This is a genomic window from Psychrobacter sp. Arc29 (assembly GCF_041431175.1).
Lineage (GTDB): Bacteria > Pseudomonadota > Gammaproteobacteria > Pseudomonadales > Moraxellaceae > Psychrobacter.
Genome location: NZ_JASMRR010000001.1, coordinates 240,615 through 355,957, shown reverse-complemented (window position 1 = coordinate 355,957; position 115,343 = coordinate 240,615). Strand labels below are relative to the sequence as shown.

Annotated in this window: 88 protein-coding genes, 2 tRNA genes, 1 other RNA gene and 2 pseudogenes (1 of these 93 only partly in view); 47 read left to right on the top strand and 46 right to left on the bottom strand. The window is 43.7% G+C overall.

Translation table 11 applies throughout. The annotated features are described in order from the left end of the window. Window positions 1–310: 310 nt before the first annotated feature. The 5 genes from petA (at window position 311) to QO189_RS01560 (ending at window position 4,216) form a co-directional block, all read left to right on the top strand. Window positions 311–895 carry a ubiquinol-cytochrome c reductase iron-sulfur subunit gene (gene petA / locus QO189_RS01580; RefSeq protein WP_057759305.1) on the top strand — a complete coding sequence of 195 codons (585 nt, stop codon included), beginning with the start codon at window positions 311–313 and terminating at the stop codon, window positions 893–895. Window positions 896–902: 7 nt separating this feature from the next. After that, complete coding sequence (locus QO189_RS01575; protein ID WP_371531454.1) at window positions 903–2,123, top strand: cytochrome bc complex cytochrome b subunit; 1,221 nt, start codon at window positions 903–905, stop codon at window positions 2,121–2,123. Next, window positions 2,123–2,836 (top strand): cytochrome c1, encoded by a 714-nt coding sequence (locus QO189_RS01570; RefSeq protein ID WP_057759301.1) that lies wholly within the window; start codon window positions 2,123–2,125, stop codon window positions 2,834–2,836. Before QO189_RS01575 ends, QO189_RS01570 begins: the two co-directional genes overlap by 1 nt. 195 nt (window positions 2,837–3,031) lie before the next feature. Further along, window positions 3,032–3,646 carry a glutathione S-transferase N-terminal domain-containing protein gene (locus tag QO189_RS01565; RefSeq protein ID WP_371531225.1) on the top strand — a complete coding sequence of 205 codons (615 nt, stop codon included), beginning with the start codon at window positions 3,032–3,034 and terminating at the stop codon, window positions 3,644–3,646. Between the two features lie 132 nt (window positions 3,647–3,778). Continuing rightward, complete coding sequence (locus tag QO189_RS01560) at window positions 3,779–4,216, top strand: ClpXP protease specificity-enhancing factor (protein WP_371531224.1); 438 nt, start codon at window positions 3,779–3,781, stop codon at window positions 4,214–4,216. A gap of 105 nt (window positions 4,217–4,321) precedes the next feature. On the opposite strand, the gene dcd is transcribed toward QO189_RS01560, so the two are convergent. The 6 genes from dcd to QO189_RS01530 form a co-directional block, all read right to left on the bottom strand. Continuing rightward, complete coding sequence (gene dcd / locus QO189_RS01555) at window positions 4,322–4,897, bottom strand: dCTP deaminase (RefSeq protein ID WP_058024138.1); 576 nt, start codon at window positions 4,895–4,897, stop codon at window positions 4,322–4,324. Between the two features lie 142 nt (window positions 4,898–5,039). Then, complete coding sequence (gene apbC / locus QO189_RS01550; RefSeq protein ID WP_371531223.1) at window positions 5,040–6,263, bottom strand: iron-sulfur cluster carrier protein ApbC; 1,224 nt, start codon at window positions 6,261–6,263, stop codon at window positions 5,040–5,042. A gap of 196 nt (window positions 6,264–6,459) precedes the next feature. Next, window positions 6,460–7,260 carry a 3-hydroxybutyrate dehydrogenase gene (locus QO189_RS01545; protein ID WP_114700886.1) on the bottom strand — a complete coding sequence of 267 codons (801 nt, stop codon included), beginning with the start codon at window positions 7,258–7,260 and terminating at the stop codon, window positions 6,460–6,462. Window positions 7,261–7,401: 141 nt separating this feature from the next. Beyond that, window positions 7,402–8,031, bottom strand: coding sequence for a 3-oxoacid CoA-transferase subunit B (locus tag QO189_RS01540; protein WP_201547983.1), 630 nt, complete (start codon window positions 8,029–8,031; stop codon window positions 7,402–7,404). Window positions 8,032–8,172: 141 nt separating this feature from the next. Continuing rightward, window positions 8,173–8,886 (bottom strand): CoA transferase subunit A, encoded by a 714-nt coding sequence (locus tag QO189_RS01535; protein ID WP_298807975.1) that lies wholly within the window; start codon window positions 8,884–8,886, stop codon window positions 8,173–8,175. Window positions 8,887–9,141: 255 nt separating this feature from the next. Next, window positions 9,142–10,482 (bottom strand): short-chain fatty acid transporter, encoded by a 1,341-nt coding sequence (locus tag QO189_RS01530; protein WP_371531222.1) that lies wholly within the window; start codon window positions 10,480–10,482, stop codon window positions 9,142–9,144. Between the two features lie 410 nt (window positions 10,483–10,892). Between QO189_RS01530 and QO189_RS01525 the strand changes: the two genes are divergently transcribed. Continuing rightward, window positions 10,893–12,308, top strand: coding sequence for a GntP family permease (locus QO189_RS01525; protein WP_371531221.1), 1,416 nt, complete (start codon window positions 10,893–10,895; stop codon window positions 12,306–12,308). Window positions 12,309–12,668: 360 nt separating this feature from the next. Then, window positions 12,669–14,768, top strand: a complete 2,100-nt coding sequence (gene metG, locus QO189_RS01520) for a methionine--tRNA ligase (RefSeq protein WP_371531220.1) — start codon at window positions 12,669–12,671, stop codon at window positions 14,766–14,768. Between the two features lie 96 nt (window positions 14,769–14,864). Here the strand turns inward: metG and QO189_RS01515 are convergent, their stop codons facing one another. Beyond that, on the bottom strand, window positions 14,865–15,266 hold the full coding sequence (locus tag QO189_RS01515) for a hypothetical protein (protein WP_371531219.1): 402 nt from the start codon (window positions 15,264–15,266) through the stop codon (window positions 14,865–14,867). Between the two features lie 603 nt (window positions 15,267–15,869). Between QO189_RS01515 and QO189_RS01510 the strand changes: the two genes are divergently transcribed. From QO189_RS01510 to QO189_RS01475, 8 genes are all read left to right on the top strand, one after another. Beyond that, window positions 15,870–16,919: an ABC transporter substrate-binding protein gene (locus tag QO189_RS01510; protein WP_371531218.1), complete on the top strand. Its 1,050-nt coding sequence runs from the start codon at window positions 15,870–15,872 to the stop codon at window positions 16,917–16,919. 77 nt (window positions 16,920–16,996) lie between these two features. After that, window positions 16,997–18,037, top strand: coding sequence for an ABC transporter substrate-binding protein (locus QO189_RS01505; RefSeq protein WP_371531217.1), 1,041 nt, complete (start codon window positions 16,997–16,999; stop codon window positions 18,035–18,037). A 442-nt stretch (window positions 18,038–18,479) separates the two neighbouring features. Further along, window positions 18,480–19,379 carry an ABC transporter permease gene (locus QO189_RS01500; protein ID WP_101204314.1) on the top strand — a complete coding sequence of 300 codons (900 nt, stop codon included), beginning with the start codon at window positions 18,480–18,482 and terminating at the stop codon, window positions 19,377–19,379. Between the two features lie 64 nt (window positions 19,380–19,443). Beyond that, window positions 19,444–20,238, top strand: coding sequence for an ABC transporter ATP-binding protein (locus tag QO189_RS01495; protein WP_057759272.1), 795 nt, complete (start codon window positions 19,444–19,446; stop codon window positions 20,236–20,238). Between the two features lie 215 nt (window positions 20,239–20,453). Beyond that, window positions 20,454–22,784 (top strand): FdhF/YdeP family oxidoreductase, encoded by a 2,331-nt coding sequence (locus QO189_RS01490; protein WP_371531216.1) that lies wholly within the window; start codon window positions 20,454–20,456, stop codon window positions 22,782–22,784. Between the two features lie 57 nt (window positions 22,785–22,841). Then, a complete protein-coding gene (locus QO189_RS01485; protein ID WP_371531453.1) occupies window positions 22,842–23,831 on the top strand; it encodes a formate dehydrogenase accessory sulfurtransferase FdhD in 990 nt (329 codons plus the stop codon). Window positions 23,832–24,072: 241 nt separating this feature from the next. After that, window positions 24,073–24,146 (top strand) — tRNA-Cys (locus tag QO189_RS01480). A 124-nt stretch (window positions 24,147–24,270) separates the two neighbouring features. Next, window positions 24,271–24,357, top strand: a tRNA-Leu gene (locus QO189_RS01475). A gap of 177 nt (window positions 24,358–24,534) precedes the next feature. Here the strand turns inward: QO189_RS01475 and QO189_RS01470 are convergent. The 5 genes from QO189_RS01470 to QO189_RS01450 form a co-directional block, all read right to left on the bottom strand. Further along, the gene (locus QO189_RS01470; protein ID WP_371531215.1) at window positions 24,535–26,163 is read right to left on the bottom strand and encodes a long-chain-fatty-acid--CoA ligase; all 1,629 of its coding nucleotides are present in this window, start codon (window positions 26,161–26,163) and stop codon (window positions 24,535–24,537) included. 380 nt (window positions 26,164–26,543) lie between these two features. Then, the gene (locus QO189_RS01465; RefSeq protein WP_371531214.1) at window positions 26,544–26,789 is read right to left on the bottom strand and encodes a hypothetical protein; all 246 of its coding nucleotides are present in this window, start codon (window positions 26,787–26,789) and stop codon (window positions 26,544–26,546) included. A 251-nt stretch (window positions 26,790–27,040) separates the two neighbouring features. Then, complete coding sequence (locus QO189_RS01460) at window positions 27,041–27,292, bottom strand: hypothetical protein (RefSeq protein ID WP_371531213.1); 252 nt, start codon at window positions 27,290–27,292, stop codon at window positions 27,041–27,043. A 364-nt stretch (window positions 27,293–27,656) separates the two neighbouring features. After that, window positions 27,657–28,015: a transfer-messenger RNA gene (ssrA, locus tag QO189_RS01455) on the bottom strand. Between the two features lie 85 nt (window positions 28,016–28,100). Beyond that, window positions 28,101–28,772, bottom strand: coding sequence for an alpha/beta hydrolase (locus QO189_RS01450; RefSeq protein ID WP_371531212.1), 672 nt, complete (start codon window positions 28,770–28,772; stop codon window positions 28,101–28,103). 276 nt (window positions 28,773–29,048) lie between these two features. Between QO189_RS01450 and QO189_RS01445 the strand changes: the two genes are divergently transcribed. The 4 genes from QO189_RS01445 to QO189_RS01430 all read left to right on the top strand — a co-directional run bounded on the left by QO189_RS01445 (window position 29,049) and on the right by QO189_RS01430 (window position 33,556). Beyond that, complete coding sequence (locus QO189_RS01445) at window positions 29,049–30,425, top strand: glycerophosphodiester phosphodiesterase family protein (RefSeq protein ID WP_371531211.1); 1,377 nt, start codon at window positions 29,049–29,051, stop codon at window positions 30,423–30,425. A gap of 231 nt (window positions 30,426–30,656) precedes the next feature. After that, entirely contained in the window at window positions 30,657–31,436 is a 780-nt protein-coding gene (locus QO189_RS01440; protein WP_371531210.1) for a response regulator, read from the top strand. Window positions 31,437–31,452: 16 nt separating this feature from the next. Further along, on the top strand, window positions 31,453–33,225 hold the full coding sequence (gene creC / locus QO189_RS01435) for a two-component system sensor histidine kinase CreC (protein ID WP_371531209.1): 1,773 nt from the start codon (window positions 31,453–31,455) through the stop codon (window positions 33,223–33,225). 130 nt (window positions 33,226–33,355) lie between these two features. Next, window positions 33,356–33,556 carry a hypothetical protein gene (locus QO189_RS01430; protein WP_371531208.1) on the top strand — a complete coding sequence of 67 codons (201 nt, stop codon included), beginning with the start codon at window positions 33,356–33,358 and terminating at the stop codon, window positions 33,554–33,556. 133 nt (window positions 33,557–33,689) lie between these two features. On the opposite strand, the gene aroC is transcribed toward QO189_RS01430, so the two are convergent. Both aroC and prmB read right to left on the bottom strand, forming a co-directional pair. Then, window positions 33,690–34,793: a chorismate synthase gene (aroC, locus tag QO189_RS01425; protein WP_114700845.1), complete on the bottom strand. Its 1,104-nt coding sequence runs from the start codon at window positions 34,791–34,793 to the stop codon at window positions 33,690–33,692. 144 nt (window positions 34,794–34,937) lie between these two features. Then, window positions 34,938–36,113, bottom strand: a complete 1,176-nt coding sequence (gene prmB, locus QO189_RS01420; RefSeq protein WP_371531207.1) for a 50S ribosomal protein L3 N(5)-glutamine methyltransferase — start codon at window positions 36,111–36,113, stop codon at window positions 34,938–34,940. 341 nt (window positions 36,114–36,454) lie between these two features. Here prmB and QO189_RS01415 point away from each other — a divergent pair, with 341 nt between their 5' ends. Continuing rightward, entirely contained in the window at window positions 36,455–37,858 is a 1,404-nt protein-coding gene (locus tag QO189_RS01415) for a L,D-transpeptidase family protein (RefSeq protein WP_371531206.1), read from the top strand. 133 nt (window positions 37,859–37,991) lie between these two features. On the opposite strand, the gene QO189_RS01410 is transcribed toward QO189_RS01415, so the two are convergent. Then, on the bottom strand, window positions 37,992–38,204 hold the full coding sequence (locus tag QO189_RS01410; protein ID WP_371531205.1) for a hypothetical protein: 213 nt from the start codon (window positions 38,202–38,204) through the stop codon (window positions 37,992–37,994). Between the two features lie 365 nt (window positions 38,205–38,569). Here QO189_RS01410 and QO189_RS01405 point away from each other — a divergent pair, with 365 nt between their 5' ends. The 5 genes and pseudogenes from QO189_RS01405 (at window position 38,570) to QO189_RS01385 (ending at window position 45,746) form a co-directional block, all read left to right on the top strand. Then, entirely contained in the window at window positions 38,570–40,207 is a 1,638-nt protein-coding gene (locus tag QO189_RS01405; RefSeq protein ID WP_371531204.1) for a DUF389 domain-containing protein, read from the top strand. A gap of 147 nt (window positions 40,208–40,354) precedes the next feature. Further along, a complete protein-coding gene (alaS, locus tag QO189_RS01400; protein ID WP_371531203.1) occupies window positions 40,355–43,027 on the top strand; it encodes an alanine--tRNA ligase in 2,673 nt (890 codons plus the stop codon). Window positions 43,028–43,343: 316 nt separating this feature from the next. Further along, window positions 43,344–44,630, top strand: coding sequence for an aspartate kinase (locus QO189_RS01395; protein ID WP_058024167.1), 1,287 nt, complete (start codon window positions 43,344–43,346; stop codon window positions 44,628–44,630). Window positions 44,631–45,039: 409 nt separating this feature from the next. Continuing rightward, a pseudogene (gene csrA / locus QO189_RS01390) lies at window positions 45,040–45,207 on the top strand (carbon storage regulator CsrA); the annotation flags it as partial. 164 nt (window positions 45,208–45,371) lie between these two features. Further along, window positions 45,372–45,746: a HopJ type III effector protein gene (locus QO189_RS01385; protein ID WP_201599830.1), complete on the top strand. Its 375-nt coding sequence runs from the start codon at window positions 45,372–45,374 to the stop codon at window positions 45,744–45,746. Between the two features lie 81 nt (window positions 45,747–45,827). Here QO189_RS01385 and QO189_RS01380 read toward each other — a convergent pair whose 3' ends face one another. Together QO189_RS01380 and QO189_RS01375 are read right to left on the bottom strand one after the other, a co-directional pair. Further along, window positions 45,828–46,139, bottom strand: coding sequence for a YeaC family protein (locus QO189_RS01380; RefSeq protein ID WP_201599824.1), 312 nt, complete (start codon window positions 46,137–46,139; stop codon window positions 45,828–45,830). 83 nt (window positions 46,140–46,222) lie between these two features. Further along, window positions 46,223–47,227, bottom strand: coding sequence for an NAD(+) kinase (locus QO189_RS01375; RefSeq protein ID WP_238037334.1), 1,005 nt, complete (start codon window positions 47,225–47,227; stop codon window positions 46,223–46,225). 272 nt (window positions 47,228–47,499) lie between these two features. Here QO189_RS01375 and QO189_RS01370 point away from each other — a divergent pair, with 272 nt between their 5' ends. Continuing rightward, window positions 47,500–48,222 carry a Bax inhibitor-1/YccA family protein gene (locus QO189_RS01370; RefSeq protein ID WP_058024171.1) on the top strand — a complete coding sequence of 241 codons (723 nt, stop codon included), beginning with the start codon at window positions 47,500–47,502 and terminating at the stop codon, window positions 48,220–48,222. Window positions 48,223–48,324: 102 nt separating this feature from the next. Here QO189_RS01370 and QO189_RS01365 read toward each other — a convergent pair whose 3' ends face one another. Further along, window positions 48,325–51,114 carry a heavy metal translocating P-type ATPase gene (locus QO189_RS01365; protein ID WP_371531202.1) on the bottom strand — a complete coding sequence of 930 codons (2,790 nt, stop codon included), beginning with the start codon at window positions 51,112–51,114 and terminating at the stop codon, window positions 48,325–48,327. 369 nt (window positions 51,115–51,483) lie between these two features. Between QO189_RS01365 and mrcB the strand changes: the two genes are divergently transcribed. The 7 genes and pseudogenes from mrcB to purH all read left to right on the top strand — a co-directional run bounded on the left by mrcB (window position 51,484) and on the right by purH (window position 59,480). Continuing rightward, entirely contained in the window at window positions 51,484–53,988 is a 2,505-nt protein-coding gene (gene mrcB / locus QO189_RS01360; protein WP_371531201.1) for a penicillin-binding protein 1B, read from the top strand. Between the two features lie 46 nt (window positions 53,989–54,034). Next, the gene (locus QO189_RS01355; RefSeq protein ID WP_371531200.1) at window positions 54,035–54,847 is read left to right on the top strand and encodes a tetratricopeptide repeat protein; all 813 of its coding nucleotides are present in this window, start codon (window positions 54,035–54,037) and stop codon (window positions 54,845–54,847) included. Window positions 54,848–54,917: 70 nt separating this feature from the next. Then, on the top strand, window positions 54,918–55,844 hold the full coding sequence (prmA, locus tag QO189_RS01350) for a 50S ribosomal protein L11 methyltransferase (RefSeq protein WP_371531199.1): 927 nt from the start codon (window positions 54,918–54,920) through the stop codon (window positions 55,842–55,844). A gap of 159 nt (window positions 55,845–56,003) precedes the next feature. Beyond that, window positions 56,004–56,111, top strand: a pseudogene (locus QO189_RS01345) (MJ0042-type zinc finger domain-containing protein); the annotation flags it as partial. 180 nt (window positions 56,112–56,291) lie between these two features. Beyond that, window positions 56,292–57,239: a DUF3426 domain-containing protein gene (locus tag QO189_RS01340; protein WP_371531452.1), complete on the top strand. Its 948-nt coding sequence runs from the start codon at window positions 56,292–56,294 to the stop codon at window positions 57,237–57,239. A 148-nt stretch (window positions 57,240–57,387) separates the two neighbouring features. After that, complete coding sequence (gene fis, locus QO189_RS01335; protein ID WP_371531198.1) at window positions 57,388–57,750, top strand: DNA-binding transcriptional regulator Fis; 363 nt, start codon at window positions 57,388–57,390, stop codon at window positions 57,748–57,750. Between the two features lie 149 nt (window positions 57,751–57,899). After that, on the top strand, window positions 57,900–59,480 hold the full coding sequence (gene purH / locus QO189_RS01330) for a bifunctional phosphoribosylaminoimidazolecarboxamide formyltransferase/IMP cyclohydrolase (RefSeq protein WP_371531197.1): 1,581 nt from the start codon (window positions 57,900–57,902) through the stop codon (window positions 59,478–59,480). 160 nt (window positions 59,481–59,640) lie between these two features. Here the strand turns inward: purH and QO189_RS01325 are convergent, their stop codons facing one another. Next, window positions 59,641–61,515 (bottom strand): SurA N-terminal domain-containing protein, encoded by a 1,875-nt coding sequence (locus QO189_RS01325; protein ID WP_371531196.1) that lies wholly within the window; start codon window positions 61,513–61,515, stop codon window positions 59,641–59,643. Window positions 61,516–61,852: 337 nt separating this feature from the next. After that, window positions 61,853–62,173: an HU family DNA-binding protein gene (locus QO189_RS01320; RefSeq protein WP_161808411.1), complete on the bottom strand. Its 321-nt coding sequence runs from the start codon at window positions 62,171–62,173 to the stop codon at window positions 61,853–61,855. A 458-nt stretch (window positions 62,174–62,631) separates the two neighbouring features. Here QO189_RS01320 and QO189_RS01315 point away from each other — a divergent pair, with 458 nt between their 5' ends. From QO189_RS01315 to fdx, 8 genes are all read left to right on the top strand, one after another. Further along, on the top strand, window positions 62,632–63,276 hold the full coding sequence (locus QO189_RS01315) for a hypothetical protein (RefSeq protein WP_238037313.1): 645 nt from the start codon (window positions 62,632–62,634) through the stop codon (window positions 63,274–63,276). 484 nt (window positions 63,277–63,760) lie between these two features. Then, entirely contained in the window at window positions 63,761–64,270 is a 510-nt protein-coding gene (locus QO189_RS01310; RefSeq protein ID WP_238037312.1) for an Rrf2 family transcriptional regulator, read from the top strand. Then, window positions 64,267–65,493, top strand: coding sequence for an IscS subfamily cysteine desulfurase (locus QO189_RS01305; RefSeq protein ID WP_371531195.1), 1,227 nt, complete (start codon window positions 64,267–64,269; stop codon window positions 65,491–65,493). The genes QO189_RS01310 and QO189_RS01305 overlap by 4 nt, the downstream gene beginning before the upstream one ends. Window positions 65,494–65,661: 168 nt before the next feature. Beyond that, window positions 65,662–66,072: a Fe-S cluster assembly scaffold IscU gene (iscU, locus tag QO189_RS01300; protein WP_058024183.1), complete on the top strand. Its 411-nt coding sequence runs from the start codon at window positions 65,662–65,664 to the stop codon at window positions 66,070–66,072. A 223-nt stretch (window positions 66,073–66,295) separates the two neighbouring features. Next, on the top strand, window positions 66,296–66,616 hold the full coding sequence (iscA, locus tag QO189_RS01295; RefSeq protein WP_058024184.1) for an iron-sulfur cluster assembly protein IscA: 321 nt from the start codon (window positions 66,296–66,298) through the stop codon (window positions 66,614–66,616). A 137-nt stretch (window positions 66,617–66,753) separates the two neighbouring features. After that, a complete protein-coding gene (gene hscB, locus QO189_RS01290) occupies window positions 66,754–67,335 on the top strand; it encodes a Fe-S protein assembly co-chaperone HscB (protein WP_371531194.1) in 582 nt (193 codons plus the stop codon). 207 nt (window positions 67,336–67,542) lie between these two features. Then, the gene (gene hscA / locus QO189_RS01285; protein WP_371531193.1) at window positions 67,543–69,423 is read left to right on the top strand and encodes a Fe-S protein assembly chaperone HscA; all 1,881 of its coding nucleotides are present in this window, start codon (window positions 67,543–67,545) and stop codon (window positions 69,421–69,423) included. Window positions 69,424–69,515: 92 nt separating this feature from the next. Then, entirely contained in the window at window positions 69,516–69,854 is a 339-nt protein-coding gene (gene fdx, locus QO189_RS01280; RefSeq protein WP_371531192.1) for an ISC system 2Fe-2S type ferredoxin, read from the top strand. Window positions 69,855–69,956: 102 nt separating this feature from the next. Here fdx and QO189_RS01275 read toward each other — a convergent pair whose 3' ends face one another. The 5 genes from QO189_RS01275 to QO189_RS01255 all read right to left on the bottom strand — a co-directional run bounded on the left by QO189_RS01275 (window position 69,957) and on the right by QO189_RS01255 (window position 77,646). Continuing rightward, window positions 69,957–71,381, bottom strand: coding sequence for an adenylate/guanylate cyclase domain-containing protein (locus QO189_RS01275; protein WP_371531191.1), 1,425 nt, complete (start codon window positions 71,379–71,381; stop codon window positions 69,957–69,959). Window positions 71,382–71,716: 335 nt separating this feature from the next. After that, on the bottom strand, window positions 71,717–72,148 hold the full coding sequence (locus tag QO189_RS01270) for an HIT domain-containing protein (protein WP_057759208.1): 432 nt from the start codon (window positions 72,146–72,148) through the stop codon (window positions 71,717–71,719). Window positions 72,149–72,316: 168 nt separating this feature from the next. Continuing rightward, window positions 72,317–76,027: a transcription-repair coupling factor gene (gene mfd / locus QO189_RS01265; RefSeq protein WP_371531190.1), complete on the bottom strand. Its 3,711-nt coding sequence runs from the start codon at window positions 76,025–76,027 to the stop codon at window positions 72,317–72,319. A gap of 207 nt (window positions 76,028–76,234) precedes the next feature. Beyond that, window positions 76,235–76,750, bottom strand: a complete 516-nt coding sequence (gene rraA / locus QO189_RS01260; protein ID WP_371531451.1) for a ribonuclease E activity regulator RraA — start codon at window positions 76,748–76,750, stop codon at window positions 76,235–76,237. Window positions 76,751–76,944: 194 nt separating this feature from the next. After that, window positions 76,945–77,646: an NAD-dependent epimerase/dehydratase family protein gene (locus tag QO189_RS01255; protein WP_058024190.1), complete on the bottom strand. Its 702-nt coding sequence runs from the start codon at window positions 77,644–77,646 to the stop codon at window positions 76,945–76,947. 463 nt (window positions 77,647–78,109) lie between these two features. Here QO189_RS01255 and rpsT point away from each other — a divergent pair, with 463 nt between their 5' ends. Beyond that, window positions 78,110–78,376, top strand: coding sequence for a 30S ribosomal protein S20 (gene rpsT, locus QO189_RS01250; protein WP_058024191.1), 267 nt, complete (start codon window positions 78,110–78,112; stop codon window positions 78,374–78,376). A gap of 142 nt (window positions 78,377–78,518) precedes the next feature. Here rpsT and QO189_RS01245 read toward each other — a convergent pair whose 3' ends face one another. From QO189_RS01245 to QO189_RS01155, 19 genes are all read right to left on the bottom strand, one after another. Beyond that, on the bottom strand, window positions 78,519–79,355 hold the full coding sequence (locus QO189_RS01245) for a histidine phosphatase family protein (RefSeq protein ID WP_371531450.1): 837 nt from the start codon (window positions 79,353–79,355) through the stop codon (window positions 78,519–78,521). Between the two features lie 165 nt (window positions 79,356–79,520). Then, a complete protein-coding gene (locus tag QO189_RS01240) occupies window positions 79,521–80,318 on the bottom strand; it encodes a metallophosphoesterase (protein ID WP_371531189.1) in 798 nt (265 codons plus the stop codon). A gap of 150 nt (window positions 80,319–80,468) precedes the next feature. After that, window positions 80,469–81,167 (bottom strand): orotidine-5'-phosphate decarboxylase, encoded by a 699-nt coding sequence (pyrF, locus tag QO189_RS01235; RefSeq protein ID WP_371531188.1) that lies wholly within the window; start codon window positions 81,165–81,167, stop codon window positions 80,469–80,471. A 77-nt stretch (window positions 81,168–81,244) separates the two neighbouring features. Next, window positions 81,245–81,652, bottom strand: a complete 408-nt coding sequence (locus QO189_RS01230) for a lipopolysaccharide assembly protein LapA domain-containing protein (RefSeq protein ID WP_201599785.1) — start codon at window positions 81,650–81,652, stop codon at window positions 81,245–81,247. A gap of 57 nt (window positions 81,653–81,709) precedes the next feature. Then, window positions 81,710–82,015 (bottom strand): integration host factor subunit beta, encoded by a 306-nt coding sequence (locus QO189_RS01225; protein WP_058024195.1) that lies wholly within the window; start codon window positions 82,013–82,015, stop codon window positions 81,710–81,712. A 324-nt stretch (window positions 82,016–82,339) separates the two neighbouring features. Further along, window positions 82,340–84,028 (bottom strand): 30S ribosomal protein S1, encoded by a 1,689-nt coding sequence (gene rpsA / locus QO189_RS01220; RefSeq protein WP_201599784.1) that lies wholly within the window; start codon window positions 84,026–84,028, stop codon window positions 82,340–82,342. Between the two features lie 290 nt (window positions 84,029–84,318). After that, the gene (cmk, locus tag QO189_RS01215; RefSeq protein WP_371531187.1) at window positions 84,319–85,086 is read right to left on the bottom strand and encodes a (d)CMP kinase; all 768 of its coding nucleotides are present in this window, start codon (window positions 85,084–85,086) and stop codon (window positions 84,319–84,321) included. 193 nt (window positions 85,087–85,279) lie between these two features. After that, window positions 85,280–85,840 carry a tRNA adenosine(34) deaminase TadA gene (gene tadA / locus QO189_RS01210; RefSeq protein ID WP_371531186.1) on the bottom strand — a complete coding sequence of 187 codons (561 nt, stop codon included), beginning with the start codon at window positions 85,838–85,840 and terminating at the stop codon, window positions 85,280–85,282. Window positions 85,841–85,852: 12 nt separating this feature from the next. Next, on the bottom strand, window positions 85,853–86,590 hold the full coding sequence (locus tag QO189_RS01205; protein ID WP_371531185.1) for a uracil-DNA glycosylase: 738 nt from the start codon (window positions 86,588–86,590) through the stop codon (window positions 85,853–85,855). A gap of 167 nt (window positions 86,591–86,757) precedes the next feature. Beyond that, window positions 86,758–89,301: an ATP-dependent Clp protease ATP-binding subunit ClpA gene (gene clpA, locus QO189_RS01200; RefSeq protein ID WP_371531184.1), complete on the bottom strand. Its 2,544-nt coding sequence runs from the start codon at window positions 89,299–89,301 to the stop codon at window positions 86,758–86,760. 628 nt (window positions 89,302–89,929) lie between these two features. Further along, window positions 89,930–90,325: an ATP-dependent Clp protease adaptor ClpS gene (locus QO189_RS01195; RefSeq protein WP_227675762.1), complete on the bottom strand. Its 396-nt coding sequence runs from the start codon at window positions 90,323–90,325 to the stop codon at window positions 89,930–89,932. Window positions 90,326–90,485: 160 nt separating this feature from the next. Further along, a complete protein-coding gene (locus QO189_RS01190; RefSeq protein WP_371531183.1) occupies window positions 90,486–91,352 on the bottom strand; it encodes a hypothetical protein in 867 nt (288 codons plus the stop codon). 103 nt (window positions 91,353–91,455) lie between these two features. Further along, window positions 91,456–92,523: an N-acetyl-gamma-glutamyl-phosphate reductase gene (gene argC, locus QO189_RS01185; RefSeq protein ID WP_371531182.1), complete on the bottom strand. Its 1,068-nt coding sequence runs from the start codon at window positions 92,521–92,523 to the stop codon at window positions 91,456–91,458. Window positions 92,524–92,709: 186 nt separating this feature from the next. Then, window positions 92,710–93,846 (bottom strand): uroporphyrinogen decarboxylase, encoded by a 1,137-nt coding sequence (gene hemE / locus QO189_RS01180; RefSeq protein ID WP_371531181.1) that lies wholly within the window; start codon window positions 93,844–93,846, stop codon window positions 92,710–92,712. Window positions 93,847–94,055: 209 nt separating this feature from the next. Beyond that, a complete protein-coding gene (gene proB / locus QO189_RS01175) occupies window positions 94,056–95,228 on the bottom strand; it encodes a glutamate 5-kinase (protein ID WP_075106986.1) in 1,173 nt (390 codons plus the stop codon). 78 nt (window positions 95,229–95,306) lie between these two features. After that, window positions 95,307–96,509, bottom strand: a complete 1,203-nt coding sequence (gene cgtA / locus QO189_RS01170; protein ID WP_201599774.1) for an Obg family GTPase CgtA — start codon at window positions 96,507–96,509, stop codon at window positions 95,307–95,309. A gap of 290 nt (window positions 96,510–96,799) precedes the next feature. Then, window positions 96,800–98,242: a glyceraldehyde-3-phosphate dehydrogenase gene (locus QO189_RS01165; protein WP_371531180.1), complete on the bottom strand. Its 1,443-nt coding sequence runs from the start codon at window positions 98,240–98,242 to the stop codon at window positions 96,800–96,802. A 340-nt stretch (window positions 98,243–98,582) separates the two neighbouring features. Next, the gene (locus QO189_RS01160) at window positions 98,583–99,785 is read right to left on the bottom strand and encodes a lipocalin family protein (RefSeq protein WP_371531179.1); all 1,203 of its coding nucleotides are present in this window, start codon (window positions 99,783–99,785) and stop codon (window positions 98,583–98,585) included. 432 nt (window positions 99,786–100,217) lie between these two features. After that, a complete protein-coding gene (locus QO189_RS01155) occupies window positions 100,218–101,330 on the bottom strand; it encodes an NUDIX domain-containing protein (RefSeq protein ID WP_371531178.1) in 1,113 nt (370 codons plus the stop codon). 316 nt (window positions 101,331–101,646) lie between these two features. Here QO189_RS01155 and hemP point away from each other — a divergent pair, with 316 nt between their 5' ends. After that, the gene (gene hemP / locus QO189_RS01150) at window positions 101,647–101,805 is read left to right on the top strand and encodes a hemin uptake protein HemP (RefSeq protein WP_227672156.1); all 159 of its coding nucleotides are present in this window, start codon (window positions 101,647–101,649) and stop codon (window positions 101,803–101,805) included. 129 nt (window positions 101,806–101,934) lie between these two features. On the opposite strand, the gene QO189_RS01145 is transcribed toward hemP, so the two are convergent. Continuing rightward, window positions 101,935–106,929, bottom strand: coding sequence for a translocation/assembly module TamB domain-containing protein (locus QO189_RS01145; RefSeq protein WP_371531177.1), 4,995 nt, complete (start codon window positions 106,927–106,929; stop codon window positions 101,935–101,937). Window positions 106,930–107,029: 100 nt separating this feature from the next. Continuing rightward, window positions 107,030–110,461: an autotransporter assembly complex family protein gene (locus QO189_RS01140; protein ID WP_371531176.1), complete on the bottom strand. Its 3,432-nt coding sequence runs from the start codon at window positions 110,459–110,461 to the stop codon at window positions 107,030–107,032. A 454-nt stretch (window positions 110,462–110,915) separates the two neighbouring features. Here QO189_RS01140 and QO189_RS01135 point away from each other — a divergent pair, with 454 nt between their 5' ends. From QO189_RS01135 to QO189_RS01120, 4 genes are all read left to right on the top strand, one after another. Further along, a complete protein-coding gene (locus tag QO189_RS01135; protein WP_371531175.1) occupies window positions 110,916–112,247 on the top strand; it encodes an MFS transporter in 1,332 nt (443 codons plus the stop codon). 189 nt (window positions 112,248–112,436) lie between these two features. Then, a complete protein-coding gene (gene coq7, locus QO189_RS01130; RefSeq protein ID WP_371531449.1) occupies window positions 112,437–113,075 on the top strand; it encodes a 2-polyprenyl-3-methyl-6-methoxy-1,4-benzoquinone monooxygenase in 639 nt (212 codons plus the stop codon). Window positions 113,076–113,293: 218 nt separating this feature from the next. Continuing rightward, a complete protein-coding gene (locus QO189_RS01125; protein ID WP_371531174.1) occupies window positions 113,294–114,472 on the top strand; it encodes a hypothetical protein in 1,179 nt (392 codons plus the stop codon). A 384-nt stretch (window positions 114,473–114,856) separates the two neighbouring features. Then, window positions 114,857–115,343, top strand: partial view of an esterase/lipase family protein gene (locus QO189_RS01120; RefSeq protein WP_371531173.1) — the 5' end (the start) only. Its footprint extends 1,985 nt past the window's final position; only the first 487 of its 2,472 coding nucleotides appear in the window; its start codon is at window positions 114,857–114,859; its stop codon lies beyond the right edge, outside the window.

Sequence of the window (115,343 nt, the reverse complement as noted above, 5' to 3'; positions counted from 1 at the left end):
GTATCATTCGCTATTGCTGAAAATCCTTATTATTTATAAGGTCATCACATCATAATCCTTGTTAAAGCAAAGTTAGCGTTAAACGTTGATAATCCAACTGTTTTGGTTTGATTGTCATATTCAACCTTCTAATATGTCCTATTGAGGTTGCTTTATTTTTAACGCAATAATTTATTTTATCACCGAAATAGCTTAGAATAGTAACAATTAGCAAAATTAGGCACAGCTAAAGTGGCTTGATATTGTATATTTTCTAAGCCACAAACCCAGTGTGGGATAATCCCATTTCATTCACCTGGAGGAAGTATTAATGAGCCAAGCCGAAGGCGTTAATGTACAACGCCGTAGAGTTCTTATTGCCTCAACTGCCGCGATTGGTGCAGCTGGGGTAGCTGCCGTGGCGACACCTTTTGTCCGTTCTTGGTACCCAAGCGCTAAAGCTGAGGCTGCAGGGGCTGCAGTGACCCAAGATATTGGTTCTATCGAAGATGGACAAATGATCGTCGTCAAATACCGTGGTAAACCTATTTATGTGGTTAAGCGCACCGAAGACATGGTTGCAGGACTTGAGTCAGTCAAACCTCTATTATCTGACCCTGAGTCTGATGCGTCTCTACAACCTGAATATTGCAAAAATCCTACTCGCTCTTTAGATCCAACCGTATTGGTTGTCGAAGGCGTTTGCACACATTTGGGCTGTGCACCAAACTACCGTCCTGATGTGGGCGCGGTGGATTTAGGTGGTAATGATTGGTACGGCGGATTTTTCTGTCCGTGTCACGGGTCAAAATATGACTTAGCAGGTCGCGTGTATAGCGGCGTCCCTGCACCACTTAATTTACCCGTTCCAGAATATGGTATGGATGGTACCATCTTGACGGTTGGGGAGGCTTAATATGAGTATGGGTAAAAAGTTAATGCATTGGGTGGACGCGCGTTTTCCAGCGACCGAAACCTATGAATACCATATGTCAAAGTACTACGCACCAAAGAATTTTAACTTTTGGTACTTCTTTGGCGTGCTATCAATGATTGTATTGGTCAACCAATTGGTGACTGGTATATGGCTTACCATGATGTACAACCCAAGTGCCGAAGGGGCATTTGCGTCTGTTGAATACATCATGCGTGACGTAAAAGGTGGTTGGCTCATTCGCTATATGCACTCAACCGGCGCATCTGCGTTTTTCGTCGTTGTATACCTGCATATGTTCCGCGCCTTGCTATACGGTTCATACCAAAAACCTCGTGAGCTTATCTGGCTCATCGGTATGGGTATCTACCTAGCACTTATGGCAGAAGGTTTCTTCGGTTACCTACTACCTTGGGGCAACATGTCATTCTGGGGTGCTCAGGTTATCTTGAACTTACCTGCAGCGCTACCAGTGATTGGTGATGGCCTTGCTGAATGGGTACGTGGTGACTATATTATCTCTGGTATTACCCTAAACCGTTTCTTCGCTCTACACGTTGTTGCTATTCCATTAGTACTCGTGGGCCTAGTATTTATGCATATTGTGGCGTTGCACCATGTGGGTTCGAACAACCCTGATGGCATCGACATCAAAAAGCTAAAAGATAAAAATGGTGTGCCATTAGACGGTATTGAATTCCATCCGTACTACACCGTGCATGACATGGTTGGTATCGTAGTATTCTTTATTTGTTTCTTTGCAGTGGTATTCTTCTTCCCAGAAGGCGGCGGTTTCTTCCTTGAGCCACCAAACTTTGAGACAGCGAACTCACTAAAAACACCAGCGCATATTGCACCAGTATGGTACTACACGCCTTTCTACGCTATCTTGCGTGCTGTTCCTGATAAGCTTGGTGGTGTTATCGCAATGGGTGCTGCAATTGCTGTATTGTTCTTGATTCCATGGCTTGATAGATCGCCTGTACGCTCTATGCGTTACAAAGGTATCTTGTCTAAAATCGCGCTTACTGTATTTGCTATTAGCTTTGTTGTATTGGGCTACTTAGGTGCGACGCCTGCTACCCCAACGGCAACTATCATGGCTCGTGTATTCACGATTCTATATTTCTTGTTCTTCTTACTGATGCCGTTCTACACTGCTATTGAGAAGTGTAAACAGCCACCAGAACGCGTTACCGGAGGTCACTAATGAGCACGCTAATTAAATCCCTAGCTGGTCTAGGCTTGGGCGCGGCATTGACGTTGACTGCTGGTACTGCAATGGCTGAAGGTAGTGGCTGTGGTACGTTCACTAATGCTGATGGCGTTGTTGAACATCTGGCTTGTAGTACTGCTCCTATTGATTTTACCAATAAGGGCTCGCTACAAAACGGTGCAAAAATCTTTATGAACTACTGTGCTGGGTGTCACTCAGCTAAGTATGTTCGTCACTCACGCATTGCGAAAGATTTAGAGATACCGCCTGAGTTGGTTGAAAAGTATTTGATGGTTACCACGGATCAAATCGGTGACCACATTACTGCTGAAATCGATCCTGAGATTCAAGCGTCTTGGTTTGGCGCCGCGCCGCCTGATCTATCACTTGAGACACGTCTACGTGGCGATGATTGGGTATATACTTACCTACTATCGTTCTATGAAGATCCAAGCCGTCCTTGGGGTGCAAACAACTTAGTACTGGCCAATGCAGCGATGCCTCACGTATTGCATAATATGCAAGAAGAGTTGAGCCAAGAAGAGTTTGAATCTGAGGTTGGTGACTTGGTTAACTTTATGGCGTGGATGGGCGAACCTGCTCGTCATGACCGTCAAGTAATTGGTTTCTTTGTAATTCTATTCTTATTAGTACTGCTCATCCCAGTTTACTTATTGAATAAAGAATTCTGGAAAGATGTCAAATAAGTCATAGTCAGCAGACCGTTCTGAGAATTAAAAAAAGCACTACTCCGGTAGTGCTTTTTTGTGCCTTGATATAGAGTGTAAATACTAGATCAGCCGGGAAATAAGTCGCTCAGCGCTAATGTTTACGTACACTACCTTGATAAACGTTGCGAGTTTGTTTACGATGACAACCTTCACTATTAACATTAGGCTTTCATGATTGATGCGAATGACATTCCAAGTAGTCAGCTAATTTTGTATGCTGATGACGGCTACGACAGTCATGTGGTACGCCTATTACTTGAAGAAAAAAAGCTCGCTTACTATTTGTCTCGCTTACATTCTGAGCGTCCTGAAGACTTGACTGAGCTAAATCCTTATCATACCTTACCTGTATTACAGCAGCGTGAGATTGCGCTTTATGAGATTAATGTGATTTTTGAATATCTTGAAGAGCGTTATCATACCAATAAACTGCTTCCTGAGACACCGCAAGAACGTGCACAGTTTCGCCAATTGGCTTGGCGCATTCAACGTGATTGGCTCGTACTCGGTAAGCGCCTCCTCACGCATCCAGATAGTTTTAATAAAGCACAAGCTGCTGTTGCCAAAAAACAGCTCAGTGATTCGTTGATTACTCTATCACCCCTGTTCGCTCATAAGCCTTATTTTATGGCTGATGAGTTTGGTTGGTGTGACGTACTATTAGCACCACTATTATGGCGATTGGATGAGATGGGTATTGAGCTGCCACGTGCTATTAGCCGTCCATTGTTTGAATATCAAACGAGAGTGTTTGAGCGTAATAGCTTCCAAAAAAGCGTACGTTGATTAGACAAGTATAAGAAGCTGCCTTGGAATAAGTACCAATATAATAGAAATTGACTTGCACTTATTGTGCGATAATTTGCTAAATAAAATACCTTTTCATTATTGAACATCATTAGTATAGGAAATCATTAGATGAGCGAAACCACCTCTATTACACCTACCCGTCCTTATATGGTACGTGCACTATATCAATGGATAGAAGACAACGCCTTGACGCCATACTTGATGGTCGATGCTACTGCTGATAACGTACAGATACCAACAGAGCATGTGCAAGATGGTCGTATCGTATTGAATATCGCCAGCCGTGCTACGGGTAATATGAGTATGGAAAATGACTACATACATTTCAGTGCGCGCTTCGGCGGCGTCTCACAGGAGATTTGGGTACCGCTCACGGCAGTAATGGGTATTTACGCTAAAGAAAATTCGCAAGGGATGTTCTTTGATCCAAAAGAATATGATAACTATGTACCAGAAGACGACGATGCACCGATTGCTAGCAAAAAACCTACTACCGCACCTAAACCGAAGCGTGATAACAAAGCAGGTTTAAAAGTTTTAAAGTAATTAGAGTTTCACACCCATTACTTTTCACATAATAAAAAAGCCAGTCATGTTTACTATGACTGGCTTTTTTATTGGCTGCTCAAAGACTTGACACTTTATCTTTAACTAGGTTCTTGGCAAGGTCACGCCGCGCTGGCCTTGATATTTACCGCCGCGGTCTTTGTAGCTGGTCTCACACACGTCATCCGCATCACTTTGGAAAAACAGCATTTGTGCCACGCCTTCACCCGCATAAATACGAGCTGGTAGATTGGTAGTATTACTGAACTCAAGTGTCACATGACCTTCCCACTCAGGCTCAAGCGGCGTGACATTGACGATAATACCGCAACGCGCGTAAGTCGATTTGCCTAGGCAAATAGTCAGTACATCGCGTGGAATACGGAAGTACTCCATGGTACGTGCTAAGGCGAATGAGTTTGGTGGAATGATGCACTCATCACCAACGATATCGATAAAGCTTTTATCATCGAAGTTTTTAGGATCAACAACGACTGAATGGACATTGGTAAAAACTTTAAATTCAGGCGCACAGCGTACGTCGTAACCATAGCTTGAGGTACCGTAGCTCACCAAACGCTCGCCTGCATCATTGAAGCGCACTTGACCTGGCTCGTATGGCTCAATCATGCCGTGCTCTTCGGCCATTTTACGAATCCAGCGGTCAGACTTGATAGACATTGTTATTCCTTAGCAAATATTTAATAGCGACGATTATACGGAATTGATGGCTGAATTTATAGGGTCGCAATGACTTTAAAACTGACGACCTTATAAAATAACTTTCGGCATGAACACATTTTTTAACCAAGTGTTTCAAGCATCAAAAAATACGCTTATCATCGACAGGTTTGGCAAATTTATTGATATTGGTTTCGATGTTTTTGGCAATGCTCAAATAATAGGTTGCAAAATTGTCGTCAGCCAATACGCTTGGCACGCCTTTATCGACTTGGGCGCGGATACCACTGGCAAGCGGTAGCTGCCCTAATAGCGGCACCTGATACTGCTCAGCGATAATCTCACCACCGCCAGTACCAAAAATCGCTTCGGTATGGTTGCAGTTACTACAAGTGTGTAACGCCATGTTTTCAACGACACCAAGCACAGGAATATTAGTTTTGTTAAACATCTCGATACCCTTCTGCGCATCAAGTAATGCAACGTGCTGCGGCGTCGTGACGATGACAGCGCCTGTCACTGGGATACGCTGTGCTAAGGTCAGCTGTATATCTCCTGTACCTGGCGGCATATCTATCACTAAATAATCTAGCTGCGGCCAGTTGGTTTGATTATATAGCTGCATCAATGCACCCGTTGCCTTCGGTCCACGCCATGCAACAGGGGTATTATCTCCATCAAGCAAGCTACCGATAGAGAGCATTGCCATACCATGCGCATCGACCGGTACGAATTGTTCGTTTTCTAGTTGCGGCTTCACATCAGCAACGCCTAGCATCGTTGGCATACTAGGACCATAGATATCGGCATCTAGCACACCAACGCGATTGCCAAGCTTCTGTAGTGCTAAGGCGATATTGACCGTGGTGGTTGATTTGCCAACGCCGCCCTTACCTGATGCCACAACAATAATATGACGGATACGAGGATGCGCTGCCAACGATGCTTGCGTAGGTGCAGCTTTCGTAATCGGTGGCTCAGCGTTAGTGCTACTAGCGTTGTTATTAGCGCCAGATGAAGGCTGGGATTCCATCGCATTGGTTGTCTTTGGCATCTGCTTTGGTAAGCTCGAGCCTGAACCTTTTTCTGGCGCAGGCAGACGCACATTCATATGAATCGTCGTAATACCATGCGGATGTAGCAACTGCCCGAGCTCCTGCTGGATAGCTTCAGGGTTGCTGTCTTTTGGCAAACGCAGGTCTAACGTAAGTGCTTCGCCATCACGCTCAAGCCCTGTAACCATTGTGGCGATACTGACAGCACCTATTTCATATCCAAGTAGGACTTTGTCAACGGCGCTATCACGCTCTGCCTGCTGCTGAGGCGTTTCGGTTTTTGTGGTTTTTTTCTTCATAAAGTTAAACATAGCTACTATTATGGCCTATACAAGTGGGTAGATCTGGCAAATCGCTCAAGTCGTCTCATTGCGTATCTCACAACCGATAGCGTTGATGATTATATTAGCCAAACCTTCTATCGTGACAGTGTAGCTGAATTGGACTCATAAAAAAACCACAACGCCAGTAGGTCTGACGTTGTGGTATATGCAAATTGTACATATATTAATTCATAAACCAACCATGACTGGCCACGATAGATTGTCCAGTGAATACATTGGTTGGGAAAGCCGCCAAAAATAGTGCCAATTGGGCAATGTCTTCTACTGTCGTAAACTCTTTATCTACGGTATTGACCAGCATAATATCGTTAATAACCGACTCTTCACTGATGCCCTTTTCAGCTGCTTGCTCTGGGATTTGTTTTTCTACCAATGGCGTTTTGACAAACCCTGGACAAATCACATGCGAGCGTACCTTATGCGCTGCACCTTCTTTGGCCAATACACGGCACAGTCCTAGTAGTCCATGCTTAGCAGTCACGTAAGGGGCTTTATATAATGAGGCCTCATGTGAGTGCGCAGAACCCATATAAATAACTGTGCCGCCCTTATCGCCTTTATACATGTGCTTAATCGCGGCTTTGGTAGTCAAAAAAGCGCCGTCTAAGTGGATATTAAGCATTTTTTTCCAATCGCTAAACGCCATTTTATCGATAGGATCGATGATCTGAATGCCAGCATTAGAAACCAAAATATCAATACCACCAAAAGTATCGACTAGCTGTTGTACACCATCGTTTACCGCATCTTCTGAGGTCACATCCATGGCAATTGCTAGAGCACGTCCACCAGCAGCTTCAATAGCATCAACGGTTTTTTGTGCCGCTTCGAGATTGATATCAGCAATACCCACCGCTGCGCCTGCTTTTGCATAAGTTTCAGCGATATCACGTCCGATACCACTTGCAGAGCCAGTGACTAATGCTACTTTGCCTGTCAAATCTTGTTCTAATTGGGTCGCCATACATATTCCTTATCATGGTCTAAAATATTATTAGTTTTTATAAAATTGAACTGAACAAATACGCCACTATGATTATAGTGGCGTATTTATTTGCGGGATAAAACATATTAATCTTACGGCAGTCACTTTACTGTACAAAGTTTACTGAATAATACTTACTGGTGTTTTTTCTTGTAGCTCGTCAAAGCTCACACCATCTGCTAATTCAACCAGCTTTAGGCCATTATCAGTAACATCTAATACGGCAAGCTCAGTAATGATACGATCAACCACGCCTTTACCCGTCAATGGTAGCTCACAGTTTGCCAAGATTTTTGGATCACCGTGTTTATTAACTTGCTCCATCAATACAATCACACGCTGCACGCCTGCGACCAAATCCATCGCCCCGCCCATGCCTTTGACCATCTTTTTGGGAATCATCCAGTTGGCAAGATCACCTTTTTCTGAGACTTCCATTGCACCCAATATGGCCAAGTTGACATGACCACCACGAATCATAGAAAAAGACTCTGAGCTACTAAAATAGCTAGCACCAGCTTCTGCGGTTACTGTTTGCTTGCCAGCGTTAATCAAGTCCGCATCAACGTTTTCTGCTGTAGGGAACTCACCAATACCTAGCAAACCATTCTCTGATTGTAGCCATACGTCCACGCCTTCAGGAATGTAGTTAGCGACTAGCGTTGGTAGGCCAATGCCCAAGTTGACATAATAGCCGTCTTGTAGCTCTTTTGCCGCGCGCTGCGCCATTTGCTCTCTTGTCCATGCCATGCTGATTTCCTTATTTTTTGCGATATTCTATTTTTATTCATTTAGACAGCCAGTTATCGAATCAATTAGCTGTTTAAACTATTATCAATCTAAAATTAACTATTGATTTCACTTACGATTAAGCGTCAACCACGTTTTTATTTACGCGCCTTCTACAGCTTTAGTCGTGGTCTTTTCGATACGTTTTTCAGGGCTAGCATTCAATACAATACGTTGAACAAAAATACCCGGTAGATGCACTTCATCTGGATCAAACGTACCCGTCTCAACGATTTCTTCGACTTCGACGATCGTGGTTTTACCGGCCATCGCGCAGTCTGGGTTAAAGTTACGAGCCGTTTTATTAAATATCAGATTGCCCGCTTTGTCAGCTTTTTGCGCTTTAATTAGAGCGACATCAGCGCGTAAGGAATGCTCCAACACATAAGTACGTCCATCAAAATCACGAGTCTCTTTACCTTCAGCGACTAATGTACCTACGCCCGTTGCGGTATAAAACGCAGGAATACCAGCGCCGCCTGAGCGCAGTTTTTCAGCCAATGTCCCTTGCGGCGTCAACTCAACTTCTAGCTCCCCTGCCAAGTACTGGCGCTCAAACTCTTTGTTTTCACCCACATAAGATGAAATCATTTTTTTGATTTGACGTGTTTGTAGCAATAGCCCTAGACCGAAGTCATCGACACCGGCGTTGTTACTGATACAAGTCAGCTCTTTAACTTTGCTATCACGCAGCGCTTCGATTAATGCTTCTGGAATACCGCATAGACCGAAGCCACCGATCGCGAGCGTTTGCCCGTCACTGACGACGCCTTTTAGCGCTTCTTCGGCACTGTTATATACTTTTGATTGACTCATACTTGTCTCCTATGACTGTTATTTATATTTTTAATCCGTGCATAAACTAATGCTGAATTAAGTGTCTCAATTATCCGTTTGATTGTTGATTGTTATGAAACTCAACAGCAAAAACTCATTATGCTTGTTTTTCTTTGGCGCGTTATAACCTTGTATAGTCAATTCAATTTAAAAATAGTACAAGGCAACCGAATGTAGATGTATATTAAATACTTCAAGCGAGGTTAACGCAGTAATATTTTTATAGTGGAATGACTATACCAATAGCCAAAACACGCTCATGATAATAGCACCAGAGACTGCCAGTACTATCAGGCAGTAGCCCATGATAGCGCGCGCATCCAAACCTGCGATACCTAACAATGGCAGAGCCCAAAACGGTTGAATCATGTTGGTCCACGCGTCACCCCACGCAATCGCCATCGCAGTAATGGCTGGGCTAACACCTAGCTCAATACCAGCAGGAATCATAACAGGACCCTGTACTGCAAACTGTCCACCGCCCGATGGCACAAACACATTGACCAAGCCAGCACTTAAAAATGCAAAAATCGGAAAGCTGTCTGCAGAAGCTGAATTGACAAAAAACTCGGTCACTTGCGTACTGATAGAGATACCATCTGCATTTGCGCCCGTCATAATGCCCATGATGCCGCCGTAGAACGGGAACAATAGCACAATACCCGTGATGCCACCTATCCCTGAGTGTACGGCACGATAATAACGCTCTAGCGTGCCATGCGATAGCAAACCTATGAACAAGAATAAACCAATGACGATGTTTAGCCCTAGGTTAAAACCGTTACTACCAAACTCGCTAATATAGTACATCAGTGCTAAGGCCAATAAGATGACAGCGATAATACGGCTATCATCTAGCTTTTGTGCAGGCGTGTCTCTTTGGGGTGCGACGTAGAGCTCTTCTTTGATCAGTTTAGGATCAATAACCGTAGGGTTTTTAGGATGCATAAAGCGATTGACGAGTGGCAAAATAACGATAAGCAAACCTACTAGCAGCATGTTGTAGCCTGCAAATACCGTTTGAGATAAAGGTACTGCTTCGGTCATGGTATTGCCCGACAGCGTCAGTAGCGTATCACCGCCCGAGCTAAGTGTCAGCGGTATCGAACCTGAAAAACCGCCATGCCAAATCACAAAACCTGAATAGGCAGCCGCGACCAATAGCGGATAATCGACGTTAGCCACTTTTCTTGCCAACGCCTTTGCAAAGATTGCCCCGATGATTAAACCAAAGCCCCAATTTATCCATGAGCCGACTAGCCCAACCAATGTTGATACGATAATGGCGGTCGTAGGAGAGTGAACTCTACTAGCGAGATTGTCCAATAAGCGCTGAATAAATGGTGCACTAGCAAAAGCATAGCCAGTCACTAGGACCAACGCCATTTGCATGGCAAAGCTATGTAATGACCACAGTCCATTGCCCCAGTGCCCTGCCATAGCAATCATGTTTTGGCCAGTAGTAGCCAGTCCTACAGCAAACGCGATAAGGGTCAAAACGATCGAAAATACGAATGGGGATGGTAGATAGCGATTGACTAACTGCACGCTCATATTAGTGATGGCACTAAACATATTCACATTCCTTGTAAATTTGATGTTTGGTTTTAAGAGTTGTTATTAGCGCCTTGTTGAACGCTTATCAGATCTAAGTGCGGTTATTGCCACCACATCTGATATAGGGCAAGCATTATATTTTATATTGGTATTCATAACAATACATTCTATCTCGCTATATCATGCGTGAAACACTTGTGCTAACTTAACATATTATTTTCGTAGCGACTAGAAAATAACCATCAGCTCATGTGAGTCAACGCTGTGCAGGAGTTAAATTGTCGAGATATTAATGGTTAGCAGTCTACAAGTCTAGATTTATGTTTGATAAAACAGACGAAATAGGCTTATTTTGATTAATTTTATTGACCTATATCGACAAGCACGGCATACTCGCTGCCTTATTTTTTTTGCCAAGGAGGGCCGTCATGTTTAGTACACTTGCTATTGTCATTACCCTATTATTACTCATGTTCTTTGCTTATCGCGGTTATTCTGTGCTGATCCTAGCACCGATTATGGCGACACTAGCAGTCTTACTGTCAGGTGACTTCTTAAGTACCATCCCCGCCTATACCGACATCTTTATGGGCGCACTCAGTGGATTCTTACTCAAATTCTTCCCTATATTTCTGCTGGGCGCACTGTTTGGGCGTTTGATGGCAGACTCTGGTGCAGCAACCGCCATTGCCAATACGGTGGTCGAAAAACTCGGTGCCAGCAAAGCTATCCTTGCGGTGATTTTGGTCTGTGCTATTTTGACCTATGGCGGCGTATCGTTGTTCGTTGTGGCTTTTGCTATCTATCCAATCGCCAAAGACTTGTTTAGAGCCGCAGATATTCCAAAACGTTTGATTCCAGCAGCGATTGCTTTAGGATCATTTACGTTTACGATGACTGCACTGCCAGGTACGCCAGCTATTCAGAACGCTATTCCAATTCCTTATTACAACACCAACGTATTTGCCGCGCCTATTTTGGGCATCATCGGTGGTACGATCATGTTTGTTTGTGGTTGGATGTGGCTTCAGTCACGCGCCAGAAAAGCCAATGCGGCAGGGGAAGGCTATGGTCAGCATGACGAAGAAGATGTAGGCGGCGTTGGCGCAACGGCAAAAGAAGCTGAGGTGTTAAACACTCACCATACTTCTTTTACCATTGCGATGATTCCACTCGTACTAGTCATTGGTTTAAACGCTCTATTGACCTATGTGGTTTTCCCATCAATAGATTTCAGCAGTCTACAAACTCAATTCCCAGATTTAAATGTCGCAGGCTCGCTTGGGTTGTGGTCAATTATTATCTCGTTGGTCGTGGCTTGTGTGGTGTTAATTCTGCTGCGTATCGGACATTGGAATAATCTACAAAAAACCATTAACCGTGGTACTTATGATTCTATGTTGCCGATTTTTAATACCGCATCAGAAGTGGGTTACGGTGCGGTTATTGCTTCCCTCGCAGGCTTCCTTATCATTCGTGATAGCATTCTAAACCTAAACCCTGATAACCCTCTGATCTCAGAAGCGGTCGCTATGACTACGCTTGCTGGTATCACAGGTTCATCGTCTGGCGGTTTGAGTATTGCGCTGTCTACATTGGGTGAAGATTATCTAAGAATGGCGGTCAATGCCGGTATTGACCCTGAGCTTATGCACCGAGTAGCCGTCATGGCGGCAGGTGGACTTGATACACTTCCGCACAGTGGCGCTGTCATCACCCTACTAGCAATTTGTGGTTTGACCCACAAACAGTCTTACTTAAACTTAGCAATGGTTACGATGGTCATTCCGTTGGTCGCTGTAGTCGCTGTGATTATCTTAGGTACGATGTTCGGTTCATTCTAAGCTAGCTTAGTAACTTAGCTATTTATTGTGACTAACTATTGGTATCTAGGTGAATAATGGATAAATAAAAAACCCACTCGGCATACTGCTTGGTGGGTTTTTTCATGGCTGATTGATAACTATTCTATAACTATCAAATACGATGCAAGGCTATTGTTTATGGTCAATAAATGCCTGCCAAATGAGAAGTAATTACCAAGGAATATCACAAATTTATTTGATTTACGGTATCATAGGCACACTTTTTGAATTTTTATTATTTTTAGAAGTTTTTAGCATTAACGATGTCGCATCAATGAGCGATGAACCGCTTGAGATGTTCGATAACTAACCCGTTTATATAAAAATATAGGTGATTTTGTGCGTGAGATTCTAGTAACCAGTGCGCTGCCCTACGCCAATGGCTATATCCATTTGGGGCATCTTGTAGAATATATTCAGACTGACATTTGGGTACGTGCGATGAAAGCGCAAGGCCATCAGGTCACCTATGTCTGCGCGGATGATGCACACGGTACGGCAATCATGCTCAAAGCAGAGGCCAACGGCGTAACGCCAGAGGAACAAATTGCCTCAGTGAAAGCCTCACATGAAGCGGATTTCTCAAAATTCCTTATCAACTTTGATAATTACCACAGCACTCATTCAGAAGAAAACAAACAGTTTTCTGAGCTGATTTATCGTCGTCTCAATGATGCTGGTCATATCAGCACAAAAGATGTCGAGCAACTATTTGATCCTGAAAAGCAATTATTTCTAGCGGATCGCTTTGTCAAAGGGACTTGCCCAGAGTGTGATTCACCAGACCAGTACGGCGATAACTGTGAAGTATGTGGCACCACTTACGATGCAACGGATCTAAAAGACCCGCACTCGACACTGTCTAATGCAACGCCTGTGCTCAAAACCTCTAAGCATTATTTCTTTAATTTGCCAGAGTTTGAACAGTTCTTAAAAGACTGGACGCGCAGTGACAACCGTTTGCAAACGTCAGTGGCTAATAAATTGCAAGAATGGTTTGAGGCAGGACTTGCCAGCTGGGATATCTCGCGTGATGCACCCTACTTCGGCTTCCAAATTCCAGATACTCCAAGCGATGAGCCAGACAAATACTTTTATGTATGGCTAGATGCGCCAGTTGGCTACATGGCAAGCTTTAAAAACCTATGTGATAAGCGTGCAGGGACAGACCAAGCACTTGATTTCGACCGCTACTGGGCACAAGAAAACGAGCATAAAACCGAGGTCTATCACTTTATCGGTAAAGACATTGTTTACTTCCATGCCTTGTTTTGGCCAGCCATGCTAGCTGGTAGCGAATACCGTACACCGACTGGCGTCTTTGCCCATGGCTTCTTGATGGTCAATGGCGAGAAAATGAGTAAGTCACGCGGTACTTTTATCAAGGCCGAGACGTATGCTGAGCACTTACATCCTGAATACCTGCGTTATTATTTCGCCAGTAAACTGTCTGACAAAGTTGAAGACATCAACTTAGATTTAGAAGACTTTATGCAGAAGGTAAACTCTGACTTGGTTGGTAAAGTCGTCAATATCGCCAGTCGTAGTGCAGGGTTCTTGGTTAAGAAGTACGACGGTATGCTGTCAGAAGTTTGCGTCGAGTCAGAGCTATTAGAAGACATCACCAAAACGGGTGATGAGATTGCTGCTGCTTATGAGAATCGTGAATTCTCACGTGCTATGCGTTTAATTATGCAATGTGCGGACAAGGCCAACGAATATATCGATGCCAAAAAACCATGGTCATTAGCGAAGCTAGAGGGTACTGAGCAAGAGGTTCAAGACGTCTGCTCGGTCGCTATCAATATTTTCCGTCAATTGATGGTTTATCTTGCGCCAGTATTGCCTGAGCTGACCACTAATGCGAAAGAGTTTTTGAACCTTGATGACTTAAGTTTTGCCAGTCGTAACGAGTGGTTGCTAGGTCATAAAATCAATAAGTTCAAACCACTGATGCAACGTATCGAAGAAAAAGATATTGAAGCAATGGTAGAGGATTCTAAAGCATCCTTAACTCAAGCAGACGCTCCTGCCGCGACTGAAAGTAGCAAGTCTGCCGCAAAAGACAAAGCATCTGCAACAGATGCTAGTACTGATGCTGAACAAACTGACTACATTGGTATCGAAGACTTTGCCAAAGTTGAGATGAAAGTGGCACACGTTTTAGAGTGTAACCATGTCGAAGGTGCTGATAAGTTACTACAGTTCACGCTAGACGTTGGTGAAGACAAGCCACGTAATGTGTTTAGCGGTATTCGTAAGTTCTATGAGCCTGAGCAATTGATTAATAAGAAAGTCATTTGCGTGACTAACCTTGCTCCGCGTAAGATGAAATTTGGCGTATCAGAAGGCATGGTATTGTCAACTGGCGAGCCAAAGACAGGCTTAACTGTCGTTACCTTACCGGATGCTTGTGTTGTTGGTGATGTATTGGCTTAGCTGTTATTTTTAGGAATAAAAAATAAAAAAAGATGCCCTGAGTGGCATCTTTTTTTATGACTGATTTAGCAAGTGGCTAAAAACCAAACCTGATACTTATCTACTCAAAATATCGATAATCTGCAACGTATCATTAATCACCGTCACAATGTTATTCTCTGGCGTACGAATACGAACGTAACGGTCATCATAACGGTCTAAAACGATAGAACGGTCATAATCCCTTCTATCTATCTTGCCGACTACTCTATAACCGTATCTATCAAGATCACGCTTGAACGAAGCATTTGGGCTAGCATTGCGATAGGCGTTAATACTTGGGTGAGCATTGCCATTATGCTTATAGTTTTTACTGACATGGGCAGAGTTACCTTTGCTATTACCATGTCCATTACCGTGCCCGTTTCCATGACCATCTTTTGCCATAGCAGGCAATCCAATCAAAGAAGTAGCAGTGATACCAGCGATGGTTAATAATTTAAGATTAGCAGTGTTCATAATATTATCCTTAAAATAGTCATTCGAAAAAGTTAGATAAATAATATCGTCTATTTCATATCCACTATGGCAGCACAATGTCACCAAAATGACTGGATTATCCTTAGACCCATCACATTTCTCGTATGAAAATTAGCTTACGTTAATTATGAAGTGAGTACGTAATAGATGCGTTGCTAGGATGTAAGCCTTTTGCATATGGTTTGAGCAAACAAAAGTACCCTAGCGGCATCCGTTATATTTAGATCTACATAAAAGCTTCAATGCATCACGCGTCTTAATAAGATAAAAAGAAGTGATGATTTTTTTATTATCCATCACCATGACCGCTACACATTAATTTCTTATTGCGATAACTTACATTACTGTCATAATATGAACATAATAATCGATGGAACGATTACTTTATTTAATTGTTAGCCTGCTATCTCAGCATCAACATAGCATTGACTTGGCTAATCTGCATTCTTCAATATCATGGTAAAAAACCAAAGTACACCAAACAGATGAGCAAAATGACTACTATATAAATTAGTAGGCTCAGTCAGTCTGGCGGTATCTACTTGGTTTTTCGATTGATATAACCTATGAGTTAACCTAATAATGACTATCGCTTCTACTCTACGCTTAAGCCTATATGGCGTTGCTCTTAGTGCCATTAGCACACTTGGACTAATCGGCTGCTCAAACTCCTCTACCGAGACCGCAGCGACTGCTGAAAATAGCACGGCTACAGACAAACCTGCCAAATCAATTGCCATTACTCAAATCGTTGAGCATCCATCATTAGATGATATGCGCCGCGGTATTATTGATGAATTGGCAGATAATGGTTATGTCGAAGGTCAAAACCTAACTGTTAACTTTCAAAGTGCGCAAGGAAATACAGCGACTGCAGGACAGATTGCCAAGCAATTTGCAGGAGACAACCCTGATGCGATCGTAGCAATCTCAACGCCTTCTGCGCAGTCAGTAGTAGCCGCGACCACCACTATCCCTATTATCTACACTGCTGTGTCAGATCCGCTAGGTGCCAAGCTCATTATGGCAGATGGCAAGCCTTTTCAGAGCAATTTGACTGGACTCTCAAGCCAGTTGCCACTAGAGCCGCAGTTGGATTTGTTACAGCAAATAAAGCCTGACTTAAAGACCATCGGTTATGTCTATAGCCCAGGTGAAGCAAACTCAGTGTCATTGCGTGAGAACCTAAAACAAGCTTTGCCAGCACGAGGTCTGTCACTATTAGACATTCCTGCCAATCGTCCAACGGATATCGGTATGGCGACGCGCAGCTTGCAAGGACGTGCAGATATCATTTATACCTCATTTGACAACAATGTTGCTTCTGCCTTTGAGGCCATGACCCAAGCAGCAAATGAGCTAAAGTTACCAATTATCGCGTCTGATGAATTCAGCGTAAAACGCGGCGCGACGGCTGCGCTTGGCGTTAATGACTATGACTTTGGTCGTACCACTGGCAAGATGGTATATCGCGTATTAAACGGCGAAGCGGTCAACACCATCAAACCTGAAGTCATGAATGACCTGACCTTATATGTCAGTCCTAAGCACGCCAAAACACAAGGTGTCAGCTTACCAGCAGAGTTGCTAAAAAACGCCATCAATGTTGATATTGATGCCGAAACCAAATAAAAAGTAGTAAGCTATCTATTAGCTCGTCAATTATTTATATAGTGTACGGACACACTATTATTTTAGGAGTAAGACCCATGTTGTCTCAAAATCGTTTTGGTCGTTTTAATTTCGGTAAGGCTTTATTATTAGGCGGTGTATGTACTGCTATCTTGACTGGTTGTAACCAATCAGCACAAGATGATGGCTCCATGGATGCTGCCGCTAATGGTGATACAGCGACGGCTATGAAGACCGTTGCTATTACTGCTATCGTCGAACATCCAGCGCTTGATGATGTACGTAAAGGTGTCATCGACGAGCTAAACGAAGCAGGCTTCAAGGACGGTGAAAACTTAACCGTTAACTTCCAAAGCGCACAAGGAAACACTGCTACTGCTGGTCAGATTGCCAAGCAATTTGTCGCTGATGCGCCAGATGTTATCGTCGCTATTGCAACACCGTCTGCGCAGTCTGTTGCCGCTTCTACTAGCAGCATTCCATTGGTATTCTCAGCAGTTACTGACCCAGTAGCAGCCAAACTGGTACCTAAGCTAGATGGATCTGGCACCAACGTTACAGGCGCATCAGATGCCCTACCGTATGAGCCACAGATTGATTTGATGCGTCAAATCATTCCATCATTAAAGAACGTCGGTTATGTCTATAGCCCAGGTGAAGTCAACTCAACGATTATCTTAAAAAATCTAAAAGAGAAGCTAACACCACTAGGTATCAATGTACTAGAAGCGCCTGCACAGCGTAGTAACGACATCGCGATGGCAGCGCGTAGTCTCGAAGGTAAGGTCGATATGATCTACACTTCAACTGACAACAACGTGGTATCAGCGTACGAGTCACTTTATCAAATCGCCAAACAAAGTAAGATTCCTCTAATTGCCTCAGACACTAGCTCAGTTGAGCGCGGTGCTGTTGCTGCTCTAGGTGTGAACTACTATGAGCTTGGCCGTGAAACTGGTAAAATTGTCGTACGTATCTTGAATGGTGAAAAAGCAGGTGCTATCCCTGTTTACACTCCACAAGCGCTTGATCTATACGTCAGTCCAAAACACGCTAAAGAAGAAGGCATCACGTTGCCACAAGCGGTTATCGATAAAGCAAAAGAAGTGGTAGAATAACGCACCTTTGTATTTGGCTCACAATAGCAGGTATAAATAGGAAAGCGACACGAATCAATACTGTGTTGTCTACCTTAAAATATACGGCTAATGATTAAATAAGAAACCCAGCTATGAGTCATTAGGCTGGGCTTCTTGTCTAAACAGAGTCTTTTTTGGAAGCATGTTTAATAGTGCTGTATTTGTCTGACAATTTATCTGATACTTGTTAAGTAGAGGATAGGTCTATTGATTGCATTGCAGTGCCTTAAACCATCGCTTCAAACCAAGGTAGCTTATGATCGCTGTTAATCGTGATATGTTTTGGTTTACCCTAACCGCAGATTGCTTAATCTGTTAAATTCACCGCTTAGCTGTTTAGCAGGTAGATGATTTTGGCAATTGCCATTTACTTATCTTGGTACCATACGCTAGACACTTGGTTATGACTTACTGATCCCTTATGTCTTTAATTGCTTTTTTTGGTGCGCTTGAAAGTGGTCTGATTTATGGCCTAGTAGCACTCGGTGTGCTTATCTCATTTCGTACGCTCGACTTCCCTGATTTGACCGCTGACGGTAGTTTCCCATTAGGTGGCGCAGTCGCTGGTATTTCTATCATCGCTGGTATCAACCCATGGTTGGCCTGTGCTTTTGGGATGTTAGCAGGTTCAGTCGCTGGTATCGTCACGGCATGGCTACATGTCAAACTTGGCATCTTGCAGCTGCTTGCCAGTATTTTGGTCATGGTTGCCTTATATTCTGTCAACCTACGCATCATGGGCGCGCCAAACCTGCCCCTACTTGGTGAAACCACAGTGTTTAGCACCTTGGTGACCGATGGTAATGGTTATTGGATGCGCTGCCTGATTATTGGTGTCGTTGTCGCAGCTGCCATGTTATTTTTGAACTGGTTCTATAGCACTGAGACAGGTCTATCGATGCGCGCTACTGGCTCAAATCTAAGAATGGCACAGGCGCAAGGTATCAATACCTCGTGGATGACCATCATCGGTATGGCGATTTCTAACGGTTTGATTGCCTTAGCGGGAGCACTATTTGTCCAGACTCAGGGTGGCGCGGACATCTCAATTGGTATCGGTACAATCGTCATTGGTCTAGCAGCGGTCATCATCGGTGAGACCATCATTCCTGCCAAGCGTATTTGGCTGATCACCTTTGCCGTTGTTGTCGGTGCAGTATTGTACAAACTGTTTATTCAGGTTGCGCTATCAAGCGATACGCTACGTAGTATCGGCTTTGGTCCACAGGATTTGAACTTGATTACCGCACTGCTCGTGGTACTAGCCTTGGTATTGCCAAAAGCGAAAACCAAGTTTTTATCACGTAAAGTTCGCGCCTAATGACAGTCGAAGCAAGTATTGATAATACTTGTGACGCTTGAAGAGATAATAAGGAATAACGATTATGATGCAAGCCACCGATTTACGGTTGACCTTTAACCCAGGCACGCCTATCGAAAACCCTGCCCTACGTGGTATCAGCTTAAACATTGCTGATGGTGAATTTGTCACTGTCATCGGTACCAATGGTGCAGGTAAATCTACTTTTTTGAACGCAGTAAGCGGTACGACACGCGTCGATAGTGGCTCAATCTTGCTCAATGGTATTGATGTGACTAAGAAATCCGCCCATCAACGCGCGCATTGGGTTGCTCGTGTCTTTCAGGATCCGATGGCTGGTACTTGTGAAGCGCTAACGATCGAAGAAAATATGGCTTTGGCCTACAAACGCGGCGGTAATCGCGGTCTAAAATTTGCATTGAACCAGAACAACCGTGATTTGTTTCGAGAAAAACTATCCGTTTTAAAATTAGGTTTAGAAAATCGTCTAACCGATCGTATGGGTTTGCTCTCTGGTGGTCAACGCCAAGCGGTAAGTCTGCTAATGGCATCATTGCAGCCCTCTAAGATCTTGTTACTTGATGAGCATACTGCTGCTCTTGACCCTAAGACTGCGGCGTTTGTCTTAGAATTGACCGATAAGATTGTCACGGACAATAAGCTGACTACAATGATGGTTACCCACTCTATGCAACAAGCATTGGCACATGGTACACGCACCGTTATGCTGCATCAGGGTCAAGTCGTATTAGATGTGGCTGGTGACATTCGCAAAGGCATGACCGTACATGATCTACTCGATATGTTTGAGCAAACACGTGGCGAAAAAGTTGAAGATGATAGCCTGATTTTAAGCTAAGTTTTGAGCTAATACTGCTAATGACTTACGACTTATAAATTTGTACCTGTCGAATATAACCATTTCCGACAACATCAAAAACCTTCAAGAGAATTGATTTTTCTTGGAGGTTTTTTGTTATCTATAGTTAATGATCATATGAACTTCCCACTAGCCATTATATAGTTGTCGTCTATCAAAGCTTCGCCGTTGTCACTTACTATATGAGGTCTGTCATGCGCAAAATTCCTATTTATTCCCACCCTGCTGCTGGTTGGCCTGCGCTGATCTCATCTACCCAAAAGCTAATGGACTATAAGACATTTTTGCGCGGCGGTATAAGTGTATTTAAAAGCAATCAGCCCCAAGGCGGATTTGACTGCCCAGGTTGTGCTTGGCCTGACCATAAGTCGCACAAAGCTATCGATGTCTGTGAAAACGGCATTAAAGTCATTGCCAGTGAGACCATGACCCACAAAGCAGATGCCGAGTTTTTTGCAAGACATACCGTTACTGAACTACAGGGCTGGACTGGTTACGAGCTTGAGCACAGTGGTCGTTTATCAGAGCCGATGTATTACGATGCGGCGCAAGATCGCTATGTTCCTATCCCTTGGGAAGCTGCTTATAGCCTAATCGCTGAGCAGTTAGGACAGCTAGATTCACCGGATGAGGCATTATTTTATACATCAGGTCGTGTGACTAACGAGCCCGCCTTCTTATTTCAGTTATTTGTACGCTGCTTTGGTACCAATAATTTGCCTGATTGCTCAAATATGTGTCACGAGCCAACCTCAGTAATGCTAAGCAGACAACTAGGTATTGGTAAAGCGACCGTGATGCTAGAAGATTTTGAGCAAGCCAAGCTGATATTGATGTTTGGACAAAACCCAGCCACCAATCATCCACGAATGCTAGAAATGCTCGCCCATGCGCATGAGCAAGGGTGTCGAATCATCTCAATCAACCCGATGCGTGAACAAGGTTTAAGCAAGTTCAGAAATCCGCAAAAACCAACACATATGGCAGCTGGTCAAAGCGATGATATGGTTGATGATGTCATTCAAATTCAAATCGGCGGGGATGCCGCGCTATTGACGGGCATTGCCAAATGGCTGATTGAAAACGATAAAATCAACCACGATTTTATCACCACTCATACCTCAGGTTTTGAACCGTTAAAACAATGGCTAATAGCGCAAACTTGGGAAAATGTCACGCTTGGATGCGGTATCTCTCAAACAGATATTGTCAATCTCGCTAAGCTAGTTGCTGACAGCCCAGCGACGATTTGTACTTGGGGCATGGGCATCACCCAACACGTGCAAGGCGATGACAATGTCGCGATGATTACCAATCTGCTGCTGCTGATGGGTATGATCGGCATTGAGGGTGCAGGTGCCTCTCCTGTTCGCGGTCACTCCAATGTTCAGGGCGATCGCACTATGGGTATTCATGAGCGTCCTAGCAAGAGCTTGCTGGACAGTCTTGAGCGTGTCTTTGAGCGCCCTATGCCGCAAGAGCATGGCTATGACGTCGTTACAGGTGCCAAAGCACTTATCGCGGGTCAATTAAAGGTCTTTATGGGTATGGGCGGTAATTATGCTGTAGCAGCCCCTGATACGAGCGCTATAGAACAAGCATTAACCACCACTAAGCTCAATATATTTGTCGGTACTAAGCTTAATGAGACGATGTTATATCCAGGTGCAAACAACATCATTTTGCCTTGTCTAGGTCGTACTGAACGTATTATAACGACAAAAGGTGAGCAGTTTGCCACGATCGAAGATTCAATGTGCCAAATCGTTCCGACTCAAGGTAAGCTCAAGCCCGTGAGTGATACTTTAAAATCTGAAGCACAAATTGTGGCAGATATGGCTATTCATGTGCTCGGTACCGATTCATCCATTCCTTGGCTTGCAATGAGCGAAGATTTTAACCTTATTCGCGACTATATCGCCCAAGCTATTAACGGTTTTGAAGACTTCAATCAGCGCATTCGCAATTCGGAGCGCGGTTTTCATTTGTATCATGCGGCGCGTCACCGTGTGTGGAATACCGAGAGTGGCAAAGCGCAGTTTGAAGTACCACAATACCCCATTACGTACGTTGCATCCCAAATGGAAGATGCTCAAGGCATTGATGACGAGAATACAACGCAAAACGTAACGCAAAAGGTTTGGCAATTGACCAGCGTCCGTAGCCACGATCAATTCAATACCATGATTTTCGGGTTTAAAGACCGCTATCGCCAAACCAATCGCCGCGATGTGCTATTTATGCATCCAGATGAGATAAGCTGCCTAGGCTGGCAAAAAGGTGACCGTATTATGGTGACTCGCCAACGTGCTAAAGACAGTTCAGCTGAACCACGCATACTAGGTCCACTAATATTAACAGAGATGGACATTGCCTCTAACGCCGTTGCTGCTTACTATCCTGAGTGCAATAACCTATTCGATTTGGACACACATGCGCCAGACTCTCATATTCCAGCGTACAAGTCGACGACCGTTACTTTGGAGCGCGTCAATGCAGATACTCGAATAGCTGAGCCTGCATAAATGACTATGATAACTGAAGATAGCGTTGAGCAAAATGAGTTACCTAGCACCACCGATATGATAAATAAAACTAACGTGGTTACGACAGATTTATCTGAAGATACTGCAGCGTCTGAGATGCTGCTTGCTCGCAACCACTTAGCGCATAAGCATTATTACTCATCAGATGATGACGGACTCAATAGTGAGGACCATACTGCTCAAGCTCATATCGAATCTCAGACCACCAGTTTAGCCATAGAAGCAGCGGTGTCAATCATCATCAATGGGATTCATTATGCGGTATTGATGGCCAGCCCTTACCAACTAGAGTACTTAGCTGTTGGCTTCTTATTTAGTGAAGGATTAATTCAGCACAGTCATGAGTTACTCGACTGGGAAGTGACTCATCTTACGGATATTGATAGCTACCAAAAGTTTGCTCAGGCTTCAAGAGACGATAGTTTCGAACCATCATCATTTGAGCAAAGCTTACAACGACTTCAAGATTATGATATCTATATCGTAGAGCTGGTCTTAAGCCAGCGTTGCCATCAGCGCATTCAAGCTCAGAAACGTCAACTAGCAGGGCGTACAGGCTGCGGTATGTGCGGTATCACTGGTCTGACTCAAGCCCTGCCCGACTTGAGCCACTACTCACAAGCAAATATCCATGGCTCTAAGGCGACTGTACCAAGCCTTGACTATCTATTGGCATTACGTCAGCAAGTCGATGCCGCACAGCACACACACCAGCTAACAGGCGCTGTGCATGCAGCAGCAACGATGTACAATGATCAGCTATACTTATTTGAGGACGTGGGGCGCCACAATGCGCTTGATAAATTAATCGGTTGGCAACTGCGACAAAAAGCAGAGGTTGATTGCGTACTAATGACCTCACGACTATCGATTGAATTGGCACAAAAATCTATTCGTAGTCGCATTCCTTGGCTCGTTGGCATGTCAGCACCGACCAGCACCGCAGTACGTGTGGCTGAACGCTATGGACTTGGGTTAGCGGGATTTTTGCGTAATAACCGAGTCACTTACTACTCGCAGGTCTGATCATCCACAGATACAAACAATACCAAAAAGACCAAAGGCAACGATAAAGAGAGCGCTCATCAGGTTAACATTAGATGTTTAACACTACTTTGTCCTTTTATTCTCTAATTATAACTAAATTAGTAGCAACCCAACCAATTGAAAATAAAGAGTAAATACATATTAATCAAAAATAACCTTCGTTTGCATGAAAAATGACTTGTAATTTGGCATATTTTTGCTAATATAGTCCACCTTGATTGGCTGGATGGCAGAGTGGTCATGCAGCGGACTGCAACTCCGTTAACGCCGGTTCGATTCCGACTCCAGCCTCCAATTATTTATTAACTTTACGTTAATTTTGGCTTGCATTATTATCACAACCGATTATAATAGCGACCACTTATCTAGTAACTAGATGGTCTATCAGCTAGTTTACATGTTAGATAACACAAGTTTTGCCCGGGTGGTGAAATTGGTAGACACAAGGGATTTAAAATCCCTCGCTAGCAATAGCGTGCCGGTTCAAGTCCGGCTCCGGGTACCATTACATAGTCCTATTCTATCTTATAGAATAGCTAAAGCCCCTGATATCAGGGGCTTTATTGTATCTGGCGTTCTATACTGTCCTGCTCTATTTATTATCGCTCGTAATTCTGATATATGTCGATTTTCAACGCATATCAGGGGCGTTTAGAATGCACACTACTTTACGAAAATACCATCACATGTCCAACAATACATCACCATAGTCATCACGCAAATCTTTCTTCACCATTTTTCCGGCACCATTCAGTACGATGTTCTCTACAAAAATAACTTTGTCAGGTATCTGCCAGCTAGCAATTTTATCTTCATAAAAACTCAGCACTTGTGACTCATCGAGTTCTGCATCCTCTTCTTTTACCACAATCAATAGTGGACGTTCTCCCCATTTTTTATGTTTTGCGGCGATAGCAGCTGCCATTTTTATCTGTGGATGGGCGGCAGCGATATTTTCAAGCTCTACTGAGGAGATCCATTCTCCGCCAGATTTAATTAAATCTTTTGATCGGTCACGAATATTCATATAGCCATCAGCATCAATGGTTGCAATATCACCCGTGTCAAACCAGCCATCTTCCGTAATGGCATCAGGATTCTCTGTATAATAATCGTTGATAATCCAGTGACCTTTGATCTGCAAGCGACCCTGAGACACTCCATCCTCTTTGACTGGCTTAAGTGGCTCATCAGTATCTATGAGACGTAACTGAACACCATACGGTGGACGTCCTTGAGAGTTACGTAGCTCGTTAATCTCATCTTTACTCAGTGATTTATGCTTAGCCTTTATTTGATTCATCGTTCCAAGTGGACTGGTTTCTGTCATACCCCAGCCGTGTACCGCATCGCAATTAAAATCTTCTCTAAACGTTTTAATCACTGATGGTGGACAAGCGGCGCCACCGACAATGGTCCGTGTCATACTATCAAGCTTACTGCCTCTGGCTTTAGCGGCAGTCAATAGGCTTTGCCAAATCGTTGGAACACCTAAAGCGACCGTCACCTTATAATCATCGATGAGAGACACTAGGCTATCACCATCCAAATTGGGACCTGGGAGCATCAGAGAGCAGCCAGTTAATGCAGCCGCATAAGGGGTGCCCCATGCGTTGACATGGAACATCGGTACCACAGGGAGTAGTACGTCTTGCGCAGATAAACCCGACACATCCGGCATGCACAGTGCCATCGCATGAAGCACAGAAGAGCGGTGCGTATATAAAATCCCTTTAGGATTGCCTGTCGTTCCTGATGTATAGCAAAGTGAGCTGGCAGTGGCTTCATCAAACTGAGGCCAATCAAAGTCAGCATTATGCTCTGCTAATAACTCATCAAAAAATAATACATCAGGCAGTTTTGCGACGACACTGTCCTCTCGAGCGCTCAAGCAAATAAAGTGCTCAATCCCTTTAATGTCTTCTTTAATCGCCATAATAAGCGGTAGGAATGTGACATCAAAGAATAGCACGCGGTCATCAGCATCATTGATAATGTAGCTAAGCTGCTCAGGAAATAGACGTGGATTAATGGTATGGCAAACCATGCCACTGCCTGAAATCGCATACCAAGCCTCTAGGTGACGGCGATTGTTCCAAGCCAATGTGGCTAAGCGCTCTGATGATTTCAATCCGAGGGTAGCCAACGCATTGGCCAACCGTTTTGAGTTATTCGAAATCGTAAGCCAATTAGTATGAGTCATTTGTCCATCGACTTCTTTGGACAAAACTGCCGTATCACCGTGATATCGGGCAGCGTGTTCGATTAGACCACTGATCAGCAATGGCTGATACATCATTTTTCCTAACATAGTACATTCCCTGTCGTTGTTTGAAAGTCCGCTTATTTTTATTCATGTATCCTCTAATACTAAAAATAAACCACAATTAAGAATAATCAGAATTGTGTGTCAAGACAAGCTAATATTATGATCGCCATCGATTAAAATAGATGACTGTTCATTATTTATATATTGCTGCTAATACTCTATTTTTCCTTTCCTATGGTTTTACCAAACCGTTAGCTACATTAATCATCAATAAAAAATCGTTGAATGACTCTACATTTATCAAATTTCTTAGATGTTTTAAGCAATACTATATAACGCAAAAAAACCGATCAAATTAAATGATCGGTTTTTTATGTTTGGTGGAGTAGCAAGAACTAAATACTTTATACTTTGATAATTTTTTAGAAACCAACTTCACTTTGCGTTAGTGCACGTACCTCAATTGGTACTGCATAAAACCAACCATTATCTGCGGCGCAATAAAACTGCCCGTCTCTAAAATCTACGATACACGCTGTAAAGTCGTTCCCTACTTGATCTTCCATAGCGTCTTCATCGCTCACATCACTCACGGCACACCATATTTCTTGATACCCATTTTCAAGCATTGAGCGCGTTAATTCACTCCCCACCACTCCACTATCCATACCACTGACTCCTACAATGAAGATGATTATTTAGGCAAACAATCAGGACTATAAGAGCAATCGCTTGACCACCGCTAAGACTTTGATTTTCAATCATGAATTATAGTGCTGTAATACGGGTGCTGATATTTGCATATCATGTTGGCGTTATTATTTTTGTCGTGCAGTTACTCAATAAACGCTACTATTCAGCGTCAACAATTAAACTAATCTATATTGACTGAGCACCAACCGTTTTTAACTATTATTAATCATAAACCCACTTCATTCTGAGTAAGCTCGACCTTTTTAACGGGTACAGCGTATTGCCATAGATTGCCTTTATCACAAACAAAGCCATCATCACCCAAGGACACGATAGACACTAATAATTCGTAATAACCATTATCGATGGCTGTCATAGCATGATCGTCACTGACATTGCTCACAGCACACCATACCTGATTGTCATCCCGCTCTAATATTGTCTGAGTCAATCTACTACCCTGTAGTTCGATAAGCATGTCTAATCCCTCATTTTTAGTCTGTTATTTTTATACTTTACAGATAAATTCACTTTCTGCAATATATTTTTTAGACTTGAAGGTTACAAATAGACATACTGGAGAGCAATTCTAGCTTGTCTTAAGTAGCTTTTTAGCTGATAAGCATGAAATATTTCATGGTGAAATCTATGCTATGTAACGTGATATAGGTCAAGGATATCAGAGTATTTTTTGTTGGTATTGAACAGCTGGAAAAGCTTCAATACCAACAAAAACCCCAACATTCTATATGCTAGCCATCCCTTTAAAAGGTAAGAAAAAGTCAAAAAACACGCAAAATAAAGGGCTGACAATCTATGACTGTCAGCCCTTTATCAATATTTGGTGGAGATGGCGGGAGTTGAACCCGCGTCCGCCAGCATTACGCTCATGAATCTACATGTTTAGTTTCTGTCTTTAAATTTAATCCGCACCGATCCGACAGTCAGGATGGATTGGACGATTCTCTACTTTTGAACCCAAGCGATTGAGACAATCCCTTGTGGCGAGCCTACATGCGGACGCTTCAACTTAGTTAACCAACTGTAGGTGATCAGCAACTAAGTAAGCAGGGTTTAAGCTGCTAGAGCGTAAGTTTCGTCGTTTGCGACTATAACAATATATGTTTGATTAACGAGAGGACATACACTCTCGACATGCATCATTGAGTTTCATCACCAGCGTCGAAGCCAGAACATCCCCAATAAGGTCGCTTATTATATAGGAAAATCAGGCAAGTTTTCAACCTATAGTAGACTTACATTACATTACGTTACAGCTTAATAATTTACGCCAAAACAGTGTTTAACCATTTGCCGATATTTTGAATCTGCGGCATACAAACCTGATGCGCCATCGGATAAGTGTTGTAAGACACATTATAGTCTTTTGCTGATAATAGCTGATGTGCTTGCTCACCTAGGATGACAGGCACGACTGGATCATGCGTACCATGCTCGATCAAAATCGGCATGTCTTTATTGGCAGCACTATACTCAATATTATCATTGGTCGCTAAGTAAGTAGAGAGCGTCATCAAGCCAGCCAAACGTTCTGGATAGCCAAGTGCCACATGATATGCCACTGCCCCGCCCTGCGAAAACCCTGCGATGACGATGTGCCCTGGTGATACGCCGCGCTCAATCTCACGGCTAATCAAATCTTGTATCTGCTGAGCAGACTCTTCAATCTGAGCCACGTCTACTTTACGCTCTAAGCTCATCTCTATGATGTCGTACCATGCTGGCATCACCATGCCGCCATTTACCGTGACTGGGCGTTTAGGGGCATGTGGAAAGATAAAACGTACTGCCATGTCATCAGCCAAGCCAAGCTGCGGTACTACTGGCTCAAAATCATGACCGCTAGCACCTAAGCCGTGCAGCCAAATCACCGCGCGATCTATATTTTTTTGAGAGGGGTTATGCTCAACGACGACGGCATCTAAATAGTTACTCATAGTTATCCTTAATAATGTAGTGAGATATGCCCTAAGCATTTCTATATTTTTTGCCAAAATAATGTATGTATCATTATATGGTCAATATCATCTGTTAGTTTGAGAATATGGTCAATAGTGGGGTACTAAATGGACAATAGCAAAAATGAGAACAATCAAACATGTCATGACCTCTAGCTACTTTTAGCAAACAACAACCAATAATCAAACGTTAATTTTTTAATTCCTATCCCTACGTCCGATGGGGTTTTTTATAATTTTGCAGGAACATTTTACATGACAATTTCTAATAAATCAGCGCTTGAGCTGAGTAAGCACACGCTGGCTAAAGTTAATAAGATGAATCTCGCCTTACCTCTAACGCTTATCAGCTCATTATTGATAGTAGGCTGCACTACTGATAGCCACTCAACACTCACATCAAAAGCTTCTTCATCAATAGCGCAGCCTCAGCCTCAGCCTCAGCCACAATCGTCCTCACCTGTCGCATATACCTATGGAGTGCGCCCGTTTTATCTGATAAATGATATGGATGAGGGACCACTAAAAGAAGAGCTACAGGCATGCAGAGGGCAACTGCCAAGTAAGACGGACTTCTCTATTGCGCATCGAGGTGCGCCATTACAGCTACCTGAACATACCTACGACAGCTACGTGGCGTCAGCACAAATGGGCGCTGGCATCTTAGAATGTGATGTCGCTTTTACCAACGACGGTGAGCTTGTCTGTCGTCATGCCCAGAACGATTTGCACACCACTACTAATATATTAGCCACGCCGCTCGCCAACCAATGCACTGTACCGCCCATCTTCGATGCTAAAGGCAAACTTACCAATGCCGATAGTATCGAATGCCGTACCTCAGATATCAGTGCCGCTCAGTTTAAAACCTTGACGGGTAAAATGGATGCTGCCAATAAAGAAGCAACCAGTATTAGCGAATATATGAATGCGACTGCACCTTGGCGAACGGACTTGTACTCGCAAAACGGCAAAGTATTAACATTAAAAGAGCATATCGCATTGGCACGCCAGCTAGGTATGAAGCACACACCTGAGCTAAAAGCGCCTGCAGTGAGCATGCCATTTAATGGCTATCGTTTGGACGATTACCGCCAACAGCTGATAGATACTTATAAAGCAGCGGACGTGCCTGCAAGCGATGTATTTGCCCAGTCATTCAATATAGAAGATTTGGATTACTGGATCAAAAACGAGCCAGCTTATGGGGCTAATGCTGTCTATCTTATTGATGACAGCAATGAGACCGCTAAGAATAAAACATTTGATAAAGATGACGCAAGCACATGGAAGCGCTCATTGGCTGATATCAAAGCACGCGGCATTAACACCATTGCACCAGCACTTTGGTTGTTAGTCACTACTGATGGTAAAGGACATATGCAACCATCAGAATACGCAAAACAAGCCAAAGCCAATGGTCTAAAAATCATTACGTGGTCGATAGAACGTTCAGGACCATTAACCAATGGTGGCGATTGGTACTATAGCGGTCTTGGCGATGCTATCAACAATGATGGCGATATGATGAATTATATTGACGTACTAGCGCAAGACGTCGGTGTCCAAGGTATTTTCTCAGATTGGCCCGCTACAGTGAGCTACTATGCCAACTGCAAAGGTCTTAAATAGATTTTCCCTTTATCTATTAATAGATAATCACGCTTAGTTTGTATTACCAAGGCCAGCCTATTCATTGAGCTGGCCTTTTTTTGAATGCGTTAAAATGATTACATCGCAAACCACCTATTTATCGCCCTACTTTTCCATTAACTTTTCACACCATTCGATTCCTAGTAGCAGGAGCACCCTACTGTTTTGTGCTACGATAATTTACTAAGATTATAAGACGATATAAAGACTATGACCCATATTTTACTGGTAGAAGATGATCCTGCGATTGCCATGTCACTCAAAGTGACTTGTAAACGTGAGGGCTGGCGGATGACTTGGTTAGATAATGCCAGCAGTGTGTTGCCGATGCTACATAGTCATGAAGCACAAGATCTATCGGCGATCATTATGGATGTCGGTCTGCCAGATGGTGACGGCTTGAGCCTGTGCCAACAAATACGTCATACATCTGATATCGATGCCTTAAAAGATTTGCCCATTGTATTTTTGACCGCACGTAGCGATGAGGTCGATCGTATTTTGGGGTTGGAGATGGGCGGTGACGATTATTGCGCCAAACCCTTTAGTCCACGTGAATTGGTCGCGCGCTTAAAAGCCATTTGGCGACGTGAACAGCTGATTCAACAGTCAGGCTCTCATACCCCAAATTCAAATGACAGTACTGATAATACTTCCTCGAATAATCTATCAGGACAAGCGTTAACGTTTGAAAATCAATCTGGTGTTTGGCATTATCAGCCGCTTAATTATTCATTAATGTGGCAAGAACAGAAGCTGGAACTTAGTAATACTGAGCGCAAAATTTTACTGACCTTACTACAAGCACCGTATCAAGTCTTTAGCCGTGAGCAGCTGCTTAACGCAGTTAGTGATTATCCTGATCATCGCCTAGCACGCACGATAGACAGCCATATCAAGTCAATTCGTAAGCAACTTGCAACCGTTGATACGAGTATTGAAGTCATTCATACGCATCGAGGACTGGGTTACGCCTTATGTCCAGCTTAACAATGGCTGCTAACTTATGAATCATAATGCAAATAACGCTGAGAGCGCTATTCATAACGACCAAAGCAATTGGTATGCAAAACTGCACCCCATTGGCACGGTGCAGCAAGCTCCTAAACGTAAACGACTGCTCAATTTAAGTATCTTTTTTAGGATTTGGCTTGCAGTCGCTTTAGTGCTCGTCATATGCGGCGTGGTTGTATTTACTCAGTTGTTTGGCTACGTCAAGCCAACCGCGCAGCAAGTCATCGAAGACACGCTCCTAGACACCAGTAAGTTACTTGCGGCCAGTCTCCAGATGCCATTATCTACAGGACAACTATACGATGAGGCTTATCAAGCGCAACTTGATGCAGCCTTTGCTGGCATACCAGCGATTAACGATAATTTAGGTCCCGTCTATCAAACCAAAAGCTATAGTAGCTTTCGGGTATATGTAACAGACAGCAGCGGCAGGGTCATTTATGACTCGCTACCCAAACCTGACAATAATGAAGGGCAAAACTATGGGCGCTGGAATGATGTCTATCTCACATTAAGAGGTCAATACGGCGCAAGAAGTACGCTGCGGGATGGCCAACAGCGTGATGGCTCGGTCATGTATGTCGCACAGCCAATAAAAAATATGTCTGGCGAGATTATCGGCGTGGTCAGCGTCGGCAAACCTGTCGCCAGCGTGCTTCCTTATTTGGACGACACACGTAACCGCATGCTGATCACAGTGCTATTTATCAGCATTGCTGCCCTCATTTTAGCGGGTCTCATCGCATGGTGGCTCAAGCAAAGTATTACCTTGGTGACTCAATATACCAGTGCGCTGGCAGAAGACACCAAAAAACCCTATTTTTATCTGGGTCATGAGCTAAATAGTCTGACAGATACCATCGAGACTATGAAACATCGACTAGAGAATCGTGCTTATGTCACTGATTATGTCCATACGCTCACTCACGAGTTAAAAAGCCCTTTAACCGCCATTCGCGCCAGTAGTGAGCTGTTAGAAGATGATGGATTAGATGGCCATATGCTTGATAAAGATGATCGGCAGATGCTCATTGAGACGGTTGGTGAGCAAAGCGTAAAAATGCAGCAGCTCATCGACCGACTACTGTTACTTGCGAAAGTTGAACAGCCTACTTTTAAGCTCAATCATCAGCTAACGCCGCTACTGCCATTATTACAGAGTCTAATAAAAGATAATACTGCCAAGCAGCAACAGCAGAATTTACAACCTATCGATATATACATCGATGATCAGCACATGACAAACACTACAAACTTGCCAGCAGAGTTGTTGGCCTCTACCAGTGTGTTTGCTGACCAATTTTGGTTGATACAAGTCCTACAAAACGTGCTGGATAATGCCATTCATTTTGCTGATAGCACTGTTAACATCTCTTTGCATAGCACAGCGCGAACGGTAATTATCGATATATTTAATGATGGAAAGCTATTGCCTGACTATGCTATTGAAAAAGCTTTTGAGCGTTATTTTAGCCTATCTCATCAAAGCCAGTCTGTTCACCAAGTGAAAAATCAGAATACAACCTATGCGCTAGATGCAGGTTCAGTACATCAGAAAACTGAATCAAAACAGCCCGATAGTATCCTCAAAAAAGGTACTGGTCTTGGACTCACTTTAGTGAAGCAAGTCATTGAGCACCATGGCGGTCAGGTAACTATTGATAATATCCATGCTAATGATAATAAAATTGGCGCTGATAAAAATCATACTGGTAAAACTCAGCGTTCTGGTGTGATGGTTAGTATTACCCTGCCACTAGCTTAAGAATGAGCATTGATAACAGTTCATCAATTTTCCATCATGACTGCATAGGATTTCTACTTCTTTATTTTACGATAGTACTAGGATCTATTGAACCATCAAATTCGTAAAGCAAATTAGGAGGAGAAAACCTATGTCACATCAATTAACTGATAACCCTATCATTAAGAACCTAATCGGCCTTAGCCGTCATCACTGTGCACAAATTTTATTGAGTCAAGGTGTCGGTAGTATTGAGTTTGGACATTGGTTAGCGGTGCCTAGTCAGCGATTATTACTGGTCTTTCGGCATCAGCAATGTGTGGCTATTGATGAATATCAACTGGCAGCCTAATACCTTGCTAGCTCAACACTTTGATTATATTTAAATATAATTTACATTATAACAAGCTATAAAAAAGCCCTTTATCATTTCTAGTATCAAATACTCAAAATGATAAAGGGCTGATTATTCTAAGGCAAAAATACTAAGTGATCGATTGTACTGGTGGCTTTACATCCGCGTTCTGACCACGGTGACGCAGATAGTGATCGAGCACTACAATCGCTAGCATCGCTTCGGCGATGGGCGTAGCACGCACACCCACGCAAGGATCATGACGGCCTTTGGTTAACATATCGACTGCTTCACCTTGAGTATTAATACTCTTGCCAGCGGTGGTAATACTAGATGTTGGCTTAAGCGCAATACTCACACGGATATCTTGCCCTGATGAGATACCGCCCAAGACACCACCCGCATGATTAGCCGCAAACCCATCTGGCGTCAGCTCATCACGAGCGCTATGCCCGAACTGACCTGCTACCGCCATCCCATCGCCAATCTCGACCCCTTTGACCGCATTAATACTCATCATCGCATGAGCGATATCGGCATCTAAACGATCAAATACTGGCTCACCAAGACCTACAGGCACACCGCTCGCAATAATATCAAGGCGTGCACCGCAACTGGTGCCTTCGCGGCGCAAGTTGTCAATCAATGTCTCAAACCGGCCAATCGCTTCTTTGTCGGCACAAAAGAACGGATTGCTATTGACAAATTCCCAATCGATCTGGTTCGGGTCTAGTACATTGCTATGCTCGTTACCGATTTGGGTCACATGACCACGAATTTGTACGCCCAGCCGTTCTTGCAAGTATTTCTTTGCAATGGCACCCGCTGCCACTCGCATAGCCGTCTCACGTGCTGACGAGCGACCGCCACCGCGATAATCACGAAAGCCGTATTTCATGCTATAAGTATAATCGGCATGTCCTGGGCGAAAGGTGTCTTTAATATCGCTATAGTCTTTTGATTTTTGATTGGTATTGCGAATCAATAAACCGATAGACGTACCTGTGGTTTTTCCTTCAAATACGCCAGAGATAATCTCAACTTCATCAGACTCACGGCGCTGGGTTGAATACTTAGACGTACCTGGTTTGCGACGATCCAAATCTACTTGTAGGTCGTCTGCAGATAATGCTAAACCTGGTGGTACGCCATCAACGATTGCCATAAGACCTGCGCCATGTGACTCACCGCAAGTGGTGACCGTAAAAACCTGCCCAATACTATTGCCTGCCATAACTGTCCTTAAACAAGTAAACGCTACTGATGACTATTTGACCAATCACTCATAACTATTGTTTGTATTGCTTGTCATGAGTGATCGTATTGTTGCTTATAGTTTCGGCTAGTGTAGCCGAGGCCCATTCAAGCTAATATTTAGCTATTTAAGACTATCTAATAGCTGAACATAAGAGGCAAACAAGTGACGGTTTGAGACTAGCTCATCATAGGTAATCGCAAAGACACCATGCCCGCCATGTGCAAACTTCAACCAATCAAACTGGATTTCAGGATAGGCTTGTTTTAATGCCCATTCGCTGTCGCCCACTTCACAGACCAGCAAACCATCTGGGCTCAGGTAATCTGGTGCTTCAAATAAAATACGATGTACCAAATCCAAGCCATCTTGACCCGCGGCTAATGCATGCTCAGGCTCATATAAGAACTCAGGCGGCAAATCTGCCATGATAGCCGCATCGACATAAGGCGGATTGGTAACGATAAGCTCATACTGGTTCTCAGCAGGTATCTTGGCAAACAAATCAGACTCAATTACGTTTACTTGATGGCCAAGGTCATGATGATCGACATTGACCATTGCCACGTCCAGCGCGCCTTTATCGATATCAACAGCATCGACCAACGCATCAACGAAACGGGTGGCAAGCGCGATTGCGATACAACCAGAGCCAGTACATAAGTCTAAGATACGCTCAGGCTGCGATAATTGCTTCACATCTAACCCATGGTCATAAAATACTGCTGACTTTTCATTCGGGCTGACACCCAGTGGCTTGGCAAGCTCAGTCACATCAAAATACGGATGGAACTGCTGACGAATCAACTCTGCGATTGGCGAGCGCGGGATAAGCACGCGCTCATCCACATAAAAAGGCAGATCACAGAAATATGATAAGTTAATCAAATAACTCAGTGGCTTACGTTCAGCGATACGCTCTTCTAATAATCCGAGTACTGCCTGCTTCTCTGACGTGGTCAAACGGCAGTCTAAAATTTGCTCATTGGCTGACCAATCTAAAGACAACGAATGCAATACGATGGCTGAGGCTTCTGCAAACTCATCGGTCGTGCCTTGTGCGACAACTACATCATAGTTACGCAATTGTGTGACGGAAAAACGAATAAAGTCGCGAATACTCACCAGCTGCTCGCGTGCTTCATTAAGCTCTGCTTGCAGGTTAGCAAATTCATCGTGCTCACCAAGAAGTCCAGTCTCTAAATCATACTCCATCTCACCTTCTAAGCCCTTAGACTCATCATCGTTGAAGTATTGGTTTTGAAACTCTTCTGCGCTCATTGTTTGGTCTTCTGACATATCGCACCTTATGGATTCACTATTAGCGGGTTAAATGGCTTTTTGCTAAAAATCGATCTATTAATGAAAAAATTAATCATACATTATAGACGTAAACACCAAATAGCGCCAATCACTGTCGTTTTTACTGAAACAAAAAATAGTGAAAATAATGAGGAGTTTGCGTAAGAATTTAGCATGGCGCCATACACACCTTAGCTAAATTATTACCCAACTGTAGCGAATACGTCAGCAGTTGACGTTTAGCCAGCTCTAAATGCAAAAAGATATACCAAAAGTTTGCGAAGCAACCGAATTATGCGCATAATAGCCGCATTAGTAGCAACCACAAGTGATTCAATATGATGAAAATAAAGCCTATTATTACTGCTATATCTATCGCTGCCATGAGTGCCAGCGTTGGCGCGCTTGCCGCCACTGCTGATAATGCTCGCACATTGCCAGTGCGCACATCGAACGCTATGCCAGGCCTTGCCCAAAAGGTTAGCCTCAACGTGCAAGAAAACCGTAGCCGCTCAGATGGTGCTGCTACTGTACAGTTAAATACAAAGAATGCAAAACCCGCTGATAGCATGAACCAGCTTATTAATACCAAGCAAGAAGCCAACCAAAAGACGCCGGCGCCAGCTGCTGACAATATGAGCGCAGCAGAACTGACGCGTAAAGATGAGCAGTCAGATAGCACTGATGATATTAGCGAAGGTCAAGCCGTTGCCGCTCCTAGCGATGTCTCATCTATTGACTCATCTGATCCGCTCGCCTTTGAGTTACCGGAAAGTGAAAAGCGTCAAGACTTCAGTGATGATCCGACCATCAAAAATATCGAAGATAAAGATGGTAAGAGATATACCACATTAAACTTGTCAAATTACGCGCAACAAGTAAATAACGCTGTCTGGTCGCCTAATATGAAAGTCAACTCAGCAATGACGATCAAAATGCAAGCGTTGCTCGATTGGAACCATGCCTCTCCTGGTCCTATCGACGGTGGCTGGGGTATGAACAGCAAAAAAGCCCTCATTAATTTCCAAGCGATGAAAGGCTTGCCAACCACAGGTAAAATGGATCAAAAAACATGGGATGCCTTGGTTAAGAACATTCCTGCAACCAAGCCTGTACTGGTCACTTATACGTTGACTGATGATGATATCAATACTAACTTTGCCACTACGCCTGCTGGTGCAGAAGCCAAGTCAAAAATGAAAGGACTGTATTATCAAGACATCAAAGAGATGCTTGGTGAACGCTTTCATATGGACGTACGTTATTTAGATAAGCTAAATAAGAACAAAGAGTACAAAGCGGGTGAAACCATTACCGTGCTCAATACCCGTGGAGCGCTCAATCAGCGTATTAACCGTGTGGTTGCCAATAAAGCAGACAAAACACTGTATGCCTATAATGGTGATAAGCTAGTTGCCACCTATCCAACAACTATTGGTAGTGATGACACACCTTCACCGCACGGTACTTTTAAAATTATCAATAAAGTAAAAATGCCTTGGTATAAAGCAACAGTCGGTGAAGGCGCTCAGAAAAAAGTGCATATGTTACCACCAGGGCCAAACAATCCAGTCGGCGTGGTATGGATGGGCTTATCTAAGCCTTCGTATGGTCTACACGGCTCACCAAAACCTGAAGGCATCAGTCGCCAAGCGTCACACGGTTGTATCCGTCTGACCAACTGGGATGTGCTTGAGGTTTATGCCAATATCGAAAATGGCGCAACGGTTGAACTTAAATAGTTATTTGTCATAGTTAGCGGTTTATCATTATTTATCAAAAAAGACCTCAATATTGAGGTCTTTTTTATATCTAGTCGTTTTTTACTTATAGGCCAACAGCCAGCTGACCACAAAACATGACCCTTATCTTAAACTATGCCTCATACCCTTCTTCATTACCCGTGATACTGCCAACTTTTTTGGCGAAGTACATCGTTATAGGTATAGACGCGAGGGCACCTACTGCGACCGCTACTTGCATATGAGCTATCTCATCAAAACCCATAATGAGCGTACCAATGATGACCATCCCTGTAGTGACGGTTCCCGCTATGATGTAAATGACAGCAAATAATGGCCAGTTCATGATTTAATCCTTACTTATCTTGTGGGTATAACTACTTTATACGTTATATCCCTACTAAAAGTAAGTATTTAATATAGACGCCGGATGCATACATATTAACTGACTTTCAAAGAAACCCATGTTAATATAAGGGGATTTGATATCACTTTAGTATTGCCGTTAATTACCGTGCTCTCCAGATATTCAACCTGTTTTTATCATAAGCTCCTACCTTTGCTCTAAATCTCGCACCTTCTGCTACGTATCTCTCTATTTTTTCATCTAATACCTAGATCATTGCTTTTGCACAAAAAAAAGACAGCTTATCGCTGATTTTTCATTACAATAATGGTTTTATTTCATCTGACTAATAAAGCCCAATCGCTATGACCGCTTCTGATAATACGTCACAACAAAAAAAACCAGACACCGCTTCTTCAAGTTCATCTGATATGACAAAAGAGACATCTGAGAGAAAGATTGATGACGCTTCTGAACCAGAACAGACCACTGAGCAGGAGTATGCAACCGAAAACAGTGAAGAGGATTCACTCTCTGAACCAAAGATCGTCATGACGTCACCAGAGCCTGATGTCGTCATTGCCACGCTAGACGCACCTGATGATGACTCAAATCAATCTGAATTATCCAGCGCAGATGCAGACACAGCCTCCAGCGCATCAGAGACAGCGTCTGAGGCTTTTCATCAAACACAAGAAGATCCAGACACTTCCGAAGCGCCGAACAATCATGTTAGCCAACCTGTCGAACCCATTTCGATCGATCATAGTATCCATGAAAACGACCCTGCCATTGCTGACGTCGATAATCATCTAACCGCAGAGTCTACAACGACAAACAACAGTGGTGAGGATGTGGAGAGTGATGACGACGAGCAACAGTCAGAAGAAGAAAAGATCAAAGATGAAAAAGAGGCCAAGCTGGAATCTTATAAACAGTTTGTGGCTGAGCAGTTTAGTGATCAAAAGATAGATTATCCCGAAGTCCGTGTGACCATTGAGGCCAACGCCCTACCTAGCAAAATGTACTTTGTGATGAACATCCTCTCAGCCATCATTGCCAGTTATGGCTTGGTGACCAATTCGGCAGCAGTGGTTATCGGCGCGATGTTGGTCGCTATGATGCTCGGTCCGATTACGGGTGTCGCCCTAGCAATCATTGACTACCGTATGCCCCTATTGCGTAAATCTTTACTTACTGTGTTAGCAGGCGTGTCTTTGGTTATTTTGGTCGGATTTGTGGTAGGTCTCTTGCATCAAGGACAGCAGCTGACCAATGAGATTTTGTCTCGCACCCAGCCCACGTCTATGGATTTGATGATTGCACTGGCTGGCGGTACGGCTGGTGCGTATGCGATGGTGTCTCCGCACCTGTCCGTCGCCGTTGTTGGGGTTGCCGTAGCTACCGCCTTGGTGCCACCGCTCGCGGCTAGTGGGATTTTATTTGCCAATGGTGAAATACAGATGGGGCTTGGTGCTGCCTTATTGGCACTGACCAATATCATTGCCATTCAGTTTACCAATGCCATGGTACTGTGGTTTTTAGGATTCAGACGTTTGGTCGATGATGATTATAAGTCTGGTACTTATTTAATATTTTTTCGCCGAAATGCGGTCACACTACTGTTACTGGTCGGCTTAGGTATTTACCTTACCCTAAACCTCAATAGCAATGCCAAGCAGCAAACCTTTGAAAACAATGTCAAAGAAGCCATCAATAATCATTTTATTGATCAAGGAAACGTACTGACCAACACTCAGTTTGATAAAAATAATGGGTTTCAGATCATTCGTGCTGTGGTACGCGGTGAGACCAGTCCAAATTCAGAAGACGTACAGCAGATAGAGGATGTAATTACCAAAGACATGGCAGAAAATTTCCCAAAATACTTGCCTATCAAATTGCAATTGCGCTACTTGCCAGTGCAGGTCATTGAGTCCGATCCATTGATAAAAGACAAGCTTGATGAGACCGATGCGGCGATTTTGACCAACTCGCCTTAATTTTTCTCTATGAATCTGCAAACTACGGAGGCACAATCACCTAGCAGTTATAACTCTTGTACCAAGAGCTTGGGCGTTTGTGCTAAAATCGCTTGCAAAATTATTTTATGTCATTTACTCAATTCTATCCGTCAGTAAGGAGCCGCTGTGAGCCAGCCATTTCGCTCAGCCGATATTCGCCAAGCCTTTATCGATTTTTTCATAAGCAAGCAGCACACCCAAGTTTCATCGTCTAGCTTGATTCCACATAATGATCCGACATTGTTATTTACCAATGCCGGTATGAATCAGTTTAAAGAGACTTTTTTGGGCATGGAGCCACGTGACTATACACGTGCTGTGACCTCGCAGAAGTGTGTCCGCGCTGGTGGTAAGCACAATGATTTGGACAATGTCGGCTATACTGCCCGCCATCATACGTTCTTTGAAATGCTGGGTAACTTCTCATTTGGTGATTACTTCAAGCAAGCAGGTATCGAATATATCTGGGAGTTTTTGACGTCAAAAGAGTGGCTCGCGATTGATAAAGATCGTCTCTATGTCACCATTTATGAAACCGATGATGAAGCGTTTGATATTTGGAACAAGACCATCGGTATTCCAAGTGAACGTATTATTCGTATTGGTGACAATAAAGGTGCGCCTTACGCGTCTGATAATTTTTGGACGATGGGTGACACGGGTCCTTGTGGTCCTTGTACCGAAGTCTTTTATGATCATGGTGCTGAGATCGAAGGCGGCTTGCCAGGTACACCTGAAGAAGACGGCGATCGTTATATTGAGATTTGGAACTGCGTATTTATGCAGTTCAATCGTCAAAAAGACGGTACGCTATTGCCACTACCTGCGCCAAGTGTTGATACTGGCATGGGGCTTGAGCGTATTAGTGCCATTATGCAAGGCGTCCATGGTAACTATGAGATCGATTTATTCACTCATTTAATGGATGCGGCAGCTGAAATTTTAGAGATTGACAATGAACAGCAGTCATCACTAAAAGTCATCGCCGATCACATCCGTGCCGTGTCGTTTTTGATTGCTGATGGCGTGACGCCAAGCAATGAAGGTCGTGGTTATGTCCTACGCCGTGTCATTCGCCGTGCCGTACGCCATGGCAACAAGCTTGGCGCGGATAGTGAGTTTTTCTACAAAATGGTTGCCCCGCTCGTGGCTGAAATGGGCAGTGCCTATCCAGAGCTAGTAGAAAAACAAAACGTCATCGAAAACGCGATTCAAAAAGAAGAAGCGCAGTTTGCCAAGACATTGGCGCAAGGTCTGCGTTTGCTTGCCAGCGAACTTGAAGGTTTAAAAGATGGCGATACGCTATCTGGCGAAGCGGCCTTTAAACTCTACGACACCTATGGCTTCCCGATTGATTTGACAGCAGATATCACGCGTGAGCGCGGCATTGCCATTGATGAAGCCGAATTTGATGAGCACATGCAAGCACAACGCGAACGTGCTCGTGATGCGGGTAAGTTTGATGTCGATTACAGCAGCGTCATTCAAGTCGAGACGCCAACGACCTTTATCGGTTATGAGCAGCTCGAAGAAGATGGCGTAACGATTGATGCCCTTTATCAAGACGGCAATCCAGCAGATAGCTTAACGGAAGGTATGGAAGGTGTGGTGGTACTTGATCGTACGCCATTTTACGCGGAAGGCGGTGGTCAAGTGGGTGAGCTTGGTGAAATCCGCACCAAATCAGGTGTCTTTGAAGTACAAGATACCAAAAAATCTGGTCAAGCCATCATTCATTATGGTGTGGTGACCATGGGTGATATCAAACCCAAGCAAACGGCGGATGCCCACGTACTCTCAAGCATTCGTGCAGCCAGTGCCAAAAACCACTCTGCCACTCACCTATTACATGCAGCGCTAAGAGAAGTGCTGGGCGATACCGTCACGCAAAAAGGCTCATTGGTCTCAAGCGACGTACTACGTTTTGACTTTGCTTATGATAAGCCTGTCAGTGCTGCCGAAATTTCGCGCGTCGAACGCTTGGTCAATGAGCAAATCCAAGCCAACACCCCTGCTCGTATCGAGCACATGTCGATTGATGAGGCCATGAATCAAGGCGCAATGGCGTTATTTGGTGAAAAGTACGGCAGTGATGTTCGTGTACTCACCATGGGTACAGACAGTGTCGTTGATGGTCAGCGTAAGCCTTTTTCTATCGAGCTATGTGGTGGCTTACATGTCGAGCGCACTGGCGATATCGGTATGCTAAAAATCACCAGTGAGTCAGGTATCGCTGCTGGTATTCGCCGTATTGAAGCCGTCACGGGTATGAATGCGGTCAAAAACATTCAGCAAAGCGAGCAACAACTGAGTGAGTTGGCAAGCCAGCTAAAGGTCAAACGTCCTGAAGTTGCCCAACGTGTACGCACCATGGCAGATAAGCAACGTGAGCTTGAAAAACAGCTAGAGCGCTTAGAGCAAAAAATCGCCAGTGCCCAAGCTGCCAACCTGCTTGATGACGTGCAGACTATTGCAGGTACGCCCGTCCTTATCAGCACCTTGAGCGGTATCGATGGTAAATCCATCCGTACGCTAATGGATGACATCAAATCAAAACTGCCTGATAGTGTGATCATATTGATTGGTGATAAAGATGACCAATTAGCTCTCGCAGCGAGCGTCGCTAAATCTGTTACTGCTAAAATCAAAGCGGGTGATATCATTCGTCATTTAGCAGGCGAGCTTGGTGGTAAAGGTGGCGGTAAACCTGACTACGCACAGGGCGGCGCACCAAAGTCTGGCAACAGTCCTGCCGTAATCAATGCCCTACCTTCTTGGATTGAAACCCAGCTTAGCTAGTCATAAAAGGCCTAGTAACTCAGAGCCTTACTCTGGTTTACTTGGCATGGGATATGCGATTGGTTATAGCAACTATAACCAATCGCCATATATCTAAGCGGTACTGATACTTAAAGTTATGCTGTAGATATGGTATAAAGGTCAACGTTTGACAATATTGCTCATGTATTACCGTTGATGCAGTACCACTAAACGAATGACACATATAGTGCATAACTCTTATAATCTGGCTTTATCTATACACGCATTGACGAGTATCACATTGACACTTATCAGTGATAATAAAAGGTCATTAATGAATAACAGGTAGATTTTTATGGCGTTAATAGTACAGAAATACGGCGGCACCTCGATGGGCAGTATCGACCGCATCAAAAACGTCGCCAAACGAGTCAAACGTTGGCATGATAATGGTCATCAAGTCGTGGTTGTGGTCTCAGCCATGAGTGGTGAAACCAACCGTTTGATTGATCTAGCACGCCAAATCAGTAACAACCCTGACCCACGTGAGTACGACCAGATGGTCTCAACCGGTGAGCAGGTCTCTATCTCACTACTCGCGATGGCGATTAAAGAGCTTGGTATTGGTGCGCGTTCAATGACTGGTCGTCAAGTCGCGATTAAAACCGATAACGCCCATAATAAGGCCCGTATCGAAAGCATCGATGATAAAAACATACGCGAGCAGCTAGATGCTGGCAATATCGTCATTGTGGCAGGCTTTCAAGGTATTGATGAAGAAGGCAATGCAACCACATTGGGACGCGGCGGCTCTGATACGACAGGCGTTGCGATTGCGGCGGCTTTGGGTGCTGATGAATGTCAAATTTATACTGACGTTGATGGCGTTTATACCACTGACCCTCGTGTCACCTCAAAAGCCAAAAAGCTTGAAAAAATTACCTTTGAAGAAATGCTTGAGATGGCAAGTCTTGGTTCCAAAATCCTACAGATTCGCTCAGTAGAATTCGCTGGCAAATACGGCGTGCCACTGCGCGTCTTATCTAGCTTTGATGAAAACACTGACGGTAGCTTTGACCAAGAGTTTCAAAACAACGTGGGCACCCTAATTACGATAGACGAAGGAGACAATATGGAACAGGCAATCATCTCAGGTATCGCATTCAACCGAGACGAAGCAAAAATCTTAGTACGCGGTGTACCTGACCATCCTGGTATCGCCTCTGCTATCTTAAGCCCAATTGGCCGCGCCAATATCGAAATCGATATGATTGTCCAAAACCTCTCGGACAACGGGACCACTGACTTTACGTTCACAGTTAACCGCACTGACTTGGACAAGACTCTAAAAGTGCTTAATGAAGAAGTCAAAGACGAGATTGGAGCCAAAGAGATTTCAGGCAACAGCGAAGTGGTCAAAGTCTCACTAGTTGGTGTTGGTATGCGCTCACACGCAGGGGTTGCGAGCCTCATGTTCCAAACACTGGCTGAGAACAATATCAATATCCAAATGATATCGACCAGCGAAATCAAAGTGTCTGTTTTGATTCAAGATCAGCACTTAGAAAAAGCCGTCAAATCATTGCATACTGCCTTTGGTCTTGACCGTGAAGACGGTGAGAGCAAAATCGCTGGGCTATAAGGCCAAAAAACTGCTAAAATACAGCTTTAGCATTGATGGTTATCTACTAGCCGCTATGAATGACTCTACATCGTATGTAAATAAATAGCGTTTAAATAAATAGCCTCCAAATAAAAACATTACTTAAATAAAATAGGATCTTTTTAGGTCCTATTTTTATTTTTTAGCATAGTTGAAATGAGCATTTACCTAATAGTTTTGTGAAAAAACCGTGACAGTATCTGTTATGCCACCTATAATGGGGCTTTCATTTGGGCTAAATGAATCTACCTATCATTGCCGCTATTGGCACAACGTCAAGCATCGTAATAATTGATACATGACATGTTTAGTGCTGCGGTGATGTTCTGCAATTGAGAAGTAATCTGATGAGTAATAATTTGTTGATGCGACATAAGGAGTGTGACGCATGTTAATTTTGACACGCCGCGTGGGCGAAACGCTAATGATTGGCGATGAAGTCAGTGTGACGGTTTTGGGCGTCAAAGGCAATCAAGTACGTATCGGTGTGAATGCACCTAAAGATATTGCCGTACACCGCGAAGAGATTTATCAACGTATTCAGCATGAGCGCTCTGTACAGTCGCAAATGCAACATCTTGAGCAAGGCAACTTTTCGCCTTCGTTCGATGACGAAGACTACTTCAATCGCTAATCTATAATACTTAATGCTCAACGACTAATGAGCATACATAAGCATTATATTTTTTATTTTTTAAACTGCTCTGAGGTCATTTATTTATGAGTATCCGCCAATCAGATGTATCGGCATTACTTAATGGTTTGAATAAAAAAGCCATTGGATTCAATGATGTCATCAGCTTTATCGATGATTTTTATCGCTATTCGCCTGCCCCATTTGTGAATGGAATGGTACATAATGCCGCTGGAGAAAACGAAGGCAGTGCAAAGATTTTTGGATTTGCTAAGCATCACGGTCTAAACCAATTGGATACGCTAAAACTATTCGGCGAACATTATGCCAAAGTTCAAGCAACGCCTAACGGTACCGACCATGCTAATATTCGCAACTTTTTGCATTGGGGATGGAAAGGATTTTTGATGCAAAAAAATCCGCTAACGGTTCGTCCTAGTGTCGACACGACTGCAATTTAAATATGTGTAGTGATTGAATGATTAATAAAGTAAAAAAAGCCACGCTCATTAGCGTGGCTTTTTTATTGACTGTTTATAGATTTATTTATTACGAAATTTCACAGGTTGTACCGCCCCTTTCGGGTTCGGCATATTAGGATAATGATGCTCGTGCTCGACGTCACATTCAGCACCAACCACTGAACCGTCGTCTTTCACTGGTTTGTGGATGTAGCCCGTACGCTCGGCAGGTGGTAGATGCTCGTGCTCCCATACCATCACTGCTTGCATGCAGGTTTCTCGCTGCTCAGCGGTAATTTTACGACCATCAGGCCATTTACCTAGCTCAATTGCCATGCGGAATTTATCAACCACTTCCGGTGTTAGACTGGCTAGTATTGTTTGTTTATCCATCTTGCCTACTCCCCACTACTATTTTTGCATCATATTTTTTGATGACTATTGGACGATTTGAAGACATGCCCTAATAGATACGCTCATTCATCATCTATAATATCATCATCGACATCCAGACTGAATTCTTCGGCATGTACGTTCCAGTGCAGCTTGGTACGACAGGCTTCATAAAAGTCAAACCCAGGCGGATGCAGTAAAGTGAGCTTATCAGGATGCTTACGAATATATAGGCGCTGTTCTTGCTCAAGCGGTACGCTTGGTTTGCCATCTGCGCTGACCATCGGCTGCGTGCGATTGTCTTCGTGAATACGAATACAAACCTCACTATTACCACTGACCACAATCGGACGACTAGAGAGCGTATGCGGATGCATGGGCACCAGACAGATGGCATCCATACTTGGATGAATGATGGGGCCACCACCGGACAAGGCATAAGCGGTTGAACCTGTGGGTGTCGCTGCTATCAAGCCATCACTATGTTGTCTATAAACATCATGTCCGTCAATCTTCATCTGAAAATCGATCATATGTACAGATTTACCAGCGTGCAGTACGATGTCGTTGAGCGCCATGTCTTCATGAATGATTTTACGCCCTTCTCGTATCTCCATCGTCAATAAAAATCGATGATCCAGCTGATAATCGCCCATCAATACTTGACGTAGCTTAAATGCTGCTTCGTCAGGTTTGACATCTGCCAAAAACCCGAGGCGACCACGGTTAACCCCTAATACCGGGACACGGTAGCGTGCCAATGCTTCAGCAGCATGCAATATCGACCCATCACCACCAACAACGATGACCAAATCGCAAATCTCACCAATCAAGCCACGTTTAACGATTTTGACTCTTTCTACTTCTGTGAGGTTAAGCGTTGGTAAGTTGGCAGTCTGTACATCCATGATCAACGTCAAATTCATATCGTTGATGGTTTGGGCAATCTGCACTAGGCTTTGCGTGACGCTGCGTTTACCAGCACGGCCCATCAAGCCAATACGCCTAAAAGCAGGATTTTTGATAGCGTGGAACAGCTCTGACTCGTGTAAGTGTGGCAATCTTGCTGACTGCGCTGAGTTTTCCATAAAACGACTCGGCATAACGGTGAAGTACAGGGCAATAATAGCGATAAATGCGCGCTTAGACTAGCATGTTTATGAATTATCGTTGTTAACTGTCGTAACTGGCCCCATATAAAACATATCAGATGCTTTGCTCATACTTGCTTGTCTGCTTAGGTTTTGATACTACTAGGTTGAGCTGTAACGGCTGTCACGCAAACACAGTTGACAATAACGGCGGTTTTGCTAAAGTAGCAGCATCTCTATTTTTATATTTTATTATTAAGGACTTATGTATGGCCAATCCTATTGTCAGTCGCGCAGAACTTGCGATCGGCGGTAATCCAATGACGGTCAAAGGCGTTATTCAAAAGACCAGCCTGTTACTTGGTTTATCAGCTATTACTGGTGTGGGCTTTTTCTTTTATGCGCTTATGGCAGGTTTATCGCAAGGTTTTATTACCATGGCAGCCTTCGGTAGCATGATTGCTGCGTTTGTTCTCGCTCTTTTTATCACCTTTAAGCCACAAAAAGCAAAGACGTTGGCGGTGCCTTACGCATTGCTAGAAGGTATCTTTTTGGGTGGTATCTCATTATTCTTTATGAGAATGTATCCAACCGTACCGGTCACTGCAATGTGTGCGACCTTCGTCACAGCAGCAGTCATGCTAGGACTGTATCGCTCAGGTTTGGTTAAGGTCACTGAAAAGTTCCGCTCTATCGTGACCTCAGCCGTGATTGCGATCATGCTTGTTTATGTAGCACAGTGGGTATTGTCTCTAGCATTTGGCTCAACCTTGCCATTCTTGTTCGAAGGTGGTGCTATCGCTATTGGCTTTAGCTTATTTGTGATTGTTATCGCTTCTTTTACGCTGTTGTTGGATTTTGACAATATTGATCGCGGCGTGGCGATGGGTATCTCTGAAGACTACGAATGGTTGTTCAGCATTGGTATTCTTGCCACTCTAGTCTGGATGTACATTGAGTTCATGCGTCTATTGAGCTACCTTCAAGACTAATTGAACAAACTGTCTAATAGAAATTTAGTACAGAAAAAACCGCCTTAGCTATTCATAGTTGCAGGCGGTTTTTTTATGGGCAGGTTTTACAGTCTTTCTTAACTAAGCGCGTTTTAGGCGTAGCGCATTTAACACGACAAACAATGAGCTAAGTGACATCCCAATTGCAGCAAGCCATGGTGGTACATAACCTAAAGCCGCTGGTATCAGAACAATACTATTGTAAGCAAGCGCCCAGCGGAAGTTTTGCTTGATAATACGTTCGGTTTTATCAGAGATACGTTTGGCAGCAGTGATAGCCTCTATTTGTCCATTTAAGATAATACTGTCGCTAGATACTTGTGCCAAATCTGCAGCACCGGCAATCGAGGTGGATACATCAGCCGCTGCTAGCACTGGTGCATCATTGATGCCATCACCCACCATCAGTACGACAGCGCCTTTAGCTTGCAACTGCTGAATATGATTGACTTTATCAGTCGGTGATAGACCATTATAAGCTGACTGTATCCCTAAATTCTCAGCCATCACGAGCGCTTGCGGGCTTGGGTCACCCGTCAACATCACAGACTCGATACCTAGCCCTTTGAGCGTATCGAGCATCGATTGGGTACTATCACGTACCTTGTCATTAAAATAAAAGCACGCCAGCGCCTGCCAGTCATTTGTATCAGATTTCTGGCTCGATAAGACAACCGCTGAGCTGGCACGCTGCGCTACTAAGTCAATGGTCAAATCATTGTTTTTATCGATACTATTTATATCATTGTCTAATGCGAAATTCTTATGACCGATACGATATATAACACCGTCAATCATGGCTTCTACCCCGCCTGCAGGATAGTGCTGCATGGCACTCGTCGGTGGTAGATGTAACTGATAGGCAGCGGTAAGCAGCGCGTGTGCAATGGGATGACGACTCCCTACTTCTAAGGCAGCTGCGATTGCCAATAGCGTGTCTTTTTGTGCTGTTGATGGTGAGGTAGCAGAATCAGTCTGGTTTACTGGCTCGATTATCTCAATATTTAATAAATTTGGTTTGCCATAGGTCAGCGTACCTGTCTTATCAAAAGCGACATGCGTGATTTCAGCCAATGTTTGCAGCGTATGCCCGCGCGTCGTCAAAAAACCATAGCTGGCTAAACGGTTCGTCGAGACGGTCAAGGCAATTGGCGTCGCCAATGACAAGGCGCAAGGACAAGTAGCGACCAATACTGCCACCGTTGCCCAAATAGCTTGACTTGGGTCAACGATATACCAACCTAAAAATACTAAAACTGACAGCACTAAGATACGGGCGACAAACCAACGTGCCAGCTTATCTGCTTGCTGCGCCAGTTTGGGTTTTTCGCTCATGGCGCGGTTCATCAGCCTATCAATCAGCCCTATTTGACTGTCTTTTGGTAGCGCTGTCACCAACATCTCAAACGGCTGGCTGTCGTTTTGCGCACCGCCAACAATATAATCGCCTTGGGACTTGATGATTAAATCACCTTCGCCCGTCAGTAGACTTTGCGAGACGGTTGCAGTGGGACTTAACAAAATACCGTCACTGATAATCTCAGAACCCGCTTCAACCAAAATAATGTCACCCACTTGCAAGCTATGAGCCGTCACCATCTGCTTTGATACCACATCACCTTCTAATTGTGCTGTCACATTCTGTTGGTTACGTGACTGCTGCCAATCTTGAGCGATACGCGATGTGAGCTGATGGACATTGACATCAATACCCTTCATAAACTTAGGCATCATTTCTGCCGTCGCATCTGATACCTTTTGAGTCTCAACTTCGATGGCTTCACTTTTTTGAGACTCATTGTCTCTGATCTGCTGCAAAATACGCGCTGCCGCTGCTTCGTCTTGGGCAACTTTTTGTACCAATACTGGCTCTACTACGACCAGATCATTAGCCATGGTCGCGGCTTTTAGACGGGCATTGTGCTCGATATAGCGTCCTGCCAGCAAAAAGAAAATAAACATGCTGACGGAGTCATAGTATGTCTCCCCTTGTCCAGTGATGGTGGCGTATAGACTGGCAAAGAAGGTAATAATCAAGGCAAGGCTAACAGGCACATCCATATTGACCTGGCGCGCACGAATCGCTGACCATGCGGATGTGAAAAAAGGAATACCAGCATAGAAGAAAACAGGCGTACTAACGAATAAAGACACCCAACGCAAAAAATCACGCTGGAATATCAACATGTCGCTATATTCACCAAAATAAAGCGCAACGGCATACATCATTGCCTGCATCGAACCGAGTGCCGCGATACCGAGACGCAGTAACATTTGATTGTTATGACGCGCCAGCATGGCTTCGTGGGTATCTTGCCGATAAGGCTTGGCTTCGTAGCCAATCTCATTGATGACCGCTAAAATACGACTGATCGGTAATTTGTCTTCATTCCAAATCACTCGCATACGCTGGTTGGTCAAATTCACCTGACATTTACTAATGCCCTCTAGCTCATCAAGACGCGACTCAATCAGCCATGTACAGGCCGCACAGCGTAAATTATTAACAGACAGCTCCGCCACCGACAGACCGTCTTGCGCATACACGAACTGCGACTTTATCTCGTCATGATCATAGACTTCGAGACGCGTCAGCTGGGTCGGTAAGCTTGCTGTACGATTAATCTCCGAACGGTCAAGATAATACTGCTCGAGCCCAGCTTCTACAATGCTCTGAGCTGCTAACTGACAGCCCATACAACACATCTCACGTGACTTGCCTAGTATCTCAGTATAAAACGGCGGCTGAGGCACTGGATCACCGCAATGAAAGCAGTGGTCAGCAAGGGGTAGCACCAAGCCGTCAGTAATAGAGTTGTCTTCATAAGAATGATTGGTAGCAGATGATACTGATGATGGAATACTAGACATAATCGGACGTACTTCCTTTGGATAGGCTTGTTTAAAGGGTTCTCACTCTAAGCAAGGTTTCTATCATTGACTGTACTTAAGGTTTTTCAAAATAGTTAGCAGCAACGACGGATTCATACAAAATACATCGTGACAGTGATCATAGATTGTTATCTTATATGGCGTTTATTAACCCAATTGAAAGATGTTGATACTTGATTATAAGTATCAGTATTTTGATAGAGATTATACTACAAGCAATCACCCTAGGCAGTACCATTGCTTATGGTCTAATACCAATGAATGCGCTCGTTAACGATGATAGATTGAAAAATTTGTCAATTTGCGTCATTATGAGGCAGTTTTTTATCCAAAAATGGTGCGACATCCGTGCAAAAATCCAATTTTAAGTTACCAAGTACCAAGCTATCACCATCATCTAAGCCTGCTATGAATGCCTTACCTTCACAGCAGCGCGGCTTGGTATTTAGTAGTCTTCTCTTAATTATCATCATCGCTGGCATGGTGCTATTTGCACTGTATTTGGTCAAGCTTGATCGCACCATTACCCATAAGTTCGAAGGCAAGCGCTGGGATATTCCAGCTAAAGTGTACTCACAGCCGCTTGAGCTATATCAGGGTGCCAATATCGATAGAGATACGATGAAAACATGGCTAGAGTTACTTAATTATCAAAGCAACAAGTCTTATGATCGTACTGGCACTTATCATAGATCGGGTAATACTTATTTTATCCATACACGCGGCTTTACCTATAGCTCGAGCGATATAGATGCTGAGCAAGTCATCAAAATGACCATTGCTGGTAATAAAGTTGACTCTATTCAAAGCACTTTACCTGCCAAAAGCGGCATCATTCGTCTAGAGCCAGTGAGTATCGGTGGTATCTATCCAGACAGTAACGAAGATCGAATGGTTGTGTCTTTAGATGACGTGCCTCAGCCACTGATTGATGCCTTGATTGCCACCGAGGATCGCGCGTTTTATGAGCATAAAGGCGTCTCGATACGCGGTATCGCTCGTGCCGTTTTCAATAACTTCTCTGGCGGCGCTAGACAAGGTGGCTCGACCATCACCCAGCAGCTGATCAAAAACTTTTACCTCAACTCAGATCGCACCCTCAAACGCAAAGCCAATGAGGCGTTGATGGCGGTACTGCTTGAGCTGCATTATAGTAAAGATGAAATTTTACAGACCTATCTGAACGAAATTTATTTGGGTCAAAACGGCAATCGCTCTATCAATGGTTTTGGTTTGGCCTCACAGTTCTATTTTGATAAACCACTTAACGAGCTGCGTATAGATCAGCAAGCCATGCTAGTTGGTATGGCAAAAGGCCCAAGTATTTACAACCCACGTCGTAATCCAAATGATTCAAAAGCTCGTCGTGACGTGGTGCTTGGTAACATGCTCGCAATGGGCACGCTAAGTCAAGAAGACTATGACAAAGCCCTAAAACAGCCGCTCGGTATCGTGGACAAGCCTGCTGAGGGCAAGAGCCAGTTCCCTGACTTTTTGGACATCGTCAAACGTGAGCTCAATGATGTCTATTACTCTGATGATCTCAAAAATGAAGGTCTAATCATCATTAGTACCCTAGACCCTATTGCTCAGTTGGCAGCAGACAAGGCGGTTGATAGAAAACTTGGCGAACTACGCCGCAGCGGCAGCAAAACCAAAGATTTACAAGGCGCGCTCGTCAGTGCCAACCCTGAAACTGGCGAGTTGGTGTCTGTCGTCGGTAGTGGCAGTGAGTTCACAGGCTTTAACCGCGCTGTCGATGCCAAGCGTCAAGTTGGCTCTCTATTGAAGCCAATCATTTATATGACCGCGCTTGAAAGTGGTCGTTATAACTTAGCAAGTTCGGTGGATGACTCACCTATCACAGTCAATCTGAATGATGGTACCGATTGGAGTCCTAAAAACTATGATAACCGTGATCATGGCTATGTACCACTGACCACAGGACTGTCGCAATCCTATAACCAAGCGGCGGTACGCTTAGGTATGGAATTTGGGGTTGATACTTTTGCCAAACAGCTAAAACGCATGGGCGTTAAAGAAGAAATACCACCATACCCATCGGCATTATTAGGGTCTGTCAATCTGAGCCCTATGGACATGTTAGGTATTTACCAAGTCTTTGCGACTGGCGGTTTCCGCACGCCTATTCATAGTATTCGCACGGTTATTGATGATCGCGGCCGTATTTTGCAGCGTACTGGACTCAATACTCAGCGTAGTATTCCACCTGAGACCAACTTTTTGACCAACTACGCGCTACAACAAGTGGTGTCAAACGGTACCGCTAGACGTGCTCAATCACTTGGAAGCAATCTGAATCTCGCCGGCAAAACTGGTACTACCAATGATTACCGTGATGCTTGGTTTGCAGGCTACAGTGGTAACTACGTTAGTGTTGTTTGGGTTGGTCGTGATGACAACAAGCCCATTGGCTTGAGTGGTGGTACTGGTGCTCTACCGGTTTGGGTCGATTATATGAAACGCCTCAAACTCACTCCGGTGGCGCTACCAGAGCCAGAAGGTATAGAATGGTTGTGGCTCGAGAACAACTCAGGCAAGCTGTCTAACGAACGTTGTGCCAATGCTCGCTACTTACCTGTCATGTCAGCACATTTACCAGAGGAAGCCAGTAGCTGCGCGCTTAACTTATATCAACAAGACCGTGCTCGCGAGCAATCGCAATTCCAAAATCAGCAGAGTGCAATCAATGAGCAACGTCGTCGCGAAGGTTTAGATATCCCAAATGGTGAAGCGGTTGATGCTGGTGATTCAGAAGACAGTAATGGACAAAATAATGAAGGTCAAAACCGCGCTGATACGTGGTATGACCGTGCTATTGAATGGTTTTAACATTGTTTTTAATATGTAGCGTCTGATATTTAAAAAAGGTCTCAACATGGTCTCATTTCTACAGCAATCTGCCTCTGTGACACAAACATTGTCTTGGTGGCAGAAAAAATTTGCGTCAGTGAATACTCTAGTTGTAGGTGGCATCGTTTGCAGCATGCTAAGCCTCAGCGCATGCCAGACTGCGCCAGATAGCTCAGCTGCAATGAAAACAACACCTATTCAAACAATCCCATCATCACAGCCGCCAGTGACATCGACCACCACTGTGACTCAGGCACCCATTGTTGAAGCAGATGATGAGAACGAATACCCAATTAAACCTTATACTCCACCCGAACAGCTCGAGTCACCGAACCCACTGACCCAAGAAACGCCTGTATTTGAGCAACCTACTCCAGTGGCAACAGAGCCTGATCTGGGCATCGCCATACCATCGCGCAATGACTATATCATCTCTGAGCCGTCAGTACCGTCACACAATGACTTACTGGAACAGGCAAGGAAAAACTCGCAGCAACGCTCTCAACAATCGGCAAGTAATAACAGTAACTTGCCTGCATTTCGTAACTTGATGCAGGTGGGCGTTAATCAACTGAAATCAGGACAATTAACGAATGCTGAAAACAGCTTTACCCGTGCACAGCGCTTGGCACCCAAATCGTCTGCCGTATATTTTTATCTGGCGCAAGTGGCATTGAAAAAAAACCAACCTCGTAAGGCAGAAGCGATGGCACGTCGTGGCCTTAGCGTTTCTCAAGATGCCAGTCGCAGACGAGCGCTGTGGCAAATCATTTTACAATCAGGGCAAGCTCAAGGTAACTCACGCGTCGTTAGTGAAGCAAGACGAGCTTTACGCTAATAATCGCTCACTACAGTTATCACTTATTCAAAACATACATTTATTTTTATTTTAGCTTAGGGTTATCGTTATGGCATGGCAACAACTGCATTTACAATGTGAAAAATCAAACGTCGATTTAGCTGAAGCGCTTTTATTAGAAGCTGGCGCACTATCTATTGCCTTAGATGATGCAGGTGATCAGCCTTTGTTTGAACCACTTCCCGGTGAGTCACCGCTATGGGATGAAGTCATACTGACAGGGCTATTTGATGCCACCACTGATGCTGGTAGCCGTCAGGCTGTTGAGCAGCTCAGTCACGAAATCGCCGCACAAGTACAGGCTACTCGTATTTGGCTAACGGCTGTTGATGACAAGGATTGGGAGCGTGAATGGATGAGTAATTACCATCCTATCGAATGCGCTAATGACTTATGGATTGTGCCAGACTGGCTCACACCGCCCAATCCAGAGGCGACCAATATCATTATGGATCCAGGCTTAGCTTTCGGTACTGGCTATCATGCCACGACTCGTCTTTGTCTTGACTGGTTAACAGAGCAAGACCTGACAGATAAAGTAGTCATCGACTATGGCTGCGGCTCAGGTATTTTGGGTATCGCTGCCCTATTATTGGGTGCACGCCAAGTGTATGCAGTCGATATCGATCCACAAGCTGTACTTGCAACCAATCAAAATGCGGTACGCAATCATGTTGGTGATCATCTACAAGCGTTCTTACCCGAAGAGTTCACAGACTACTGCTCACAAAACGATGTTTTACCTGTAGAAGTGATTGTCGCCAATATTTTAGCCAAACCCTTAATTGGCTTAGCACCTTACTTTTCGACATTGATTGCATCGAAAGGTCGCATCGTATTGGCAGGTCTAATCGAGTCTCAGACTGAACAAGTCATGGAAGCTTATCAACCCTATTTTGCACTCGATCCAAAGCATGCCTTTACCGCGCAAGAGGACCAGCATTGGCAGCGTTTATCTGGTACATTTACTAGCTAGCAACATTTAATTACATCTGTTACGATAGAGGGCAGTCAAACGTGACATGTTTGACGCCACTCTGTCGTTGCTCATGATTTATAGAATTTCAAAAAGCATGGTAGCTGTTGGTGAGTGGCTAAGCGGTATAGATAACCATACTTTTTTGGATTCGACCCTATGACCACCCCAATAAAAACCCAGTGCCCTCATTGCCAAGCTTGCTTTAAAGTGCAACAGAATCAACTAAATAAAGCCAATGCTACCATTAACTGTACTCAGTGCCAAAAAAGTTTTTCGGTCAATCAACACCTTATTGTAACCCCTGACACCTCCAACAGCTCCTCCACTAAACATACTGCTACAACACATCAAAATGCGCAATCCAAGCTGAGTAATCAACCTCAGAGCTATACCAATATATCAAATACTGCGAAGTCCTCACTCAATAAGAAACGTTCATCTGATATGTTGATTCATGACGACTTGATCTATGATGATATGGATATCGATGAGCCAGAAGACAGCATTGTAGAATACGACTCACTAGACAGCATGGATGCTTGGTTGATGCAAGTGAGTGATACCAATTCTGCTACGATAACTGACAACTCGACAAACACATTTTCTAAAACCAATAATAAAAGCCAAGAACAATTTGTAGCACCCCCTACCGATCGTATTGCAACAGAACACTCATCAATGACTCAAGAAGTACTGAGCTCAAATGCTGCCAATGATATTCATGCGAGTATCAACGACAAAGCTGATAACTCATGGCTAGAAGCACTTCTTGAGGAACAAAATAAACGCGAAGCCAAATCAGTAGATAGTACAGATTTATCACAACTACTAATAGATATGGGTGTTCCTCTTAGGGACGAAGAAAATTCTGTTATAGAACGCGCAAACAAGGCACAAGCACAGTTTGCGCCAACATCCACAACACATTCAATTGCATCTATTCTCTGGATACTTGGATGCTTAGTATTAGCACTATTACTTGCCGCGCAGTATGTTATGTTTAACCTAGAGACGTTAGTCAAAAACCCTGCCAATGCGCAGCGCCTCCAAACGGTATGCTCTATTGCAGCGTGTAGCTTGCCAAGCGCTGACCTAACAGCTTTGACTATCACCAATCCAAGTCATCGATCAAGTCAAATTAAAACAACAGGTGCGTTTAGCGATATCAGTGCGACCTTGAACAATCAAAGCACAAAAGCACAGCTCTATCCAAATATAAGAGTCAGTGTTTATGGGACAGATAACCTCATTGGAGAGTTTATAGCAGGGCCTAACGACTATTTATTGGGTAAGCCAAGCCAGCTAGCTGCTAGTAATAACAGGCAACTACTATTTACCATACCCGTTGACAATGCACAAATTCGCGAAATTACGATGACACCACTTTATTGAATGCTATTTTTAGCAATAGAATAAGCCTGACATATCGCTGCCGTTAAGATAGCCGTCAATCTGTCAGCGCTAGACGATATTAATTTGATATACTATTATTCTGACATCTTATGGTTTGACTCTTTTTTCATTTCAAGGATATTATCTTATGGCACCTCATGCACAGCATCATGCCCATCATTTTGCTAAGAGCTCTGAGCATCCTGCCGACTATAATACAGAAGATCATCGCTATTTCGCACACGATGTTGAGTTCCCGTTAGAGAGTGCTGCGAGTAGCGCACAGCAGCCTTTGCGTGTACATGTTGAACGCGTCGTTCGCCAGTATTTTGCTATGCTAGGTGATGAGATGCCTACCGACTTGTACGAGCTTATCTTAAAGCAAGTCGAAGAGCCTCTATTGTCAGTGGTTCTAGAGAAAACTCGCGGCAATCAGACCAAGTGTGCACAAATCTTAGGCCTCAATCGTGGTACTTTACGCAAAAAACTCAAAACTTACGACTTAATGTAGCACTGCTATATGAGCTCACCCATTATTACTAATCATCATGCATGGCAATTGAATGTGCATGGCTTTATCTATCGCGATATAGTCTACCGTTGTTGCCATCATCACCTTGCCAGACGTTTACGTCAGGCTTTTTTTATGGAAGATTTTTTATGAGTACAACCCCACTTGCCCTACTCTCGGTCTCTGATAAATCCAATATCGTTGAGTTTGCTCAAGGCCTTATCAAAGCAGGTTTTGGCTTACTCTCTACTGGCGGTACTTATCGATTACTTACAGAAAACAATGTCGCTGTGACGGAAGTGTCTGACTATACGGGCTTTCCTGAGATGATGGATGGCCGTGTTAAAACCCTGCACCCTAAAATTCACGGTGGTATCTTGGGACGTCGTGGTACAGACGATGCTGTCATGAATGAGCACGCAATCGAGCGTATTGACTTGGTTGTGGTAAATTTATATCCGTTTGCTGAGACGATTGCGCGTGCTGACGTGACAATGAACGATGCTATCGAAAATATCGATATTGGTGGTCCTACCATGGTACGCTCAGCCGCAAAGAACCACGCTCATGTCGGCATCGTGACCGATCCTGCTGATTATGACCGCGTACTGACTGCTTTAGATGGTGGCACTGAACTGACAACGACTCTACGCTATGATTTAGCGGTTAAAGCCTTTGAGCATACTGCGCAGTACGATGGTATGATTGCCAATTTCTTAGGCAGCCGTGTCAATGAGACGCAGGAACCAGAGAACTTCCCACGTACATTCAATGTACAGCTAGAAAAAGCGCAAGATCTTCGCTATGGCGAAAACCCACATCAAAACGCCGCTTTCTACACTGAAAACCAGCCTTTAAAAAGCCAGCAAGCTTCTATTGCAACGGCTAAGCAACTGCAAGGTAAGGCGCTATCATACAATAATATCGCTGATACTGACGCAGCCCTTGAGTGTGTTAAAGCCTTTAGTGCACCAGCTTGCGTTATCGTTAAGCATGCCAATCCTTGCGGTGTCGCGGTTGATAATGACCAAGTAGCTGCTTATCGCACTGCTTTTAGCACTGATCCTGAGTCGTCTTTTGGCGGTATCATTGCATTCAACCGTCCACTGACGCTTGCTGCGGCAAAAGCCATTATCGATAATCAATTTGTAGAAGTCATCATTGCGCCTAGCATTGAAGACGGTGTGCTTGAAGCGACTGCTACTAAGAAAAACGTACGCGTATTGGTATGTGGTGAACTACCAGCACCAGATCAGCGTGATAGTCAGCTTGACTACAAACGCGTCAATGGCGGCCTACTCGTACAAGAGCAAGACCTTGGTCTGATTACGGCAAACGATCTAAAAATTGTCACTGACGTACAACCAACTGAAGCGCAAGTGGCAGATCTATTGTTCAGCTGGAACGTGGCAAAATATGTCAAATCGAATGCCATTGTCTATGCAAAAGGCCAACGTACTATCGGTGTTGGCGCGGGTCAAATGAGCCGTGTTAACTCAGCGCGTATCGCTGCTATCAAAGCAGAGCATGCTGGACTAGCCACTGAAGGTGCCGTTATGGCCTCAGATGCCTTCTTCCCGTTCCGTGATGGCATCGATAATGCTGCTGAAGTGGGTATCTCTGCTATCATTCAGCCAGGTGGCTCTATGCGTGATGATGAGACCATTGCAGCCGCTAATGAGCATGGTATTGCGATGGTATTCACTGGCATGCGTCATTTCCGCCACTAAATACTCCTATAGCACTTTGTAAACTGGCATGAATAGCATTACTTATATTTAACACTGCTATTCATGTTTAGTTTATCTGATGAACAACATAAAAAAGCCACTGTATCGCTACAGTGGCTTTTTTGCGTTTAACAATTAAGAGTAACCATACAGCGAACGCTTAGCGCCCTTGTGCATTTGCCATGTTGGCTTCGTTAATCTCAACTTGATAGACCATACGTAGATAGTCTAAGTAGTCTTGCAGCTGGTCTTGACCTAAATTGTCACGAATGATGCTGGCCGTTTGCGCTCTTTGCATATCAGATAGTGGTGACTGCTGCTCAGTCTTGATGCGATCACCAACCAATAGCGTTGCACCTGCTTCAGTCTCACTAGCGAGCGCGACTACGCCATCATTGGCAGCTTGCTTGCTAAAGGCCAATCCACGCTCTTTATCAGTCAGCAACGTTGTTTGACGATTGATCTCACCCAAAGATTGCAAGCTTACCGACTGCTTAGCAATATCAGCTGGTGTTTTGATACCAGCAGCGACAGCTTTCGCTTCTTTTAGCGCCAAGGCTGTGGCTTTTTGCTGACGCAATATCTGAGTGATTCTTGGCGTTGCACTAGATAAGCTCAGTGTGGTCGTAGGACGATAGTTGCTTGGTTGTACCCATACCGTACCGTTACCAACTTCTATACCTGCCGTCACGGCCTGATCTTGAATCGTAAATTCGTCAAAGGCCTGTTTGATCACTGCTGGTTGCGATAATACTGATTTGTTGTTTTCTTTACGGTAATCTTTGATACGTTTTAGCGTCACATTCTCTTGCTGCGCAATATCTTCGATACTAAAGCCATCTGCTGCCAAATCATTAATCGAGGTTACTTTATCCGCGTAGACTTCTTGACGCTTGTACTCTTTTGCCTTAGCAGTCAGCTCAGCACGCATACTCTCGAGACTTGGAATCTTTTTGCCATTGTCTTCGGTGACTGTGAATATCTGATAGCCAAAGCTGGTCTTGATAGGGGCTGTCACATCTCCAACGCTCAAGCCTTCTAGTGCTTTTTCAACAGCATCGGCGTCACCACCAAATACTGACGGATTAAAGCGACCAATGTCACCGCCTGTTTCTCCTGAAGGATCATCCGATTCTGCTTTGGCCACAGCAGCAAAAGACTCGCCTTTAGCCAAGCGAGCTTTAACTTTATCTGCTCTTGCCTTAGCATCATCACCTGTTAACAGAATTTGACTCACTTTGCGCTCATCATCAGCAGCCAGACCTTGCTTATACGCTTCATACTGCTGCTGCAACTCTTCTGTTGTCACATCATCGACTTTGATGGTCTGCGGGCTAAGCTGAAGATAAGCCAAGTTGACCATTGCCGCGCTTTTTAAGGTATCTTTATTGGCATCATAATATGCTTGAATATCATTTTTGCTCAGTTTGACCTGATCAGCATAGTCCTGCCAATCAAAACGATGTACCCAGACGTTGCGTGATTCTAGTTGCAAGTCGATCAATTGGCTAACTGCCTGCATTGGATAGACGGCTGTACCAACGATACTAGCATTGAGCTGATCCAAGCTTAACTGATTACGAAACTCTGCAAACAGCTGGTTCTTGGTCATACCACGCTGACGCAAAAAGTTTGCAAACTGATCGTTAGAAAAGTTGCCATCAGCATCTTTGAATATTTCTTCTTCACGCAGCAAACGATTGATCGTGTCATCAGAGACTGTCATGCCAAGCTTACCTGCTTGCTGCTCTAGTAATGTACGATCAATCAGACCTTTTAGTACCTGCTCGTGCAGTACGTCTTCATTCAATAAACTGGCATCATCAACTTGCTCTAGTATTTCGCTACGACGGTTATTGACGGCAGTCTGATACTCGGACAACCCTACGCTTGCCTCACCCACCTGAGCGATTTGGTTGGGATCAACCCCACCGCCAAAATAGCTTTCGACACCCAATAGAGCCAGTGGCGATAGGCATAAAATCAATAAAATGCGACCTGGCCAGCTTTTTAAGAAATCGCGCAATTTATCCATAGTTATCTCTGCTTTATTAACCTATATTGATGAAAAACCATTGTAATACTGTTAGGAGCTGTTAAGTGCGACCTGCTAATATCAATGCTATTTAAGCCGGCAATGGTAAGAGGAAGAACGTGTACATTTTATTAGGGGAAACAAGGTTCAGTGACAATACCTTATTTAAACAACGCATCTATCGCGCGCCCTATGATACGTGATTTTTCGTATATACTCAAAATATTCACGTTGTATGAGATAAACTATAGCGACAAAAAAAGCACCTAATATTTAGGTGCTTTTTAGGTGCTTAGCTTATGACATCAGCCAAAGCGACCATCTACCATGGAGCGGCTTAGTTCAAACGCTCTTTTAGGTTTTTACCAGCTTTGAAGCTTGGTACTTTGCTTGCAGGGATGCTTAGCTCTTCACCAGTCTTAGGGTTACGGCCAGTACGTGCTTTGCGGTCTTTTACGCTAAAAGTACCAAAGCCAACTAGAGAGATGCTATCGCCAGCTTCTAAAGCTTCGCCAACACTTTCCATAACAGCATTCAAAGCATCACCAGCTTGAGTCTTATTTAGACCACTTTTGTCTGCGATGCTATCAATTAATTCTGACTTATTCATAAAATTTCCTTCAAGTTTAAGGGGGTAATAAACGCTCACGCCAAGCATTGTAACGCTCTCGTGGTACTTACGCAATAAAAACTACCTGACTGGCGTATTAACAGGTTTCGCTTTGTTATCGTCTTTATATCAAGGCAGCATAAGGAGTGCAAGCGATTTTACATCTTTTTGTGCCATCAACTACGTATTTGACACCCAATGTTACGCAAAACATCTGCAACCTCTATACAGGCGAACTGCCCTCATTCAAACAATGAATCAACTTATTTTGCTTATTCTTTAAAACAGTTGTCAGTTGGTGTCTGTGCATTACCAGTCATAAATTTTGGTGTCTTTATCAACTGCTAGATTGTACTGTAATAATTTTACCACTGACAGAAACTAGCGTTACTTTTTATTATAAAGGCGTTACTATAAGCAAAATATCACTGCAAGTTTTGCGTAAAAATAAACTTAAGTTTATTACATAACTTTGACTTGCTAAATAAAAAAAATGGATTATTTACATGAAGCGTTCTACGTTGTCTCACTCTCTTCTTAATATTATTCTGGTGTTCATCGAGTCGGCGCTGACACTATTGTTACGTTTGGATCCTGAACTACGTAAAGCCGCTTATCCACTTGCCAAACAAGGTACGGTCGTAGCATTGCGCTTATATTTGCCTCATGTTGAGGTTTTTGCCACCTTTAGTACCAAAGGCGTACTCTTAGATGCCCAGCTGCCTGTTGGTCGTAGCGAACCTGATGTCGTTATCAATGCTTATAGCATTCAAGTGATTAATGCCATCACCACTCACGATAGAGAGACGACCGAAAAACTACAAATGCGCGGTGAATCCGTTCAAGTGCAGCTGGTCAAACAATTCATTATGCAGCTTGGTCTCGGCAGCTTAATCCAAGGTTTAATCAGAAAGATAAAAGGTGGCAAAGCTAAAACCAAACCGACCGATGCTGAAATGGCGGAAAAGAAAGACCATTATAAAGAGCGTATCAAAGAACAACAGACCCAAATCAATACATTAACCATCAAGAACCGCGAACTTGAAACCACAGTCAAAGAGCTACAGAGTAAGCAAAAGACCTTTATGATTGTCACTGTGGTGGCGCTGGTCGTTATGATTGGCTCAGTCATCGCACTGTTGATGAGCTGATTTTAATCGAACTTAGCTTTTATTAATTGATTTTTACCAAACTATGATTTCAGATATAAATGAGCGTACAGTGCCTATTGCAGGTAATGGACGCTTGTTTTTTCCCTAGATTGTTCCATTCTGGCTTGTTCGATATTGCTACAACTTATGTTTAACTCATACATTAGCCAATATCGAAGTGTTAAAAATAAGATCTCTCTCCCCGCTCATACATACATCTTCAACACCATTGTTTTTATCAATCATAGCGATAAGCTCGATTAACCATTTAACCACACTTTAATCTTGACTAAATTACTCAGGATTAAGTATAATTAACCTAATCGTTGCACACATCGGGTTAACCATCTGTTGTTTAATAACGATAAGACACAACTTGAACGGATATGATTGACAGTTTTTATATTGATATATTATTGCCTATATCTATCCTTTTCCAAGATCGTTGTTAAATAAAAATGACATAAAAGTTTGGAGATAACACATGCGTTTAACTACTCGAGGCAGATATGCCGTTACCGCTTTACTAGACTTGGCATTACAGACCAGTCAACAAGAGAGCGCAGTATCTCTATCTGATATCGCTAAACGGCAGTCAATTTCTATCTCCTACCTCGAACAGTTATTCTCCAAGCTACGCAAACGTGGCCTTGTGACCAGTATTCGCGGTGCAGCTGGTGGTTATCACCTAGCCAAGCCATTGAACGAGATAGATGTGATGAGCATCATATCTGCTGTCGATGAATCCGTTAATGCGATGCAGTGTGAAGGACGCGGTGACTGTCAAGGTGGTACAATGTGCCTGACCCATGACCTATGGTGTGCACTATCAAATCATATTGAACAGTACTTGAAAAATATAACATTAGCGCAATTATTAGATATGGAAAACGTGCAGTCAGTATCAGAACGTCAGCACAACTCTACAAAAGATATTTCCATAAAAGACATCAATACCATTACTCTATCGAACAGCGAGGCAAACCCAGCATGAGCCAACATAACAACCTTATATACTTAGATTATGCCGCCACCACACCAGTTGCTAAACCAGTAGCTGCTAAGATGAGCGAATATCTGACAGTAGATGGCATCTTTGGTAACCCAGCCTCGCGCTCGCATGGCTACGGCTGGCAAGCAGAAGAAGCCGTAGAAACTGCTCGCGGACAAGTGGCTGAAGTCATAAACGCTGATCCACGCGAAATCGTCTTTACTTCTGGTGCAACTGAATCTGACAACCTAGCCATTAAAGGTGCGGCTCACTTTTATCAGTCTCGTGGTAAGCACATCATCACTAGTAAGATTGAACACAAAGCCGTATTAGATACTTGCCGTGAACTTGAGCAAGAAGGCTTTGAGATTACGTATCTTGAGCCACAGCCAAGCACAGGTCTTATCTTGCCAGAGCAAGTAAAAGAAGCTCTACGTGATGATACGATTTTGGTATCGCTTATGATGGTAAATAATGAGCTTGGTACGATTACTGATGTTACAGCGATTGGTGAAATCACTCGTGAAGCCGGTGTAGTCTTCCATGTTGATGGCGCACAGTCTGTTGGTAAAGTAAAAATCAATCTTGAAGAAATGAAGATCGATTTGATGAGCTTCTCAGGTCATAAAGCTTATGGCCCTAAAGGTATCGGCGCATTGTTTGTTCGTCGTAAGCCACGTATTCGCTTGAAAGCAGAGCAACATGGCGGTGGTCATGAGCGTGGTATGCGTTCAGGTACATTGCCAACGCATCAGATCGTTGGTCTTGGTGCAGCGTTTGCTCTAGCCAATGAAAGCTTTGAAGCAGATCACGCACACGCAGCCAAACTACGTCAAAAGCTTTGGGATGGTCTACAAGATATCGAAGAGATCTACCTAAACGGCGATCTTGAGAACAGCGTACCAAACATTGTGAACATCAGCTTCAATTTTGTTGAAGGTGAGTCGCTAATGATGTCACTAAAAGACTTAGCGGTATCATCAGGTTCTGCCTGTACATCAGCAACGCTTGAGCCATCATATGTATTACGTGCTATCGGTCGCCCAGACGAATTGGCGCATAGCTCAATCCGCTTTAGCTTTGGTCGTTATACGACTGAAGAAGACATCGACACTGTTATCAAGCAAATGCATGAAGCTGTTGATAAATTACGTGCTCTATCACCACTTTGGGATATGTACCAAGAAGGTGTTGATTTGAATTCAGTCGAATGGGCTGAGCACTAAAATCAAGCATAGACAGTAATACAGCTTCAAATATATTTATTAAACGATTGATCAGACAATTACAAATCCAGTTTTTATTAACTAAATGTTTGACCCCAATTATCGATGAGTAGTTAGACATTTAAAGTTAGTACGCGATTACTCATCATCTAACTAGGAGAAAACCCCATGGCCTATAGTGACCAAGTTATTGATCATTACGAAAACCCACGCAACGTTGGCAATCTTGACAAAAATGCCAAGAATGTTGGTACCGGTATGGTCGGTGCCCCAGCCTGTGGCGATGTAATGCGTCTACAAATCCAAGTCGACGATAACGGTATTATCGAAGATGCACGCTTTAAAACTTATGGCTGCGGTTCAGCAATTGCTTCAAGCTCGCTCGTTACTGAATGGCTAAAAGGCAAAAGCTTGGATCAAGCTGGCGAAATCAAAAACAACGATATCGCTAAGGAATTAGCGTTACCACCAGTAAAAGTGCATTGCTCTGTACTTGCAGAAGATGCCATTAAAGCCGCTATTAGCGACTACAAAGGTAAGCATGGCGTAGCAGCAGCGGCAGAAGAAGCCACTATCTAAGCCAAACCTACTAGCGTCTGCGCTGTGTTTTGTTAGCAATGCTAAAGTAGTAATACATCAAATAGCTACTAACGCTAAAGAGGTGACAATGACACTTATGTAATTGTCACCTTTTATTTTCTAAAAACTATTAGCATATTATTTTGGCAAACTCGTAATTTCGCTTGCCAGTTTACATAGTTTATTTATTGATATTTAAGATTAATAGTCAATGGGAGTTGGCATGATTGAAATGACAGAACGCGCCGCTCAGCATGTTCGAGACTTTTTGGACAATCGCGGCAAAGGTGAAGGTATTCGAGTTGGTATCCGTACAGCGGGTTGCTCGGGCCTCGCTTATGTTTTAGAGTTTGTAGATATACCTGATGAAAATGACACGCGCTATGAAAGCCGCGGCGTTAGCATTTTTATTGATCCTAAAAGCTTGGTCTATTTAGATGGCCTGTTGATGGATTATGAAAAAGAAGGTCTAAACGAAGGTTTCAAGTTCACTAACCCTAACCAAAAAGGTGAATGTGGCTGCGGTGAGTCTTTTACTGTTTAATGGTTCAATCAACTAATTTTTTAGGTTGATGCACCCGTTGTGATGAATCAATACAAAAGATATAAGTGCACTAATATCTTTAGTGGAAGCACCAGATTAAGACTTTAAAAACAAATAAAAAAAGCAAGGCGTAAGATATGACAGATACGATTCCAGAAGCACAATTTGATAACTTCTTTGCCCTATTTGAGCAACCTGTACAATTTGAAGTCAATCAAGACAGTCTCGATCAGCATCTACGTCTGCTACAAAAACGCTATCATCCTGATAATGTTGCAAAGAATTTAGCAGATACCAAGCAAGCAAAGCAGCAATCGGAGCAGTATTCTGCCGTCATCAATCAAGCCTACCAAACATTGAGTGCACCTGATAGCCGTGCTGGTTACCTACTAGGTATGGCCGATCAAGCACAAAATCTAGAGCACTCCATCGCAGATTTGGATTTTTTAGAAGATGCGATGGAAATGCGTATGGATTTAGATGACGCTATTGCAGGCAAAGACCTTTTAGCCTTGCGGCAGCTACATCCTCAGATTACAGAGCGCTTGGCAAACCAGTCTCAACGTTTTAAAACTGCTTACCAAGAGCAAGATTGGCCAACGGCGATTGATGCGACACAGAAATTGAAGTTTTTGGTCAAATTGAATGCTGATGTTACAACGGGGCTGGATGAAGTCGCCACTGCTGCACATTCAGATGACGACGATCTATACGTCTAGATAGCTGTGCATGATGTATCTTATTTGAAAGCTATATTCTAAATATTTGGTTAAATTAGTATAAACTATACCGTATAATCTCTGACCTTAAGCTAGCTTAGTCGCTGACCTTCTCTAGTTCTAGACAAGATATGGTGTTAAGCGCTGATACTGAACAGTTTATATTTACCTCATTTTACTTATTAATTTTATCTCTGAGTTATCCTTATGTCTTTAATGCAAATTGCCGAACCCAATCAAAGCGCTCAACCACATCAACATCGTTTTGGTCTTGGTATTGACCTTGGTACGACACGTTCACTGGTCGCTGTGGTACGTTCTGGCAAGGCGCAAGTCTTAGAGGCAAGCTCAGTAGCAGATACGCTACTGCCGTCTGTCGTCTACTATCCGGCGACAGGTAACCCGCTGATCGGTCATGATGCACTAGCGCATTTGGCGGATGATCCAAAAAATACGATCGTCTCGGCTAAACGCTTTATGGGTCGTAGCCAAGCGGATATCAAATTCTCTCATCCTTATGAGCTGTCTGGTAGTAAAGATGACATGCCAGCATTTGTCACGGCTCAAGGTGAAGTGTCACCTGTCGAAGTATCAGCGCGTATATTAGCCGCGCTTGAGCAACGTGCAGCGAGCGCATTACCTGCAGACAGCATTGAGGGTGCCGTGATTACCGTGCCAGCTTATTTTGATGAAGCACAGCGCCAAGCCACCAAAGATGCTGCGCAAGCCGCTGGTATCAATGTACTTCGTTTATTAAATGAGCCTACTGCTGCCGCGGTTGCTTACGGCCTTGATCAACATAGCCAAGATAATAATCAAGAAAGCTACTATTTAATCTATGATTTGGGTGGCGGTACCTTTGACGTCTCTATCCTAAAGCTGACTGATGGCGTCTTTGAAGTATTGGCAACGGGTGGTAACAGTGCACTGGGCGGCGATGATATTGATCGTCTTATTACCAACTGGATCATCAAGCAATTGAGTATTGATCCAAAAGACGTAAGCCTCCATGATAAATCCATACTCGCACAAGAGGCTAAAGCTTATAAGCAAGCATTAACTGACGCAGAACAGGTTGATATTGACGTTACTGTTAATGGGCAATCTTACAAAGGCACATTAAGCCGTGAAGACATACTCGCTATCGTAGAGCCTGTTAGTCGTCGCACGTTGAGCGTATGTGAACAAGTACTGCGCGACGCTAAGCTGACTGCCACCGATCTAGATGAAGTTATCTTAGTCGGTGGCTCAACACGTATGCCTGCCATACAACAAGTCGTGACTGAATTTTTTGCCAAGCAGCCACTTTGCCGTCTGAATCCAGATGAAGTCGTTGCTTTAGGTGCTGCTCAAACGGCCCATCAATTGGTGAATGGTGATAGCGACAACAATTTATTACTATTAGATGTGACACCATTATCTTTGGGTCTTGAGACCATGGGTGGTCTGGTAGAAGTACTCATTCCACGTAATACGCCCATCCCTGTCAAAAAGCGCCAAGTGTTTACTACCTATCAAGATGGTCAAACTGGCATGGTTATCCATGTGGTACAAGGCGAGCGCGAAACTGTAGAAAACTGCCGCTCATTGGGTCGTTTCGAGCTTTATGGTATTCCACCAATGAAAGCTGGGTTTGCCCGTATCGAAGTCACTTTTAGTATCGATGCCAATGGTCAGCTCACCGTTAGTGCACAAGAAACCACGACCAAAACAGAAAGTAAAATCGAGATCGTGCCTTCTTATGGGCTATCAGATGAGCAAAAAGAACAGTTGCTGGTTGCCGGATTCAAGCACGCAGAAGAAGATAAAAATGCGCGCTCTTTGATTGAAACCAAAGTCGAAGCGGAACGTGAAGTGTTGGCCTTAGAATCGGCCCTGAACGAGTTTGCAGCACTGCTCTCTTCTGAGGAGCAGCACTCCTTAGCAGAACAAATACAGGCACTAAAGACGGTACTCAACACTAACGACTTAGCAATTATTGAAGCACAGCAAGCAAAGCTCAAGCCGCATAGCGACGCTTTTGCTGCTCGCATTATGAATCAAAGCGTCAAAACCAGCATGGCAGGCACTAGCGCCCAAGACTGGTAACAGGAACGCTTACAAGGACAGCTTAATATAATGACTAAGCTGACTTCTCATCTTTCTTATTTTTATATTGATTAGCATTGGACACATAATTTATGCCAAAAATTACCGTACTACCCCATCACGAGATTTGCCCAGAGGGTGCAGAAGTCGAGCTAAAATCTGGCGAAAACTTATGCAAAGCGTTATTAGAAAAAGGCATCAAAATTGAGCATGCTTGTGAGATGTCAAAGGCTTGTACTACTTGTCACGTGGTCGTGCGCAAAGGATTCAATAGTCTAGATGAGATGGATGATGTCGAAGCAGATTTACTTGATCGTGCGTGGGGATTAGAGCCTGACTCACGTCTGTCTTGCCAAGTCATGCTTGATGATGAAGATCTAACCATTGAGGTTCCCAAATATACGCTCAATCATGCAAAAGAAAATCATTAATATGATTAGTACAAACTACTTATAAGTTATAAAAAAGCCAGCTATTAAAATATAATAGCTGGCTTTTTTTATACTCAATATTTCACGATATTATTTCCCAAATCATGATTTTTTATTAGCACTATGACGTTTGCTTTCTTCAGCGATGCTCTGTGCCAACTTTTCTTCTTCTTGTTCGATACGCTCAAGCGCAAAGTTTAACCGACTCCTAATATCTTGATAGTCATTGTCTTTCATATCTTTAAAATTTAGATGCAAGTTAAACCCTGGCAAGGTGTGATCTACCCATTTAGACAAATGACCTTTATTAGCGTCAGGGTCAAGTACTTGCCATGCATTTACCTTGTCATCAAAGCCTTTTAGCTGAAGCGCTCCAACATGTTGGCACTCATAGTTATGGCAAACATAATCATATGTGCTTTCACTGACCAATATCTCATCTTTGCCAGCATTCGATTCGAGTCTTGAGGCCAGATTAGCCTCTTTACCAATCAGTGTATAACTAAGACGATTATTGCTACCAAAATTACCCACGTGGCAATAACCAGTTGTGATACCAATACGTATGTACAACCCCTCAAACCCCATCAGCCGCCATTTTTGGCGCAATGTACGCATCTCGCGGCGCATATCTATCGCCATTGCCACACAGTCAAGAGCATCTTGACGTGGGCCGTTACTGGCGGGCTCGCCAAAAAAGCACACCATGCCATCGCCAATAAATTTATCAAGTACAGCACCATGTCTATCAGCAATCAACGTCATGCAATGCATATAAGTGTTCAAAATATCAGCCAAGTTGTCAGCGCTCAGACTATCAGACAGATCAGTAAAACCCACAATATCTGAAAACATAATGGTCAGCTTGGCACGTTTATTCGACACACTAACAGGGCTATTAGATCTAACAATTGGTTCCCAAATTTGCGGTGGTACAAAGCGAGTCAACTTATTGATGACCGACACCATGGTACTCAAACGCCCTCCTGCTTTAGAGGCACTTTCTTTATAACCGATATACTTTTGATACGTACTGCGAAACTGATACAAAATAACTATTATGCTTGCTAACAATACGGCGGGTGGAACCCAGCCTTCATCACAGTTCAACCCTTCGTTGTCCAGTATTGTACTGACATAATAAAAGACAATAGAGGTCACCAATGCCACAGTAAATAATCTTAGAGCGTTATCGACACCACTGACGATCATACGTACGCCGATTAAGGCTACCAGACTGAGCGATATCACCGTACAAAACTGTATTGACCCAATGACGACCGCAAATAAAATAACGACTATATTAGACGTCCAAAGACTGGTTTCGCGTCGGTAGTTATAAATCAGAATCATCAAACTAGGTAGGGTAATGACAACCAATAATGCCATTGAAGTAGGACGAAAATTGTAATGCAGTGCGAGTAATATGACAGTGAGTATTAAAACAAAAACTTCTGGATAGTCGAATTGACAGATTCCACTACCTTTTGACGACAGTTTTGGCTTTAATGTCTCTTTAAAAGGCATATTGAATTTCACTTAAGTAAGATAGGCTATCAGAGAGATAAAGATATATAAGAATAGCATACACACATCATTTATCTGAATGATAAGTTATTACAAAAATATATTATACTTTTTAAATTAGGTGAGACCTAGGTCAGTGGTAGCTAAAAAAACACCATCTATCATTTATGTAGGTAAAAAATTTTCTGGATAAATAACTGACAATGTTTGATTATTACAGAAAAAAGCCAGATATGACGAGTATCTGGCTTTTTTAGTGTCGCAATAGTTTATGAAAGATGCTTCATAAATAATGTTTTATAGATGAGGTAAAGCAATTCAAAGTTAAAAACGTATTACATCTGCCAATCAAAAGGCATTTGATGATGACCACGTAGCGCCATCATTAACGTCTGCTGCATTTGTGCCAAGACTTCTTTGGTATAAGGAACAGCTGGCACACCCCATACTGGATTTGGCCATTGCATATCGTTTTGATAACGAACAATATGATGAAAATGAAGCTGCGGGACTTGATTGCCAAGCGCGGCTACGTTCATTTTATCTGCTTGAAAAGTTTTGGCTAACTGGCTTGATAACCAGCTCGACTCACGCAAGAACTGCGTTTGGTCCGCTTCAGACAACTCGTACAGCTCTTTGATACCCGATACGCGCGGCACTAATATCAGCCAAGGAAACTGGCAGTCATTGATCAAACGACAAGTAGATAATGGAAAATCACCCACTAAGAAACTATCAGCAGCAAGTTTATGATGAAGTTGGAACATAATGACGGTTCTCTTGTTGTTTAATGCAAATAAAAGTACGTAAAAAATATCGAAGAAAAAGCAATCTGGTTATTTTATCAGTTATCCCTTCGATAAAATAGCACCATACACTATTGCATTTGTGTTGGTTATCTTGGAAACCCCGATAATATCCTTCACTAATCAAATTTAGGCAGCTTCTGTCACCATATGCTCACTAAAATAACGTAAAAGATCTTGGACAACAGTGACTCGCTGTTGAGGCGTTGCGAGCTTATCGCTATGTTGATAACGAATACCAGATGCCCCATTCATACGATAATGCTGTCCATCTGACTGAATCAGCTTAATAATCGCCAAGGCATCGACGGGGGTATCAGGAGCAAACTCCAGCGTCATACTACTACTATTCGCATCGATTTTGTTAATCTTCAAGGGTTCTGCTTGCAAGCGCAGTGCATGAATAGCAAATAGCTGCTTGGTCTGGTCTGGCAATGCACCGAAACGGTCTATCATCTCCGTCCGGATATCCGTCAACGCTTCTTTATCATCTGTATTGCTAATACGTTTATAAAACAGTAGGCGCTGATGTACGTCATGTAAATACTCCTCTGGAATAAGCGCAGAACTGTGTAGATTTATCTCACTGGTCAGTGATAGTGGCGTATTCAAGTCAGGCTCTTTACCGGCCTTGATCGCCTTAGTTGCACGCTCCAGCATATCCATGTACAAGCTAAAGCCAATCGCCTGCATATTACCACTTTGCTGCTTACCCAATATCTCACCTGCCCCGCGAATCTCTAGATCTTCACTCGCCAGCATAAAGCCTGCACCCAATGTATTGGCGCGTTCAATCGCATGGAGGCGACGCTTGGCATCGCCTTTGAGACCTTTGATAGAAGGCACCAACAGATAGCAATACGCCTGATGATAACTACGTCCTACCCGGCCTCGTAGCTGATGTAGTTGCGCCAAACCAAACTTATCAGCGCGCTCAATGATAATGGTATTGGCATTCGGTACGTCGATACCTGTCTCAATAATAGTAGAGCACACCAGTACATTGAACTTCTTGTGATAAAACTGCTGCATGATCTGCTCAAGCTGACGCTCTTGCATCTGTCCATGAGCAACCCCTACTCGCGCCTCAGGTACAAGATCACGAATGGTCTCTGCCATACGCTCGATACTCGCCACATCATTATGTAGTAGATAGACCTGCCCACCGCGTAATAACTCACGCAAGATAGCCTCTTTCATCAGCGCTTCTGTCTTTTGCATGACAAAGGTCTTGATGGCAAGACGACGTGCAGGCGGGGTTGCGATAATAGACATGTCACGCATACCTGAGAGCGCCATATTAAGCGTTCTAGGGATAGGAGTCGCGGTCATAGACATACTGTCTACATCTGTCTGAATAGCCTTAATACGCTCTTTATGACGTACTCCAAAGCGGTGCTCCTCATCAACGATCATTAGTCCAAGGTTTGCAAACTTCACGTCAGGCTGCAATAGTTTATGGGTACCAATTACGATGTCTACTTTACCGTCAGCCAAGTCAGCTAAAACCATTTCTTGATGTTTTTTGCCGCCAAAGCGCGACAAGCTCTCAATACGAACTGGCCAATCGGCAAAACGATCGCGGAAGTTGTCTTCGTGTTGTCCAGCGAGCAGTGTCGTAGGCACTAATACAGCCACTTGATAGCCAGCACTGACAGCAATAAAGGCTGCGCGCATCGCCACCTCTGTTTTACCAAAGCCAACATCACCGCAAATAAGGCGATCCATCGGTTGGTTTTGTCTCATGTCTTCCATGACCGCATGGATGGCATTGGCTTGGTCAGCGGTTTCTTCAAACGCAAACTGACTGGCAAACAGCTCGTATTGCGACGGATCTATTTTAAAGTGAATACCAACTTTCGCCTCACGACGCGCCTGCATGTTAAGTAGCTCTGCCGCAACATCGTGAATTTGCTCTAACGCTTTTTGTTTGGCCCTATCCCATTTGCCACTACCAATCTTATGTAACGGGGCCAAAGCTGGATCACCGCCACTATAGCGACTGATCATTTGCAAGTTAGCGACTGGCACATAGATGCTGGCATCATCGTCATATTTCAAATGAATAAACTCTTGCTCACCATCACCCACATCTAGCGTAATTAGACCGTTATAGCGACCAATACCATGCTCGATATGAACGACTGGGCTCCCATCTGTTATCTCAGTGACGCTTTTGACCAAAAACTCTTCTGATACACCGCTTTGGCGACGGCGACGCGTTTGTAAGACTTGACGACCAAACAGCTGCGTCTCACTAATTAATACTAAGCGTTCAGGCACATAAACACCGCGCTCAATCGGTGCCACAGTCAGACCTACATGCGGTAAACGAGCATTATTCATAGCACTCGTTTTATCTGCTGCTAAGAATGCTTCAAAGCTATCGTATGCTTTGATATCAATCTTGCCTTTAAACAGCTCAATGAGAATCTCACGACGGCCAGCGGTTTCTGCGACGATTAGTACTGGCGTTGCTGTTTGTTTTTGAACATGTAAAAAGTCGAGCAATTCAGTTAATGGCTCAGATTTCTGATGGTTTACTGCCAGTTGTGGTGGTTCTTGAGCGCTTAATGTCACCAAGCCTTGCTGCTTAGTAGGAGTTAATGGCAGTTGCGGCTGAGATGAGTCGTTACCTTCTGGCGCTGCTACATCATTCATTGTAGCCAGCTCATCACGTGCACTTAATATCACTCGCGGATAGTGATTTAGCTGCTCATTAAGCGCATTAGACAATAGATATAACAGCGTAGGGTCAACGATAGGCTTGTCAATATCATGTCGACGTTCTTCATAGCGGCGCTGGATTTGCGACCAATAGTCCGCCTGTTTTTCGTTAATGAGTTCATCCGTGATAAACAACGCATCGCTTGGCAAATAAGAAAACAGTGTACTTTCTTCTTGCCAATCTTTTAGGTCGAAAAATAGTGGCTGATAATACTCCAACCCGCTACTCGCAATACCTGCCATCACATCTTTATGCAGCTCAGACTTGCGGCTACTGGCATTAGGGAACATCGCCGCAAAATTCGTGCGAAATGTCTCTCGCCCTTCATCCAGCGGAAACTCTTTTGCTGGTAATATTTGGAACTGCTCGATCGGTTTAGAGATATCTGGCAATTTGTGCAGCAGCGACAGTGACTCTTTGCCCATACTGGTATCGTTGCCTGTCAACATCGCCTTGAGATCATCAGCGGTCAATGTGCGCTGAGTTTGCGGATGGAAAAAACGAATTGTCTCAATTTCATCGTCAAATAAATCTAGACGCAGCGGAAAAGGCTGACCCATAGCAAAGATATCGATAATGCTGCCACGTACCGCAAACTCACCGGGTTCAAAGACATTTTCAACAGCACGGTAGCCTGCCTTTGCCAACAGATCACGTTGTGTATTAATATCGAATTGATCGCCGACACTAAGGTCAAAATGCTGCCCAATCAGCCAACTTGGCGGCGCAACGCGATGCATCAGCGCCTGTACTGAGATGAGCAGCACACCCGTTTTTGGCATATCTGTCAGCAGATTGATACGTTCACTAACGATGTCTTGGTGCGGAGATAGCTCATCATACGTTAGTGTCTCCCAGTCAGGGAATACGTAAGCATCGACGCCGCAAAATGCCAGCTCGGTCTCTATCTGATTGAGTTGGTTTTGGTCACGTGCCACCACGACCTTTAGGCGCTTGGCAACATTCCACATAGGCGTTTGAACCAAGCTTGCCAGCCACAAGCTACTGACTGCACCATGGACAGGCGCTAGCCAACGCCGCTCGGCATTTTGGATAGGGAACAACTGCTGGTTAATGGGATCAAACGCGTCAGTCAAAGCAGTGATAGGCATAAAGAATAGGATCAAAGTTAAGGAGTCAGAAAGCTATTATACGAATATTTGAGCAATTACCAAAACTTATGCCGTAACGGTTTGTCACGTAAAAGTTCACTCATTCATGATCGAGGATTGATAACGATTATTAAGCTTTAACTATCATTACATAAAAAAACCCCAACTTATCAGATGAGGTTCTCATTCACACTGGTTAAACCAAGTTTAAATTAACGGTTTATTACTAGCGATAATGCCATTGTTGTCAGCATAGACAAACATTCCCGAGTTCAACGTTAAATCACCAAAGCTGATTTCAATATCCGTTTGACCTTCATCACGGCGAGTAGACTTGCGCGGAATACAACCAAGTGCCATCACACCAAGATCCATCGCTGCCATGTCATCAACATCACGCACACAGCCATATACGATAACTCCAGCCCAGCCATTATCAATAGCTGACTGTGCAATCATATCGCCTAATAGCGCGCAGCGCATAGAACCGCCACCATCGACGACCAATACTTTACCGTTGCCGGCTTTGTCTTTACCATCGCTATTCAATAACGATTTGACGCGGCTATTGTCTTCAAAACACTTCACCGTCACGATTTCACCGCAGAATTTATCTTTTGCACCAAAACGACGAAATGACTTACCTTCAATATTTGGTAAGCATACTTGCGACTCAGGATGGGCATCCAATAGATCACAAGTCACAAAATTTTCCTTACTCATTTCCATTGCTTCTGACACTGCTTCTACTCCTTGTTATTGGTGAATCAACTGACTGATATTTAAACACGCATCAATGTCTCGATAACAGTTATTATCTTTTTCATACTTGTAATTTTGTGCTCATCACATTGATACGTAACGCTAATAACATTTTGACTTTAGGACACCTTCTAAGATCAGAAAAAATAACTTTCCTATTTCTTAACACGAGTCATCGCAAGCATCTTCTTATTTTCAATGATCTCTGTATGTTCAATCTGGGGTTCTGTACGGTATTTACGACGATGATAAATGTCATGCGCACTCATCGCCATTGCACTAGCGACGCGCTTAGCCGAGATAGGATGTAATGAGAGTGACTCGGAGACTAAAGGCGAGATAAGCTTAAAAGCTTTTTGACCAATGCTCTCAAGTGGGCGCCCTTTATGCTTGCCTAATAACAATGACGGTCGGAATATCACCAGTTGACCAAAGCCTAGTGCCGTAATAGATTGCTCAGTCTCTGCCTTGACTCGATTGTACAAAAAGCGGCTGTCAATATCGGCATTCATGGATGAAAGTAGAAAAAAGTTTTCTACCCCTTTATCACGGCATAGCTTAGCAAAGTTAAAATTGTAATCATGATCTATCTTTCGAAAAGCCTCATCACTGCCAGCTTGTTTTTTGGTGGTGCCAAGACAACTAAAGGCATCTGTCGTTCGATCCGCACCAACGCTCGCAAACACTTCTGAGAGATTATCAAAGTCATTAACCTGATAAAAACGCATGCTGGCATTAATATAGCGTGGCGGGCGCCGAGCGATCACAATCAATGTATCATAGAGCTCACTCAGCTGTTTTACCAAATGCTGCCCTACCAATCCTGTTGCGCCAATCACAATTGCTTTTCGCTGCATACCCTATCCACTTATATAACGTTAGAGGTTCTATATTGATGAAAAGTAACCTATATCAAGGTCTATCATTAGGATATCATACCTAAATTCATGAATAACTGACGCTATTATGTAGGATATATTGTAAGAGATTTTATCAATCAGTTGCGCCTATTGATGTCTGCTATTGATTTAGATACCTAAATAGGCCAAAATTCATGAGTTTACAGCACTTCTTTGCGCATTAATCATCAAATATATTGTCCTTAGCGCAATAATTTGCTAAGATAACCGGCTTTACACGTCAACGCTGTTTAATTATTCCAAACAGTTCTGGCGCTTGCGATGATCTATTCATATTAGATACTTTAATATTAGACATCGACATCATGTTTGGCGAGAGGCTGCTCGTCACCGATGATTGTTAAACCCATTATTGCAATCAACATTCATATTTTTATCTGTCTTTATCAAGGAGATACGCGTGGCTAATACTGCACAAGCTCGTAAACGCGCCCGTCAAAACACCAAACGTCGTCAGAACTCTGCGTCACAACGCTCTATGGTTCGTACTTACTTAAAACGTGTTGATGCGGCTATCGAAGCTAAAGATTATGACGCGGCTACCGAAGCTTACAAAAAAGCGGTACCAGTTATTGATCGTATGGCTGACAAAGGTATTATTCATAAGAATAAAGCTGCTCGTCGTAAGAGTCGCCTAAACAAAACAATCAAAGGCCTACAAGCTTAAGATTTGTATTGTCTAGACCGCATTACGCTTTTATAGCGTCATGACTAAAACCTTGCTACTGGTTCTAATACTGGAGCAAGGTTTTTTTATGCCTGCTCGATATATATCTAGTGAATCGTCATTGCCATTTTTTGATGAAATCTTATGTCCATTGCACCTCTGGTGGTAATAGAAGTTTATTTGGGTGATACCCTGCTGCACGATACCCATTCAACAATGAACTAATCGGACGTGTATATACTTGGCCACGCCAAATAAAATGCGCATTTGCCTGATCAAAAGGTTTATCATCAAACCACAAAAACACCCCTTCCATCATTTTTGGCCAATCATTCCAATCAATCTCTTCCACATCGAACATCACGGCTAAGAATGCAGACAACAAAGTATCGTGACTGACTGCCAGCATAAGATGTCCATGCTGCGGCTGATTTTGATAAAAGAGCGAGAGAATATCAAGGCCACCTTGATAAGCATTTTTGGTGCCTTCAAGATTGCCTTGCAAAAAGCGATTGATAAAATTCAGTACACCAATCTCTTTAAATATTGGGTTGGCTATTTCAGGTTTAGTAACGAGGCTACCAGGCTCAACCAGTAGTGACTGATGCGTAATATCACGCTTGAGACCTGCTCCTTCCTGCATGAGCTGCGCCGTATCAATACAGCGTTTAATCGGGCTCGAGATGCTATCAACATCGAGCGAGTATGGGAGGTGACCTGCTAACCAACGACCCCAAGACTTTGCTAATACGCGGCCTTTAGGCGTCAATGGCAACTGATAGCTGGCAAAACCATTGCCGTCAGAACGCTCACGCAAAGAGTGTCTGGTAAATAAAATAAGCCGCTCATTCTCAGGTAATAGTCTGACCGAAGAAATCATACTATCTGGCAAATGTGAAGGCGCAGGCGCACTTGGTGTATGACTCGCAAGCTTGTCAGCAGAGACTTTTGATAAGGTGCTATTAAGATATTTACTCATGGTAGCAAGCGTAGCAGATTTTTTGACAGGAATGAACAACATACAAGTCCAGTTGCAATATATCTTGTAAATATCCTGTTATATATGAAATGGGGTATCTAACTTTTGAGAATGGCAAGCTGTAACAGACAGCCATCACTATTACTTACATGCGCAAAATCTCGGCTAACCAATATCAACGACTTTATCCCACGCAAATTCCAATGCAGTACTACTAATCTCGTTAGGGTAAGCCCTTGGATTAACGATTACCCGCGTATTACCTATCCGGTAATCGAATGCTTCGTGCGTGTGTCCATGCACCCATAGCGTTGGTGCCCAGTCCTCATGCATCCATCCAGACAAGTCACTGACAAAGGCAGCATTACTTGGTAAATCGGCATATTTTTCAGACACAGATAATGCACTGACACTATGATGGCTCATGACGACCGTTTTTTTGCCCAATGCTTTGGCAGTAATTAGTGCTTGCTGCAACCACTGACGATGCTCTGAGTGGATTTGCATGGAAACTTCAGGTGAGAACATCTTTCTGCCTGCATATATCTGCTTATAATCACGCATAAAATGCCTAGCAGCAGCCATGGTATCTTCATTGGCATGATACTGATAGTCCGTCCACAGTGTGCAACCTAAGATTCGTGTATCACCAATATCAATATGCTGGCACTGTAAGACACAAACCCCTTTGTTAGAGGCAGCATCATAATTATCCCAAGTCGCTAACTTTTGGTCAAAACTTAGCACATTTTCGTCAAAATATTCGTGATTACCTGAGATTGTGATCAAAGGAACTTGTAACCGTGCTGCCTGCTCTTGTAACCACGGCATACCTCTATCACTATTGGCAGTATCCCCTGCTACCAACACGATATCTGCATCAGTTTTAGGAATATGCCCAATAGGGTGTGACTGGCGTGCATAACTATCAATATGTAAGTCACTTAATATTTGTAATTTCATATTATCCAATATCATCCAGTAGTATCATTATCAATAATTTGAGCCGTAAGCGTGAGCAAGCGCTAAAGTAGTGTATCAGCTTTTTCTTTACCAGCAAAAAGTAAAAAGACAGCGGTTTAGGCTGTCTTTTTACTTTATTAATATCAAAACTTAAATACTTTGCAGTATTGTCTGCAATTTAGCCGCAGGGTCGGTAGCCTGAGTAATTGAGCGTCCAATGACCAAATAATCAGAACCATCTGCCAATGCCTGACTCGGCGTACAGATACGCTTTTGATCATCAGCATTGTCTTCTGCTAGTCGAATGCCTGGCGTGACCAATTTAAAATCTTGACCGCATAACGCTTTAAGCGTTTTCGCTTCTTGAGCAGAGCATACTACCCCATCTAGCCCAGCTTGCTTGGTCAATTGCGCCAATCGGCTCACCTGTGCGTCTAAACTATCAGTGATACCCGTTTGCATCAATGCGTCACTGTCCATAGAGGTCAATACAGTCACCGCGATGAGCAATGTATCAAGGTCTTTATCTATTAAACGCTGTTTTGCCAAAGACATAGCCTCTAGACCTGCACTAGCATGAACATTCACCATCCATACACCAAGCTCGGCAGCAGCTACTACCGCTTGAGCAGTAGTGTTAGGAATGTCATGAAACTTTAAGTCTAAGAAGACCTCAAAGTTACGCTGATGTAGCGCCTTAACGATGTCAGGGCCACAGCGCGTAAACAGCTCTTTACCTACTTTTAGTCGACATGACGTCGGATCTAATTGATCAGCTAATGCCAACGATGCTTGCAGAGTCATGTTGTCTAAAGCAACAATGACGGGAGAATTAATCACATTATTCATGGTTTTGCCATCTATCATAATTATCAGAGCATTATTTTTGAGGTCAACAATGTAGCCAATAGCCATCGCCTAGCAGATTAATCTCGCTTACGCTTAGACAGCGTACCACCTTTACTTAAGTGAGATTCTGTGGTGTCTTGCACATTAGTAGCAGTCGCACCATAAACAGCTTCTTCTACCGTCGGCGCGGTTGCTTGACGGTCAATGACAACATTAGCTTGAGTCAGCTGCTCTTGCAAGTTGGTATTTGCCTTTTGCAAACGTGAGATTTCCCACTTATTCTGTAGTACACGGAATATAAGCAATGACAATAGAATACCAATAATGATGCCGAGTATTAGACATAAAATGAGCAGTAGCCCCAAATTCATTGTAGGTGCTTGCGAAAACAGTAAATTGACCCCGACCTCGGTATTATTTGCCAATACCAGACCAAGCGAGTAAGCAAAGCTCAAAAACAGCAATACGAATAATAAAAAACGCATGAGACAATTACCTCAGGTTGGAATGATAGTTTTTGGTCAGTCAATCATTGATGAGTATTAGCTGTGTGCTACTTTATCATTGACTGCTTCACGTAATGCTTTACCTGGCTTAAAGTGTGGAATCGCTTTGGCAGGAACTGGTACGCTCTCACCCGTTTTAGGATTGCGTCCGACACGAGCGCGGCGATGATGTAGACAAAAACTGCCAAACCCACGAACCTCGACTCGGCCATCATTGGCTAAGGTATGGGTCATCAAATTTAATATTTCGCGAACGGCGTCATCAACGATGGTATCTGCCATGTTGTCACAATTCGCACTCAAATTACTGATAAATTCGGATTTGTTAATCGCTTGCTGCATTATTACGCTTGCCTTGTTGATTGATGGATAAACTGATAGTAAGTTAAAACAGTGTTATCAATAAAAACTCTGATAGCTAAATGAATAATAGCTCATATCAGAGTAGTCTATTTACAAGAGTCATATCGCAACTCTAAATACACTGTCGCTCACATCTCGTTACTCAATGTTGCAAATGATAGCGGATATTGAGGAAAATAGGAATAAGAGTTTCCTTATTTAGCCAAAAACCTTACCTATTAATGCAAATATCAAAACTTAATCATAAAAAAAAGCGACCAAAGTCGCTTTTTTTATATTACTTTTATATCAATAACTTACAACTTACTGCATTTGCTCTTTGATCAAATCACCAATCGTCTTTGGTTGTGCATCAGAACCTGCAGCGGCAGTTGTGTTCGTGCTGCCAAGATCTTTGATCGCTTGACGCTCTTCAGCTTCGTCTTTCGCTTTGATAGACAAGTTGATGTTACGTGTTTTACGATCAACGCTGATGATTTTTGCTTCAACGTCATCACCAACAGATAGATGCTTGGTTGCATCTTCAACGCGGTCACGTTGAATCTCAGAAGCGCGTAGATAAGCTTCAACTTCGTCAGCAAGCTCAATAGTAGCGCCTTTAGCGTCTACTTCTTTCACTTTACCATTAACGATAGCACCGCGGTCATTACCGACTAGGTATTCGTTGAATGGATCAGAGCTTAACTGCTTCACGCCTAGGCTGATACGGTTAGCTTCTGCATCTACAGACAATACCATTGCTTCAACGGTGTCGCCTTTGTTGTAGTTACGGATAGCATCTTCGCCAGTTTCGTTCCAAGAGATATCAGACAGATGAACCAGACCATCAATACCACCGTCTAGACCGATAAAGATACCGAAGTCAGTGATTGATTTGATCGTACCAGTGATTTTATCACCGCGCTCATGTTTCTTATCAAACTCATCCCATGGGTTGGCTAGAGTTTGTTTGATACCTAGGCTGATACGACGACGTTCTTCGTCGATATCAAGAATCATTACTTCAACTTCGTCGCCCACTTGAACTACTTTAGATGGGTGGATGTTTTTGTTGGTATGATCCATTTCTGATACGTGTACTAGACCTTCGATACCTTCAGAAATCTCAGCGAAACAACCATAATCAGTCAAGTTGGTTACGCGAGCTTTAACAACACTACCCACTGGGTAAGTACCGCCAACGTTGTCCCAAGGATCCGTACCAAGTTGTTTTAGACCTAGGCTTACGCGATTGCGCTCACGGTCAAACTTCAATACTTTAACTTTTAGGTCTTGACCAACTTCAACAACTTCAGATGGATGCTTGATACGGCGCCATGCCATGTCAGTGATGTGCAATAGACCATCGATACCACCTAGATCAACGAACGCGCCGTAATCAGTAAGGTTCTTAACGATACCTTCGATCTCGATGCCTTCTTCAAGCTTGTTCAATAGCTCTTCGCGCTCAGCTGAATTTTCAGCTTCCATAACTGCACGGCGGCTAACAACAACGTTGTTGCGTTTTTGATCAAGTTTGATGACTTTGAATTCTAGCTCTTTGCCTTCAAGATGCGTTGTATCACGGATAGGACGTACATCTACCAATGAACCTGGTAAGAACGCGCGTACTGAACCGATATCTACAGTGAAACCGCCTTTAACTTTGCTTGAAATGATACCTTTTACGATCTCATCATTGTCAGCGATTTTTTCAAGGAAGTTCCAAGTTTCAACACGCTTAGCTTTTTCGCGTGACAGCAAGGTTTGACCCATGCCGTTATCAACCGCTTCAACTACGACATCAACACTATCGCCAACTTCAACTTCAAGTTCGCCTTCTTCGCTTAAAAACTCTTCACGAGCGACGATACCTTCAGATTTCAGACCAGTATCAACTGTGATCCAATCGCTATCGATGGCCACAACAGTACCGTTGATAACCGAGCCACGCTCGATATCTAGGCCTGTTTCTTCGATGCTCGCTTCAAATAGTTCAGCAAATGATTCCATTATGTCTACCTTTGTATAGCCGTATCCTGTCCAGCACAGTACGGATCAAATTTATGATTGCATAAAACGAGAATACTGGTTTTATATCTTATGCAATCATATATAAAAACGTTTGTTGTTAATAAGCGCATATTTAAACTTGCTAACAACAACTGTCTTAATTTAATTCATTTTATCAACTGAGCCTAATAAATGATTAATCGTCAAAAAATACTAACTTCCAACTGTATAATTCTACATTAAAAACAGGGACTATAGGGAATTTTTTAGTACTTAATATGTTGTTTTTATTAACTATTAAAAAACAGACCTTGATCTCGGCAATGTTTTTTTACTTGCTCGTAAACCGCATCAGCATCGAGCGTTGAGCTATCAAGTAATAAAGCATCTGCTGCAGGTTTTGATGGTGCGGTGCTACGATTCTCATCACGATCATCACGTTCTTTAATCGTCGCCAAAATCGCGTCAAAATCTGCTGCTTGCCCAGCATTAATTAGTTGGGTTACACGGCGCTCAGCACGTGCTTCAGCACTAGCGGTCAGATATACCTTAACATCCGCATCCGGGAACACAACCGTCCCCATGTCGCGACCATCAGCGACGAGTCCTGAACGTGTCGCCATATCCTGTTGTAACGTAAGCAAAGCCTCACGGACTTTTGGAAATACTGCGATTTGTGACGCATAGCCGCCTACTGTCTCGTTGCGTACCTGATCACCTACCGCTTGTCCATTCACAATGATGTCTACGCGCCCTGAGTCATTATTTGGTACAAAGGCTATTTCCAAGCTTTTCGTCAATGCTAACACTGCCGACTCATCGATTGGTTGGCTAGCATCCGCTGTGATCAATCCAGCTTCGAATGCTTTGAGTCCTACAATTCTATATAGCGCCCCAGAGTCTAATAGCTGATAGCCCAATACTTGAGCTAAACGCCATGTGACCGTACCCTTTCCTGCCCCACTGGGACCATCGATACATATAACAGGATAGCGTGTTGAATGGGCTTCGCTATCGTCTTTATTGAGTAGATCATTATCAGTTACGGAGACAGTCATAATACTTACTCAATAGTCGTTGTTACTTATATATATGGCTTATTATGCAATAGTAATAAAGCAAGATTCACTGGTATATCGAATGCTTAATCACCTATTGAAGCGTTCGCTATCAAATAGGGCAATATTATAGCAAAAAATCATCGCTACCACTAGAGCCAAGACCGATATCTTGTTTATTAGTTGTTTCTTTTCAAAAGCTACTTTTATGCTTTTTTGCTAATCGTCTACGCTCTTTAAAGAATGTCTTTAGCAATTGACTACTATGCTCGCTGCATAATCCTTTATATACTTGGATCTGGTGGTTATAAAAAGGCTGAATTGATAAGTCCATTTGACTGCCTACCATACCAGCACGCGGTTCGCTCGCCGCATACACGATCCTGTCTACACGGGCATGAATCAACGCACCGATACACATTGTACAAGGTTCTAAAGTCACATATAAAGTTGTCTGTAATGGCAGTCGGTAATTTTCTAAACGCTGACACGCGTCTCTCAATGCGACTATTTCGGCATGTGCTGTCGCATCGTGGCGGCCAATCGGTTGATTAAATCCCTGACCAATAATCTGCTGCTCATATACTAATATAGCACCCACTGGCACCTCGCCAAGCTCAGCGCCCTGATTCGCCAGTTTTATCGCCTCTTGCATCCATTTATCATCTTGCAGGGACCAAAATATAAGCGATACAAACGATATACGCTCTAATTTGCCATCTGCTAAAACATGTGGTGTTAAAGTTGTATTCATAGTGTTTAGCTTTTACTGCGGCAATTGCCAATCAATCGGTGTCTGGCCATATTGCACCAAATAATCATTAGTTTTAGAAAATGGTTTGGAACCAAAAAACCCACCCCGGTTGGCAGCAAGCGGAGAAGGATGCACAGCAGTCAAAATCAGATGTTTGTCAGTATCAATGTACTTACCTTTCTTTTGGGCTTTGCTGCCCCACAAAATAAATACGGTATGCTCAGTCTGTTCGTTAACCGCGTCAATCACTGCATCAGTGAACTGCTCCCAGCCCTTATTTTGGTGACTGTTCGGCTCACCCTCTTTTACTGTCAGCGAGCTGTTCAATAACAGAACACCTTGCTCTGCCCAGTAGGTCAGGTCACCATGTTTTGAAGGTGCGATACCAATATCGCTCGCCATCTCTTTTAACAAGTTATTAAGTGACGGCGGTTTAGGAATGGCTTTGGGAACAGAAAATGACAACCCCATTGCCTGTCCTGGTCCATGATAAGGATCCTGACCTAAAATCACTACCTTGACTTGCGATAAAGGAGTGAGATTAAGCGCATTGAACATAAGCGGCGCAGGTGGATAGATACTATCGTCTGACTGATAGGCTTCTTTTAAAAATGCGCGTAAATTATCCATATTTTCAGACGTTAACTCATTTGCTAATGCTGCTTTCCAGTCTTCTGGTAAACGGACATTGTCTAAAATGGCTTGTTTTTGCTCTGGCGTTTTGGTGGTCTGTTCGTCAAACAGTTCCATAGTACATCCTTTTTAATATTTGTTATGCGATAAGTGCTGAGTGATTCGATTATTTAAAAAGTCATAGTAACAAAAAACCTTATAGGATTTGTTGATGAATTATAGCAATAAAAAAACGGCCACCGCGGTAATACGGTAGCCGTTATTCTTACATTCGAACCAAATGTTTAGCTAGCTACTGACTCAGAGTCTGAGCGCGGCTCATGCGTTTCGACCACTGTCAAAACAATTCGGCTATCGGATGAACCTTTACTCGAAGCCTTATCCAGTTTGACAGTACCACCCTCTTCCTTGTCATCTATCTCAGACTCTAAGGTTAAATGGACAACCCCACCATTCACTAAATCACCAAATAAAATCATACTTGCCAATGGCTTTTTGATCTCATCTTGAATGAGGCGCTGCATCGGACGCGCACCCATCAGACGGTCATAACCTTTGTCAGCCAGATAATCACGTACGTCATCATCAATCTCTAACGTCACTTGCTTATCATCAAGCTGCACTTGTAGCTCAACTAAGAACTTGTCGACAACTGATACAACCACTGACGTATCTAGCGGATTGAACTGAATAATCGCATCCAGACGGTTACGGAATTCAGGGGTGAACACACGTTTCAATGATTCAGTGTTGTCACGACTGTGATCTTGCTGCGTGAAGCCCATTGATGAGCGACTGATACTATCAGCACCAACGTTCGTCGTCATAATAATGATGACTTGCTTAAAGATAGCCACACGACCATTATTATCAGTCAACGTCCCATGATCCATGACTTGTAGTAATAAGTTAAAGACATCAGGATGCGCCTTTTCGATCTCATCAAGAAGCAGTACGCAATGCGGATGTTGATTGATCTTTTCGGTCAACAAACCGCCTTGATCATAGCCAACATAACCCGGAGGCGCACCAATCAGACGTGATGCTGTATGCGCTTCCATGTACTCTGACATATCAAAACGTACCAGCTCCACACCCAATAAGTTTGCCAATTGACGCGATACTTCTGTTTTACCAACGCCTGTTGGACCTGCAAACATAAACGAGCCAATTGGCTTATCTGGCGCTTTTAGTCCTGCACGAGACAGTTTGATGGCATCAGCAAGCGTTGCAATGGCTTCATCTTGACCAAACACTAAATGCTTAAGGTCACGATCCAAATGCTCAAGAATACTCTTATCATCACTCGATACCGACTTGGGTGGAATACGTGCTAGCTTCGCAACGATAGCTTCAATATCGGCCACATCGATCTTCATCGGTGGTTTTTGCGCTTTGGATACGTTGACACCATCAGCAGACTTAGCACGATCATTGGCTATCGCTGTTTCTGCTGCGTCCTGCATCTCATTGTCGCTATCGTCCTCAATGCTCTCAATATCCTCAGCGTCAATCTGTGTATCGAAATCCTGCTCCAAATCCGCAATGAAGCTTTCTTCAGCATTGATATCATCCATATCTGGAACAACACCCAAACGCTTATATGCTCCCGCCTCGTCGATCACGTCAATGGCTTTGTCAGGTAAAAAACGCTCGTGAATATGCTTGGCTGATAACTGTACTGCCGTGACCAGTGCTTCATCAGTGTATTCAACATTATGGAACTCTTCATAACGAGGCTTGAGACCACGTAAAATATCGATGGTATCGTCTACACTTGGCTCTTTTACGTCGATTTTTTGGAAACGACGTGATAGCGCATGATCTTTTTCGAATACTTGGCGATACTCAGTAAAGGTCGTTGACCCAATACAACGTAGCTCACCGTTAGCAAGCGCAGGCTTAATGAGGTTTGAGACATCCATATTACTGCTCATGGACGAACCTGCACCAATAATCATGTGAATCTCATCAATAAACAAGATAGCGTTGGTTTTTTTCTTCAACGCATCAAGGAGCGATTTCATGCGCTTTTCGAAGTCACCGCGGTATTTGGTGCCCGCAATAAGCGAACCAATATCTAGACTATAAATAACGCAGCCGCTGAGTGGTTTGGGCGCTTTGTCGTTGATAATCAACCATGCCAACCCTTCAGCGATAGAGGTTTTACCGACGCCAGGTTCACCGACCAACAATGGATTGTTTTTGCGGCGACGGCATAATACTTGGGCAGCACGTTCAATTTCAGAAGCGCGTCCAATCAACGGATCGGTTTTGCCTTCTGCAGCGCGCTGGTTTAAATTGGTCGCAAACTCAACCAACGGATCTTTACTGGTCTTTTCAGAGGCACTGCGACGCTCACCCGTTGCAGAGGCACGCGGCTCAGAAGGCTCATCTTTATCCTGACCATGCGATAAATACTGAGTCAGCTCAAGACGACTGATACCCTGCTTTTTGAGCAGATAAACGGCATAAGTATCATGCTCTGAGAACATAGAAACTAAAATATCAGACCCTTCTACTAAGCGACCACCACCGATAGACTGTACATGAAAAATAGCGCGTTGCAAGATACGATCAAAACTTTGAGTTGGCTGCGGTGACTGCTCCGTGTCTACATCGACGGTTGGCGTATGCTTATTGATATACGCTTCAAGCTCAGACCGCAGTGCCGACACATTGGCATTACAGGCAGTCAGGGTATTGGCAGCGTGGGTATTTTCTAATAGCGCCAATAGTAAATGTTCAACAGTAAGATACTCATGCGATTTTTGGCGCGCAAGCGTCATTGCTAAACGTAGAGAAACTTCGAGATGACGACTTAACATAACAACTTCCTACGGTTATATCTATCTTTATAATTGATAGTTTTATGAATGAGTTAGTAAGTAAATCAGGGCGATAGATTGATTGTTCAAGGGTAAGATTCGTATAATTAAAAATCATGGATATATCATTTGGACCATAGACTGTTTGACGAATGCTGTAATCTATCTATCAGTTAGCAGTGATTGTGATAATTCATAGTCGCTTTTCTTTATATCAACACGATACTTCGACAGAGTCAATCTATTAACGCAGACTAAAGTGTATCAAAGCATACTATGAACACATAAAGAAGAATGTGAGAGCAACGATCAAAGCTTAAAGAGCTAATGTGGATAAAAGGTAAGTAGATGAACGAGGGTATTAATAACGAGTGTTCGAAAGGTTTCAAAAATTATTGAGAAGACTAGTTAGTATATAAGGATATATTATAATAAAATAAAGACTATAAGAGCGATATACTTGCTGACATGCTTAATCAAATATGGGTATATAAAGCAAGGCTGTAAAAATAGATGGCTTAGCTCACTTTGAGAGTGAGCTGCTATAACGATTAGATGAGAACAAAAAATTATTGGGTATGGCAGTGAGAGCTGATGTGAGAACAAGATATGGTGTCTTACTCTCTTTTTACTCGCCTTGATGTGGCTCGATTTGGGTCAATAGTGGATAGCCCTCACGATGTGCCAGACTATTTACTTTTTTGGCCTTGGTCTCAGCGATATCCTTGGGATAAATACCAGCAATACCTTTGCTACTATTGTGAATCGTTAGCATAATTTCTACCGCAGAGTCCATACTATGGCGGAACTCTGACTGCAAAATATAGACGACAAATTCCATTGGCGTGTAATTGTCATTATACATAACCACCGCATACATAGGAGGTTTAGCAACTTCTGGCTCAGCAACTAACACATCTGCTTGCGGCGACGTTTCACCCTCTGTATCACCGTCCTGTGCGCGATGGGCAGGCATATTTGGAAAATGCCAATCAGCAACCGTTGGCGTAGCTTGTAATATCATTTTTTTCATCATAATCAAAGTATAATTATAAGGTAAGTTTGGAATAAGAGAGGTTAGCTAGGCAGGCGATGAAACATTAAGCACTATGACTATATATAGCCATGGTGCTTTGTTTTCAACTACATCATCGCTGTTTGGTATTTATTAAGACTTGTATTTGCTAGGGAACAATTGGGCTTTCATCAACTTCTGGCAAGTCTAAAAGTGATGGTAGCATGTTATCAACATTATCACCGAGCTTCCAATCGTACAACTGCTCTACTGTTTGACCACCTGCTTGCAAGCTCAGCTTTGCTTGTAAAGGTTTAAAACCTGAGGGCATCATAAAACGACCGCGTATACGAACAATACCTTCGATCACATAGCTTGCAGGATCTAAAGGCACTTCTACAAGGTCATCATTATTGAGTAACGTCAAGGTTGGCTGGAGTCGTTTGGCTTGACCGTCGCTACTGAGCATACCAATATCAAAACCATACTCAAAAGCATTTTCGGGCAGCGGCTCAATCTTAGCGCCCAATACTTGTAGTGGCATGCCACCTTTTTCAGTAATCACATCAGCATATATCTCATTAAGCTGTGAGACCTGCCTGTTTTCTACTGTCAATGATTGCTGGTTTTCACGCAGCTCTTTTAGATTTGCGAGACTTATGGCCAGCTCTTGCTTGGCTGTCGCGGCTTGATTGGTCGCGATTTTATTACTAAGGCGCAGGTCTTCTAGCGCTTTTGTCGCTTCTGTACCATCGATAATCGCTTGCTGGGCTTGTGTTTCCATCGAATGAAAACCACGCTGATAGCCCAGCTTATGTCCGAATAGCAATCCAGCCACGGCAGTCACTAATATCACTACTACAAATAGGGCCAATACTAATGTAGACGCGCCTCGTTGAGTGCTACCGATATCACTTATAAAACCATCACTATTTTTGTCGGAATGCGTTTTGCACGCCAAACCACATAGAACAGAATCTTGACACGATAGACGTGATGACTTTAAAAAAAAGCGTCGTTCAAGCTTAACACGCATTTAGATGGTATCTCTTAAGAGTAAAGGCAAGTTATTATAGCGGAATTTATAATCAATACCTAGTACCATAAATATGAATGACTTAGCGACAAAAAAGCCAGTATTAAGGTACGATAGGTGCAAAACTGAGTCCCATCGATTCATCAAATCCAAACATCACATTCATGTTTTGGACAGCCTGCCCTGCAGCACCTTTTACCAAATTATCTTGCACCACAATAACCGTCAGCTCAGCGCGCTCATTATCCTGATGTACCGCGATACGTAAGCGATTACTAGCACGCACACTGCGCGTGTCTGGATAGATACCTTTTGGCATGACATCAACAAAACCTTCTGATGCATAGCTGTCTTCGAACGCTTGCTGCCAATCGATAGCCGCACCTGCATCAGTCAGCTCCATATGAATCGAGCTCAGCATGCCGCGTATCATAGGCACCAAGTGTGGTAAAAAACGAATACGGTGTGTAAACTGACTGTCTAGTAACTGCGCTACACCTTGCTCAATCTCAGGCAAGTGGCGATGACCTTCTACACTATAGGCTTTAAAATTATCCGTTGTTTCCGCATAATTAAGTGCCAGTGACGCTTGACGACCAGCACCTGATACACCAGATTTGGCATCGATGACAATACGAGACTCGACTAGTCTTTCTGCTTGCTCATTTTGTGCTTCGATAACAGGTTTTAAACCTAAAATCGCAGTAGTCGGATAGCAGCCAGGATTACCGACCAATAAAGCGCTGGCAAGCTTATCACGATTGATTTCAGGCAAACCGTAAACTGCTGTCTTTAATAGCTCAGGGCAAGCATGAGATTGTTTGTACCAGTGCTCAAACTCCGTCAATGACTGTAAGCGAAAATCAGCCGCTAAATCGATGACTTTTACGCCAGCTTGTGTCAACGCCTCTGCTTGCTTCATCGCAACACCATGCGGCGTCGCAAAAAATACAACATCACATTTTTGCAATGCCGCAAGCGTATTGTCACCTAAGTCACTAAAGACAATATCTGAAATACCGCGTAAGCTTGGGAATATTTCATCAGCGCGAGTACCAGCTTCGCTACGCGAGGTTAGCAAATCAATAGACACTTCAGGATGAGCAGATAGTAAGCGAATAAGCTCAATACCTGTGTAACCTGTACCACCGACAATCGCTGCTGAAATCATAAATTATCCTTTATTCTTAGTAAGCACTCATTATATCTAATAAATTCTATATTTTTATCTAGCTCGCAAAGCCATATAAACATAAGGCCAGTCTGTCAATCCTACTGTCTACGAATACTATGGCTTTGAATACCATAGCTTTGAATACCATAGCTTTGAATACCATAGCTTTGAATACCGTGGCTTTTAGATCTTGTAATCATGTACCGCATCGACAAATACTTTGGCATTGTCAGGATTCACCCACTGGGTAATACCATGACCTAAGTTCGCAATGTAGCCAGTTTTTTCGCCATTAGCATAGGCGCGATCAAGCATCGCATTCACTTCAGAGCGGATGGTGGCAGGTGATCCGTATAACGTTGCTGGATCTAAATTGCCTTGAATGGCTTTACTGCTTTGTAGCTTCTTATGTTTTTTGGTCAACTCACGCTGGCTCTCAGTCAGTACTTGACGCGCGCGGTCAAGCGGCATCGTCCAATCTAGACCTAAAGCGTCAGCTTCGCTATCAGCCTGAATATCAAGCCATAACCCACCACCTTTGGTAAATAATACCACTGGTACTTGTGGATGGCGTTGCTTTAATTCAGCCACGATACGCTTGTTGTAATTGTGCGAAAACTCGATAAATTGACGATGACCAAGCGCCCCGCCCCAACTGTCAAATATTTGTACGATCTGAGCACCAGCTACGATTTGTGCATCAAGATAGTCAATGACCGAAGTCGCAAGCTTGTCTAATAGCTGATGTAAAAAATCAGGATTGCTATACAAAAAACCTTTAGTATAACGATAATCCTTTGAACTACCACCTTCTATCATATACGTAGCAAGCGTCCATGGACTACCAGAGAACCCAAATAAAGGCACTTGACCATTTAGCGCTTTGCGAATGCTGGTCACAGCGCGCATTACATAGTCAAGAGAATCATTAGGCTCAAGTACTGGCAATCTGTCAAGATCGGCCTGTTCGCGAATCGGATGCTTAAACTTAGGGCCTTCGCCAGTCTCAAAATACAGACCCAAGCCCATGGCATCAGGAATGGTCAAGATATCACTAAACAAGATAGCCGCATCTAAGTCATAACGACGTAACGGTTGGAGAGTCACTTCAGTAGCACGATCTGTATCTTTGCACAGGCTCATAAAGTCGCCGGCTTCAGCGCGAGTAGCTTTGTACTCTGGTAAGTAACGACCAGCTTGGCGCATCATCCAAACTGGCGTGGTATCGATGGGCTCAAAGCGTAATGCACGTAGCAGCCTGTCATTTTTTAACGGTGCAAATTGCTGCTGAATCGAGTCACTCTTGTCTGAAGCACTCATGTACAAATCTCCAAAACAACACAGTATCCATATTTATGGATGGATACTGTGCTGGATAAAATAGGTTGAATAAAATAATAATAAATATTTATAAGATATAAACAGTCTTGCTTAAGCTTGAAGCAAATCTCAATAGCTTTTTATAGCTTACCTAAAATCATAGATAAGATAAGCTATAAAAGCCACAGCTGTGCTATATCATGAATGCGTTATACGGTTATCGCAAGATTGTCACGATGCACCATCACCACACGGTCTTCGTTACTACCGAATATTTTGTCAAACTTCTCTGTACGCTCACGAGCAACACGATGCGCCTCATGCGATGAGAAGTTTACCTGACCAACGGCTATACGCTCACCAGTATCTTGATGAACAATTTCTACCACATCACCTTCATCAAAGCCGCCACGAACTTCTACAACGCCTACTGGTAGCAAGCTTCTGTTATGTTCAGTCAATGCTTTTGCGGCACCTGCATCAACGACCAAGCTACCTGACATACGCAAATGCGCGGCAAGCCATTGTTTCCGAGCAATGATTTTATCTTCTTCGTTAGTCGTCAGTAGTGTACCGACTGCCTCACCTGAGACAACACGAGTGATCACATCATCGATAGCACCGCTCACAATAACGGTTGGGCAACCACCCATTGCTGCAAGACGACCAGCACGGATCTTAGTTAACATACCGCCGCGTCCAAGCTTGCCACCGTCTCCTGCGATATCAAATAAATAGTCAGCCATGGCACGTTCTTGACGAATCATCTTAGCATCAGGATTGTCACGTGGGTTATCAGTGAACACACCTTCTTGATCGGTTAAGATGATGTACAAATCCGCGTTAACCATCGCGGCTGCCATCGCACCCAACGTGTCATTATCGCCAAATTTAATCTCATCAATGGTAATGGTGTCATTTTCGTTAATAACCGGTAGCACACGCCATTCTAATAGTTGCGTTAGCGCGCCTGTGGTATTGAGATAACGGCTACGATTGGATAAGTCATCATGAGTCAATAGAAGCTGTGAGCTTTGAATACCATGCTGAATCAATGCTGACCACCATGTTTCAATCAGTCCCATTTGACCAATAGAAGCGCAGGCTTGTAATGCTGCCAGTTTTTTAGGGCGTTCCTCAAGGTCCATACGTACCACACCTTCAGCAACGGCACCTGATGATACCAGCAGCACTTCAACACCTTTTTTGTGCAGCTTAGCAATCTGCTTTGCCCACTCATATATGGCAGTACGATCCAACCCTCGACCATTATTAGTCAATAACGACGAGCCAATCTTGACAATAACGCGCTGAATATCAAAGTTACGAGATTGTTTAACAAATCTTGCTTCTTCGGTCGTGTTTGCTATGCCATCTGCCATATAAACTCCTTTTTTTCATATCAATTGATTGTAGGGATTAAATTCACAATTCAAGTATAACCGCTTAAGCATACTAGCTTAAGGAACGTACATTACCTCAACACCATCATCGTCATCATCCAAATCGGACAAATCTAAGCCTTCACGCGCCGCTTTACGAGCGGCACGATATGCTTCACGCTGTGCTTCAGTGTTTAGACGCACTTCGGCTTCTAAACGCTCAAATCGCTCTTTCTGTGCTTCAGCGAATATAGGATCTTCTATTTCACGCTCGCGCTCAAGCTCAATATCATTCATCAAATGATATTTTACTGCATCAACGCCTTCACCAGTCAGCGTTGCTGTACGGAAGACCATACCTGTCCAACCAAGCTCTGCTACGATATGTGTACAAAGCGCGTTCAAGTCTTCATCATTGACCTGATCAATTTTGTTTAATACCAAAATCTGCGGCAAGTTGGCCAATTCAGGTGAAAAACGCTCAAGCTCATTTAGGATAACGCGGGCGTTTTCAACCGGGTCGCTACCATCAACAGGCTTGACATCAACTAAGTGTAGCAGACGACGCGTACGCGCAACATGCTTTAAGAAGCGAATACCAAGTCCTGCACCTTCTGATGCACCTTCGATTAAACCAGGAATATCTGCCATCACGAACGAACGATGACGACCAATATCGACCACACCCAAATTTGGTACTAGCGTGGTAAATGGATAATCAGCCACTTTTGGTCTAGCAGCAGAGACTTGACGGATAAAGGTCGATTTACCAGCATTAGGCAAACCAATCAGGCCAACATCAGCCACGACCTTTAGCTCAAACTTAAGAACTTTTAACTCACCCTCAAAACCAGACGTGGCTTTACGCGGTGCTTGGTTGGTTGAGCTTTTGAAATGGGTATTACCCAGACCACCATCGCCACCTTTAGCAATCAGTAGTGTCTGGCCGATCTCAATCAAATCACCCAATACTTCATCGGTTTCGGTATCAACGACCGTAGTACCAACTGGTACTGGTAAATAAAGATCATCAGAGCCCTTGCCTGAGCAGTTTCTGCTGTGACCATTCTCGGCTCGCATAGCGTCATGACGACGAGTATAGCGATAGTCAACTAGAGTATTGGTGTTGTCCTCTGCAATGACATAGACGTCACCGCCCTTACCGCCATCGCCACCATCAGGTCCACCACGTGGGACATATTTTTCTCGGCGAAAACTGGCGATTCCGTTACCACCGTCACCTGCTTTTACCGTTACGACGGCTTCATCAATAAATCGCATCTTACGTTCCTTAATTCACAATCCAGTCTATAAACTGGTTACAACCAACGGTTGTATTTTAGGGTTGTGCTATGTTGTTGCGCCAAAATGAACACTGTATAAATAGTAATTTTACTTAGTGCCCATGATGACAATAACACCCGATAATCAATCGGACTATCGGGTGTTTAAGTATGACAGTTAAAGTGATACCAAGCTACGCAAAGTAGAGTCTATTGCAGCATAATCTTTAGAGTGATCATGCTTTGAGAGGCTTAGTATAACGTTATTGCTCTACTGTATTTAGAGTTTTATGCTGGAACCTGAGTATAACTGATTCCTGCCATCTGCGTCGCCAAACGCAGCACCTGAGTACTATAACCGACTTCATTATCATACCAAACATAGACGATAGCTTGGTTATCAGTCAAAATAGTCGCTTGGGCATCAACGATACCGACATGAGTCGTACCAACAAAGTCAGTAGATACGGCTTCTGTAGAATCGGTATAAGCAATTTGCGACTGCCACGTGCTGCTGTTAGCAATCTTACGCAAGAACTCATTCAACGCGTCAGCGCTTGCTGGTGCTGTTTTTAGATTCAAGTTCAAGATGGCTAGGCTGACATTTGGTGTCGGTACACGGATAGCATTACCCGTTAGCTTACCGTTCAATTCTGGTAATGCTTTACCAACGGCTTTTGCTGCGCCAGTACTGGTGATAACCATGTTCATCACCGCACTACGACCACGGCGGTCTGCTTTGTGATAGTTATCAACCAAGTTCTGATCATTGGTAAATGAGTGAATAGTCTCTACATGACCATTTACAATACCGTACTCATCGTTTAGTACATTTAATGTCGGTGTAATCGCATTGGTCGTACAGCTCGCAGCACTAACAATAGTATCGTCACCAACGGTGTCGTTATTCACACCATAAACGACGTTTTTGATATCGCCGCCAGCAGGTGCTGTTAGTAGTACTTTTTTCACGCCAGTAGACTGTAGATGCTTGCCAAGGCCCGCTTCGTCTTTCCAAATACCGGTGTTATCGATAACTAGCGCATTGTCGATACCATAAGCAGTATAATCGATTTCGCTTGGGTCTTTGGCATAGATAACTTGTACAAAACGACCATTAACGATCATGCCGTTATTATCTTCATCGATACTGATGCCGCCTAAGAATCTACCATGGATTGAGTCGCGCTCAAGCAATGAGATACGCTTAGCCAAGTCGCCAGCTGCCGCTGGACGTACAACGATCGCTTTTAGCTGCAAGCCTTTTGCGCTTGACGCTTGTGACAATAGCAGACGAGTCAAAATACGACCGATACGACCAAAGCCGTACAGTACAACGTCCGTTGCGCCATTCACGGCACCAGCGTTGTTGATAGACTGTAGAGCGGCTTGTACATCAGTATCATTAGCAATCAATTGACCGACATCGATACGGGTGGCTTGGATATCCGTGTTTTCTGAGATAACTTTTACCATCGCTAAAGTATCAGCGATATCGATAGCTTTGGCATCGTTGTCGCGTAATGCTGCTTTTTGATGTAGTGCAAGTATTTGACCAACTGAAGTAGCGTCTAGCGTTTCGCCAAACAAAGTCACTTGTACGTCTTGCTCGTTATAGAGCTTGCTCAATAGCCCCATAAGCTCAATGGCTTGTTGCTCTTGATTGTTGTAGTTTTTTAAGTGGTCTTGATGTAATTGGCGTAAGGTATCAGCGTTGCTCACGAGAAACATCCTTATGGTCAGTAATGTATGATCGATAAAATATGAAGAGATATAAATAAGATAAGTCGTGTATGCTCTAAGTGGTGACTTTAATAGGATAATCAACCACTATCAATATCAGTTCTTGACGTCAGAGTATTCAAATCGCCTAGATTTTAGCCTAAAATGCCTCATTTTGCCAGTAGTAACCGATTAGCTATTGCGCATAATAGGTTTTGTCGTTATATACAGACTCATATATAGACAAAGATAAAAATAAAGGCAGCCATATGTGCTGCCTTATTAGGACGTCGTTTAAATGATAATTGCCATAACGCTTAATTAATTGAAGCAATAATTTTCATTATATCTATTGTGGTGCTAAATTCACCGTTTGGTTGCTCTGCGACGTCAACGTAAACTCTTTTAAGTCATAACCTTGCTGCTGAGCAATCTGACGATATTTAGTATACGTTTCCTGACTGATATTTGGCGACCGTGCTAGGAGCCATAAGTATTTTTTATCAGGTGTCCCTACTAGCGCAGTTTTATAATCTGCATCACGTGCTAATACCCAATAATCAGCACGGCCGACTGGGATCCAGCGAATCCACTTCGGTAAAAACGTCACTTTTAGTTTACTGCCGCTTTCATCGACTGGCTTAGCCAAACCTTCTGCAACAATACCTGAACCATCCTCGCTCACACACTTATTAGTAACCGTGATTCCTGAACCGTCATCTTTCTGAGCATAGTTGGCAGTAACATCACCTGCGCATTTACGTTGAAAATACATCGGTAGACGTCCAATCTCATACCATGTCCCAGCGTATTCATTGAGATCGACACTATCCACTGTCGTTGGTGTGCTTGCAGACTTATAGATAATATCGCTTGGCTTAACTGATAGCATATCGGTCGTAATCTTCTCGCTCATCGCATTATCTTGCATATTACTGGCAGTAGCCATATTAGTGGGCGGCGTTGCAGCATAGGCTGAAAATGCCGCTAGCGGTATGATAATCGCTAACGCAATGCCTGTATGCTTGATAAGTCCATTCATAAATATACGCTCCGGTATGTCTTTGTATGACGAGTTGATAGTAGTTGATGATGTATCGAGGATCTGCTTAGCGCTGTCTTGCAAATTACTTGCTTGGTCGTCTACAAGTTCGGAGATTAGCGGCTCGTCTTTATTCAACGTTGCTGATCGCTTGTAGCCATTAACAATGTTGAATTGTTCTTTATCACTATCGCTATTTTTCAGATCTTGATTGCTTTTGCTGTTACTCATAGCGGACTCTTTTGCCTTAGTGAGGCTTTTGTCGGCGCTTTTGTATCCAAAATAGCTGTCTTGCGAAGACATATCTTCTGCCAGATGGTGCGAATATTCGCCGTTCAAGTTTTCATTGCTCAGTTTTTTATGGCTATAGTTTGCATCATTACTCGCATTTTTTGTCTGTGGCGCATGACGACCGTTATTATAGCTGTTTGACTGTATAGGCTGCTGAGATTGAGAACCAGCTGCCCGTGAGTCAGTCCATGCTGAATCAGGTAACTTATTGGTTTTCATAGGGATACCATTATTAATAGTGACTGTTAAAATACGTTATCTGCATCATTCATCCGAATTGATTCTATAATGAGCCTGAGTTTTAGAACTAATTATCGATCCGAACTCTGCTGCTACAAACGCTCTTTTTATTATAAGTTTTGATAAATGCGTTAGTAGACAATTCATTGATAAAGATCAGAATCAATGTGCTTTAGATATGCAATATATATTAAGGGCAGCTGGACTATTAAAACAGTAGTGCAATGTAGGGAAACGCAACGGTTTGTAAATAACTATGTGTTTATGCATTGGTATGCACACATCATAATCACATAGTTACTGATTGGACAAATAACTTAAAAATCAGTTATTTATACTTACTTATTTTAATAAGCGAACATAGTTAAGTGAATGATATTACTGCTTAATAGGCAATCACCTTCTGGTTTTTTATTCGTGGAACTGACGAATGCCTGCGACACTGACACCGCCGTGCGCTAATGTCTGGTCAATCATGACAGGGGCCAAACCGCCCAGACCAATGACTGGCATGTCAGCTAACTGTGCCAAAGCTGACCACGCTTCCCAGCCAAGTGGCACCGTATTAGGATGCGTCTGAGTTGTAAGTACAGGAGATAAAAAAGCGCCAATCACTGGCGGCAACTGCTGCTGTATGAGCATACTCGCAAGTTTATTAGCGGCTAGAATGCTGGCAATATCATGACAGCTGACTATCAGTGGATACTCACTCGAGATGTAGACTAATTGCTCAGACTCTGCAATATCTTGAGTACCATTGAACCATTCCATTAATCCCGAATGCGTCAGATGTCTAGCGACAATCGAACGACTCGTTTTTGCCTCTACCATTGCCTCTGTACTTGTCGTTTTGGAGTGCTGATAGTCATTGTCGTACGGCAAAATCGCTAGAATATCTGGACGCACATCCATTAGCTGCTCGGATATATATTCTGACTCAGACGCTTTTAGTCGGATATAAACCCAAGACTCTGGTGCCAACTGTTCTCGATGATAGTGTACCCATGCTGCTGCGGGATTTGGCTGGGCAGAAAAATGGGCAAGTGGATACGTAATCGCTATTTTTGCAGGAAGTTTCAGCCACTCCAAAATAGTTTTATTGGCAGCGGGCAGATGATACTCTCCTGCTAGTAACTTAGACTTATCAACCCAAGTCATTGCCTGCCCTTCTAGGCCATATTCACAGTCTTTGTGCTGCTCATATTGCTGTGCGGTTAGCTCAATTTTATACACCTGCAAGCTCACCTGCTTGTCACCATAGTCGTGATGCAAACGCCCAAGCTTAACAATAATATTTTGAGAAATACTGATACCTGTTTCTTCAATGACCTCCCGAATCAATGCCTGCTCTCCTGACTCATCAGCCTCTATCTTACCGCCTACAAACTCATAGCGATTGCCTTGATGCTGGGCCGCATCTCGGAACCCAAGCAAATACCTGTCTTCATAATGAATAACGGCAACCGCAACATTGACGATGGTTATGTCTTTAGTTTTTGCCTGATTGTTGGTTTCACTTGGCATAGCATTGTCCTCTACTGTTAAGTCTGTTTTGGCCGCGTTCTAATTGTTTGCTTATATATTCTGATGAGCCTGCATAGATTTCATATCATTCAAGCAAACCTCTCAATATTTTTTTACATAGGTAAAAACTCAAGCATTGGCGTTTTGTGGCAGTTTGTGACGCCAGCCTTATATAAGTTTACACAATGACTGCATTTTATTTTATCAATTACCTTGCAAATTTATTCAATCTAAATGATAATTATTATCGTTAAAGTTCATTACGATATAGCTAATTTATTAAGCCACTTCTTATCAAAAGGAATTCACCATGAGTATGGTTATCTCTCGTTATCTAAACTGCCGTGAAAATCGTTTGCCAACGCTACAGTCGCAGCATCTATTTGCCCTGACCAAAGAAGTACGTATTGAGCATGAAGGTGAAGAGTATCGACTACGTTTGACTCGTAACAACCGCTTAATTTTGACCAAATAATTTCACACTAAGCTCACTGCACTTATAAAAAAACGCCTTCGTTACAAGGCGTTTTTTGTTGAGTAGCAATAATAAAAATCGCTTTCTAATAATGTCAGTTATAAATTAACCGTCTACTAAATGCGTCATTTAAAACTGCCAACTATAGACCACGTCTACCGCATTCTCGGCGGCTGAACTGGCTTCTACGTAGATACGGCGAGTCAACTGATAGCGAACAGACAGACTGTTTTGAGCATTGAAAACACCTACGCCATAGCGAATATACAAGTCAGGGGTCACGTAACCGGTGACATTGACGTTGGTATCTTCACTACTGCCTGAGGCATCAACGGTCAAACTCTGTAAGCCAAAAACTTGTCCAATTTGATTGGTAAGGCTACGCGTTCCACTAAGACCAAAACTCAGGCCAGCTGCTGCCAAGTTATTGGTCACTTGTGATTTGAACCCTTGCTCACTGATTTGAGTCGCACTCTTGTTATCGATTCGCCCTGTCACCAGTGCATTCATCGCTTGCTGCTGGGTCAATCCTGCATTATTAAAGACGATGATATTTGGGCTTTCAGTCGTACCTTTCACACGAAAACCCACTGTTTTACCATTAATGGTTTTTGCAGCTTCAATACTCAAGCTAGGCTTCATGACATCGCCATTGAAGCGCACTTGACCATAATTGAGTTCTAGGCTCTGACCAAAAGCATTAATGTTGGTACGACGTGAGACCTGAACCACTCCTTTTGCACGCATGATGCCCGTGCCATTTTGGTTGATATTAATCGCACCAGCCAATGGAATAACGGCACCAAAACCACGGAAATTGATATCATCGCCTAAATCGACACCGATATCAGCGTTAATAGACCAAGGTTTTGACATTGCCAATACATCATCGATGTTACCAATCAAACGACGATCCAGCACAACTACATCTTCAGACTGAGTCACAATGTCTTCGCTGGCTTCTGGTGGACGAATGGTCGCTGACGGCACGCTGACTGCCCCTTTGATGTCCACATAGCGGTCGCCTGGACGTACGATAATGTCAATGTCAGGATTGATTTCAGCCACTAGCAGAGGCGGCTGCGTAATGACGAGCCCTTCACCAACAACACTCAATTTGGCTTGTAGCTTTTGCTGCCAATTGACCGTACCTGTCAGTGTGCCTGTTCCTGTACCGCTTTTGAACGTACCATCAATAGTCGCCTGCGTACCGCGAATTTTGGCCTGTGTGTTGACATTGGTCAGATTCACTGGCAAGTCTAGCATGGCGATGCGACCATTAGAGAGTTTCACATCACCATAAAACTGCGGCTTATCTAGCGTACCGCCAAGTCCTCCTGCCATCGTAACGTTACCTTTTAGTACTCGCATACCTGGGAAGAAAGGCTTAAAGATGGCCAAATCAAGCTCATTTAACACGAGTGCACCAGAGATTGGTTTTGGCGTTTTATAAGGATCAACAACGACCTCAGCATAGCCGCGAGCACCGCGACCCGTATTGATGTCGGTACGCAGCTTGATACCTTCTGGCACCGACAAGGCGATTAGTGAAACACGCTTATAAGGCAGTGTCACAGGCGTACTATCCCCGTCTTGAATCAAGCCGATTTTGCCATTATCTGAATATAGTGTCGTGTTAATGGTTGGCGGACGACCACGTTGCCAACCGATAATGGCTTTACCATTAATCTTGCCGTGCCAATCAATATCCTTTGGTAAGAATACTGAAAATAATGACGTATCTAAATTCTGCAATGCCACATCGACCTCACCACTGGCTGGAGAAGCAACTAAGTTCTTACGTAAACATAGCTTGCCCGTTTGGTCCGTGGCTTGCCAACAATGTGCAGCCAACTGTACTTTGAGATCTGTGTTATTGCCATTTTGATTATTAGGCAAATTCACAATCAGCTGTGCTGGCTGTAATTGATTTAAGGTAGCGTATCTGGATTTAACGCGGCCTTTACCGATGACCCCTGACCAGCGTAGCGTGTTTCGATCGAACCCACCTTTTAGTCTGGCATCAATGTCCAGTTGCTTATTGGCCACATTGAGATCAACCACATGAGATTTTTCAGTACCGTTAAATGATGCTTTAACACTATCGAAGCTTTGTCCCGCAGCATCCAGACCTTCAGCGCTGACGATAAGCTGGCTTGGACTATTGGCTAGATTAACCAACTTGCCACGTATACGACCTTGACGCAAAATAAAGCCCGGTAGTGCAATTCGCTCACCGACCAAATCGATATAAATCGTTGGTAGTGCCTGACCTGCTGGTTGAGACAAAGTCGCTCCACCAGTCACTTTGCCAGCAAGCTTGTCCGATAATTGATCTAAGCTTGTGATATTAATTTTGGTTTGTAGCTGTTTGGCATTGCCATTAGCAGTGACATAGTTGTCACCCCACCGCAGTATCAAGTTGTCAGCATTTAAACTATCGATCAATGCATTCACTTGCTTATACTGTGCTTGGGCATCTTGTGTTTGTAGACGTTTGAAATAACTGGCTAAGTCTTTTGGCAAGCGCAGTTTTGCGGCCAAGCTACCTTTAGCACTAAGTGGCTGGCCTTTCAGCATACCGCTCAGATTGACTTGTTTGATATTGATCGTTTGCTGTGTATCGCCCCAGCGCCCATCCGTATCGATGGTACCCGTGATAAGGCTTGGTGTATCCTTTAAGAAATATCCGATATTGAAGCGATCCATCACCGCATTGATGTCCCATGCAATGCCTTGACGCACATCGACCGTTCCTGTGGCATCGATACTACCTGCTGCACCCACGTGGCGGAAGCGCTTGATACGAATCATTTGGCTATCACCGCTAGCCTCAATGTTGAGCTTACCTGCTGGTAATTGCTCGGCATCCAAGACCCCATCAAAATTCACGGCAAAACGCTGTAATGTGCCTGCGGCATTTGGGCTGTTTTTAGGCGCAGCCTGCCATTCCCCACTGGTTTTTAGATCACCTGTGATGATTGCTGGATTATTGGGTAAAAAGTAACCCAAATTGAAGTTGTCAAAGCGACCATCGACGGTCCAGCCGATGTTATTGCGCAAATCAATGACGCCTTTGGCATTCACTCCTCCAGCTTCACCATTATAATTTAGTTTGCGGATACTAATCAGATCCGGTGTACCCGCTGCGTCGATTGATAGACGACCTTTTGGTACGTCTGCTGTATCGATCTGACCATCAAAACGTGCGTCAAATACAGATAACTCACCACCCACGATATCGACACTGGCATCACCGCTACCTGTTATACCGATCGCGCGACTGTTTTGCGTGGCATCAAGCTGTGCCTGTAAGTCGGTATTGTTGACAGTAATCACATGACGCTGACCGCTCACACCATTTTTGGTGATATTTAGCAATCGACCACGAGCACTCACACGCCCTGTTAGACGCTCAAGTGGTAAGTCACTACGGTATTCTTTAGGCAATAAACCCTTGGTCGCTGCATCGATTTGCCACGTCAGTGGGCGGTTTTTATTTGCTAGTTGAATTTGTCCGGTGCCTGACAGATCGCCTACGATGCCATCATAATTGAGTCGATTGATGTCAATAACGTCACCTGCTTTACGCAAGCGCACATCATAGTTGCCTTTAGGTGCAGCATTAAGTTCATTGATAACGGCATTGGCATCGACGGATAGGTTTGAACCACGAACGATGACATCTGCCTGACCGCGAGGACTATCAATATTGCCGATGTTAGGGACATCACGGCGGATCAAATTTTGCCATGTGGCATCAATGTACCAAGGCGCCACTTGCTTAGACTTAGCAGAGGTTTTACCGCGGATCATATTAGCATTGATATGTTCACCATCGCGCTGACGCAAATCTGCATCAATCTGTGTATTACCTTTGCTGTTCTGCTGCTGATAGCGTAGCGATAACCTGCCATTAAGGGTTTGCGGAGCATAAGCTTTAAAATCAGCATAGTCGTCAGGAATAGCACGGCGAATATCAAAGTTACTACCAGCCGCACGCAGCGTCGCATTAAAGCTATCTTTCCAACCTAATATACCCTGTATTACCAAACGCCCAGATGGAACGTCAGCTTCTAAGCGATCAATACGCAACTGACTGTCTGCAATGACCGCACGCCCTTGATAATGACCGGACGGAATGTCTTTGGCAGTCAATTCCGTATTGATGCGAAGTCGTATCTCAGAGGTGACCCCTGATGCAGTCGCCATACCACTTTGCAGACGAATGTCTTGATCGTCTGCATAAGGAACCAAAATATCATCCCATTGTAGTTTTGCTTGAAATGGTGACCCTGTATCCAGTGCCTGAACGACAAAATCGCCACTAACATCGCTGTCGTTATAGCGGCTACGCACCTGCCCAACCGTACGTTTTAGCGTACCAGTTGCCGTAATATTCAGTGGATCAATGTATGCCTTTTCAAGCGCACTGACTTCTGCAATCGCGCTCAAATCCAACGGATAGTCGCCTTGCAAGTCAATCTTGCCTTGTAGGGCACTGACTTTGACGATCTCAGCATACTGTAAGTCGCCGCGACCTACCGTGACGGTACTACCAACCCATGTCAGATCACGAGCCGTAATGTCATTGATGACAATAGGATCTTTGGTTACTTGTTTATAAATAATTTTATCGATTTTTGCTTTATCGAAACGTAGATTGACTGGTAACTTTAGGGTTTTATAATCAAACGGTTCACCAGTCGGTGGTTTCTTATTGAGAATTTCAATGGTCTGTATATCGGCATCACTCAGATGCACTTCTTTTGCAAATACTGCACGCCAGCCTATTTTTACATAAGCTTTGTCTACTAATACCTCAAGGTCTTCAGTTGCATCGATATCGATATCGGTCAACCAAATACCATCACGCAAATTACCGCGCCCATATTTGAAATCGATACCCGTCTCAGCACTGATTTTTTCTAAAATAAACTTGGTGCCAGAATCAGTGCCTGCGGCATAAAAAAATATCGCAAACATAATCGCTAGTACGATAAGAATCAGTACCAGTAGCTTGAGTAAAAATGATAGCGGATACCAGCGCCTAACGGCACGAGCATCGCGCTGTGCTGGATCTTCATCTGGTGCATTGTTAGGCGGGGTATTTTCTGTCAGCATGACACTCAACTACGTTAAAAAGTGATGACCAGCAATCGGTACGATAAGTAATGAATAAAACGGTTCAAGCGATCTGTATTCATATGTAGGAAGTAAGCTTTTACAATGGCGAGCCAATAAAGAAGTGTAGTCGCACAGGAATATTATCTTCTGTCACCCCTGCGGCGACATCGACACGCACCATTCCGACAGGAGAGGCCCAGCGCACACCGACGCCGACGCCAACTTTGGTTTCAGCATCAAAGTCTTTGTCGTACGCGTTACCAACATCGGTAAAGAATGCACCGCGAAAGCCCGGTTTGAACTCATAGTTATACTCTGCACTACCAACCGCTAGTACTTGTCCGCCTGTCAGATAGCCTTTATCGTTTAGTGGCGATAAGCTCTCGTAGTCATAGCCACGGATACTTTGGTCGCCACCTGCGAAAAAGCGCAATTTATAAGGCACATCATAGAAATCATCTGCCCAAATATAACCACCATTCAAACTACCAAGCACTTGATGTTTTTTGTCATCGCCAAAGCTATAGATACCGCTAACACCAGCACGCACGATGGCCAAATCAGTATCACTGAGCGCTTTGTCAGCACCTGCTTCAATCGAATAATACTGACGCATACCGCGCGTTGGATTGGTCGCACTATCCGTGTCGGTTTTATTCATACCATAGCCAAACAGCAATGCTTGCTGCTTGGGGTTTGACGAGGTAAAGCGGATAGGTAAATCATCACGCGCAGCGCCGTCAACGCCAGTCTCTAGCTCATCTAAACGATAACGCATAGAGTAGCTACGATTCCAACCACTATCACGGCGAATATTACGTGCCAAAGCCGCTTTTAATGTGGTGGTAGATAAATCAAAGTTACCTTTGCCTTGGTCAATAACCTCTTCTTCATAAGTAAGACGCCCATCCAATTTGTCATTGAGTGGGTGATTCCAAGGGCGGCTTGCATAGACAGCGACGTTTTTGCTGATTCTGGATACTTCCGTTTCTGCGCCTACTTGATAGCCCTGACGGTTAAGCAGATTATAATCGATCTTGGCGGTTGCTCGAACGCCTGTGTCAGTACCATAACCTAAACCAACTTGAGCATCACGTGGCTTATCAGCGTATACAAAAACGTATAACGGTACTTTTTTGCTGGTCACAACGTCTTGCGGTGTTTTACGTCCTGCCAGCGTTGGCGGTACGAAATCCTCATCGACGGTGAAGTCTGCATCATCAGGGAATATTTTTTGGGCAACATTGCTAATTGAATCACTAATTTTGCCTAATAAGTTATCAGCCTCTTGGTCTTTTTCATCTAGTACGCGATTATCAGGTAAGTTACTTAGGCGCTCTGCTTTTTGCTTAACGGCTTGTAGCTTATCAAGCGTTTCTTCATCAGCCTCAAACTCGATAGCAGCAATATCAGCTTCATTGACAGTCTCTCCACTACCGTCACCCAAGGCACTTTCACTAGATACACCAGTACTACTACCCGTATCTTCTGTACTAGCCAAACGATTATTGGATGCTGCTAGAGTAGCATTATCTCCAGTCATATCTGAGATGCCATCATTATCAACATCCTCATCCAATATAGCATTGCTATTGGCAGGTGCATTATCAAATGCCAATGTACTGGCCTCACTCCGATCATCTGGCGGTAATATCGATTCGACATTGACCATATTAAAATAGCGGGTCGCTGATAAGTCATTACTAAACTTTGTCACTGATGGACGATAGAAAGGATCGCCTGGTGCAAACTCATACAACTGCTGCAATAATGACAATTCTACCGGTAACTTGTCAGGGTCTTGTGTCAGCGTGTTGGTTTCTTTGTCATAGGTAAAGAAAACAACATCATCAAACTCGTAGCGGTCGCCTGTGTTGTAAACCAAAGACATATCCGCTTTGTTGTCTGGTAAGATAATATCGACAGATTTGTTCAACCAATATTGATCGAAATATCCATAAGTATTACTCAAAGACTCAAGCGCGGCTTTGCTACTCTTGTAGACACGGTGGTTAAAAATATCACCTTCCTGCGGTGGTAATTCTTTTTCAAGCGCGACAAACTCTGCTTGCTCACCGCCCTCACCGCGGATATCAACGATACGGCTGTCTACAATAACAGGCTCGCCAAGCTCTTCGATCACCACATTGATCGTATCACGCGTAGGCTGACGTAGACTAAGCGTCACGTCATAGTAACCCACTGCTTTGGCAGCATCCAATGCTGTTTGGCGCAGACGTGGTAGCGCTGCTGTAAAATCAATGACTGATCGCACTGAGGTGTCATCAAGGGCCGCTTTAATGTTTTTCATTGGCTGAATATCGTTGTCAGCCTTGACGAGTTTTGGTTGACCATTAGCCGTGTCTTCGCCAGCGGCTTGTTGTATATAAACCGTGGTCTCCACACTAGGCAATGCCATTGCGCCACCATTGAACAACCGGTTATAAAGGCGTTTAACAATATTGCTTTTATTACGTGCGAGTGGCTTTGACTGGTCAGCTTGCTCGATGCTTTGATTAACGGCCTGAGTATCATTCTGGTAATCCGGTAGGTAGTCTTCAGGATCAATCACATCTGAGGGCATGTTGCCGCCATCGGTTATATCGCCATTACCCGCTATTATCTCGTCATTAATGCCATTTGCCGCATTGACATTGCCACTACTGACAGAGTCACTCACGTTAATGGGACGTGACATAATTTCAGCTGTGGCTGCCTGCTCTGCTGCCGTTTCACTTTTGCCTAATGTGTCAAGATTGCTAGGTGCAGATAAGTCGGTCGCATCTAGCTCAACATCTAAGCCGATGGGCGGCGCTGTGTCGTTTAGTGTAGCAATTGGCGCATCAAAAGCACTGTCGTTGTTAATGCTGTCGATATCTTGGGCGTTTTGCAAATCCATCACAGCCAACTCACGATCAATCTGCTCAGGCGTCATCATCTGATAGCCTTGCTGCTGTATCGCCGTTGCTTGCTGCAACAAATCATCGTTAGATAGGTCTGCTTGCATGCCTTCTGCGTACATATCGTCGTCGAAACGACTTGAATCTTGCAGGCCATTATTCTGATTATTATTTCGGGCATTGTCATTCTGAGAAGATGACAAGTTAGCGCCTGATTTTTTGATACCTAGTGTTTGTTCGCTATAGTCATCCAAGACCGACTGATCAATAATGCCTTGCTCCACTGCCTTTTTTAGACGTAGTGCATCTAGGGCAGCATCGAGCTGGGTATCATCGTCTGATAGTGCGATTGATGTATTATTGGCCTTTTGATTGTTAGCTGATTGAGTCTTAGCGACTTGATTACTGGTCGATGGATTGGTGATACTTGTGTTGGTTGTCTCAGCCAATGCCGCAGGTGCAACACTGACTAAGCTAGTAGCTAGCGCGGTACAGAGCGCTGAGCGCTTGAAATGAATACGGGGAGTGCCGACATGAGTACTTTGGATGCTGATATCATTCTGAATACTCACGCTGTCACGCTGCCTCATTAATATGTTGCGTGCTCGAGTTGAAGGCGGCTGGGTCATGTTTACGTCCTATCCCTTCACGCGGCATACTATTATTAACGATGACTATCGCCAAGTCTGACCGGTGAATAAACTTATAGCAGTGGGCTGAAATTAATGGTTTACTACGTTGCTTGTCATGATGGAAGTCTCTAGCGCATATTAAATCTCAGCACTCGATGGGTGACACCATACAAACAGTCTTGATTGATAGCAGGCCTTCACCTTTACCGTCGCTCGCACCTTTTAATGCAACCATATAAAATTTACAAATCATAACTTAGTTAATTATGAAATCATAGCGCAGGTTTCATGTATTTTTACCTAAGCCTTGCTATTATACGGCTTAATATTGATAAAACCTATGCTGTATTTCGATAAGTTTTTGATAATATTGATGATTGCTATCGCATTATAAGCTGCGTTCAGCGCCTCTTCTTACTTTATCAGCCGCGTCTCATCTGTAGGAACGTTCATGTCCAATCAGTTTCAGCTATTTAAGCGCCGCCGTTTTAGCGCCATGTTTTTCACCCAGTTTTTGGGTGCGTTTAATGACAATATCTTTAAACAAGCACTCATACTGGTTCTGACTTATACCGCTGCCAGTCAATTGGGCGTCGAAGTCAGTATTTTAAACAATTTGGCCGCGATGTTATTCATACTGCCCTACTTTTTGTTTTCGGCATTGGCAGGACAAATCGCTGATAAGTATGAAAAATCCAAGCTCACGCAGTTTATCAAAGTGCTTGAGCTGGTCATCATGGCAATCGCTGCGGTTGGTTTTGTTTTTGAATGGTACACCCTTTTATTTGTCGCGTTGTTTTTGATGGGCACGCATTCGACCTTTTTTGGACCGATTAAGTACGCTTATCTACCACAGGCGATGAAAGAAGATGAACTGGTCGGTGCCAACGGTCTGTTTCAAATGGGCACTTCTCTGGCTATTCTCGTTGGTATGATTGTCGCTGGTATCTTAACTCAGCTATCACACTCGTTGTATTGGATTAGCGCCACCGTATTGGTCGTCGCTGTGCTGGGTTATCTGGCAGCACGTTATATCCCTAACATGCCAGCTATGCAGCCAGATCTTAAGATTAACTGGAATATTATCACCACCAGCTTGTCTACGGTGCGCTATCTCTACTCTCTGCCATTTTTATTTTTTGTCATTCTTGGCAACAGCTGGTTTTGGTTCTATGGGGCGACGTTTTTGACCCAAGTGCCAGAGTTCAGCAAAGTCATTTTGCATGGTGATGAGTCGGTCGTGATTTTTCTATTGACGCTATTTTCAGTAGGCGTGTCGATAGGCTCACTATTATGCAAATCATTGACCAAAAACCAAGTAAGCCTGCGCCTATTGCCTTTTGGTATTGCTGGATTGAGTATCTTTGCTATTGATTTGTACTTTTCACTTTCAAGCCTAAACATAAATGTGAATAATGACACATTGCTTGGCATCAGTGATTTATTTGGTGTCAGTGGGAGCTGGCGCGTTTTTGCTGATTTGTTTTTATTGGGATTCAGTGGCGGTTTATATATTGTGCCTTTATATGCCTCAATGCAGGCCTATGCGCCGAAGAGCCATCGCGCGCGTATCGTGGGTGCCAACAACATATTCAATGCGATATTTATGGTCACGTCAGCGATTTTTGCGATTGTCATCTTAAATGCATTAGGGCTAAGTCTACCGCAGCTATTTTTGGTAACAGGTGTGCTCAATATTGCTTTTGGTATCTTCTTATACCTTAAGCTAAATAGGCATATCAAACAGGCGGTTATCCAAACCAATGATGAAGTGGTTATATAAATAAGCCATATTGAGCTTAAATAACGATAGCAATCGATGCGTTATCAAGGTAATAATATTGATGCCGATAATTTGGATTGTTTGCTATAGTAATGTGCATAAGAGCTGTACACAGGATTATTGCCCTAGAGCAGTCGCTAGTCTTATTTTATTGATAGAATTTAACGCCATCAGGAGTGAACCATGGCCCTGCGTCCCTTATCCAGAATCGATCAGCTATTGCTTGGGGTCGACAAAGCATTACGAGCTGTCGTGCCAAACTCAAACCCCAGTACGCGCCCATTGCCAGTGAGTAGTGACGAGATTCCTGAACTGACCATCACAGAGGCGCGTCATGTCGCAGGACTGATGCGTATCAATCATACCGGTGAAGTGTGTGCGCAAGGTCTCTACCATGGACAAGCATTTGCTGCCAAAGATAGTGGCGTCAAGCAAGCCATGCAAAACTCTGCTGAAGAAGAAGTCGATCATCTGGTCTGGTGCGAGACGCGCTTAAATGAGCTGGGTAGCCATGCGAGTGTGTTTACCCCGCTTTGGTATGGGATGTCTTTTGGCCTAGGTGCAGTCGCAGGTGCCATCTCAAATGAGTTTAGTTTGGGGTTTGTCGCGGAGACAGAAGCACAAGTCAGCGAGCACCTGCAAGATCATATCGATCAACTACCCGAACATGATCAACGCTCAAGAGAAATACTGGCACAAATGGATATCGAAGAGCGACATCATCGCGAGCTCGCACTGGCAAGTGGCGGCGCTGCATTGTCACCACCTGTACGTCAGACGATGCGCTGGATGGCCAACCGTATGAAGGCGACTGCTTATCATTTGTAGAGGTATATATAATAAGTTCATCGATGGCATGGCTGGTCTAACTAACACTGCTAGATTTGCTCAACGCTAGCGAGTAACAATCCTACCACAGATAGCGCAAAGCTTAATTTGCTAGGGTATTAAAAATTTGTACGATTTTGCAGCAAAAATATATCCTACCTATCAACCGATTAATGAATAAATAACGACTAAATAAATTAAATAAGGTAATGATTTTTATGAAAGCAACTCTCTCTAATAGCGCGTCTCCCAAGTCACCGAAGCTTGCAACCTTGACTGCGCTCGCGGCCGCCTGTGCAATTATGCTTTCTGCGCCTGTGAATGCCGCAGAAGCTGACACTGCTGTATCATCAGCACCTGCTGTACCGAGCGCTATAGATTCCAGCAAACGTGTGATTCGTCTGGCAAGGCCAGGTGCGACGGCCAGCACAGCTCAAAGCACAACAGATGCTACGCCTGCTAATAGCGCTCAATCAGTTAATACTCAGCCAATGATGCCGTCAAGCAACACTCAGCCTAACCGTACGCCTTTGAGCACGGCACAGGCAGCGCAGATGATGCAATCAAGCAATACTCAACCAAATCGTGTACCTGTCAGCGCCGCTCAGCCACCAGCATCGCAAATGATGAATCCAGCTAATGCCCCTGTGATCAGCGGTACCACTCGTGTCTATGAGCCAGGTCCGATGACTGCGACTGGTATTGATCTGCGCAGCGGTCAGCTCTCGAATATCCCAACGCCACAAGTACAGCTCTCAGATGTGAGCTTTATCAAAACCGTCTTGATCCCACAACAAAAAGGACTGGGTACTGACAAGCTCGACGTCAGCTTGCTTGATGATTTCATCGCAGACGTCTCACCGAATGCTCGTCACTATCCACCAAACTTCCCTAACCGCACTCAGCGCCATTACACTCGCGAAAAAATCAAAGTATTGGCCGATTGGATTGAGCCTTACGCCAAATCACCAAATGCGTCTTACGATGTATTGATTCGCGCAGCCAAGCTAAATGGTATGGGTCGTAATCTAGACTTGGGCTCAGACTACACGGTACGCGGCGGACAGTATGTTGACCGTGCCATCAAAATTCAACCAGATAGCGGTGAAGCCAACTTCTTATATGGCATGATGCTATCAGAAGGTGGCGGGTTTAAAGAAGGCCAAAAATATCTAGACCGTGCCGTATCGCTAGGTTATACCGAAGCAGAGCAAAGCTTGGCACAGTCAGACCTACTCAGTGATCGCCGTGCTAACGCCCTAGAGCGCCTACGTCGTCTTGAAGTAAAATACCCTAACAACACCGTGATTCCTCAACAAATCAAACTGGTGGAAGATGGCAAATTCTACATTTGGGACATCCCTGCACCAGATATCAATGTCAAACCAGGTGCCTAAATTGGTACTGTTTGTCTATACTAAAGATAAACAAATAGTTTGATAGTCTTAGAATACCTAGCGCCTCTGTTTTTATGAATATAAAGCAAAGGCGCTTTTTTGTGTCTAGCTTTTTTGTGTCTAATAGAAACCTGCTTGCACAGAACATTGTCTTTTTCTACTTTATCATTTTCTACTTTGTCTAAATGAATGCCCTTTTAACCCAAAATTTAAGTGTATCTCAAAACAATAACCATCATTTGAAAAAGTCGTTCGATATATAGCACTTGGTTATAACCCTTCAAATAAAATAGTCTAATATCAAAAGTTACGCTAAACTCTATTATAACCAAGAGCACTTCCATTGCTGGTTTTCTCATAACTACTTTTTTACCGGACTGACCTATGACTTCTGCTAGCCCTAGCAAAAACACGGTAACGCAAGCCAATAAAAAAATGCGGCCTATCGCCTCAGTCGCATTATTGACAGCGGCAATGCTGCTACCAGCCTGTAGTGTCGTCTCGGTAGAAAAACAAGCATCGGCCAAGACCATCTCAGCACAGCGCGGTAATATCGTCACTGACAATCAACTAAGCAGCGATACGGCATCTGCCTTGCTATCGGCAGGTCTTAACGAACAAGCTTGTATGCAGCAGTTCGACTTGTGCTTGACTCAGCTCACGGATAGTATTTTAAATAAACACTATCGACCTGCACTGGCGATTTTTGCAGAACTGCACTACGCAAAAGCGCGCCAGCTTGCCGACTCACAAAACTGCCGCAATGCACTCGCCCGTCCACCACTTGACCCATACTACGCCAATGCGCCTTTGAGCGACGACGATGCCAAAATGCAGCAAGAAGAGACCAATCGTTGCTTAAACAATTATC

Bases quoted from the DNA above. Each gene is read 5' to 3' on its own strand.
- QO189_RS01245 (WP_371531450.1), bottom strand. From the start codon at position 79,355: ATGAGTAAATATCTTAATAGCACCTTATCAAAAGTCTCTGCTGACAAG.
- QO189_RS01370 (WP_058024171.1), top strand. From the start codon at position 47,500: ATGGCCAATCCTATTGTCAGTCGCGCAGAACTTGCGATCGGCGGTAAT.
- iscA (WP_058024184.1), top strand. From the start codon at position 66,296: ATGATTGAAATGACAGAACGCGCCGCTCAGCATGTTCGAGACTTTTTG.
- cmk (WP_371531187.1), bottom strand. From the start codon at position 85,086: ATGACTGTCTCCGTAACTGATAATGATCTACTCAATAAAGACGATAGC.
- fdx (WP_371531192.1), top strand. From the start codon at position 69,516: ATGCCAAAAATTACCGTACTACCCCATCACGAGATTTGCCCAGAGGGT.
- QO189_RS01310 (WP_238037312.1), top strand. From the start codon at position 63,761: ATGCGTTTAACTACTCGAGGCAGATATGCCGTTACCGCTTTACTAGAC.
- rraA (WP_371531451.1), bottom strand. From the start codon at position 76,750: ATGAGTAAGGAAAATTTTGTGACTTGTGATCTATTGGATGCCCATCCT.
- QO189_RS01395 (WP_058024167.1), top strand. From the start codon at position 43,344: ATGGCGTTAATAGTACAGAAATACGGCGGCACCTCGATGGGCAGTATC.
- QO189_RS01160 (WP_371531179.1), bottom strand. From the start codon at position 99,785: ATGAAAACCAATAAGTTACCTGATTCAGCATGGACTGACTCACGGGCA.
- proB (WP_075106986.1), bottom strand. From the start codon at position 95,228: ATGGCAGATGGCATAGCAAACACGACCGAAGAAGCAAGATTTGTTAAA.
- QO189_RS01195 (WP_227675762.1), bottom strand. From the start codon at position 90,325: ATGATATTACAAGCTACGCCAACGGTTGCTGATTGGCATTTTCCAAAT.
- hscB (WP_371531194.1), top strand. From the start codon at position 66,754: ATGACAGATACGATTCCAGAAGCACAATTTGATAACTTCTTTGCCCTA.
- QO189_RS01315 (WP_238037313.1), top strand. From the start codon at position 62,632: ATGAAGCGTTCTACGTTGTCTCACTCTCTTCTTAATATTATTCTGGTG.
- QO189_RS01460 (WP_371531213.1), bottom strand. From the start codon at position 27,292: ATGCTTATCGAACTACAGGGTAGTAGATTGACTCAGACAATATTAGAG.
- tadA (WP_371531186.1), bottom strand. From the start codon at position 85,840: ATGAATACAACTTTAACACCACATGTTTTAGCAGATGGCAAATTAGAG.
- QO189_RS01135 (WP_371531175.1), top strand. From the start codon at position 110,916: ATGTCCAATCAGTTTCAGCTATTTAAGCGCCGCCGTTTTAGCGCCATG.
- QO189_RS01515 (WP_371531219.1), bottom strand. From the start codon at position 15,266: ATGAACACTGCTAATCTTAAATTATTAACCATCGCTGGTATCACTGCT.
- QO189_RS01405 (WP_371531204.1), top strand. From the start codon at position 38,570: ATGACCGCTTCTGATAATACGTCACAACAAAAAAAACCAGACACCGCT.
- purH (WP_371531197.1), top strand. From the start codon at position 57,900: ATGAGTACAACCCCACTTGCCCTACTCTCGGTCTCTGATAAATCCAAT.
- QO189_RS01445 (WP_371531211.1), top strand. From the start codon at position 29,049: ATGACAATTTCTAATAAATCAGCGCTTGAGCTGAGTAAGCACACGCTG.
- QO189_RS01155 (WP_371531178.1), bottom strand. From the start codon at position 101,330: ATGCCAAGTGAAACCAACAATCAGGCAAAAACTAAAGACATAACCATC.
- QO189_RS01255 (WP_058024190.1), bottom strand. From the start codon at position 77,646: ATGCAGCGAAAAGCAATTGTGATTGGCGCAACAGGATTGGTAGGGCAG.
- iscU (WP_058024183.1), top strand. From the start codon at position 65,662: ATGGCCTATAGTGACCAAGTTATTGATCATTACGAAAACCCACGCAAC.
- QO189_RS01500 (WP_101204314.1), top strand. From the start codon at position 18,480: ATGTCTTTAATTGCTTTTTTTGGTGCGCTTGAAAGTGGTCTGATTTAT.
- QO189_RS01525 (WP_371531221.1), top strand. From the start codon at position 10,893: ATGTTTAGTACACTTGCTATTGTCATTACCCTATTATTACTCATGTTC.
- QO189_RS01415 (WP_371531206.1), top strand. From the start codon at position 36,455: ATGATGAAAATAAAGCCTATTATTACTGCTATATCTATCGCTGCCATG.
- QO189_RS01575 (WP_371531454.1), top strand. From the start codon at position 903: ATGGGTAAAAAGTTAATGCATTGGGTGGACGCGCGTTTTCCAGCGACC.
- QO189_RS01375 (WP_238037334.1), bottom strand. From the start codon at position 47,227: ATGGAAAACTCAGCGCAGTCAGCAAGATTGCCACACTTACACGAGTCA.
- QO189_RS01565 (WP_371531225.1), top strand. From the start codon at position 3,032: ATGATTGATGCGAATGACATTCCAAGTAGTCAGCTAATTTTGTATGCT.
- QO189_RS01145 (WP_371531177.1), bottom strand. From the start codon at position 106,929: ATGCTGACAGAAAATACCCCGCCTAACAATGCACCAGATGAAGATCCA.
- QO189_RS01275 (WP_371531191.1), bottom strand. From the start codon at position 71,381: ATGCCTTTTAAAGAGACATTAAAGCCAAAACTGTCGTCAAAAGGTAGT.
- QO189_RS01510 (WP_371531218.1), top strand. From the start codon at position 15,870: ATGACTATCGCTTCTACTCTACGCTTAAGCCTATATGGCGTTGCTCTT.
- pyrF (WP_371531188.1), bottom strand. From the start codon at position 81,167: ATGAATAATGTGATTAATTCTCCCGTCATTGTTGCTTTAGACAACATG.
- QO189_RS01240 (WP_371531189.1), bottom strand. From the start codon at position 80,318: ATGAAATTACAAATATTAAGTGACTTACATATTGATAGTTATGCACGC.
- fis (WP_371531198.1), top strand. From the start codon at position 57,388: ATGGCACCTCATGCACAGCATCATGCCCATCATTTTGCTAAGAGCTCT.
- QO189_RS01530 (WP_371531222.1), bottom strand. From the start codon at position 10,482: ATGTTTAGTGCCATCACTAATATGAGCGTGCAGTTAGTCAATCGCTAT.
- QO189_RS01165 (WP_371531180.1), bottom strand. From the start codon at position 98,242: ATGTTTCTCGTGAGCAACGCTGATACCTTACGCCAATTACATCAAGAC.
- QO189_RS01365 (WP_371531202.1), bottom strand. From the start codon at position 51,114: ATGTCTAGTATTCCATCATCAGTATCATCTGCTACCAATCATTCTTAT.
- hemP (WP_227672156.1), top strand. From the start codon at position 101,647: ATGGTTATCTCTCGTTATCTAAACTGCCGTGAAAATCGTTTGCCAACG.
- petA (WP_057759305.1), top strand. From the start codon at position 311: ATGAGCCAAGCCGAAGGCGTTAATGTACAACGCCGTAGAGTTCTTATT.
- prmB (WP_371531207.1), bottom strand. From the start codon at position 36,113: ATGTCAGAAGACCAAACAATGAGCGCAGAAGAGTTTCAAAACCAATAC.
- QO189_RS01535 (WP_298807975.1), bottom strand. From the start codon at position 8,886: ATGAGTCAATCAAAAGTATATAACAGTGCCGAAGAAGCGCTAAAAGGC.
- QO189_RS01495 (WP_057759272.1), top strand. From the start codon at position 19,444: ATGATGCAAGCCACCGATTTACGGTTGACCTTTAACCCAGGCACGCCT.
- QO189_RS01225 (WP_058024195.1), bottom strand. From the start codon at position 82,015: ATGCAGCAAGCGATTAACAAATCCGAATTTATCAGTAATTTGAGTGCG.
- QO189_RS01205 (WP_371531185.1), bottom strand. From the start codon at position 86,590: ATGGAACTGTTTGACGAACAGACCACCAAAACGCCAGAGCAAAAACAA.
- QO189_RS01140 (WP_371531176.1), bottom strand. From the start codon at position 110,461: ATGACCCAGCCGCCTTCAACTCGAGCACGCAACATATTAATGAGGCAG.
- QO189_RS01190 (WP_371531183.1), bottom strand. From the start codon at position 91,352: ATGCGTGTTAAGCTTGAACGACGCTTTTTTTTAAAGTCATCACGTCTA.
- QO189_RS01340 (WP_371531452.1), top strand. From the start codon at position 56,292: ATGTTGATTCATGACGACTTGATCTATGATGATATGGATATCGATGAG.
- hemE (WP_371531181.1), bottom strand. From the start codon at position 93,846: ATGAGTGCTTCAGACAAGAGTGACTCGATTCAGCAGCAATTTGCACCG.
- QO189_RS01490 (WP_371531216.1), top strand. From the start codon at position 20,454: ATGCGCAAAATTCCTATTTATTCCCACCCTGCTGCTGGTTGGCCTGCG.
- QO189_RS01380 (WP_201599824.1), bottom strand. From the start codon at position 46,139: ATGGATAAACAAACAATACTAGCCAGTCTAACACCGGAAGTGGTTGAT.
- QO189_RS01320 (WP_161808411.1), bottom strand. From the start codon at position 62,173: ATGCTTGGCGTGAGCGTTTATTACCCCCTTAAACTTGAAGGAAATTTT.
- QO189_RS01465 (WP_371531214.1), bottom strand. From the start codon at position 26,789: ATGGATAGTGGAGTGGTGGGGAGTGAATTAACGCGCTCAATGCTTGAA.
- prmA (WP_371531199.1), top strand. From the start codon at position 54,918: ATGGCATGGCAACAACTGCATTTACAATGTGAAAAATCAAACGTCGAT.
- QO189_RS01355 (WP_371531200.1), top strand. From the start codon at position 54,035: ATGGTCTCATTTCTACAGCAATCTGCCTCTGTGACACAAACATTGTCT.
- clpA (WP_371531184.1), bottom strand. From the start codon at position 89,301: ATGTTAAGTCGTCATCTCGAAGTTTCTCTACGTTTAGCAATGACGCTT.
- QO189_RS01410 (WP_371531205.1), bottom strand. From the start codon at position 38,204: ATGAACTGGCCATTATTTGCTGTCATTTACATCATAGCGGGAACCGTC.
- QO189_RS01505 (WP_371531217.1), top strand. From the start codon at position 16,997: ATGTTGTCTCAAAATCGTTTTGGTCGTTTTAATTTCGGTAAGGCTTTA.
- QO189_RS01230 (WP_201599785.1), bottom strand. From the start codon at position 81,652: ATGCGTTTTTTATTATTCGTATTGCTGTTTTTGAGCTTTGCTTACTCG.
- QO189_RS01545 (WP_114700886.1), bottom strand. From the start codon at position 7,260: ATGGCGACCCAATTAGAACAAGATTTGACAGGCAAAGTAGCATTAGTC.
- QO189_RS01430 (WP_371531208.1), top strand. From the start codon at position 33,356: ATGTCACATCAATTAACTGATAACCCTATCATTAAGAACCTAATCGGC.
- QO189_RS01385 (WP_201599830.1), top strand. From the start codon at position 45,372: ATGAGTATCCGCCAATCAGATGTATCGGCATTACTTAATGGTTTGAAT.
- QO189_RS01325 (WP_371531196.1), bottom strand. From the start codon at position 61,515: ATGGATAAATTGCGCGATTTCTTAAAAAGCTGGCCAGGTCGCATTTTA.
- dcd (WP_058024138.1), bottom strand. From the start codon at position 4,897: ATGTCTATCAAGTCTGACCGCTGGATTCGTAAAATGGCCGAAGAGCAC.
- argC (WP_371531182.1), bottom strand. From the start codon at position 92,523: ATGATTTCAGCAGCGATTGTCGGTGGTACAGGTTACACAGGTATTGAG.
- QO189_RS01305 (WP_371531195.1), top strand. From the start codon at position 64,267: ATGAGCCAACATAACAACCTTATATACTTAGATTATGCCGCCACCACA.
- apbC (WP_371531223.1), bottom strand. From the start codon at position 6,263: ATGTTTAACTTTATGAAGAAAAAAACCACAAAAACCGAAACGCCTCAG.
- hscA (WP_371531193.1), top strand. From the start codon at position 67,543: ATGTCTTTAATGCAAATTGCCGAACCCAATCAAAGCGCTCAACCACAT.
- QO189_RS01450 (WP_371531212.1), bottom strand. From the start codon at position 28,772: ATGAGTAACTATTTAGATGCCGTCGTCGTTGAGCATAACCCCTCTCAA.
- QO189_RS01440 (WP_371531210.1), top strand. From the start codon at position 30,657: ATGACCCATATTTTACTGGTAGAAGATGATCCTGCGATTGCCATGTCA.
- rpsA (WP_201599784.1), bottom strand. From the start codon at position 84,028: ATGGAATCATTTGCTGAACTATTTGAAGCGAGCATCGAAGAAACAGGC.
- QO189_RS01560 (WP_371531224.1), top strand. From the start codon at position 3,779: ATGAGCGAAACCACCTCTATTACACCTACCCGTCCTTATATGGTACGT.
- QO189_RS01570 (WP_057759301.1), top strand. From the start codon at position 2,123: ATGAGCACGCTAATTAAATCCCTAGCTGGTCTAGGCTTGGGCGCGGCA.
- QO189_RS01270 (WP_057759208.1), bottom strand. From the start codon at position 72,148: ATGTTCCAACTTCATCATAAACTTGCTGCTGATAGTTTCTTAGTGGGT.
- QO189_RS01470 (WP_371531215.1), bottom strand. From the start codon at position 26,163: ATGTTAGGAAAAATGATGTATCAGCCATTGCTGATCAGTGGTCTAATC.
- creC (WP_371531209.1), top strand. From the start codon at position 31,453: ATGAATCATAATGCAAATAACGCTGAGAGCGCTATTCATAACGACCAA.
- QO189_RS01540 (WP_201547983.1), bottom strand. From the start codon at position 8,031: ATGGCATGGACAAGAGAGCAAATGGCGCAGCGCGCGGCAAAAGAGCTA.
- aroC (WP_114700845.1), bottom strand. From the start codon at position 34,793: ATGGCAGGCAATAGTATTGGGCAGGTTTTTACGGTCACCACTTGCGGT.
- cgtA (WP_201599774.1), bottom strand. From the start codon at position 96,509: ATGCGATTTATTGATGAAGCCGTCGTAACGGTAAAAGCAGGTGACGGT.
- QO189_RS01125 (WP_371531174.1), top strand. From the start codon at position 113,294: ATGAAAGCAACTCTCTCTAATAGCGCGTCTCCCAAGTCACCGAAGCTT.
- mfd (WP_371531190.1), bottom strand. From the start codon at position 76,027: ATGCCTATCACTGCTTTGACTGACGCGTTTGATCCCATTAACCAGCAG.
- QO189_RS01485 (WP_371531453.1), top strand. From the start codon at position 22,842: ATGATAAATAAAACTAACGTGGTTACGACAGATTTATCTGAAGATACT.